Source organism: Pseudoalteromonas spongiae UST010723-006 (assembly GCF_000238255.3).
GTDB classification, from domain to species: domain Bacteria; phylum Pseudomonadota; class Gammaproteobacteria; order Enterobacterales; family Alteromonadaceae; genus Pseudoalteromonas; species Pseudoalteromonas spongiae.
The window spans coordinates 1,499,017-1,598,238 of record NZ_CP011040.1 but is presented as its reverse complement, the minus strand read 5'-3'; the positions used below and the strand labels follow the sequence as shown (position 1 = coordinate 1,598,238).

Below are 99,222 nucleotides of genomic sequence, written 5' to 3'. Positions count from 1 at the left end.
ACTAAGGTATTTAAGATTAGAGCTGTGAATAGTTGATCTAACTGTTTGTAAAACATCATTTTATTATTTTTTTTCGGATCGACTTTATACTTGGTAAAGATCCGTTTTATATCTACAGCGAGATCACTCTTTTACTGACTAATTTTTATATTCACCGTTAATGTACAGTTTATGCACAGTACAATTCACAAAAAAGGCCGTTTAGATCAGCTTTTTACTAAGGTAACGCTTTGTAATTGTGCAATTTTTTAAGGAATTACTTAGATCGTGTTAATTAAGATCGGATCCTAACTTGGTTGAGATCAGATCCCTACTAATTCGATCTTGAGTTATCCACATTTTAAATTTTGAGTGCCCATTTTTACTGGCTCAGAACCGATTTTTACCAACTCGGGGCCTCTTTCTCTAAAAAAAACGCTATTTATACTAATAAATCGTGCTTTGAGTTGGTAAAATATCGTTCTGAAAACGATTTGTTAGTAAAAAAGTGATCCCAGTACGTCAAAATTTGATTTGTCTGTGTGTTTTTTACACGAAACAGCCATGTTTATTTCGTTTTATCTATTTTTAGTTGGTAAAAATTTGATCTGAGCAAAAAAAACGAGGCCAGATCACAATTTTACTAACTAATTTAATTAACTTTAGTAATGATCTGTGATGATATTAACAGATAATAAAAATTTAGATGGGAACTTGAATGTCTAATAAAGTAAATATCTCGGTTGAGAATTTGCCGGATACCTTACGTGGGCAGATCCATGGCGTTGAAAGCGCTATTGATAATGAAAATTTGGCATTGTTTACCGATAATAAAGATGTTCGTGTTCCTATTGAAAACGCTCGCCACGATCTTCGCGCGTACTCAAACACTTTTAATCATTATGATCTTTGGGGCCGTTTTGTGCGATCAGGTCATAAAAAACTGCCGGTTGAAGAAGCGCCGGGCAGAACGATTGTTACTCGACGTATCTCTGAACGCATTGATGGTATTCAATACGAAGGCGAATTAAAAATTACGCCTGCGGTTGTTAGTACCAAGCAGCAGGGCGAAGAAAAAGAATTTTTAGTCTGGCCATCTGATCGCGAAGAAAAAGTAGAGCGTGCCCTTATCCGCCTTGCTTCAAAAGGCAAAATTGTAAAAATTAACTTTAAATCGGGTATTCAATACGCGGTTGTATTCTCTATGAATGAGCTGGCACAAGAACTTAAAAGTGTTGGTCAGTCAATGCCTTACCCTCAAATTAAAGAGGCGTTAGAGGCGCTGCAAGGCTCTAAGCTGAGCTTTAAATATTCAGCGAAAGATACCAAAAATACTGATGTTGATGACTCGTTTTATGAGTCGAATATGAACTTTTTATCGTCGTTACATTTTAGCGGTAAAAAAGGTCAAGGCGGTAACATTAAGTGTGTTGCTTGTCTTAATGCCTTCGTTCACAACATGATCGATAACCTTGAATACAAAGGCTATTACTTTAACCGAGCACAAGAGCTTAAACGTGGTTTATCACGTTGGATGATGCTACGTCTTTACCATTTGTGGCGTTATGCTGCTCCAGGAAAAACACATCACTTCCGTTTATTGTCGATTATGGAAAAGTACGGATCAATTACAGGTGATGAAGAAATTACTGAGAACAAACTTAAAGCTTTGCGTCGTGATATGACGACAACGATGAAAGATTTGATCAGTAAAGGGGTAATTTCAGACTACACCATTGATAATGTTAAAGATGATAAGTCTGGCAAAATTGTTGATTACGTTTATGAAATGTTCCCAACAGATGATTTCTGTGAAGAAATGCTGAGCCTAAACAAGCAGAAGAAACGCTTGGAAATTCAAAGTGGTAAACGCATCGCCGATGACGCTATTGTTATTGACAACGAAGAAGATATTGTACAAATCGTTGAAGATTAAACGCTTTTACGGTGTTTCTAAGAAAAGTCGCTCAATTAGGTAGCGACTTTTTTTTGCGCGTGTATCTGGCTTTTTAGCATAATCGCTAAGCTTGCCAATTTTTGTAACCTTTTCAGCGTTAAATAAAATAAACGGTAGCGCTGCACTAACATGATAGCGATCGCTGGCGCTAAACCGCACGTTTACTTGGGGTGACACCCGAATAGGGCGACGAATACGTAGCTTTTTATTTTCACTTAAACCTACTATCCGTTGTTTTTCTTGTTCAACCATTGCTTGCCATGTTGCTTTATCTTGCGTGATCATTGGTTTATGGCTTTGGTTTTGCTGTAAAAAGGTAAGTGCCTGTTTTGCGCTTAAGTGTTGAATTGAATGTTTATGCATCCAAGTAAATCGTACTGAATACGCGCTGCGGCTTTCACAAAAGATCTGGCGATAAAACGCTAGGGTGATCAAGCTAGGAATTGCACTGTGAACCAGTTCAAAACGGGCGTCTTTGCTTTTTTCTGATAATACAATTTGCTTAAAATTTTGTTTTTCTTGATTAATTGCGCTAATAAGCGCTCGTATTTCGGGATCATCCCCTTTAATACCAATCACCCCAGGATGACGAGTCAATAATTTTCCGCTTAACTCGGGCTGTTTAAATACATCTTTAAATGCCGAGCAACTTTTATTGAGCGCATCTAATCCCTCAAAAGGAGTGACGGGAATTTCAGAGGGAGGACGGTGGTTTTCCGCTTCTTTGACTTTTGGCAGTTGATAATAATGACAAAATGCGAGATCTGAATTAACTAACGCGTGTTGTAATTGTTCAATCAGTTGAGTGCACTTATCAAAGTGGCTGCGCAGTAAAAAACGTTTATTCATTCTTTGATCTCTAGCGATACTAAGTGTTTGATGGTATTTACTGTTGCTGACAAGCACAAGCTTTATGCGCCATTTTCTGATATAAACGCAGTATTACCAATCAGTTAAATTGTTTCATGCGCAAACACGCTATTTTTACGTACGGTGTTGGGTTTATTGCTATTTTATTGAGCCTTTTTATTGGGCTCAATGGTGGTAAAACCATTCTGCCTTGGCAGCTAAGCGAAATCGATAAAGTGATTTTATTTGATTTACGTTTAGCAAAAATTATTACTGCTATAACAGTAGGGATCTGTTTGGCGATTGCCGGGCATTTGTTTCAGTTACTGTTAGCTAATCCGCTTGCTGAACCCAGCTTACTTGGCATTTCAGGTATCGCATCGCTTGCTGTTATCTTAGGTGCGGCGGGGTTGATATCAAGTGCCTTTGATTTTAGTGTGTTCTACATGTTTTTATTTGCCTTATGCGGTGCAGCATTGGCAATAAGTGTGATCTTTTTGATCGCGAAAAAGCTCGGAAATTATGCCAGTCTCGCAATTATCTTGGCAGGCATTTGTATCACCACAATTACATCAGCGATTTCTAGTTGGTTTATTTTTTATTCAGATAACGATCAGTTACGCATTTTTAGTGTATGGATGCTCGGTAGCTTTGAACATGTCACTATGACCAGCGCACTGGTAACACTTGCAGCAACCGGTGTAATTGTTTCTTTATTAAAGCGTCGCAGTCGCGCACTTAATTTTGTTTATCTCGGTGATAGAAACGCACAATTGCATGGTATCGACGTAAAACGCTTGCGCTTAGAGTGCTTGTCGGTTGCTGCTTTATTAACGGCGATAGCGGTATCGCTAGGTGGTATTGTGGCATTTTTAGGCTTGTTGGTTCCTCATGCGTGCCGCATGATTTTCGGAAATGACAACAAGCATTTAATCACTAAACTATGCTTCGTTGGCGCTACGACTATGGTGTTTATCGAGTTTTTATCTCGTTCATTAATGAGTACTAACTTACCCTTAGCGCTAGTAAGTGCAACACTTGGTGGTCCGTTATTTATTTGGGTGTTGTTTAAGCACTTTGCGCACAGGAACCATATGTAATGACAGCGCCTATCAGTTTAAGTATTAACGATTTATTGTTAAATCCGTTTAATGGTTTTACGGTTCAGGTGTCTGAGTTGTCGTTAAGCCCTGGTTTTTATCATTTATTAGGTGCAAATGGGGCGGGAAAATCAACCTTACTTGATTGTATTGCAGGCCTCTACAGCGAGGTTTATGGTGCGATTACTATTTCCGGAAGTTGCTACTCATCGTTGTCGCTTCATCAATTAGCGCAAAAGCGGGCGTACTTAACTCAGCAAAACCAAGCTCATTTTTCAATTACTGGTTATGAAATGCTGGCAATTTGTTTTGATAGCGAGATAGAGAGTTTAAAAGTGCTACTTGAAAACAATGCGGTAGTGGGTGGCTTAGAAGTGGCCGATTTACTTGAAAAACCGTTGCAGTTTTTATCCGGCGGCGAACGTCAGCGCTGTTATCTAACGGCTACCTTGCTTGGTTGCGATGAAAAACTAAAGCCTCAGGCCAACTTATTATTGTTGGATGAGCCTTTCACCGGGTTAGATATTAAACATACGTTATGGTTAATCGATTACTTAGAACATATTAGCAGTCGAATTTGTGTTTTATCTTCTCATCATGAGGTGAATTTCGCCTTAAAATCGCAAAACCCCTGTTTATTAATGAAAAAAGGTTCGCTAATAGGCGAATTTAAAGCAGGTCGAGATATTAAAATTTCGAATCTTGTTGATTGTTTTGGCCTTAATTCATCGCAAATAAGTTATGAAAATAATGCTTATTACCAAATATCATGGAACTAAACAAATTATCACTTGAAATTTAATTTTAGCCCTGTAAATTCGGAACTGAGGTTATATTGGAATGAGGAAAAATGTAGTGAAACCTTGGAGTCCGAATAGCTGGAGAGATCTCCCTATTCAACAACAGCCAAATTACAGAGACGCTGAACAATTATCAAACGTAGAAGCACAGTTAAACTCAGCACCACCGCTGGTGTTTGCAGAAGAAACACGTAGTTTATTTAAGTATCTTGAGAATGTGTGCGAAGGTAAAGCCTTCTTACTACAAGGTGGTGACTGCGCAGAAAGCTTTTCAGAGTTTAACGCGGCGAGCATTCGCGATACGTTTAAAACGCTCATGCAAATGGCGGTTGTTTTAACTTACGGTGGTAAGTGTCCTGTCGTTAAAATTGCGCGCATGGCTGGTCAATATGCTAAACCGCGCTCAGCTGATCTTGAAACGATTGATGGCGTTAGCCTACCGTCTTATCGCGGTGATATCGTTAATAGTTTCGAATTTACAGAAGATGCACGTATTCCTGATCCGCAGCGTTTAATGCAGGCGTATCATCACAGTGCGGCAACATTAAACTTATTACGCGCATTTGCTCAAGGTGGTTTAGCAGATTTACATCAAGTAAACCGTTGGAATATGAGCTTTGTTGCGGCAAACCCACTTAAAAACAAATACCAAGAGCTTGCGGATCGCATTCAAGATGCACTGCAGTTTATGGAAGTGTGCGGTATTACATCAGGTAACTCTGCAAATATTCGCGAAACTGAATTGTTTACATCGCACGAAGCGCTACTGCTTGGATATGAAGAAGCATTAACACGTCGCGATCACTTATCGGGTGATTGGTACGATTGTTCTGCGCACTTTGTATGGATTGGTGAGCGTACACGTCAGTTAGATCACGCTCATATTGAGTTCTTCCGTGGCATTAAAAACCCAATCGGTGTGAAAGTGGGCCCTGGCATGGATCCTGACGAACTGATCCGTTTAATTGATGCAGTAAACCCAGATAACATCCCTGGTCGCCTAACGCTTATTACACGCATGGGTGCGGACGTATTACCTGAAAAACTACCTGCGTTGGTACGTAAAGTACAGCAAGAAGGGCGTAAGGTGATTTGGAGTTCAGATCCAATGCACGGTAATACTGAAAAAGCCAGCAATGGTTATAAAACGCGTAGCTTTGATAATATTATGCGTGAAATCAGCCAGTTCTTTGCGGTTCATAAAGCTGAAGGTTCATACCCAGGTGGTATTCACCTAGAAATGACAGGCCAGCACGTAACGGAATGTACCGGTGGTGCATATGGTTTATGTGAGGAAGACTTGGCACAGCGTTATCGCACTCAGTGTGATCCGCGTCTAAACGCCGATCAGGTACTTGAGCTTGGCTTCTTAGTGGCTGATTTATTGAAAGACGCTCGCAAATAAGCGGTGTTTTTTATCACCATAGAAATACATTAAAGGCCTAAATATGGGCCTTTTTTTATGGCTAAATGGATCGGTTTTATACTCATTATCGTTTAATTTTATTTAAACAGTTAAGCTTATTTGCGCTAAGCTTAACGATAGGTTGTTAATATTTATCGCTTTTGTTGTTTTGAGTTATCGATGGTAGGGAGATTGGAGGCATTTTGATACGGATTTTACTGCTTACATTGAGTTTGCTTGCGTTTTCAGCGTTTGCGGAGCAAAACAGCTTGCGTTACAACATGTCTGGTTCTAACAACTGGGTGCCTTACTACATGCCCGATAAAGCAACGCCAGGCATTCTTGGTGAGCTTATTCCGCTTATTCTAGTAGAGGCAAAAATCGAAGGCGTACAGCTTAATTTACCGCCCAAGCGTACCAACCAAGCACTATTAGAAGGCAAACTCGACTTTGATACTGTGTGTGCAGAATGGTTTCCAAACCAAAAGGTCGGCCCTGAATTTGTGTTATCAAAACCCCTGTTTACCGTAAAAGAATATTTTGTTGGGTTAAAAGATGCGGAAAAAACTGCGCACTTAAATCACGACAATATCGGCACCGTTCTTGGTTACTATTACTACGATGATAGCTTGTTTAATCGCATTGATTTTAAATCAGAAAGAGAATTGGTGTTAGCACTTAAAAAAGCGCGTGTTTCGCGCATTCTTATTGGCGATTTAACGGCGAGTTATTGGGGTAAACGTTACGATGTAAATCTCGATTTCCAAAAGCTACATACTGAAGGGCTACTGAGATTACGCCTCAATAAACAAAAGCAGCATTTGTTACCAAAACTTAATGCTGCTATTGATGCGGTTACAGAGCGTGGTGTGATAGCGCGTATTGTATCAAAATACACCCGCCTTTATTCGACTAACCTTAACTAGTGACTAGGATACCCAAATAACGCGCTGAGTTTTGCTCGCAGGGTGTTAGCTTGCTTTAACTGCTTTCTTAAAACACCTAATTGCTTAAAGTTCGCGCTCAGTGGGTTGTCTTTTGGTAATTCACCAACAATGCCATATTTAATGGTAATTGCCTTATCTTCTGGTGCAAATGTGCCAAATAGTTTATCCCAAATAATTAATACACCAGCGTAATTTTTGTCGATGTACGGCCTGTTAGTGGCGTGGTGAATACGATGATGGGTCGGTGTGTTAAATACCTTTTCAAACCAGCCTAAATTACCTATCACTTGAGTATGAACAAAAAACTGATATGCCAGATTAATAGCCACGATCGCGAACACTAAACTCGGTGAAAAGCCAATTAAAATCATCGGCAACCAGAATAGCCACATGCCAACAATCGGATATAAGATGCTTTGTCTAAATGCCGTAGTAAAATTCATATGCGTTGAACTGTGATGTACAACATGAGCCAGCCAAAACCAATGAATATTGTGGGATGCACGATGAAACCAGTAATACAAAAAGTCCTGTAAAATAAAACCAAATAACAAGGATGTGAAGGTGAGTTTAATGTCGAATAAAGCATACTGATGTAGCCATAAAAATATTGGCATTAACAACAGTAATATCACGGCATCTGATGCTTGGTGTAACAGCGCCAGCAAGGTGTTATTAATGCTGTCTTTTATATTGTAGTGTTGCCGCGCTTTTTTAAACTCTAACGCGACACAAATAATAAAAACGGGGCTCAACCCCAGTAAAATAAGTTCAACTGGGATCATAAAATGCTCCTAATTTATCAAGGCAATTGCGAATGTCGTTGGCCAAAATGCGGCGCAATAAAACACCAGGTAAATACCAAGGTGAATTACATTGTATGGTGTAAGTTACGATTGTGTGCTTGCCATGTGGTTGCAAGGTAAAAACGCCCAAATGATCTTTCACAGGAAAGTCGTTTAATACGCGATAACGGATCTCACGTTCACTGGCATGGATAATTTCTTCTAAAAACGTAATACCCAACAGGCTTATTTGCCTTACGCAGCCTTTTCCACCTATTGGCTCGTTATTATCTTGTGGCTTTACAACCTTGAACGACGCATTGAAAAACTGATTAAGGTTTTCGTGATCAATCAACTTAGTAAAAATTTGATCTGGCGAGGCCTGTATTGTTTTTTGATATTGAACAGAAATCATAAAAAATGACACTAATGAACACCTGACAGCAGCATAATTTGACTTTAGCTGTTTATCTTGCGCTAATACGTCATAGTTTTTGTTATTTTACGACAATATTATGGCATCGGTTTCAATTGCGTATTTGCAAAGCATTTTACACTACTTACATGATTTAGGCATAGAACCACCAGCGCATAACGCAAACATTGCGCTGAGTAATAGCGATGGCGCGCACCAAGTTTCAATGGAGCACTATATTGATTTGCTCAATTGCGGCGCGCTTTTAAGTGAGCAAAGCTTGTTTGGTTTTGAACTAGGTAAACGCATTCAAGCCAAAGATTATGGTGTGCTCGGTTATTTGGTTGAAAGCTGTGAAAATTTAGAACAAGCGATTGAGGCACTTATTCGTTTTGATTCGCTAGTTGCGGATATTGGCGAAACTAAGGTGAGTCATAGTGATCACCAGGTCCAGCTAGACTGGCATGTAAAAAGTGACGATTGTAAGCAAATGGTGCTAAGAAACACCACTGCTTGGGTTGCCACGGTACGCAAGATTCTTGGTGAACACTACCAACCTGACGAAGTTACGTTTACTTTTAAATTAAGCCATAATGAGCGGCTTACGCTAAGTAGTTGGTTTAATTGTAATGTGACAATAAACGCAATTAAAAACAGCATCGTTTTTTCTAAAGCGTTACTGTCAATCCCCTTTACAAGTGAAAACAAGGCAATGTTTCAGGCCTTAATACAAGTATCTGAAAAAGAGCTACAAGCACGCCAACCCAATGAAAATATAAAAGAGCAGGTGATATTGCTGCTAAAAGCAAAAAGCAGCTTAAAACACTGTGATCAAAATCGGATCGCAGCTGCTTTGTTTATGAGTCCAAGAACCTTGCAGCGCAAACTGAAACAGCAAAATACTAATTTTATTGAATTATTAACAGATGAGCGAAAATCGCGAGTCGATTTTTTACTAACTCAGCACACAATTGCTGAAACCGCCTACGAGCTCGGTTTTCAAGAACAATCTTCGTTTACGCATGCGTTTAAAAAGTGGTTTTCGACAACACCGCTGCGCTATCAAAAGTTACTGTTTAAAAAATAATTTATGACTTTTTCGCTTTTGATAAATAAAAAAGTTGAAAAAACGCTTTACCTCAACCCGACTTGAGCTTTTAAAGTACCTTCACAATTTTGGCAAAAGGACTTTAAACTGATGAAAAAGTTAGTGTTATTTTCAAGTGCAAATAAACAAGGCAATACAGCAAAACTAATTGAGCAAGTCGCGAAACACCACCAATTGGATGTGATCGATATCGACTCGTTACAGATTTCGCCATACAACTATCAAAATGAATACCCAGAAGACGATTTTTATGCCTTGGTTGAGCGAATTTTAGCGGCCGATAAATTAATTTTTGCATCGCCTGTGTATTGGCATGCACCTACCGCCCCAATTAAACAATTGATCGATCGGATCACTGAGCTAACAGACGTACCAACACTTAAACCAAAAGCCCGTGCGTTTGCTAATAAAAAGGCCTTTGTTTTGGCCACATCGGCAAGTGATGAGCTATGCCCTATTTTTGATGGCTTTTTCGCAAAAGTGTTTAATTATTTTGATATTCAGTACACAGCGAAACTACATGCTAGTTGTCGTGACGGTTTTTCGCTAGATAACACCGTGTTAGCGCAATTTAACGTGGCACTAAATAAGTAGGAGCACACTGATGGAACAATACGTACAAGATTATTTAAATCAGCTCAATGTGGCACCACAACTGCAAGGACTAGCGCTTATATCGGCGCTTTATAAAGCGCATATAGCGACATTCCCTTTTAATAGCGCCAATGTCATTTTAAAAGAAAACTTATCACTTGAACCTGAAGCATTGTTTGACCGTGTAGTTACAAATCGACGAGGCGGATACTGTTTTGAGCACAACAAGGTATTTTACCTTGCCTTAAAAGCGCTTGGTTTTACGGTTAGGCCACTTATAACACGGGTTTTACTTGATGGTAATGAGCAAAATGGCCGCTTGCATCGTGTTACTTTATTAGAGTATCAAGGGAAACAATACATTGTAGATGTGGGCTTTGGCGTGCTTAACCCGCGCTTTATTGTGCCATTAAAAACTACAACGATTGATGCGCCAAATGGTCGGTATAGCCTTGAACAAACTGGCGAGCAAGCGTATCGCTTGGCGTTAGCGCCTAATAATGACCAACCGATCACACTTTATCGTTTTGATTTAAGTGAATTCACCGAGATGGATTGCAATATTGGCCATTTTTATAGCTCGCAACACGAAAATGCGGCATTTGTGAATAATCTAGTGGTATCACGAATAATGGATAACGAGCGCATTTTAATTAGGAATAACCAAGTTACCTTTTTTGACGATGCACTTAACCAGCAAGAGGTATTTACCATTACCTCGCCAAAACAATTACATTCGCTACTGACAGAGCAATGTTTAGTAGAGCTAACATTTGCACAAACGCAGACCTTGTTTGAGTTTATTAATCGAGAAAGGTGATACGACATCTAGCAAACAAAGCGGCCTTTTAGCCGCTTTTGCTGTTTTAGGTTAACTGGCTGGCGCTTTGTCGTTAAACTAAATAATCTGAGCTAAAACCGCAAAAGTGAAAAGTGATGAAACAGAATATTGTAAATATTGCGCTGGTAGTAAAAGACTATGATGAGGCAATCGATTTTTATGTAAATAAGCTTAAGTTTGAATTGATAGAAGACACTTATCAGGCAGAACAAGATAAACGCTGGGTTGTTGTTGCACCACCAAACTCTACCGGTACGGCACTGTTATTAGCAAAGGCATCAAAACCTGAGCAGCACGCGTTTATTGGTAATCAAGCGGGTGGGCGCGTATTTCTATTTTTGAATACCGATGATTTTTGGCGCGATTATGAGCACATGAAATCGGTAGGCGTGTCGTTTATTCGTGAGCCACAACAGCAGCCCTATGGCACCGTCGCCGTATTTGAGGACTTGTACGGAAATCGTTGGGATTTACTACAATTAAACGCTGATCACCCAATGGCAAATAGAGAACGCTGATTGTAAGTCTAAAGAGAGCGGCTAGGAGAAACGCGTATGCAGCATCAAGGTTCATGTTTATGTGGCGCAGTTAAGTATGCGGTAACCGGTAGTTTTAATGCATTTTATTTGTGTCATTGTGCGCGCTGTAAAAAGGGAACCGGTACCGCTCATGGTGCCAATTTATTTGCATTTAATGCGCAGATAGACTGGCTGCAAGGGCTGGAAAAGGTAAAACGTTATCAACATTTAAACACTCGGCATGTGAAAAGTTTTTGCACCGATTGCGGTTCGCCATTGCCAACACACGATCACGATTTTAATTGTGTTGTGGTCCCTGCTGGCAGTTTAGATACAGATGTGCCCATGTCTCCAAGTGCGCAAATTTTTGTTAAAAGCCGCGCGCCTTGGTTTAATGATATTGCGCACACACCTTGTTTTAACGGCTTGCCGAAATAATATGACATAATTTGAACTTGCCGTAGTAAGCGACTTTTAGCGACAGATTTAGTTAATGTGTTTGCAAAGGTTTTGCGATTGCCGTTTTAATTAATTGCATCAGTTGCTTTGCTTAATAACTAGTCTAAAGGTTAAGTATCTGATCTAAATAGTATATATTTTCGTAGTAATAAGCTTAATTAAAACGGAATTTCTAAGGATTTATGACGCATTTTTCAAAATGGGTAGAGCGTTTCCATAATCGCATCGGCAGTAATTCGTCCAAGTGTAACGAACTTGACGATAACGCCTGTCAGGCGCAAAACGGTAATTACCTGTTGTTTGTTGTGTCGCTGGTATTAAGCAAAATCGCCGATTCACTCGCCAGCGCTAAAGTGGTGTTGCCTTGGTTAATGGCAACCACAGGTGCGCCAATCTTTCTAACCTCACTGCTTGTGCCAATACGTGAATCGGGCGCGATGTTGCCACAAATTGTATTGGGTGCGCATATTCGCCGCCAAGCAACGCGTAAGCAATATCTTGTTTATGGCGCGGTATTACAGGCTATTGCGGTACTTGCTTTGCTGTTTGCGGCAATAAGATTGAGTGGCACTGTGGCTGGTATCGCTATTGTTGTTTTAACCATTCTATTTAGTTTGGCACGCGCTATTTCCTCTATCGCAAATAAAGATGTGATGGGTAAAACCATTGATAAAAGTAAACGTGGCAAACTAAGTGGTACCGCCGCAAGCATTGCCGGTGCAATTACAATTGTGTTTGGTGGTGCGTTATATCTGCGCTCAAGCGAACAAGATGGAACGATTATTTTACTTTCGCTGGCTGCTGTATGCTTTTTATTAAGTGCATTTAGTTGTGCGCTTATTAAAGAATATGATGGTGATAAGAACGACGACAAAAGTGCGCTCGATGTTGCAAAAAATAACTTAAAACTACTTAAGCAAGATATTGGTTTTGCTCGTTTTGTGTGGGTACGAAGCCTGATGATAAGCTCTGGTTTAGCGGCCCCTTACTTGGTTTTAATGGCAGAGCAGCAAGCCAGTTCTTCTTATGTTTCGCTAGCCAGTTTAATTGTACTTGGTGGTATCGCAAGCCTTATAAGTGGTCGAATCTGGGGTAAATTGGCAGACAAAAGCAGTAAAGGGCTGATGGCATTTACGGCAAGTTTAAATACGATTATTTGTTTACTTAGTGCAACGCTTATTTGGTTTGAAGTTGACAGTATTTACCCTTACCTTGCATTGTTTTTTGTACTACTTGTAGTGCACGAAGGTGTGCGCCAAGCACGAAAAACATATTTAGTCGATATGGCCGGTGGTAATAAACGAACTGACTATGTATCGGTCAGTAATAGTTTAATTGGCGTGGTGCTGTTACTAATTGGCCTATTAAGCGGGGCATTAGCGCAGTTTTCAATTTTTGCGGTGATGTTAGCGTTTGCGCTTTTTAGTGGCATTGCATTTGCGCTGAGCTTTAACTTGAAAAATGTATCTAAAAAAGACTAATTATGTGTGATTTAAAGGTACGTTATTCCTTGGATTTAAGTTTGTATTGGCGTAATAGTGAAGCTAGTTTTACTTTTCACAAAGATGCAACAGGCCTATTTATCTGCGCTCTAAGTTGATAAATAGACCTAGCTGTTTTATTCCGGTTTTTGCCCTCGGCTTGGTGTAAACGCAATTGAATACGCGTGGTTACTTACTTGGTAATTATCAATTTCAATTTTTGCTTCTTGGTCGAATGCAACAATGAGCTTTGGTTGCGCTACAACTTCTTCGCCCGCGTCGCTTACTTCTAAGATGGCCATTTCTACTTCTGCAACGTCATTATTCTCAGATATCACAAAGTTAAAATGAAATTTGTCGCTAATATTAAACGCTGCTTTTTCGTTAAAATGTACCCACATTGTCATTTGTGACGTGTGTGTGTTTATCGCTTGATCACTCGTGCGTTCGGTCACGTTAAGTTCAAAATTTACAAAAGCACCTTGCTCACTTTTAGTGTTAGCGCTGTTTGGTGCAGCTAGCGCAAGTGTGTGCCATGTAATTAACAATAGTGCCGCTGTAACCGACATGGTATAGGTAAGTTTGTTTTTTAAAGTCATTTCTCTTTGTTCCTTGAGACGTTTTAGTCGTTGAATGTTATTGTTTTTAGTTGAGGTTGCCGTGCAGTTTAAAGTGAGCTGCTGGCTTTGGTGTTGGTGTAAAATTAACTCGGCAAAATCAGCCTGATATGCTTTATGGCCATAATGTTGTGCGCATTGTTCATCACACAGGGCTTCAATATAAAAGCGTGTTTGTTTGCTCAGCTTTTTAACCAGAGGATTCCACCACAACAAACTCTCCACTAAGGTTAAGAACAGCAAACGTAAGTTATCGTTACGTACTTTGTGTGTTTTTTCGTGGTTAACAATAAGCGCGATTTGGTTGGCTTGCGTGATGGAGCTCGATAGCACTATTTTGCTGTTAAAAACTCCCATAAGCATACCACTAGGCACGTTTTCAGCGCGGTAAACGGGCACTGCATGTTGCTTAGATAAGGTGTCGCAATAGCTAAATGATGCGCTATTAACAATGCGTGCGTGTGTTTTTAACTGTCGTATCAAGCGTGTGCTAAATATCACGCCACCCAACAACACACTGCTAAGTAATAGCATTAAACTGAGTTGCTGATAATCAATAAAATGAGTATTAAGACGTGTTTGCTGCGCGGTTATTGTGCTGAATGTTTGCGACAGAATAATTGGATTAACCAATGCATCTGCTGGTAGTAATTTAGCGAGCATAGGGTAGGGAATACACCAAGTAACAAGCGCAAATACCGATAAGCGATAGTTTGCTTTATTTGACCCGTTACCAAATGTTAATAAGCTCAGCACAAGTACCGAAATGCCTATGTTGATCAACAAGTAAAACATCATTTTTGTAAGTCCTTTTTACGTTCTTTAAGCACCGACTCTAAGTATTCAAGATCGTCCATTGAAAGCGATTCCTGCTCTAAAATATGAGCCGCTAATGGTCGGCTTTTACCAAGGAACACTTTGTTTATAAAATCTTTAATTAGCGGCACGCTAACACTTTGTTTTTCTGTGGTAGGTGCGTAAAAAATAGTACGTCCTTGGGTTTTGCTGCGCTTTACACTGCCCTTTTTTTCTAGTCGGTCGATAATCGTTTTAACGGTGCTGTACTTTACGTCGCGTGTATTTGCGATTTGCTTATGAATTTCAGGTGCACTGGCCTCTTTGTGGTGCCAAAAAAGTTGCATCACTTCTAGTTCAAAATTAGAAAGTGCCATCAGAATTCTCTATATCTACAAATGTAGATATATCTTATCTCTACATGTGTAGATATAACAAGCGTTTTTTTAATTGAATGTATGGATTGGCTAATTTAATTAGTTAGTTGATTATTTAGTGCTCAATTTTTCGTTACAGCTTTTAGCTTTGCTATTTGCTGTAGTGCAGTATCTAAATCGCTCGCAAAAAAGTGCGTTATTTCAAGCCTTTCGAAGATTTGTGTTATTTGTTGCTTAGAGATGTTTTTGCTAAAGCTATCGGTAAGTATGGTGGTGTCTGACTGTACATTATTTTGTTTGCGCCACAAAAAATGTTGTTCAAGTAGTGTGATAACTTGTGGAATAAATACCGTTTCACAACGAAGAATTGCACTATGATGCCATGGGTTTCCGGCAAATCCATTTACTATAGCAGCTACGTCGTTATGGTAATGATCAACGGCTTCAATATTCCAAGGCCCTTTTGCATCGGCCACGATGATATTGTTGGGTAATAATGTAAGTGAGAAAGTTCCGTGTTCAATTGCCATTTTATTGGAGTTGGCTAAATTTCATTCTTTGAGTGTAATTCAAATTAACGTGAAATCTAGTTATTGACTGGGCACCAATCAAAGCGCAAATAAAAAGCGCCAATTTGGCGCTTAATAAGGTTGTCACTTTTCCAATCTCAATATGCGGGATGTGACGAAGCTATTCTATCTATCAAGTTTAAATCGTTAACCAACCTTTAAGCAAAAGGCCTGGCTAGTTAATTTTTGCAGCCAAAATATTAAGTTGCCATTGCTGTGCGTTTTGATTTTTCGCAACCGTGAGGGCCTTTTTGTAATAGTGCTGCGCATTTTTAGTATCGCCTAGTTGCTCGTAAACGCCAGCAATTGCTTTTAAATGACTTATTGATTCAACATGCTGACTTTCACTTTCTTTTAGAATAGTTAACGCAGCCTTTGGCGAATCAAAATGACCGGCGTAACTTGCTTGCTTTGCTACTAAAACTTGGCTTGATTGTGGCAAAATATCAATTGCTGATGCGATAAACTCGGGCACGTTATCAACTAATTGATTGCGGTAGTGATAGCGCATTAAACTTTGCGCGACACTATTGGGCATTGCTTGTTTTAGCTGCCATTTCTCTTGTAAAGCAGCATAATGCTCGATAATTGACTGCGGCGTTTTTGTTGCAAGTTCGCGCTCATTAATGTGCCACCCTTTGAAAATCGTTTTTAAACTATTTCGTAATGCAATTAAACCTACTGAGTTATGATTTTCATCTGGGTAATGGGTAAATTGCCACGTTAGATTAGCGCCAGGGTTTAAGTCCAAATAATTAATAAAATCATATTGCCCCATGCGGGTTTCATCGCCAAGGGCTAAGTGAAGCGAAATCGGCGTATCGATTTGTTGCTTTAATTGGTTGTTGGCTTTTTTAACTATGGCGTTATCGCCAACCCAAACAGACGGGCTAATCGCAATATAATGATTAAAACTATTGGGCTTTTCAATTAACGTATTGAGTACAAACAGCCCGCCAATCGACTGACCCACCAAAATATGATTATTTGCTGTGCGGTAGTGTTTACTAATATAAGGTTTTACTTCTTCGGCTAAATAGGTGGCAAATTTTGTCGCATTGTCGGGCGTTTTTTGCTCGTTAAAGCTAGGTGTCATATAGCTACGGTATGACTGAGTGCCTTTATCAGCAATTGCCACCAAAATCACATTTGGAATCAGTTCGCCTTTATTGGCGAGCATATCTAACATGCCAGATACCGCGTTAAAATTGTAGTCGCCATCAAGCAAGTAAATTACGGGGTAAGTCGCATTGGGGTTTGCCGCGTAGCTTTCAGGCAGTAATATTTGAATTGTTCTGTCTTCATTTAGCGTGCTAGACGCGGTAGTGATACGTTGAGCTTGTGCCTCAATGGTCGTTGCGAAAAATACGACACATATTAAAAATAGCTGAAAAAAGCGTTTCATCTGGGGTCCTGTTTTATGTTGTTTCTATCCGTATGCTTTGGGTCTGCTGAATTTGATAAATTAACAGACCCTAGGATCATTACCTAAATTACTTTAAAGTGAAAATAATTACGATAAAACACAGATTGAGGTCGTTGCGATGATTAAAGGGGCATGTAATTGCAATGCGGTGCAGTTTGAAATAACCCGTGATGTAAAAGACATTTACATGTGTCACTGTTCGATTTGCCGCAAGGCGACAGGCACAAATGGTATTGGTGTGCTGGTGGTTGCTAATGCCGACTTTAAATGGCAAAGCGGAGCAGACCATATCGCAACGTGGAAAAAACCAAACAGCGACTGGCAAACATGGTTTTGCGCTGTGTGCGGCTCTAAATTACCGGGCGATAACGACAGTGAACGAAAGTTTATTCCGGTAGGGCTAATCACTCATGGTGCTGAGCAGTTTAAAGTACGCCATCATATTTGGGTTGATTCAAAAGCGTCGTGGGATGAGATTGGCGATGATGGGTTGCAGCATCCAAACGCCTACGGCACAGCAAATTCAAATGATTAGCCTACAAAAAGCAACACAAAACGATGTTGACTATCTAGTATCGCTGCGAAAATTAACCATGCACAGCTATTTGCTTGAGGCGGGTATGCCGTGTTCGGAGCAAGATCATTTAGCGCGTGTTAATTATCAATTTGCTGCAACGCACTTAATAGTTTTCGATGGCAACATTGTTGGTATGGTCAAATTTGCTAATCAGCTTGAAACTGGGTGTTGTTACATTTATCAATTACAAATCCACCCTGATTTTCAAAATAAGCAACTTGGTAGCCAAGTTATGGCGTTAATGATTGAAAACGCCAAAGTGCAGCAGCTCGATGTAGCGCTGAGTGTAATCAAACAAAACCTGGCATATGGGTTGTATTTGAAGTTGGGTTTTCAAGTTGTAGGTGAAGACTACGCCGAATATTTGATGCGAAGGCCTCGAGATCATAGTTACCAGCACTTGCTTGAACGCGATGTGTTAGACGACCCGCTTCGGATGTCAGCACTTAATGCGGTACGCCAACTTAATATACCAAGTGCGTATATTGCGGCTGGTTTTTTACGTAACTTGGTGTGGGACAAACTTCATGGGAAAACTAAATTAAGTGGTTTAAATGACGTTGATGTTATTTACTTTGACCAAAACGAGACAGACCACAATATTGCAAAAAATCATCAAGCAAGCTTAGTTCAGTTAATGCCAAACGTAAATTGGCAAGTAAAAAATCAGGCGTTAATGCACATAAAAAATCACGATAACCCTTATCGTTGTTTGGTGGATGCGATGCGTTACTGGCCTGAAAAAGAAACCGCCGTTGCGGTGAAACTAAACCATATGAATCAGCTTACCTTTATCTCGGGTTTTGGTTTTGAGTCGTTATTTAATTTAAGCCTGCGGTATAATCCCAAACGTGATAAAGCTATTTTTTTAACACGACTTAATAACAAAAAGTGGCAAGAAAAATGGCCTAAATTAACATTAGAGCTGTAAACGGGGTTTACAGCTTGTGCAGCTTAACTTGGTTTTTAAACCATAAATAGGAAGAAGTATTAATGAGAGCGGAACTTAGGCAAAAAATAATTTCAGTATGCGATAAAAAAATTGCAGCGAAAGGCGATAACGTAGGCGTGTCATTTTACGCGTTTTTTGCCAATAAAAACGACGACCCTGAACGTTTAATGGAAGCAGCTACGTGGTGGATTGAAACACATAAACTTGATCATTTTGAAAAAGCGACAAAAATTAAGAATATGGTACTAGCTGAGCAATAAGAACAAAGCTATTTTGTAAGGCTAACACACGTATTTTGGAAACCCGCAAGCGTAATACTCATTATGGATTTTAAACATTTGAATAGAACTTAGATCGTAAAGGTCAACACGCTCTATGTTGTCCAAGGGGAGATGCATTTAGTTCAGCCCACTTGAGCTAAATAACAAGAATATGAAAACAGTATTAAAGCCTTGGCAATTTAATCTAATTACCTGCTGCATATACTTGCTGTTTGCTATTTTTACGATGCAAGCACTGCATACTCTCTCTACGTGGCCGCCTGCGGGAGTCGCGCTTGCTGCGGTCACTTTATTTGGGCGTAAAGCATGGCTCGGCGTTGCTGCGGGATCTATGCTGGCGGTGTTATATCATTTTTATCTCAATAATTTAGATCCATTCTCGTTTAATCATCTTGTTATAAACCTAGCTACATCAACCGGAAATACGCTAGCGGCACTGTGTGCATTTAATATTATGTACAAGCAAATTGTGTTACATAATCCATTAAAAAGAGTCGAAAATGTCGCTGGCACGTTTATTTTTGCCTGCGTGGCAATGGGCATGGTTTCGGCTATTTTTGGTGTAGGCATTTATTATGTGCTTGGGCTTGAGTGGTTTGATGGTTTATTTTTTGGCATTTTGAATTGGAGCATTAGTAACGCGCTTGCGGCAATTGCGATAAGCCCTGCACTTTATTTTTTATGGCGACGCTGGCCGCATAAAATGACAACCCAAAATGTTACGCAGTCTTTGCTAATAACCGCCATTACAGTGTTATGCTGTTATTTAATTTTTGGCCCTGGCTACACACATTTAGATTTACCTATTTTACAGCCGTCTCTAATACTGTTTCCGCTTTTGTATTGTGCTATGCGCTTGTCATCAACTTTAACCAGCTGTATGAATATGTTGGTGTTTTTTCTTACTTGGATTGGTAGTAACCAAGGTTGGGGCTATTTTTATGAACATCATGCCGGCGATGCGGAAATCACTTTGCAGTTTTTCTTTTTGTTTATTTTTGCGGTGGTGCTTTTGGTGCAAGCTGTGTTTAATCAAAGGCAAGATGAGCAAGAAGAATTAACCCGATTACTAGAACAACGGGTTGAAGAGCGCACATGCCAATTAGAATATCAAAAACAAAAGGCGCTTAAGCTGGCGGTGACCGATCCACTTACTGAACTATACAATCGCAGAGGTTTTTTTAAAACTGCCCATCATTTATTTAGCCAATATTTGCGCCATCCGGGATCATGTGCGCTGCTGTTATTAGATTTAGATAAATTTAAACTAATCAATGACAAATACGGCCATGCGATGGGCGATGAAGTGATAAAAAACACGGCAGATGTACTGCGGCAATTTACCCGTGAATCTGATATTACTGGGCGAATTGGCGGCGAAGAACTAGTTGTGTTTTTGCCTATGTCAACGCAAGATGAAGCAATTTCGCTCGCAGAGCGTATACGCCAAGCCGTGTCAGAGCAGCAAGTAACATTGGATAATGTAACCGTGCAATATACTCTAAGTATTGGCGTGAGTACGTTTGATCAAAATGATAAAACGCTAGAAACCATGCTTAAACGTGCAGATAAAGCGCTTTATATCGCAAAAAACCAAGGTCGCAATCAAGTACAATATTGCTGATAATTGCGCCTACTGAAAACCTCATTTGGTAAGACATTACTATGTGATGTGGCAGATATTTCAGGATTTTAGTATCAATTTGGTTAGAGCCTATCTAGCAATTTAGTTTTCTCGCCTCTTTGATATTTTAGTTTGTTTAACGTTTGTTGAGATAAAACTAATAATTTATTGGGATTAGTAGTACTAAATGTGATATAAATCATACTGTTACTTTATCTTGATAAAGTGTTTTTAAAAACAATCTTTAGGGTCTTTACGGCTTTCTTGGTAGTTTTTGTAGTGGTTAAACTAAGGTTTATACAAAACTGACTTAGCATCGCTTTGTAGTAAATACTCACTTAATCCCGCAAAAATTCAAAAGCCCATAAACACCCCTCTCAATATTTCAAAGGATTTTGAATTCATGAAAAAGTTAGCATCAGCAGTCGCTATTACTTCTACGTTACTACTTTCTGGTTGTATGACAGTAGTGCAAAACTCACAGCAAGCGTCACTTGAAACCAATAAAACCGTTACTGTAATTGACGACACACGCACACGTGATGGCGTGCGTGACTCAATTACTGGTTGGTTAACAAAACAAGGTTACCAATTTGAAGTTGTAGAAACGCCAAATTATGTACTTGAGTATGACCAAGCTATTGTATATCAAGCAAATTGGGCGTGGGATATTACAACTTACATGCGTTATGCAGATATTAGTTTATACAACAAAAACAATCGTATCGGTAACGTAAGAGTAGATACTGTTGGTTGTGGTGGTTTTGGTAAGTTCGGTAACGCTGCAGAACGTATTTCGCTATCAATGGATTTACTGTTTAAGAAAATCGATACAAAACAAGCTGAAAAGCTAATTTGTAAAGCGTAATTATAAAAACAAATACAATAGCGCATCGTCTGTGTTGTAAATAAAAACTAGGCTATAGCTGTTGTTTATTGCGCTAGCGATTTAACAGCTTTAGCTTAAATAAATGTACGCTTCCCATAGTTAAAGTGGGAAATATTTAACAAGATGCTCTTAAAAAGCGCTGATAATTCAGCGCTTTTTTATTTTCGCTAGTCTTTATTGCATTTGATATTTTAGCTAAACCAATACACTGTTTATTGCCACTAGCTAGTGGTTAAATTGAGCTCTTTTAGCCCTGAAATTAGGTGATCCAAAAATGCTTTTACTTTTGCTAGTGGGTACTTTCTTCCCGAGTATAATGCATATAAAACAAGATCTTCAGGTTCGCAGTTTAGCGCTATTTTGATAAGACTACCGTTATCAATTTCTGTTTGGCACGCATGCATCGGCAATATCGCAAAGCCAAGTCCTTTTAATGCCGCCGCTTTTGCCATGTGACCACTATTGACCTTGTAATCTGATTGCACCTGAATGGTTTGCTCGCCTTTAAATCGCCAAGGCATACCTTGCAGTACGGATAGCGACGTGATGCACGGCACTTTGCTCATATCGCTTAATGACTTTGGTAATGCGGTATGCTCAAGCAAACGAGGAGACGCCACCACACAGCTAGGCCAGCGAATAATTTCTTTAGCTACCCAGCCGGAATCCTCTAATGCGCCACGACCAAAGCGTAACACCAAATCGTAGCCATCTAACAAGCCTTCTTGCGGGTTTAAGTGGGTATCGCAGCTGAGATTAATTTGTGCATGCTCAAAACAAAAATCCGCAATAATCTCAGCTAGAAAGGGAAGATCTGGCATCACGACCTTTAGGTGCCCAGATAATGAATCGCCAAATTGAGAAACTTCTTCCAACGCATCATTTATCGCACAGGTAAGCGGTGTAATTGACTGATAAAGCTGTTTTCCAGCGGCAGTTGAAATCATTTTTCGCGTTGTGCGCTCCAGCAATCGTAACCCGAGGTTTTGCTCCAATAAGGCGACATGTCGACTGACATTCGAGGTCGGTATTTCTAGTTGTTCTGCCGCTAACTTAAAACTGAGTTGTTCATAAACAACCTGAAAGCTAAGTAACCATTGCAGCTCTATTTTTTCTATCACTATTAACTCAAATAATGGGATTAACAAATCAATATTAGCATGTTTATCCTATTTATTGATTTTGTAATTATCGTTTCCGATTTAACTATAGAGATTGAAAAATGAATAACATTAATCGAATTGCGATTGTTGGTGCAGGCGTGGCGGGATTGGCACTGGCGATACTTGCCACAAAACGAGGTTACAAGGTCACAGTATACGAGCGCGCTAGTTCAGTGTGCTCAATTGGTGCGGGGGTAACCCTGTGGCCAAATGCCATGTTTGTATTGCAGCAGCTAGGACTAGAAAGTGAAGTAACGCGTGCTGGGGGAAAACCCGATTATATGCGGCATTTTAATCATTATGGTGTACAACAAGGTGAATTTGATATTGAAGAAGTGAACCTGTTGTGTGGCTTTCCAAGTGTCACCATATTACGGCGCGATCTTATGAAGATTTTGGTAAAAGCATTTACTGATTTAGGTGGTACTATTTGCTTGAGTTGTTCCATTAAATCGCAAGATATCGTTAGCCTTAAACAAACATTTGATTTGGTAGTAGGTGCTGATGGACGTATGAACTCAGCGGTGCGCCAGTTTTTATACCCAAAAACTGTAACGCCCAGTTACCATGGTTTTATAAATATTATTGGTGTTAGCAAGCTAAGCGAAGATTCCGTATCTAATACTATTTGTGATTTTCGTGATAACGCAGAGCGGTTCGGCATTGTGCCCGTTAAACAAGGTTGGTGTTATTGGGCTGCGGCATGGAATACAGAAATAGCTAGAGAGCGGACTTTGGCAGATTGGCAAAAAGAGGTTAATGCCCGTTTTAAAAACTGGCCAAAGCTGGTTCGAAGTGTGCTAAACGCAACTGATAAAGCAACGTTAAACCGTATTTTTGTTCATGATATTGAGCCATTACCATATTGGCACCACGATAACGTTGTGATTATAGGTGATGCCGCTCATGCTCCTTTACCCACATCAGGGCAAGGCGCATGTCAGGCGCTAGAAGATGCATGGCATCTTATTCAACTTTTGCACCCAGAAGTTGAGTTGAATGATGCCCTTACACGCTTTTATCAACAAAGGTTCACTAAAACTACAGCTGCTCAAACCGTTGGTCGGCAAGTCGCTCAAAAAATATTTGTTGAGCAGACAGAGCCGCAATCACCCTCAAATATTTCAGCTACGCAGTTAAGTCAATTTTGGATGAAGGGGCTTTGATTGAGGTTTTTAAAAGTAAGGTTTTTAAGTGTTTAGGTATATTTTGTAGCGTATTAATAAAGATATTAAGGTATTAAAGCTCGTTTAATAAAGGTTTCCAAGGCATAGTGTGTGCTCTGTTCCTGTTTCGCTTTTTCAATAATAGGTATGCCCCAACTGCATCCTATTTTGCTTAAAAAATCGCGCCAGCTTAGTCCTCCTGGACCAACAGCACTATCTAACTCACTTAAACCAAATGACCTGGCGCCTCCGGTTTGTGCAATCGGAGGCAAGTTGGGATCGTTAGTATAGCCGCCAAGCACAAAAGGTTTTGCCACATTGCTTTGGTTAATTGCAAAGTAAAGCACTTCTTTTCTTTGTGTGTCGGTGTAAGTGGCGATTTTTTTCATGGGTTGCAACGTTAACGTTTAGTGTAATACTCGCGTATGTGGCTATTGCCATCATTTTGTGAGTTTCCCATATATTCCCAGTAAGTGGTTTCGTTTGCGAAATGGAGCTGTGATATCTGTGTTTTACCGTATCGGTCAAACTGTAAAACAATGCTGCTATCGGTACATCCTAAAATTGAGTAGTTTATACGTTCTTCTTTTGCTGGCATCGTCATGGTTTTTTCGCCCATTTTGATTTCAATATCAGGGGTGTTGATGCGCATTTCCTGTTTGTTATTGAATGTTATGACTTCTTTACCTTGAGTTTGGGTCATAAAAGCCCACGCATTGCCGTCAACATTGGCCCACTTTTTATTGAATGATTCGAACTTTTCGCTGGATGATGCCCATGTTCCGGTCAAGGTAGGGCAACTCATCGCAATATTGGGTAAAACAAGGGGTAAACAGAGGATTAATTTTTTCATATGTAGAATGACAATTTATTTGTGCAAAGCCTATTTTTATTATTAGAGCGTGTTGACTTTTATGGTCTAAATTCTGTTCAAATCCAAACCGTTTTGATCGCGGCGTCGCTTTGTAGACTTAGTGGGCTAAGTCAAAAAGCGACAACAAAGAGCACAATGGTTTGGGTTGAACCCTACAGGCAGCGCTTGTTTGGCATTTATACTGTATTTCCACTCATTTATGTAGAATAACTACACCACAATCGCTCTGTCTTGTCTACATGCCAAACAAACTGCTGCAGAAATAGACAGTAAAGGTCAACACGCTCTAGCATCAAATTATATAACTTATTGCCATTGTTGTGTTTTTATAGATGTAAAAGAAAGTTACACAAGGCTTAATTTGAGCCTGTTATAACGGATGAAGTGTTTATTGGTGGCTGAGCGTCTTTGTTTGCGCTTAACTAGAAACTAAGCTATTTTCCGAGCCAAATTCAGCCATTGTTAAAGAGTATGAATATTAATTTACGTGCCATTAGTTGCGCTGCCGTGTTAGGTATGCTGTTGGGCTGCAGTGCTGTGCCAACACCGCAGCAAGATGTTAAAAATACCAACGAGAACAAAGTGCTTCGCATTGCAACATTTAATGTCAGTATGGAAGCCACGAATTACCAATCAAGCGAACAATCAGCTACAAAATCAACCCTAAATGCAAATGCGCTTACGCAAGCACTAGCAAGTGGTAACGAGCAACAAATTAATAATATTGCTGAAATTATTCAACGTACCCGCCCAGATATTATTTTACTTAACGAGTTTGATTACATTGCAAAGCGCGAAAAAGGCATTGATTTATTTAAGACGGCATACCTTGAAGTATCGCAAAATGGGTTAGCGCCAATTACTTACCCATATGTGTATCTTGCTCCCGTAAACACAGGGGTAAAAACCGAATTAAAAGGTGATGCTGTTAAGCTTACTCATTTTGGTTTTGGCCGTTACGCTGGGCAGTATGGCATGGTACTGTTGTCGAAATATCCCATCGTTTCAGAGCAAGTCCGCACTTTTCAGCATTTTCTTTGGCAAGATATGCCGAATAACTTGATGCCAGTTAACCCAAATGGCAGCCAATGGTACTCAAGTGACGAGCGCGCGATAATGCGTTTGTCGTCTAAGTCTCATTGGGATGTGCCGGTAAATGTTTGTGATAACACGATTCATGTGCTGGCAAGTCACCCAACACCACCAGTATTTGACGGCGAAGAAGACCGTAATGGAAAACGCAATCACGATGAAATCCGCTTTTGGCGAGATTACATTAGCCCATCAAGCAATCACTACATTTATGATGATAACGGTCGCCATGGCGGCGTTAGTCCAGAGTCGTTTGTGATTTTAGGCGATTTAAACGCCAGCGCAGTGGAAGGTGATGCGCACCCAAATGCGATTAATCAATTATTGTTTCACCCAGATGTTAATCACTATGGCGCGCCAAAATCAGAAGGTGGCTTGCAAAATAAACTTGAAAACACACACGCTGCAACACATACCGCAGGGTGGGGAATGCGTGCCGACTATGTGTTGCCGTCAGCAAATTTAAAGGTGTTAAACAGCGCTGTGTTTTGGCCCGCAAAAGGTAAACAAGGTGCACATTTAGTTGCCAATAGAAGTGCCTCGTCAGATCATCGTTTAGTTTGGGTTGATGTTAAAATAAGGGATTTGCCTGGCTGTAAGAATTAGCCAGAACTTACTCCCTTATGTGTTGGTTTCCATACTAGCTTTAGTGCAAAGGTGAGCGGGTGGGCGATATCGATTATTCGGTGATTTTTCGGTCACGCCACCAAAAAGCTCAAAAAACAAAAATTGCGTTTTAAATTTCAACAAATCCTAATAAGGAGATTTATTTAGCAATTTCCTTGAAGTGACAAGAAACACTCAAATGAACCAATTTGAGCGGGGCTTGGCTAAAATATTTCAGTCACAAGTTTGTGTTTTACTTACCGTTATTAAATGTTGTCTATACTTATGATGCTAACTATCAGGAGGATAGGGAACGGTGAGCTACTACTACACCAAAATTATCACTGGGATTTTATGCGTAGCGTTGACTACAGCAGGCTTTTATTTTTATAAGAGTCGAGCTAAAACGGCTACAACACAAGAAGATGAGGTGGTTTATGAAACATATAGTGTTAACCACCCATTACAACCGATCCCTTCGATAAAATACATCGATAAACGTTGGGTTAGTTTAGGTAAAGCGTTATTTCATAGTCCTTTATTGTCGAAAGACAATACTGTCTCTTGTGCATCCTGTCATATGGTTGACTATGGTGGAGACGATGGTTTCTCTGTTTCTTCAGGTGTTGGGAGCAAAGTTGGCATACGAAACTCTCCAACAGTTCTAAATTCGGCTTTTAATTTCCGTCAGTTTTGGGATGGCCGCTCAATTACTCTTGAAGAACAAATTGATGGGCCAATTCATAATCCGGTTGAAATGGGCACAAACTGGGCTGACATCATTGAAAAACTATCTCGCGATGAAATGTTTCAGTATGCGTTTGAAGAGTTAGCTATCACTGCAATCACACCTGAGCATGTTAAAAAGGCCATCGTTCTATATGAAAAAAGCTTGATCACGCCAAACAGTCCGATCGATCGCTACCTTCTTGGAGATCAGTCTGCGCTCAGCACTCAACAAGTAAGAGGGCTTTCTAAATTTGTTGATTTTGGGTGCATAACTTGTCATCAGGGGAAAAACATAGGTGGAAATGTATTTCAAAAACTGGGTCGTATTAAACATATGCCCAAAAATTTGTCACTGGATTACGGTCGATACTTAGTTACGCATAATGAGGCAGATAAACATGTTTTCAAAGTGCCTAGTTTGCGCAATGTAATGCACACTGCTCCGTATTTTCATGATGGCTCAGTAGAGACAATTGAAGAGGCAATTTCAATTATGGCTGAAACTCAACTAGGCCGAAAAATATCACAACAAGATATAGAAGATATTAAGGCGTTACTGGAAAGTTTTAGTGGTCAATTGGCAACGGAAAGCACACTATGAAATCGAGTTTTGTTCCTGAATCTATCGCTTTAATTACGTGTTTGTTTTTTAGTTTATTAGCGGTTAATCAATCTTTTGTTTCTAAAGAGTTAGTGCATGAAGTAGAGGTGCTGCAGTCGTTAGAGACATACGTGCCACAGTACCAAAATGAAGTTGTTTCAACTAATTTAACCTCGACCTTACATTACGATAAGTATGCTCAGTTGCAGCAAAAAGTTGAAATGCTAATGGCGTTAATTCAAAGCAATGTGTCGATAAAGCAAGAATTGCAAGAATATTTAGTCCAAAGTAGTCAGTATGTGCAGCTTGTTAGTATGTTAAAAACATCAAAGCGAACGATTGTTCGTAGTAACTTTATTGGGAATGGACAAGCAACAGAGATACAACTAAAACTCACGAAAACGTTTTTAAATTTTCTTGTTGAAAGTAACCCGCAGGTGTTGTCGCAATTATCTGACTTGAAAGATAAAATTAACCAGATACCAGAGTCTTCAGCTGATTGGTACTTAGTGGAGCAGCACTTAAGCTTTATAGTAGATAACGTTGTAAAAGCGACTCAATTAAAACGCAATGTTACTGATTTAAAAATTAATGAAAAACTTTCTAGCAGCTTCAGAGAGCAAACAAGCTTATTGAATCGTAGTGAATTACAATTTTTGTATTTCTCTTTTAGCGCATTTGCAGCGTTAATCGGTTTACTAATTATCGTTTTAGTAAGACAAAAAAAACAAATCATTATTGAGTCTGAAAAGCATCAACATGCGGCTAATGTAAAAGCACAGTTTTTGGCAAATATGTCACATGAGATCCGAACGCCGATGACTGGCATTATTGGTTTAACAGAGCTCTGTTTAGCAACGAACTTAACACATACACAAAAAGACTACCTTGAGAAACTTCATTTTTCGGCTCAGTCACTGCTCACAATCATCAATGACATTTTGGACTTTTCAAAAATAGAGTCAGGTAAACTTACGATAGAGCAAGTTAGCTTTTGCCATGACAGTTTAATTGCCAACATTGATGCTTTGTTGAGTCAGGGCGACAGTAAAAAACAAGTTGAGCTTATATTTGATATTTCGCCATCGCTTCCCGCCAACTTAAAAGGAGACCCCGTGCGCATAAGTCAGGTGTTAATTAACCTGTTATCAAATGCGTTAAAGTTCACAGAGCAAGGCCACGTTATTTTGCGGGTACGCCATCAACAAAAGGGGGACAAAACATGGTTTTGCTATCAGGTTATCGATACTGGCATTGGCTTATCTGAGGAACAAATGTCACGTTTGTTTCAGCGATTTTCTCAAGCCGACACTTCAACAACACGAAAATACGGCGGTACAGGACTTGGACTATCAATTAGTAAACTCTTAGTTGAATTGATGGGAGGCACAATCAGTGTAGAAAGTCGAATCTCTAAGGGCAGTACGTTTTCGGTTGAGCTACCGCTAATAATTCAATCTGCCGATGAAGTAGAAAAGCCCTCTTCAGATTTTGGTGGAAAGCGGGTGCTATGTGTTGAAGACAATGAAACGACTGGTTCAATTATCAAGGATATGCTTGCAAGCTGGAATCTACACGTAACAGTTGTTACTTCGCTTGCTGAAGCTATGACGATTGTTAACGAGCAAGCCTTTGAAATCGCTATGGTAGACTATCAGTTGGGTAAAGAAACCTGCATACCGCTGCTCAACTACTTAAGTAAACTTGAAGCTTGTCCTTCAAAAGTTATTGTTTTCAGTGCGTTTGACACTGTCTTTTTACAAAAGCAATTACACGATGTACCACTAGATTTAGATTTCATTGCAAAACCGATTACGCGTCGTCGTTTGTACAAGTTAATATCAACTAAATTACAGTCCGAGGTCGATAATAAAGCTAAATTACCTTGCAGAAATAATTCAAATATTCGAGTGCTATTAGTTGAAGATAATAAAATTAATCAAACGATTGCGAGTACAATTCTAAAAGGGTTTGGTTATTATTTTGAGATTGCTGAAAACGGTCAGCAGGCGATTGATATTATTAGTAATAATTCTTTTGATATCATATTAATGGATATTCAAATGCCTATTTTGGATGGCATCGAGGCAACTAAAATTTTACGTAACTCTTACAGTAAGGAAGCCCTACCAATTATAGCGCTTACTGCAAATGTAACGGAGGCTGAAGTTGAGAAGTATTTAGCTATCGGCATGAATGCGCACTTATCTAAGCCGTATGTAAAAGAACAGATGCAAGAGGTTATCGGCTCACAAATCACATTGATTGAACAACATCGAGAATCAAAATTGCCATGATATGCTATTTGTTGATGACAGTATGTTATTGTTTTAAATTTAAATATGCGTACTATCGTAAGCGCATCAGCTACAAGATAAGTCAGCGAGATAACAAGTTCGAATTTATGCGGCCAAGCGCTTGGCGTTAGCTGTTTAATTTGATTCCACGTTATTTAGGTTACAACTTCCCCATTAACCTTATTTATACGATAGCCAATTCTTTCCACTGTTGTGATTAGATCGTGTTTTGTCCGCATACTCGCGATTTTAATTTCATTATCAGCCAAATTTATGTCGATTAAAGCGCATCTATCCAGCGCTTTAATTGCACTTTTTATTGTGTTTGCGCAATGATTACAGGTCATTGCGTCAATGGTCAGCTTTAGCATGTTTTGCTTCCTTTATTTAAAAACACCACACCCTAAAGGTTACGCTGGTGGTAAGGTCAACAACTCCAAGGCCCACCTTTAAGGTTAACAAAAATACTATTTGACCTTACCATCGTGGTAAGGATTAAAGTGATATCTCGACAAAAACGTCAAAGCGGAGATTAAAATGGATAAACGCATACAATTTAGTGTGTCTGGTATGTCATGCGCTTCCTGTGTTGGTCGCGTAGAAAACGCGCTAAATAAAATAACCGGAGTGACTAAGGCGAGCGTTAACCTAGCAAGCGAAAGTGTTAGTGTTGAAGGTGATGCTAATTTAGCTGACGTTGTGCAAGCCGTAAAAAATGCGGGCTACGGCGTAGAGACGCGTGAAGTTCATTACCAAGTTACAGGTATGGGGTGCGCTTCTTGTATTGGTCGCATTGAAAAGGCTGCATATTCATTACCGCAAGTTATTAACGCCAACGTTAATTTAGCAACAGAAAAGCTCACGCTTACCGTATTATCTGAACCTGCTTTTGACGAACTTTCACATGTTATTAGCGAAGCTGGTTATACGCTAGTTGAGTCAGAATCAGTAACGCCAAACGAGCAGCAAAATACCAGTGAAAATCTGCCAATTTATCGTAGAGAGTGGTTTGCACCTGCCGCCTCGATGGCATTAACGCTACCCATGCTATTGCCAATGTTTGGCTTGTTATTTAATTTTCATTGGATGCCACCCGCTTGGGTGCAATGGGCGTTAGCAACGCCTATTCAGTTTTACTTTGGTGCCCGTTTTTATCGTGCGGGATGGGGCGCATTAAAAGCGGGTGTTGGTAATATGGACTTGCTTGTTGCTATTGGCACCAGCGCCGCCTATGGATTATCGCTTTACTTGTGGTGGTCATTCAGCGCTGAGCACGGTCAACCCCATTTGTATTTTGAAAGCAGCAGTGCGGTGCTGAGTTTAGTATTGCTCGGTAAGTACCTTGAACATCGCGCTAAGCGCCGTACAACCAGTGCATTAAAGGCATTAGAAAATCTAAAACCAACTACAGCAACCGTTTGGCGTAACAATACTTGGCAAAGTGTCGCTGTATCACATGTAAAAAGCGGTGAGCGCATCAAAATTAAGCCAGGCGAACGCGTGCCGGTAGATGGTGTGGTGCTAAGTGGCCAGTCACAAATTGATGAAGCGCTTATCAGCGGTGAAAGCGTGCCCGTTTATAAAACCGAATCAGACAAAGTAACCGGTGGCTCGGTTAATTTAGATGGTGTTTTGGAAGTTAACGCCACGAGCGTTGGCGCAGAATCAACACTGGCCAAAATTATTCGTTTAGTTGAACAAGCACAGGGCGCAAAAGCGCCGGTTCAAGCCTTAGTTGATAAAGTAAGTGCGATATTTGTGCCTGTTGTGCTGGTGGTTGCACTGATCACCTTGCTTGCCTTTGGAATCGGCACAGGTGATTGGACAACGGGTATTTTGAACGCCGTAGCAGTTTTGGTTATTGCTTGCCCGTGTGCCTTAGGTTTAGCAACGCCTGCGGCAATTATGGCGGGTACTGGCACGGCTGCACGATTTGGCATTTTAGTAAAAGATGCCCGGGCGCTGGAACAAGCAACCAGTATCGATATGGTGATTTTTGATAAAACTGGCACTCTCACAGTAGGTAAGCCAGAACTAAGTGAAATGCATGCTTTTAATGCCACGCAACAAGATGCATTGCAATTAGCCACATCACTTCAGCAATATAGCGAACACCCGTTAGCAAAAGCGATTGTTGATAAAGCGGCTGCGCAGCAACTCGACTATTTACCAGTATCTGATTTTAAAGTTGTTGCAGGGCGAGGGGTTAAAGCGAGTTATCAGCAAAATACGGTTTACCTTGGTAGTACGTTTTGGATGCAAGAGCTTACAATCTCATTGCCTGATTTACCGACTCAAATACCGGGTGCATCGTTATCTTGGTTAGTAAGTCAATCGCCGAACGAACAAGCAAAAGTACTCGCGCTGTTTTATTTTAGCGATGCGCCGAAAGTACATGCGGCCAGCGCGGTAATTCAGTTAAAACAACAAGGCATTAAAGTGGCAATGTTAACTGGCGATAGTCAAACCAGCGCGGAATATATTGCCGAGCGGTTAGGGCTGGACGAATATCAAGCGCAGGTATTGCCTGAACATAAAGCCCAGTACATAGCTCAAGCACAGCAGCAGGGTTACACGGTTGCTATGGTGGGTGATGGTATTAATGACGCGCCGGCGCTGGCACAGTCCGATCTTGGTATTGCTATGGCGACAGGCACCGATGTGGCAGTCAGTGCCTCGGCTATCACATTAATGCGCGGTGAGCCGAGCTTAGTGGCGTCGGCATTAACCATGGCAAAACTCACTTATCGCAAAATTAAACAAAACTTATTTTGGGCGTTTGTTTTTAATGTGATTGGTATTCCATTGGCAGCATTGGGTTATCTCAATCCTATTATTGCTGGTGGCGCGATGGCGGCCAGTAGTTTGTTGGTAATTAGTAATGCGCTGCTGTTGCAGCGTTGGCAACCAAAGGCATAAATAAAATGAGCACCTTAATCACCATAGGTGAAGCGGCAAAGCGCAGCGGACTAACCGCTAAAATGATCCGTTATTACGAAGCCAGCGGCTTATTAAGCTCAACGACGCGAAGTGAGGCGGGTTATCGCTTGTATAACGCACAGCAATTGCAGCAGTTAACGGTAATTAAACGAGCGCGCAAGTTGGGTTTTTCGCTTGCGCAAATACAATCGCTGCTCGACTTAATGCAAAACCCGAGTCGCACTAGCCGAGAGGTGAAAGCGATAACACAGCATCATTTAGACGATATCGAGCAGAAAATTAACGAACTGCAACAAATGCAAGAAACCCTAAAACGACTTGCAGATAACTGTAGTGGTGACGAAAGTACCGATTGCCCAATTCTTGATGGCTTGTGTCAATCAAGCGAGCAATAAGGTGTTAAATGTCGCTAAAAATGTGCTTATTTATGACTTTTAGCGACATACACACACTAAGTTTACTTAGGGTAACTAATAATATTGTGAAAAACCGCGGTTTCGCTTAGTGCTTCATAACCGTGCGGTTGATCGCTATAAAAACGAATGCTGTCGCCTTGTTTTAAAAGATGCCATTGTTGGTCAAAAAACACCTGTAATTCACCTTCAATCACGTGAATATGCTCAATAACGCCCGCACTATGCGCACTTGATAGTTGCTGGTGGCGCTCAGATAAGGTGATCTCGAATACTTCAATGCCTGTGTCTGGTTGAAACGCAAATAAGGTATTTATTTTCATGCGCGGGTCGTCTGGGAATACCCGCTCACTTTCGCGCAAGTCTGGTTTATCTGCGAAAAATGCTGAAAATGACGTTTCTAACCCACTGGCAATTTTCCATAACGTGGCAATGGTTGGGCTAGATTCTTCTCGTTCAATTTGGCCAAGCATGGCTTTTGATACACCAGTCAGCTTAGCGGTTTTATCTAAGCTTAACCCTTTCTTTTGACGTTCACTTTTTAAATGTTGGGCAATTTCGGCTCTAAAAATCGCATCTTTCATAGTAACTTCTCAGTTGTGCGTTATAGCGCACGATGTTATTGTTTTGTCTGTTGTGCGTTATTGCGCACAACAGACAAAACAATAACACAGAGAATAACGAATGATGAACACCAAATACCTATCTGTAAGTCATATCACTGCGGGGTTTAGCGCTGTACTAATCGGTTACACCAGCTCTATTGTTATTATTTTACAAGCGGCAACGGCAGCGGGTGCCTCTGCGGCACAAATTGAAAGTTGGTTGCTCGCCCTCGGCTTAATGATGGGACTGAGCTCAATAGGTTATTCTTGGTATTACAAAATACCTATTTTAACGGCCTGGTCCACCCCGGGGGCTGCGATGCTAGTAAGTATTGCCCCGCAACATGATTTGCCTACGTTAGTTAGTGCGTTTGTTGTTACTGGTGCGCTCATTTTCACTACGGGGCTTGTTACACCACTATCAAATGCCCTAAAACGCATTCCTTCACCGCTGGCAACCGCCATGCTTGCCGCTATTTTATTGCCGTTTTGCGTAAAAGCGTTTGAACCTATTATGAGTATGCCGGGTGTGTTTTTGTTGATGTTCATTGCTTATGCGTTAAGTAAACGGTTTGCCGCAAAGTACACCATGTTAATGCTGCTTATTGTTGGTTTAGCTGCGGCGTTTTACCTTGATAATGATTTAGTAAGCACAGCACACTTTGCCGTTGCTAACCCCGCTTGGCTTACACCTGAGTTTGATGTGATGGCGATTTTTAACGTTGCAGTGCCGCTTTATATTGTCACTATGCTGTCGCAGAATTTATCAGGCATAGCAATGATGCAAAGCTATGGATACACCGCACCGGTTAAACCTATTTTAGTAGGTACAGGGCTTATAAATATGCTGGCTGCGCCGTTTGGTGGTTTTAGTTTAAATCTTGCTGCTATTTCTGCTGCAATGTGTATGACTGAAGAGGTTGATAGCAACAAGGGCAATCGTTATCGTGCGGTAATTTGGGCTGGTTTGTTTTATATTTTGGCAGGGTTATTAGCGACAAGTGTTGTCTCTATTTTTGTTGCGTTTCCAAGCGAAGTGACCCAAATGCTTGCTGGTTTTGCATTATTGGGTACCTTGTTAATGTGTTTGCAAAGTGCATTTTCAAATCTGCGCTACCGTGAAGCGTCGTTACTTACATTTTTGGTCACGCTTTCAGGCATTAGCTTTTTGGGGTTAAATGCAATTATTTGGGGTTTATTACTTGGTTGGTTCTATGCCAGCTTAATGAACAAAAAGGCGGAAAATTCGTAACTAAATTAACGTTATATTGGTGTTACTAAAATAGTATTAGCCGGATAAAGCGTTAATGATAGCCAAGGCATCTTCTTGATTGGTGAAGGCACGAACATTTAAGCCCGATTTTTCAATAAACGCGTTTAGTAAACTTAATTGCACGCGATTGGCACACACAATAGCAATCATTTGACAGTTGTTTTCAAGGCTCCACATGTAGGTTTGCCCGATGGTTTTCATTACTTCAGGGCAGCCCAAGGTTTCGTCATCAATTACATCTATGCGATACCACTTTTCAAGAAAGTTAGCGCTAACTTGCTTTTTGAGCTCTTCAAATGCGCTATTGATACCAATAACATTAAAAGGGCCAAATACATCTAACTGAAGAATATTGCCATGCCAAGAGTAGTTAACTTTTCCGTGCGCAAACATGATTACATCTGTGTTTTCAAATTAGGGTCAGTATATGTTGAAAGTCAGTAATTGAACACTAAAATCGTTTAATACCGTCTAACATCGGCAATCTTGCAGATACTTGTATCGCAAGATTACCGATAAGATGCGCTACAAACGCATTAGCATATTTTCAATGCGGTAAGTACCAGCATGCGCTCTTACACATGTGGTGTTTGCATCTTTTTCAAATGTAACGGGTGTATCTTTTTGCGTGGTTTCAACGAGTGTCATTGCTTGTTTTTCGCTGTTACAAAAGTCTTGCAGCGCGCGTCGAATTTGCCCGTTTGAAATGGCATTTTCAAAAACGTTTTCTTCACTTGAAAGCGCTTTTTTATTATCACTTTTTTCTTGTTTTAGACTTGAGAGCGTAAATTTTTCACCGCTAGGCATAAAGTGATAACGAAAAGTGTTCTTTGCTGTGTGCTCTAATACTACAACGCCTTCTTTACCGATGACCGACATCTTCCCTGTGTTTTTTTCCACTTTTAACGCGGTTGTTTCATCTACACCAAAGCCAAATTGTTGTTTGGTTGCTTGCATTAAAACGGCTAAGCGAGGGGTACGGCCACGCTCGCTAAAATGGGTATCCAAAATACCGAAATCAAAACTGCTTAAACCACCGTGTTTATCAAATGTGAGCGCATCAAACTCAAGGTGCTGGCAGCCACCTTGGTTATGACAATTTTCAGCTGGCGGCGGCGCATCAAACGCGCCATTTTTCAGTGCGTTTAGGCTACTGCCGTTAGTGATCATAGGCACATAACCATAATTATTTTGGCCACCCGATTGCATAGCCGTGCCAGCACTTGTGCCTACTAAAATTTCTCGGCTTTGAATAACTTCAAACCAAGGGTAAGCTTCTTTTGTCTCAGCATTAATAAACACCTGCTTAGTAAGCGATTGATCCCCGCCATTAAAAAACAGGCCATCGGCGCTGTTAAGGGTAGTGATTAAATTGTCGATGCCAGCATCACACAAGGCTTTTTCTTGCGCTGTTAAATCGGGGTAAACCGTGCCGCGGTTATAGGCTAAATTAATTTTGTTGCGGTAGTGATCAAGGTTTTCGCAATCTTGTTTTGAAATGGCTTTAGCAAGCGCTGGTGTCAGTGCTAACCACTTTGCATTTATCTTATATTGACTAAATAGGCCGTTATAAAAATCGGCGGATTCATAAGGGTCACGAGAAGACGCTGTGACTAAAAACAGGGTTTTATTTGGCGCGTTTTTAATGTCTAAACTAATGGCGTTTAAAATCTCAGTTGTGCCTTTAACTTTGTTTTTGTTTGTGAGTACTTGCTCGCTAATACGCTTATTTTTCACAATGAGTGGTAGTTCAAGCATATCAAATACAAAGTAATACTCTTGATTGCTTAAAGCGCGGTATAAAGCGGCATTTTCGCCTTTAAATTTTTCAATAAGCTCTGCTTTGGTAATGGCGTTTTTGCTTTTTATTTTGTTGAGCAATTTTCGCGTGGCAATTTTGTGCTGTGTGTTGGTATTTGGCCAATTTGAGTTAATCGCAGTGATGGCTGTTTCGTTAATTAAATAGAGTGAATGGGTTTTTGCATGGGATGAAAATGAAGTTTTTTCAATGCAGTTTTTTGGCGCTAAACTCGAACACGTTTTAAGTGCGCCGCCCGCTAAATAAAGTGTTTTCGCAGAGGATGTTAGGCTATAAAAAAGCGAAAACGCGAGGGTGAAATTTTTTACAAAAGACACAAGGTTCATGATTAATTTCCAATCAAGTTTTAAAAAATGGCTTGTCATCACAAAAAAAGCTGTGATATAAAAATTATGAACTTTGCGGGATGCAAACTAGCACACGCCAGTTTGTAATGTCAAAATACACGAGATGAAGAAATGTTAAAAAAAGCGAATCAGCTTGTTTGCTACTTCTACTCACCACACTACCTTTCTGAGTGGTTCGACGAGTAGACACACGGTTTTTAACCGTGGTGTTGTCTATTTGTATGCAACCCACCCCCAAAAATTACAAAAACAATAAATTTGTCGATTAAACAATTAAGTTGCATGTGATTTGCCATAATCATAACAACTAAAACACAGCATTTTTACGCCCAAATTGCATGATAGATCCGTCTATCGTTTGTGAATCTGCGTGTCTTGTTGAATCGCACCTAATCAGAAACAGGTGAAGTATGTATAACAAGTTAACCCTAGCCATTTTTGCGGCACTGTCAGTGTCAGCACAGGCTGCAGAGCAAGAATCCAAAAACTCAGAAGAAGTATCAGTTGAGCGCATTGAAATAACCGGTTCACGCATTAAAGGCGTTGACCTTGAAGGCACCCAACCAATCACAATTTTAAGTGCCGAAGACATCGAGCGTTCAGGCGCTTCATCCATATACGAATTACTGCAAGATATTCCTCAGCTAAAAGGTGGCGCAGGCACATTCTCAACCAGTGAAAGTGGTAGTACATCAACCTCTACACCAGCAGGGCAAGCCGCAGCAAGCTTACGTGGTATGGGCCCATCAGCAACTCTTACGCTGATTAATGGTCGTCGCGTTGCGCCAAGTTCATTTGCCGCAGGCACGCAAAACTTTGTCGATGTAAACTCTATTCCACTGGCAGCAATCGAGCGCGTTGAAATCTTAGCGACAGGTGCGTCGGCAATTTATGGTGCAGATGCGGTGGCGGGTGTGATTAACTACATCTTGAAAAAAGACTTTGATGGCGGTGAAGTTGAAGTGAGTTACGGTGATAGCTTTGAAGATTCAGATGAAAGTAAAAAACAAATTAATCTTATTTGGGGCACCAAAATTGGCGAAGGTAACTTAACCGTATTTGCCGATTATTATGACCGTAACCAGTTTAATGCAAGTGACCGCGATTACCTTGCATCGCCTAATTTAGTTAACAGCTATTCATACTTACCAAAGCTTGAAAACACGCCAAATATTTATTACTACAGCAGCCGTGATGGTAATGAACAGCCTGCACCTGGCTGCTTAACTGAGCTGGTTACAACCGAATACGGCGAGCAAATTTGTGCTTACTACGGTAATCAAGACGATGTATTACGCGCACCGTTTGAAAGTATGTCGGGCGGTTTTATGTTTAACCAAGCTGTGGGCGACTTTGTTTGGAATACCGAAATGTTCTACAGCAAAACTAAATCTACCGCGTATTCAACGCCTGCGGCAATCAACCGAGATGATGACAGCGAAGGTCCTTGGATTAAAGAAGATGCCTTGTTTATTTATAACGGTGCTAACGGTGATAACCCATTACTTGATTCGCTGTATATTGAGCCGTTTGATACTTTGCTTGGACAAGAGCAATTTGGCTTCAGATTTAGTGCACGCTTTAACGACCCACGCACAGTAGAGGTTGAATCTGAAAATATGCGTTTTGTTTCTAGCCTTGAAGGGAAATTAGCAGATTGGGATTGGGAAACAGGCATCATGTTTTCTGAATCACGTTCAGATCAAGTAGCTGTAAAGGGCGTTTACAACCGTTATAAATTCCATGCAGCAATAGCAGGTGAGCTGTGTTCAGATGGCACCATTGCACAGCAAAACAATGGTGATATTAGCTGTGGTGCAGGCTCATTACTTGATTTTTATAACCCATTTTTAGTGGGGGATGGCACTAACGATGCGACCTTAGCGCTTACGCAAGAAACGCCAACGCGTAACGGTAAAAGCCGTGTTTACGGTTGGGATTTCACGCTTTCTGGCGAACTAATGACAATTGGTGATAGCGACATTCAATCGTCATTTGGCCTTGAAGCCCGCAAAGAAGAACTTTCAGATTTTCCGTCAGCGAACGCGGTAGCAAATGCAAACAATAGCTACCTTGTTGATGTATTTGGTTATGGTTCGAGCATTGCCGAAGCTGAGCGCACACAACTTGGTGCATTTGCCGAGCTTTATGTACCAGTAGGTGACAAAATTGAAATGCAACTTGCAGGGCGTTATGACCATTTTGATGACTTTGGCTCAACTTTTAATCCTAAAGTGAGCATAAGCTATCGCCCAGTTGATTCAGTAATGTTACGCGCAGCGTGGGCAACCTCGTTTAGAGCACCTTCGCTTACCCAAGCAGGTGTAAAACTCAGAACAACCACATCAACCTTTGATTGTGGCGCAAACCAAGCGGTAGCTGATTTATACTGTGAAGGTGACGGCACACAAGTGACGGTAAATAGCCTAGAGCTTGGTAACAGCGAATTAAATGCAGAGGAATCTGAGTCACTCTCACTAGGTTTTGCATGGAGCCCAAGCCGCGATACCACCATCACATTAGATTACTGGCAATTTAATTACGACGATGTCATTGATACCAATATGACAGGGGTACTTGCCCGTGCTATTACTGATGACTCATTGCGCCACTGTGGGTTAGTTCCTAATGGTGAAATGGGTATTTCATACGGTGAAAACGTGTGTCGTTACTGGGATGATAGCGGCCTGCGCATTGATGAGGCGGGTGCAAACTTATATGAAATTTTGGATAAGTATGTCAGAGGGGATAGTCCACGTTCAGCAAGCCTAGAGTTCTATCGCGACCATGTGATTCAATTAGAAAACACTGGTAGCCAAGATATTCGTGGTTTAGACATTAAAATTGATCAGCGTTTTCGTTTTGATGCGGGTGATTTAACGTTAAAACTCGACGCCACTCACTACCTTGATTACGACCGTAATAAGCCGGGCTCAGACGACATTGAGCAACTTGTTGGCACATTCCGCTACCCTGAAAATATCGGTCGTTTTTCAATTTCATTTGATGCAGAGCGTTATTACATCTCGTTTGGTGCAAACTATACTGATAGTTATCAAGATGATATAGAAGGTTTACGCGACCGTGAAATCGACGAGTTAATTGAACTTGGCGAATTAGATGACAATGAACAGCGCGATGTGAAAAGCTGGACTGTGGTGGACTTAAGTGCGGGTTATGAAGTATCAGATTCAGTGATGATCCGCGCCAGTATCGATAACTTATTCGATAAAAAGCCACCGAGCGTTTACGGCTCATCACGTGGTTTTGACTCAATTAATCACGATGCTTACGGTACAACGTATAACCTTGGTGTAACTTACCGTTTCTAATGGGCTAGTGGGGGTAACCCCACTTTTAAAAACACACATGAAACAACAATTTAAAATGCCTGATGCGTTCGTTATTTTGTTAGTGATCGCAGGGCTTTGCTATCTCGTGTCTTTCTTTGTATTGCCGGGTAAATTCGACGGTATCAGCCAAGGTGCTACCGTATCACTGGCGCAATTTAGTCAAGCGGTAAGCCCTCAGCCAGCGGCGCTGTTTGCAACGAACGGTGATGCAGGCCTACTTAATATTCTTTTTGAAGGCCTAGTCAGCGGTGATAGAAATGGCGCAGCAATTGGCGTAATTGCGTTTATTTTAATTACTGGTGGTGCATTTGGTGTGCTAATGCATACCAAAGCCATTGATAACGGCATTATGGCGCTTATTAGCTCTACTACCCGTATTGATTGGCTGTTTATACCTAGTTTGTTTATCACCTTTGCGTTAGGCGGCGCTATTTTTGGTATGGGTGAAGAGGCCATTGCATTTTGTATTGTGCTCTTTCCGATCATGAAAAAGCTTGGTTATAACGCGCAAGTAACTGTGCTGGTGACGTATGTGGCAACGCAAATTGGTTTTGCGGCGTCACCTATGAACCCGTTTAGTATTGCCATTGCGCAAAGTATTGCAGGCTTACCTGTCTTTTCAGGTGCAGAGTTGCGTACCGCCATTGCGGCAGTGTTTATTTTTGTTGGCATGGTATTTACCGTGCGCTACGCAGCGAGCATTCGTAACATTGAACAATTGCCTGAAAATACCGCGCAAGCTGCGCTCACCAATACCGACAAGCTACTGTTAGTGACCTTTTTAGCAGTGATTGTTTGGGTGATTTATGGTGTTACGGCAAAAGGCTATTACATTCCCGAACTTGCTACCCAGTTTTTTGTTTTGGGTTTAGTTGTGGCGATTGTTGCCAAGCTTGGCAACAGGCAGAGCATTGAAGAGTCGGTGGCCGCGTTTAAACATGGCAGTGCCGAACTACTGCCAGCTGCGCTATTAGTTGGCCTTGCAAAAGGTTTAGTGCTATTGCTAGGCGGTGGCGATTTAGCCGAGTACTCATTACTCAATACGCTACTTTATTATGCGGCGTCGTTTATCTCGCATGTGCCCGATGTGATAGCTGCTTGGTTTATGTATTTATTCCAATCAGTGTTTAACTTTTTTGTCTCATCGGGTTCAGGTCAAGCCGCGATAACTATGCCAATTATGGCGCCACTTGCTGACTTAATTGGCGTATCGCGTCAAACAGCGGTGCTGGCATTTCAGCTAGGTGATGGCCTAACCAATATTATTATCCCAACGTCAGCGAGTTTGATTGGCTGTTTAGGCGTTGTAAAACTTTCATGGAACGAATGGGCGCAATTCATTTGGCGCTTTATGTTGTTTTTATTCTCTTTAGCAAGCGCAGTGGTCATTGTTGCGCATCTTATAAATTATCAATAAAACATTATGTTAACTCTAATTAAGCAGGCCGAGTGTTATTCCCCTAAAAGACTCGGCAAACAAGACGTGCTTATTGCAGGCACAAAAATTATTGCAATCGAAGCTGACATTAACCTTGATACCAATGTTGCGTGTGAGGTGATTGATGGCAGCGATTTAATTGTAGCGCCTGGCTTTGTTGATTCTCTGGTGCACATTAGTGGCGGCGGTGGCGAAGCGGGTTTTGCCAGCCGCACACCAGAAATGAACTTAACGGATGCCACCATCGCAGGCATTACAACGGTGGTTGGTGCGCTTGGTACCGATGATGTTAGCCGCACTCACAGCGACTTAATCGCCAAAGCAAAAGGGTTAAAGCAAGAAGGCTTAAACGCTTTTTGTCATACTGGTTCGTATCATTTACCCGCAAAAACACTGGGCGAAAGCATTAGCCACGACATTATGTATGTGGATGAAGTGATTGGTTTGGGTGAAGTAGCCATTAGCGATCATCGCGGTCGCCAAATTACTACGCAGCAACTCGCTGAAGTTGCCGCCGAAGCCAGAACTGCAGGCCTTTTAAGTGGTAAACGCGGCACCGTATCGATTCATGTTGGGTCGGGCAAAACGCATGTTAATTTGCTTCATGATGTGGCCAATAACACGGATATTCCGCACTCGCAGTTTTACCCAACACATATGAACCGTAATGCAGAGCTATTAACTGCGGGCATTGAATTTTGCCGTGCGGGTGGCACCATCGACTTTACGACCAGCACTACCGAATACGATTTGGCTAATGGCGAGCTTGCCGCGGCCGAAGCCCTTGCGTATTGCTTAGATAAAGGGGTGAATGTCGCGCAGCTCACCATGAGTTCAGACGGTCACGCGAGTTTACCAATTTATAATGAGCAAAATGAGCTAGTCGGTTTTGAAGTGGGTACTGAGCTGTCATTGCTAAGTTCATTTCAGCAGGCGGTAAAACAGTTTAATGTGCCGATTGAAAAGGCATTAAGCGCAATTACGATAAACCCCGCGCGCATTCTTGGCCTGAATAAGGGCGAGCTTAAGCAAAACGGTGATGCCGATGTGGTGCTGCTCCGTCAATCAGATTTAACCGTGCACAGCCTATGGTGCAATGGCAAAAAAATGATTGAAGACAGCCAAATCGTTGCGAATGGATTTTTTAATAGCGCAACCTGAATTCAGGTTAATAAACCGACTTGATGATATAATCCCAAGGGTTAGCGTAAGCTAACCCTTTTTGTTTTTATTTTCGAGGTGTTGTTTTATATCTTGCAGGTCTTTCTCGAGCATTTTTACTAACGATTTTTTCATTAATAAACCCATAATTCCCGAGATTAGCTTACCAATAAATGTCATTGATTGACCAGAAAACGACATGGACAAACGGGTGATCCCGTCAGTTTCTGTTACTGCCATTTTAGTCAGGTATACCGCACCACAGTTTTCAGCGCGGGTGCAATAATATTGGCCTTCTACTGCTTCGGTTATCCACATGGTTTCGCTTGCTTCTTTGCCAAACATCTCGCGGGTTTCTGTCCACTTTAAGCCTACTAACCCAGTTTCTGGCCGCTCTAATACTGTTAAGTCAATGATTGCATCAATCATATTTTTACAGTTGTCGATGTCGGTGATTGCTTGCCATACCTGCTCTTTCGCGCAATTTATTTCTGTTGAAACATTAATTTGCATATTGCACCTTCAAGTATGTGTGATTGATTTAACATAGTAATTCATAAAAGTTTCGCTGTTTATTAATCTAATAAACATAGCGGTTTTTTTGTTAATTACATGGTTATTTCGCTAATCATTTTTTAAAAACAAACCTTATCAAGCAACTGACTTAATTGTTTTTTTGACCTTTTTAAGTGCCATTTTTTGCTTTAAAGGCGAAAGGTAGTCAATAAACAACTTACCTTTTAAATGATCGATTTCATGTTGCAATACAATGGCAAGAAAATCATCACTTTCAATGGTTACTTCTTTGCCTGTGCGGTCTAAACCTTTAACGGTTACTTCGGTATAACGCTCTACGTCTGCGTAGTAACCAGGAACTGATAAACAGCCTTCTTGCCCCATTTCTTTGTGGTTACCACTTACAACCTCTGGGTTAATTAGAATGAGTGGTGCATCTCGTTGCTCAGAAATATCAATAATGATAATGGCTTCGCTTCTGCCTACTTGTGTCGCGGCAAGCCCAATGCCATCGTCGGTGTGATACATGGTATCTAGCATGTCATCAATTAAAGTTTGCACGCTTGCAACATCGGCTACCTTTTCGGCGTTAACTTTTAATTTCTCGTTTGGAGCTTTTAGTATTTCTAAAACGGCCATTTTACCTCAATTATTTTTGGCTAATCGCCCTTTATGGGGCTTTGGAGTGCTTGCTGATTAAATATGATAAACAAGCAAAGTATTATGATGGCGCAATTGTATGTTAGAAAAGCGCTGATTGATAAACGTTATTTTCGATTTGTGTGCCAGCAAATTCAAAATTGAGTTGGCCAATTTTGCGAAACCCTAAATGTAAATAAAACCCGTTAGACTCGTTTTCAACCCAAGTGTACAGCCAATACACGTTACCAAATTCGTGTTCTACCGCGGTTAAAAGTTGTTTACCTAAACCTTGGCCTTTAAATCGAGTATCGATATACAGTTTTTCAAGCTCAAAACCATTATTTGCCGATTGATAGTGAGAGTTCATATTAAGAAGTGCATAGCCTTGTATTACTTGGTCTTTTTCAATCACTAATAAGTTGTAATCTGGCGAATCAAGTAACGAACTAAAATAGCTTTCAGTAAATGTAGCAAGGGCATACTGCGCGTATTCGCGCTTTATGCCTTCAACGGCATAGGTGTCGAGCCACACTTTTATTGAAAGGGCGGCTAATTGTAAGCAATCATCCTTGCATGCATGTCGAATCATAGTGTTGTAAATGTCTTCTATTATTGTTGTTTTACTAACGCCACTTTTTTAATGCCATGGCTGGGTGTAAAACGCTTAAACTCGTTAAAACCGTGTTTTTGGTATAAACGAATAGCAGGCGCGGTGACTAGCGCGGTTTCAACAATAGCTTTGGTAAAATCAAACGCATTTAACACATACTCCATCAGTTTTCCTGCAATGCCTTTACGAAAATGCTCTGGCGCTACGGTTAAACTGTCTATTTCTAATAGGTTGTCTTGGTATGTGATTTCGATAACACCTGCAAGGCTGTCACCTTCATAAAAACCATAAAACAAGGTGTTGGAGTTTGCTATATCCTGTGGCGTGCGCGATAGCGGTGGAAAATTATCAGTGCCAATTAGTGCAGCTTCAATTTTATAAGAAGTTTGAAACACAGCGTAAATGTGCGAAGCAATATCGCTATTTGAATGGGTAAGTTGAGCTATCATATTTTGTTAATTAACTGCCTAACTGGGTAATATGCAAAAGTTCGCCCGAAGGTCCCCAAAGATAAAATACTTTGCCCCAAGGCATTTGTTGGATTGGTGAGATTTTAGTTTTGTATTTTGAGTTGCTACATAACTCAAACGCATCATAGATATCTGCAACGCAAATTTGCAACATAAAGTTTTTTGCTAAATCTTCGTTGTAAAAGCGCTGCAAGAAGAAAAGACAATCGCCATTTTCAAAAAGCGTAAGATCATCGCTCACATATTCAGAATTAAAGCCAATTTCAGCATAAAAAGATAAAGAGACCTCGTAGTCCTTACTCGGGATAAATGTTTTTATATCGATAACATCCATGATATTTCCATAAATAAGCAGCACGTATTAACACTTAAAAAGTGCAAAAGGGCATTAGTGAAATGGCTAAGGGCAAAGTGAATGCGCCTACAATTTTACAAAACTATAAATAGCGCAGGTGCATTAGTAAACCTTTCAATAGCCAAAGATAACTAAACACATTTAAAAACGGAGGTTTAGGCAATGGAATCGGCGGGTTTTTTAGATTTTTTTACGGCAAATAGGCTTTAAGTTAAGGCTAATTGTATGCTTACTAAACTCATTACAGCTCACTAATTTTAAGCATTTATTAAAGACAATTTCACACAAATGTTTATTTTGTATATTTTATACGATATAGTCGGGCAATAAAGATTTTATACAAAAGGTAATACGATGCAAACAAATAGTACAGATTGGCGTTATACGGTTATGCCTGCCGTGTTTACATGGTTAAAAGAGACTGAAACAGGCGCACTTGAAATTGACCTAGTTGCAACTCAAAAGTACGCAGCCGATATTTTACGTGTTGAAGGTAAAGCTGGCACACGCATGGGTGGGCTTGTTGGTTCGGGCACGCTGGGTGAAAACAGCTACCTAAGCGCTGAGCAGCGTCTTTCTCTACTAAGTGCGCTTTCTGAGGTTGCTAAAGAATTTAACGTACCTTTAATTAGTGGTGCTACGGCAGAAACCAAAGAAGCGCTTGCAACTATTGTAAAAGAGTTGGCAACAGTTGGTGTAGATACGGTAATGGTAATGCCACCAAAAACCCAAGAAGCGCCTTCTGATGATGAAATGTATGCTTACTACGCCCTTGCTGCTGATGCAGCTCGTGAAGCGGGCATCACAATTATGCCTTACAACAACCCAGATGCAGCGGGTTACCATGCGCTTTCAACCGATATATTAAGAAAGCTTGCAGCGCTACCAGAAGTAACGGCACTTAAAATCTCAACAACGGACGTATCAGTTATTGAAACACTGATGCTAGAAAACAAAGATGCAAAAATCTTAGCAGGTGTAGACACAGTAACCGTTCACGCAGGCCTTGCTGGCGCATGTGGCGGTATTACAGGTGTAGGGTGTATCTTCCCGAAAGCAAGTGTAACCATGCAAGAGTATGTAAATGACGGTAATTGGGCTGAAGCGAATAAAATCTCGCAAGCAATGAACTCAATTTCTTACCTTGATGCACAGCCATTGTTATTAGAATACCTAAAGTTTGCATTTGGTATTCACCACAATGACGAACAAGGCGGCCTGCGCACATTAGGTAATAAGCTTACTGCAGCGCAAATTGATGATGTACGCGCACGTTACCAACTTGCAAAAGCGCGCCTTGAAGCACTTGGTTTAGCTGAATAATACTTTTAGTTTTTTGAAAAGATTAAAGCTCCTTTTTAGGAGCTTTTTTTGTGGGTTTTGGGAGAGTTGTAGGTGTGCACAATGCAAGAAAAATAATCGTTAATTTTAATGTATATTAACGTGATTAAATCATCATAGAGTTTTGCCCGCTTTTAAACAGTTTGTTAGGTATCGCTAGCAAAAATTTCTGTTCTTATTTTTTGCCACTCTTCCCACACATTTTCTGAGTCAATATCCGCATAGCCTCTATTTTCCGCAGTTGCTACTGCAACATCTTCAGGAACCAGAACGTATGAGGAAGTATCTTTTATCTTTATAACCTCCGCTTCTGTTAATTCTGCTTCTTTTAACTCTTCTGCACGAATGAGGAGAGCAACTAAAGGCGGGATGTAATCTTTAACTTCTTTCATTAAATGCTTCCATATTACAGTTATCCCTGTAGATACCTAACGCCCTAATAAACGGCGAAAAATTGTAGGCTAAAATAAGCGACGAAGGAGCGCAAGTCTATTGTTTAATTAACTTCTTATGTTTCAAACCCACAGTTTCCAGCGGTAAAGGTTACCCTCGGTTTCCGATGCTAAATCAACATAGCACTCTGTTAGGTGCCTAAGATGTTGAGTATTTAAGTCTGTTTTAATTTTAAAACCTGAGAAGTATAGACCGTCAAGTTGATACTTAATCATCGTATCATGATGTTCCCAATGATAGATTTTTCTAAAGTATTCTTTAGCCATTTTCTCGCTAGGAAAGGAAAACACTAATTCGAATTCAGTAGATTCTAAATCAGAGTGATCTTTTTGAAGTGACTTAACTATTGTTTCGATTCTATCCATGCTCAACTTGAAACATAACGACTTAATAAACTGCGGAAAATAGTAAGCTAAACTTAGCGAAGAATGAACGCAAGCCTACTGTTTTGCGTCCTTTGGTTTAGGCACTTGTTATGTGCTTTTACTCAGATTTTAAACCTGACAGCTTAACGCTTTCACCTTTTGAAATTGACTTTGCTTGGTCTAAAGTAAACTGGAACCAAAATTCAGTACGATTCTCATCGAAATAACTAAAGCAAAACTCCATTTCATCAGCGTCAAAGCCACCAACAAACGAAGGGGACTGAAACATATTGCTCGACTCTATTTCAAGCCATTGATGAGTTGAGTAGTCTTGGTTCACTATCTCAATACAAATAGATTTTAATTCATCTTCAATTGGTATATCCATCACCGACCTATTAGAGCACATAACGCCCGCATAAAATGCGGAGAATGCTTGGCTAAAATTAGCGAAGAATGAGCGCCAGCCAAGCGTTTGACGTCATTTTTGATGCGTTTGTTATACGATTTATATCGCTTGATATAATTCGTTCGGTATTTGATAAAAAGATTGCTTACCTTGCTTTGGAAGTTTTAATTCCTCAGTTTTAAACTGCGTAGTCCAATCATAACCCTCTTCGTCATTTGCAGGGTCAAAATGTATTTGAGATTTTTGAATTAACCCAGAAAGCGCATGCTTTTGTAAAAATTTAATTGCATGCCATTGGCTTAGTTCATACTCATCAATATCTGCTTCCCGTTCATATCGGCAGAAATATCCAGGCCCTGCCATCCAAAAGGCTCTCAATTTTGTAGCGGGATCAGTTTTAGGGTGCATAATAATTGCATCTATGCCAGCAATTCCGCAGCCCCAATTAAATTCTCGTAGCATTAAATCAAATTCATAAGGTGATTCAACGCTATCAAGTAATTCATTTAAATTTGACTCTGTTCTGGATTCACTCTCATCTACCCATTCATCATCAATAAAAGAATTTACTCTTTCCATTTGTTCAGAACTTAAATTCACTTCGACCTCAAGAATCGTATAACAGTTTATTAAGAGGCAAGTTGTCTCTTTTTCTACTGCAACATCGCCTGTTTACATTCTAAAGTAATTTATAACACTAATAATTAGTTGTTACTAGTCAGATAGTTATTTGAAAATTAACATTTTATAAGTTGCAGAAAACAGACAAATTGCCTGTTAATAAATTTAAATTAAGGAGGAAAAATCATTAAGAAATGGAATAGGCATAATTTTTACTTCTAACAACAAAAAATTTGATATGTGCATGGAATAATTTCTTCAATGACCTCTGCTCGCATCATTGATGACCTTGAAGGCTGTTGCAAAAAAATCATTTCCGCTTTTATCAAACCTGAAAATCAAGTTTGAATTGATAATGCGAGACAGGGAGCGAAGCGGTCGAGCAAGCCATGCCTAGGCATGGATGCCGATTCATGGCGTTTATCATAAAATTCAAAGTTGTTTTGAGGATTAAGTTTGATAGTGCGGTCGCCTTTCTTTTGGTTACTTTATCTTTGGCGAAGCAAAGAAAAGTAACATGGAGCCCATGGATGGGCTTTATGATAAACAGGAAGTTGTAATTATCTTCTCTATTACCCAAATTCGCTCTTATCAGCTGATAGCAAATTCTCGAATTAACGTTAATTGCAGTTAACGTAAACCATTTTGGTCATAACCCATTAGATCAGTTCTTGCATTGTGCAAAGCAAAGTGACTGATACTAGCTTTTAAGTTAAAAACTTTAAATATAAAAATCGAAAACGTAGCTGTTTTTAACGCTGTATTATTTATTGTTATTTCTAAAACTCTTGTTTTTGGGTGGTTTAAGCATTTTATGCAGCATTTTTTCAGTTACTGGTTTACTGTACAAAATGCCGCTTAATGCGGGCGCTGTACCTTTATTTTTAAAGCCAAATTAAGCAAAAATCCCACCTTTCCAAATACACGTTTTGTTACAAATGGTTAACGCGATTGATTCTCATTTAAATGTGTTTTTATCTATTTAAATCAGTTGGTTATATCAGTTGACTGAACTGTTCAGATTGTATACCGTTAACGGCTAAAAATTATAATCAAGGAATGTGTGCAGTGCTTGAAGTGAAGAACCTGTATCGCGAGTACGGCAGTGGAGAAACGCGCGTTACCGCGTTAAACGATGTCTCTATCACCATCGACGAAGGGGAGTTTGTCGCCATTATGGGTTCGTCGGGCTCAGGTAAATCAACGCTAATGAATATTTTGGGTTGTTTAGATACGCCAACTAAAGGCGAGTATTTTTTGTCTAAACAATCAATTCAAGATATGTGCGATGAAGACTTATCAAGAATCCGTAACCAGCGTATTGGCTTTATTTTTCAAACCTTTCATTTGTTAACCCGTTTAACTGCGCTTGAAAATGTTACTTTGCCGCTTAGGTACAGTGATATATCGCCAGAACATGCAAAACAAAAAGGGTTAGCCATGCTTGCCAAGGTGGGGCTTGATCACAGGGCAGGGCATAAGCCAAATGAAATGTCCGGTGGGCAAAGGCAACGTGTGGCAATAGCCAGAGCCTTAGTTAATGAGCCTAAAGTGATTTTTGCCGATGAACCAACCGGTAACCTAGACAGCAAAACATCCCACGAAATTATGTCACTGTTATGTGACCTGCACGCTCAAGGCCACACCATTGTGATGGTGACCCACGAAGAAGATATTGCCGAGTACGCTAAGCGCATTATTCGCATGAAAGATGGTGTGAAAATAGAGGATAGCGTTCAATGAAAACACTTAAACTTAGCGCGCTGCCATTGATGCTTGCAAGCGCGCTTTTTACAAAGCAGGTGTTTGCATCGCAAAATATTTTTATTACTGGGGAAATAAAAGCGAGCGACAGCCAAACCTTTTTTGCACCGCAAAGTGATACATGGCGCATTCAAGTTGAATGGATGTTACCCGAGGGCGAAGTTGCCAAACCCGGTGATGTGGTTGTGGTATTTGAAGGCGGCTCAATTGCCAGCACCATTGAGCAAGACGAAGTAAGCCTTAATACCGCACAAGATGAATTAAAACGCCAACAAAACAAGGGAAAACAAGCCATTTTAGAAGCCGAATTTGCGCTTGCCCGTGCTGATTTGTTACTTGAAAAAGCCAAAATTGATGCGGCTGTACCTAAAAGCCATGTAAGTGCGTTTGATTATGAAGAAAACCAGCTAAAACTTGAGCAAGCGGTAATTCAAAAACACAAAGCTAAAGCAAGCCTAGCAGAGGCTAAAACTACGGCGCAGGTAAACATTCGCAAGCAAGAAATCGAAATAGAACATTTGCAAATTAACTTAAAAGAAAACCGCGAACGTTTGCAAAATCTTACCCATAAAGCCACCAATCAAGGCCCCATTTTGTATGGTAATCACCCTTGGTATGGCACTAAATTGTTTTCAGGGGTTACTGCACAACCGGGTTGGAAAATTGCTGAAATTCCAGCAATGACCGGTCTTTATTTAGAAGCTTGGGTGCACGAAATTGATTATAAGCACTTAAAGCAAGAGCAAACAATGTCGCTTAAGCTTGATGCGTATCAAGATACGCCACTTACTGCAAAATTAAGCGATATTTCAACACAACCGGAAGAGCGTAAAGAATGGGGTAAAGATGCTTACTATCGCGCTAAGTTTACGTTTGATGATACACAGCAGTTAAAAATCTTACCGGGTATGACGGGGCGCGTTGTGGTGCAAGGAGGCAGTAATGAATAAGTTTAAGCTTGGCTTAGTTGCAAGCCTAATCGCGTTTTCGCTAACTGGTTGTGGCGATGATGAATTTGATTATCACACCATTGAAAAAACCAGCTTACAATTGGCTGTGCAAGCCAATGGCGAATTAGAGTCGGCACAGCAATCGCTTATTGCACCGCCGTCTATTTCGCGTATGTGGCAATACAAGGTGAAGTTTTTAGCGCCTGAGAATAAACAAGTTAAAAAAGGCGAAATGGTTGCGTCTTTTGATGATAAACCCGTGCGCGACCGATTAATTGAAAAAACCAGCGAATATGACCGCGCGGTAAAAGAGCTCGAAAACCAAAAAGCGCAAGAGATTAAAAACCAAGAAGAGTTAAAACTCGCCCTTGCCGAAGCGCAAATGAATTACGATATTGCCAAGCGTAAGGCCGATATTAACGATGATTCGATGTCGGATAACGATAAACGTAAGGCACAGATTGATTTTACCATTGCGCAAAATGATCTTGAGCTAGCTAAGAAAAAACTGACATTTCAAGAAGAAACTAAAGCGCTCAATATTCGGTTAGCTAAAGGTAAAGCCGAGCGCTTAAAAGCAGAAGTTGATGCCCTAGAACACGACATTGAAAAGCTGAAAGTAAAAGCTCCTATGGATGGCATTGTAATGTATTACACCGACGCCAGTGGTGAAAAGCCAACGGTAGGTGAAAGTGTGCAATTTGGCCAACCAGTAATTGAATTAGCGGTAATCGAAGATATGCAGGTAAAAGCGCAAATTGACGAAGCTGACTTTGGCCGCATTGCACTTAATCAGAATGTTAAAGTGACCATTGATGGCTCTGAGCCGATTATTACATCGGGCAAAATAACCAGTATTGGCAGTGCGTTTCGTGAAAAATCGCCGCAAGATAAACGCCGAATCGTCGACACCTTAATTAAACTCGATAATATTAATGCAGCTGCGATGCGCCCAGGGTTAACCGCCCGCGTAGAAATAGCGACCGATAAAATTGATGATGTATTGATAGTGCCTGTAAGCGCATTGCATAGCGACCAATCAAGCGCGTATGTAATTGAAAAAAATGGTGATAAAACCCCAGTTACGGTAGGTAATATTAGTAATGGTTTTGCGGTAATAAAAAGTGGCATTGAGCAAGGAGAGGTAGTGCGTTTATGAAGTATTTAGCTATTGTTGTAAGCGTGATTTTATTAACCGCGTGCTTAAAACCTGATGATGTAGCCGCCGAGCTTACGTTTACCGTGCAAAAAGCCCCGTTTAAAAACTATGTAGAGGCAAAAGGCGAACTGATTGCCGCTAATGAAACCGTGATTAGCACTCCTGCATCATCGCGCGGGCCGCAAACTTTGGCGTGGTTAATGCCTGAATATTCTCAAGTTAAAAAAGGTGAAGTGATTGCACGGTTTGATGGTCGTGTAATGACTAAGCAAAAGCGCGAGAGTGATTTTTCAAACCAAAAAGTGTCGCAAGATTTATCCGGTAAAAATACCGAAATCGACACGCGCAGAAAACACTTAGGGTTTGATATGGAAATTGTTGAAGAAGAAAAGCAATTTGCTGAAAATTTTTCTATCGACGATGACCGTATTATCTCGAAACTTGAGATTTTAGAGCAGGCGCAAAAAGTTGACTATTTAAATGCCAAAACGGCCTATTTTAATTGGCAGTCTGATCAGTTTAATAGCAGCGCGCAAGGCGAGTTAGACCTGTTAAATATGCAGAGCCAACAGCATCAAAGCAAAATTAATATGCTCGATGGCAATTTGTCGTCGTTAGAGGTGGTTGCCCCGCACGATGGTTTGTTAACCCATAGCGTAGATTGGCATGGTGAAAAACCAAGAGCAGGGCAAACCCTGTGGCCGGGCCAAAAAATTGCAGGCTTGCCCGATACCTCGGTTATGCAAATCAAGTTGTTTGTAAAAGAGCGCGAAGCGATTAATTTAAAGCAAGATCAAGCAATTGAGTTTTCGCTTATTTCAACACCCAATAAAACCTTTAGCGGCAAAATAAGTAAGCTTGCACCGTTTCCTAAATCAATTAAGCGACAAGATCCGCAAAAGTATTACGAGATCACCGCCAGTATTGATGAGCAAGGCGACTACTTGCGACCGGGCTTAAAAGTGGTGGCAAACATAGTTGCAGATCAGCCAGCCGAAAAGCTAATCGTACCAAAATTTAGTGTATTTGCTGACGAAGAAGGTGCGTATGTGCAACTTAAAACGGCATCGGGTTATAGCAAAGCGCCAGTTACCTTAGGCGCAAGTAATTTAAGCCATGTTGAAATTGTAAAGGGCCTTTCCAAAGGTGATGTAATTGCGCTAGTTGAGCAGGAGGGCAAACTATGAATTTAGTCGGATTATTTAAAGATGCCGCAGTGCAATTGCAGCAGCATAAAATGCGCACTTTTTTAACCTTACTCGGTATGATCTTTGGTGTAGGTGCGGTAATTGCTATGTTGAACATTGGTGAAGGTGCACAGCGTGAAGCACTGAAAATGATTGATTCAATGGGCCTTAATAACGTAATTGTAGAAGCTAAAGACTTTGAAGAGGATGAACTTAGAGAGCAGCGTAAGCACTCGGACGGGTTATCGCTTAACGATGGCAAAGTTGCAGTTGAAGCTTTGCCGTTTATTACTGATTTTGCCGCTGAAAAAGTGGTTGAAACCTACCATGTATTTAGTGAATACGCCAAATTTGATGGTCAAGCGGTAGGTGTAAGTGAAAACTACTTTGAACTTGCACATTTTGATTTAAGTGCCGGGCGATTGCTTAATCAGCAAGATGGTCAGCACTTTTCGCAAGTGGCGCTGCTCGGTGCAAATACCGCGCGTACTTTGTTCCCGCTTGGCGATGCGGTGGGGAAATCAGTCAAAATTAACCATTTGTGGTTTGAAGTAGTGGGTATTCTTGAAGCGCCATTTTTAAAGAAAAAAGAGTTTCAGGGCGTTAAATTAGGCGATGAACAAAACCAGATTTTTATTCCGCTTAAAACTGCGATTCACCGCTTTAAAAGCGAATTACTCGACCCTGAAATTACTCGCATTAAACTTGCTACCGAACCGGGTTTTAGCCCCGTGATGGCCGCGCAAGCGATTGATGCCCTAGTAAAAGGGCGTCATAACGATATTGATGATTACAAGCTGATTGTGCCTGCCGCGTTATTGGCACAGCAAAAGCAAACCCAGCAAATTTTTAATATTGTAATGTCGTGTGTAGCCGGGATTTCACTGCTGGTGGGCGGCATTGGCATTATGAACATTATGCTAGCCACTGTACTTGAGCGCACTAAAGAAATCGGTTTATTGCGCGCCATTGGCGCTACGCAAAAGAACATTCAAGTGCAGTTTATTACCGAAAGTTTCACCATTTCCATTTTAGGTGGCTTACTAGGTGTATTCTTTGGTATTGCACTGTCAGAGCTGATTGCTTTTTACTCTCAATGGGCGGTGTCGTGGTCGCTGAGCGCAATTGTGTTATCGTTTAGCATTTGTGCGTTGGTGGGCCTTGTTTTTGGCGTTTACCCCGCGATTAAGGCTTCTAAGCTTGATCCGATTGATGCACTGCAAAGTGATTAATATTAGTGAGGTAAATATAAAAAGGGTTAGCGCTATGCTAACCCCTTTGTTGGGTTGTAATTATGTTTGATAGGGTCAAACAATTACGGTGCAAGTTAGTTGCTAATTACTTAAAGACACATATTGCTCTGAGAGAATAGGTGCTGCTGAGTCATGCAGCTTCTCAGACAAGTCATCGTTGTCTTGTTCGGCCACAAAATTAAGTAAGCAACTGCTGTAATTACTTTTTACTTTGGCAAGTTTGTCGCCATTTTCTTTACGAAGTAGTACCACTTCGCCTGCAGAAAAGTCACCAATCACATTCACCAAATCTTGCGGCGTAATAAGATTGTCGCTTTGTTTTTGCATTGCAAATGTGTCTTCAACAACCAGTTCACCTTGTGCTTTGGTGGTGTGTTTCATCCAGTGGCTTTGGTCTTGCATTGGCGTTTCAATAGCGTGGAACAAGGTGCCCGGATTACCGCCTTGTAACAGCGTATTAAACGTCGCTTCGCTAAAGCCGTTAACAATATATGTATTAATACCGTGTGAAACTGCTTTTTCAGCGGCTTGTACTTTGGTTTTCATACCGCCAGTACCAACATCGCTGGTTGCACCGCCTGCCATCGCATAAATTTCAGGGTCAATACGCATTACATCAGGAATCAGCGTTGCGCTTTTGTCCTCATGAGGATTGGCGGTATAAAGTCCATCGATATCAGAACAGATAATCAATGCATCGGCGTAAGCGGCACTGGCCACCATTGCTGATAAATTGTCGTTATCACCCACTTTTAGCTTGTCGGTGGTTACCGTATCGTTTTCATTTACGATAGGCAGAATATCGTTTTGTAGTAACGCAGTCAGTGTGTCGCGCACACTTTCAAAGCGGTCGCGATTGCGTAAATCGGCATGGGTAAGCAGTACTTGGGCTGTATTAAAATCAAATAACCTATCCCAAGTTGCCATCATTTCAGACTGGCCTGCTGCCGCCATGGCTTTTTTCACTGTCATCGACGAATTGTCGACGTTATTAAATAAGTGCGCGCCTGCGGCAACTGAACCCGATGATACTAATACCACCTGAATACCTGATGCACGGCAACGTACAATAAAATTTGCGATACTTAATAAATACTGGCTACTGCATCCGTCGCGGTGAGGCGCAATTAATGCGCTTCCCACTTTAATCACAATCCGTTTCCAGCCGATATTTTTAAGATTTTGTTGCATAAATTAAGCCTCTTGGAGCTTGGCGTTTGTTGCGTTGAACCATTTGATAGCTTGCTGATCTGGCTGCTGCGTGTTCAAGCTAACCAGCACAATAGCAAGTGAACTCGCTACAAAACCTGGTAGTAACTCGTAAAAGTAAACACTTAAGGTTTCGCCATTTTCGAGTAGCGGTACGTATGCCCAAAGTAGTACGGTGAGTGAACCCACAACCACACCGGCTACTGCGCCGCTGTGCGTTAGCTTTTTCCACCATAAACTAAAGATTACCAGTGGGCCAAATGCTGCGCCAAAACCGGCCCATGCGTTTGATACTAAATTAAGTACGCTGCTATTGCTGTCTAGGGCAATCAGTGATGCCACAACGGCCACCACGAGCACGCATACGCGGCTAATCATCAGCAGTTCGTTACTGCTTGGCTGACGCTTTGCATAGCTCTTATAGATATCTTCAACCAGCGAGCTCGACGACACTAATAGCTGTGACGAAATGGTGCTCATAATGGCAGCTAAAATTGCTGCAAGCAGCCAACCTGCCACAAATGGGTGGAACAAAAACTGTGATAGAAAGATAAAAATGGTTTCGGGATCAGATACTGATTGCTCGCTGTTGGCAATAAAGCTTGCACCAACAAGGCCTGTTACTAGCGCACCAATAATCGAAATTGTCATCCACGATAAACCGATTTTGCGTGCTTTGGCTAAGTTTTCATGGCTATCAATTGCCATAAAGCGCACAATAATGTGTGGCTGACCAAAGTAACCAAGGCCCCATGTCATTAAGCTAATAGCGGCAAGCAATTCAACATTGCCAAAATCAAACGACATTGATTGGGTGAAGTTACTGGCAGCTTCAGCATCAAAGTTACTGAAGGTCACCATAGGTACGGCAATCAGCGCAATGAGCATGATTACGCCCTGAATAAAGTCACTTAAACTGACCGCAAGGAACCCGCCAAGTACCGTGTAAATTACGACTATGCTAACGGTAGCCACAATGCCAATGGTGTAATCAATATTAAATGCCGATTCAAACAGTTTACCGCCGGCGACTAGGCCTGATGCGGTATAAACCGTGAAAAATACAATAATAACAATCGACGCAATGAGTCTTACACTGCCTTTTTCAAGGGCGAAGCGCTTTGAAAAGAACTCGGGAATGGTCAGTGCATCATCTGCAAGTTCTGTGAATACTCGAAGCTTAGGCGCAACAATGTGATAGTTCACATAGGCACCTAACACTAGGCCAACTGCAAGCCAAATACTGCCTAATCCACTAACATAAGCGGCACCTGGTAGACCCATCAGCATCCAGCCACTCATATCTGAGGCGCCAGCTGATAACGCGGTCACTTTGGCGCTAACATTGCGCCCACCGAGTAAATATTCACCGTTATCTGATGTGGATTTTTTCATGGCATAAACGCCAATGAAAATTAGCAGGGCGAAATATAATAAAATAGAAAAAGTCGCGTAATCGAACATTTTATTTCAGTACTAATTAATTATGTTATTTGCTTTGAGAATTTGCGTAGCGCCCTTGTGAGTCACCTGAGATTCGCTTTTTAGCAAGAGAACCCGCGGCTAATAAGTAACTTACAGCGGCGATAAATTTAAAAGAAAGGTACCCAAAAAGATCCGTCTTAGTACTCATGATATTTACCTCACATGGTTTAAATTGATTACAATTCTAATTATTTGAGCTCTAATTTCAAGTGGATAAAACTTGATCAACGCAGAAAGTGTATTTAAGTGTTTGTTTATATTGATCTAATTTATTTTTGACGTTTTTATGATTTATTTAGATTTAGTTAGATAAACAAATATTAATTTGAAGTCGAAGCAAATAAGGGTAAATAGGTGAAATAAATTGGCCTGTTTTCCGGTTTATACCTTATAAACCGTGCATTTATGCCAATCGGCTACACTCTTTTAGTTATGTTTGCATTTTCAGCGATTGGTATAGATGTGAACTTTATCGTGGTTTATTAAAGTGAAGGGGCACATTTGAAAACACTTATTCAATTTTTATCTTGGTTGGGCTTGGTGTTGTCTGCCAATTTAGTTGCACAGGAAAAAGTCACTGCGCAGCAATTTGTCGACTTGCAAGAAGGCAATAAGCCGTTTGCTGGTTTTCGCCGTGCGCATGCAAAAGGTGCATGTATAACAGGTGAGTTTGTCGCTAATGGCGCACTTGCACCCTACACAAAAGCCACCTTGTTTGAAGCTGGAACGACTGCTTTTGTTGGTCGCTTTTCAATTGCGGGTAGTAATCCAACAGCGCCAGATTTAAAAGCGCCCGTGCGTAGCCTAGCGTTGAGTTTTGATTTAAGCAGCACTGAGCAGTGGCGTATTGCCATGAATACACCGCCTGCGATGGCGGTCACTAATGCACATGATTTTTATCAGCAAATTGTGGCAATTAAGCAAGGACCTGATGCGATTAAAGCATTTTTTAACGAGCATCCTGAAAGCAAAGATTTTTTAAATTGGAAAGCCAGCTACACGCCGTCTTCGAGTTTTGCTCTTGAGCAATACAACAGCATAAATGCGTTCTATTTGATTGATAATCAAAACAATAAACAGGCGGTGAGGTGGCATGTTATGCCTCGCGATAACACACCAAATACCCTTTCAAATAGCAATAATGCGCTGTTTGATGAGTTATCAAGCCGTTTAGCAAACGGGGCTGTATCATTTAATTGGGTGTTTACTTTAGCCAGTGATGGCGATGATGAAACTAATCCAGCGGTAATTTGGCCAAGCTCACGCGAACAGGTATCTGCAGGAGTGCTCAAGATTAAAACTATCGATTCCAGCGAAGGTGCGCGCTGCCACGACATTAACTTTGATCCGCTAACCTTACCAACAGGCATTGTCGCGACTCAAGATCCTATCTTGAATGCGCGCTCTGCTGCATATGCGGAGTCTTATCGTCGCAGAGCGAAAGAAAAACTGCTGGAGGCGCTGCAATGATTGCTAAACACAGTTTAAGTTTAAGATTATTACACTGGGTAATGGCGATGATGTTTGTATCGCTGTTTGCTGCAGGTTTAACTATGGTTAGTTCACTTGAACCATGGCAACCTAGTTTACTGGCGCTACATAAGGCGTTTGGCTTAGTTGCTTTAGTATTATTTGTGCTGCGAGTGTGCGCCAAATTTAGCTCAACGCCGCTTACTTCGAGCAGTGATGAATCTAAGTTGCAGAAAATGGCAGCAAGCAGTGTGCATTTTCTACTTTATTGTTTGATGTGTGCAGTGCCACTAACGGGCATTTTGTCGCAGTATTTCGCCAGTAAGCCAATTTCGTTTTTTGGCATAGTGAGCATTGGCGTGAAAAGCGAACCAGACATTGTGCTTTATGGCTTGTTTCGCGAATTACACAGCTTACTTATTGCTGTGTTTGCCTTGCTAATTTTTATGCATGTTGCGGGTGCGCTGTACCATTACTTTATTAAAAAAGACGATACCTTAAAACGCATGCTTTAACGTTTATTGTTTTTTATATGGCGGCGTTATTAATAATAAAAAAGCGAGTAAGGAAACCCTAACTCGCTTTTTTTATTGTGCTTTTATTCAGCTAGCAAAGTGTTAACTTACTTTCACTTTGCGATAGCTTAAGCGGTAAAAAATGCTATAGAACACAGGCACGGCAATCAGTGTGAGCAAGGTTGCAAATGCTAAACCACCCATAATGGTTACCGACATATCGGCGAAGAACGCATCGCTTAAAAGCGGCGCCATACCTAAAATAGTGGTAATCGCAGCCAGTGCAACAGGGCGTAAACGTGACGCGCTGGCCGATAAAATAGCTTCGTTTGGTACGCTGCCTTCTTTAATTTGCAGGTCAATTTCTTCAAGTAAAACAATGGCATTTTTAATTAACATGCCAAATAAACTTAAGAAACCCAGCAGTGACATAAAGCCAAACGGCATATCGGTAACAAGTAAACCAGTTACAACGCCTACCGCAGCCATTGGCACAACTAACCAAATAATCAGTGGCTGACGCACGCGGCCAAATAACACAATTGAAATCAACAGCATCACTAAAAAGCCCGCAGGCAAGCCTGTACCAAGTGCTTTTTGTGCATCGCGTGATGACTCGTATTCACCACCCCATTCTAGGCTATAGCCAGCCGGTAGTTGCATTGCTTCAATTTGTGGTTTGATACGTGCAAATGCTTTACCTGCGGTTTCATCAAAGCCCGGGTCGGCAAGTACCGTAATGGTTCTTACACGGTCGCGACGATGAATTTGAGTCTCTTCATTTTCCAGTTTTAAGCCCGTTGATACTTGCCTAAATGGAATGTATTTACGCTGTGATGAGCTCCACACTAAGCTGTTTTCAATTGCTTCGGTTTCCGATTGGCCCGAGCTTGCTACTTTGGCGGTAATGGCATAGCTGTAATCACCATCTTGCAAGCGGCCAAGTTCCAGCCCCGTTGATGCATATTGAATAGTTTGTGCAAAATCATTACGTGAAACCGCCGCAATGCCTGCGTTTACCGAATCATAATGGGTGTTTAACACTAAGCCTTTTTCACGCCAATCGTGACGAATATCGCGAATTTTGCCATCGTTTAGCATAATGTTTTCTGCTTCACGGGCTAACTGGCGCAGTACTTCAGAATCTGGGCCTGAGAATCGCGCTGCTAATTTAGCGCCACCACCTGGGCCAAACTGCATGCGTTCGGTATAAAAATCGGCGTTGAGATCGATGTCTGGCATCAGCTTAGTTAACTGCTGAATCACACCGTCAATTTCATCACGCTGGTGGGTGCGTACCAAGAAAAAGCCGTAGCTTTCGTTTGGTTGTTGCGGCGCATAAGTTAAGGTAAAGCGATCTGCACCACGGCCAACAAAGCTGGTTACTGACTTTATTTCATCAAAGTGCAGTAGCATTTTTTCGGTATCGGCTACTTTTTTGGTGGTTTCGCGAATATCTTGCCCTTGTGGTCCCCAGTAATGTACAAAGAAAATAGGCGCATTTGAAGGTGGGAAGAATCCTTGTTTCACTAAACCGAAGCTGGCGTAGGCAATAAAGGTAATGGCAAACAGCACCGCAACCGTAATCCATCTTAATTTAAGTGCGCTGTGTAGTAGGGCGATATAACCACGGTAAAATGCACTGTGGCCAGATTGTGTATTTGATTGCTGCTCCACTTTGTAAAAGTATTTACCAAATAGCGGCACTACGGTGATTGCTAATACCCAGCTGAGCATGAGTGAAATTAATACCACCGCAAATAGCGAGTAAAGAAACTCACCTGTTGCGTCGTCTGATAAACCAATGCCTGAGAAGGCCGCGATTCCAATTACTGTTGCACCTAATAATGGCCATTGCGTACGTTTTACAATAAAGCTTGCGGCTTCAAGCGCTTTTTTGCCTTGTTTCATGCGCAGCATCATACCTTCGGCAACTACAATGGCATTATCAACCAGCATCCCCATAGCAATTACCATAGCGCCCAGAGAAATACGCTGTAACTGTAAACCCATCAGCCACATAATTAATACGGTGCCCATTACGGTAATTAACAGTACCGAGCCAACCACCACGCCTGAGCGCCAGCCCATAAATACCATCAGCGTTAAGGTTACAACAATCACCGACATGATTAGATTATTAATAAACCCTTTTACAGATTCATCAACAATATTGGCTTGGTCATAAATTGGGGTCAGTGTGATGCCTGCTGGCAGCTCGCTTAACAAGTCGGCCACTTTAGCATTTACGCGCTTACCCACTTCAACAATGTTGACATCGTTTAGCGCCGACACGGCAAGGGTAATTGCTTCGTGACCTTGGTAGCGAATAAGCGTAGGCTGGATATCGAGCGGCTCAAATTTAAGCTCAGCAATATCACGAATTTTAAATGACTGGTTAGTACCCGGTACAACAATTGTTAGGTTATAAATTTCTTCAATTTGATCTAGCGGGTTTTCAACAATTAAACGTAGGCTACGGCCTTCTAGTTGAATACGACCGCCATTAAATGGCTTTAAATTTTCTTCAAGTAGTGCAGTGATTTCTGGAAATGAAATACCTAAGCCCGACAACTGATATGGGTTAATGTAAGCCACCAATTGCTCTTGTTGCACACCACTGACTTGCACTTTGGCAACGCCTTCGGTGATGAGTAAATCGCGGCGAATAATGCGCGCAAATTCACGTAACTCTTGCGGGCTAAATTCAGGCGCACTGAGCGCGTAATACATGCCGTAAACATCACCAAAGTCATCGTAAACCGTTGGCGCATGGCTACCTGATGGTAAAATACTGGTGACATCGCGCAGTCGTTTTCTTAGTTCATCCCATATTTGCGGTAACTCGTTTGAGTCGAAGTTAGGTTTTACTTCAACGGTAATTTCCGACAAACCGGGTTTTGAAATAGACGTTAGCTGTTTAAGTTGCGGCATTTGTTGCAGTGCAATTTCAAGTTGTTCGGTGACTTCGCGCTCAACTTTTTGCGCACTAGCGCCTGGAAACTGAGTTACAACTTGCACCTGCTTAATGGTAAATGCCGGGTCTTCTAAGCGACCAATGTTACTTAAACCAAGGGTGCCACCAATTAATAATACAATCACCAGCAGCCATATATTGACTGGGTTTTTAATTGAATAACGAGCGATATCCACAGTTATAGCTCCGCTTTATAGGGTTTTACAGTCATGCCTTCGCGCATTTGCGCGGCGCCTGCGGCAACGATTAAATCACCTTCGGTAATACCACTTTTAATGGCTGCAAAACGGTTTTTAACCGATAACACATCGACGTTTGCCTTGCTTACTTGTGCCGTATCGCGATTGAATTTCCAAACATGAAAACCTTCGCTATCGTTACCTTGTAAAGCATTAAATGGCACTAGCAAATGTTGCTCGTCGCTTTGACTTTCAAGGCTTACTTGTACAACCGCACGTGCACCTGGGGTTAAATTGGTGTCATTGGCTTGTGCGGCAAAAACCACCTTGTATGTTTGTGTAATTGGGTCGGGCTGAGTGGCATGTTCAATGTATTCTAATTGGTAAACTTTATCGGGCGCCGAAATAATATGTGCATTAGCGCCAACTAACGAACCCTCTTTGTATTTGCTTACCAAACGCTCTGGCACATTCACATTAAAGTAATAACGCGAAACATCTTGTAGCCGAGCCACAATATCGCCGGCTTGTACGTAGTTTCCTTTTTCAGCGAAACGTTCAGAGATCTGCGCGTTAAATGGTGCGAGTAAGGTGGTGTAACTGAGATCTTTTTCAGCGCGTTTAAGTGCGATGTCGGCGAGTTCAAAGTTGGTTTTTGCGTTATCTAACTGACTTTGAGATACCAAACCGTTTTTTGCCGTTGCTTCAATACGTTCTAAATCTCGTGTTGCTTGGCTTAAGCGAGCTTCGGCTTCTTGTACACGTTGTTTAAACGGTGTCGGGTCAATTTGTGCTAGCAGTTGGCCTTGGTTTGCCAGCGTACCTGTCATTAATTGTGTTTGGATTAAACGACCAGATACTTCAAAACTTAAATCGACGGTTTTTACTGCCGACACTTCTGCAGGGAAAGTGCGGTTAACCAATTTTGCGTTGCTTACAGCGGGTACTAGCTTAACGGCTTGTACTTTTTCTACAGTAAGTTGTTCGGCAGGGGCGTCGGAACACGCTTGCAAAAACAAAGTTAACAGCGAAAGTGCGACTAATTTTACACGGGTCGCAGAGGTAAAAAAGTGAGTTTTCATAGTCATTGTTGCTTAGTTGTCAAAGTTTAATAAAACGAACTTGATTTTATCTTTATGATTTTTAAAGCATTTAAAACCTAAAATAGAAAACCGCTAACGGCTAAAGACGCTTCAGTATAATCATTGATCAAGTAAACTGTACGGTGTAGTTTACTGGTCGCAATTGAAAAGTAAACCAATTAGTGTAAAAATAATTTCCAACTTTTCTAAGAGACCAAATCATGAGCGAAGCCAAAATCAGCCGCAGTATGCAAAAACGCCAAGCGATTATTGATGGCGCAAAAACGGCATTCCAGCAATATGGTGTAAGTGACACCAGCATGGATAAAATTGCCGAAACTGCGCAAGTATCAAAGCGTACTGTTTACAATCACTTTGAAAGTAAAGAGATTTTGGTAACTCACATTATTCGTGATATTTGGAGTCAGAATATTCTGACGTATGAGTTTGAATACGATAAGAATCGAGATTTGCGCAGTCAGCTGAGCGAGTTGATTGCCAACGAGCTTCAGTTTATGTGCGATCAAGGTACACTTGATTTAATTCGCGTGGCAATGGGTTACTGCTTATTTAACCCGGAGATGTCTAATGGTGAGTTACGGGAGTTCTTTGAACAAGAAACAACGCTTATTCGTTGGCTTAGACATGCTATGGAAGATGGAAAATTTCGCAAAAAAGACCCGTATCTAGTATCTGAGCAATTACTAGGTTTGTTAAAAGGGCAAGCTTTTTGGCCGCAGGTGTTACATTTTGAGGAGCGATTGACTGAAGCGCAAATGCGCGAGCTAACAAATGATACTCTGGACTTGTTTTTAAGTTACTACGAAATTTAATTGAGTAAACGCGGTTTTGGCGTAAATGCAACCGCGTTAGCTAAGGCGCAGTACCATTTTGACGTAAGTTAGGTGATGTTTTAAAAAGGGCTCACCCTCAACAGTTAAGCCAAACCGACGATAAAACGGTACGGCTGTTTCGCGGGCATCAAGCCAAAATTGTTCAATATTGCGCTTTTTAACATCGCTTATAATATGCTGTAAAAGTTCGCTGCCGAGCCCTTGGTTTTGGTAACTAGGCAAGGTGGCAAATTTGCGCAAACGCGCTTCATTTTTATTGATAAATAACGATGCTACACACACTAGTTCTCGCTTAACCTTAATGCCAAAGTGGACGGCGTTTTGGTCTTCCGGTAATTGGCAAAAATCCATTGGCTTGTCTGGCCACAGTACGTGATGACGCACGCTAATCGTTTCAGCGGCGGTAATTTGTTGTACTTGAAAGGGTGAAGGCATTATTAGATGCCACCTGTAACATCAAGTATTTTTCCGGTAATAAACGAGGCGTCGTCTGATAATAAATAAGCGATGCTATTTGCTACTTCTATAGGTTGCCCGCCACGCTTAAGTGGGATTTTTTCTTTGAGTCGGTCAACGCGCGTTGGTTCGCCACCGTCGCTATGAATATCAGTATAAATAAGCCCTGGGCGTATAGCGTTAACACGAATACCGTGCTCGGCAACTTCTAGGGCAAGGCCACGGGTAAGTGAATCTACCGCGCCTTTTGCTGCTGCGTAATCGACATATTCAAAGGGAGCACCCGACTGCGATGCACCCGAAGACACATTCACAATTACGCCATCACTCGGGCAACGTTTTATAAACTCTTTGGCACATAAAAACGTGCTGGTAAGGTTACCGTTAACGGTATTTAAAAAGCGCTCAAGGGAAATATCTGAAAGTGTGCTTTGTTTAAATAAAATTCCTGCGTTATTAACGAGATAATTCACTTTGCCTAAATTCGCTTCAATGTTATCAAAAAGGCGAGTAACTGCATTCTCGTTTGTAACATCTGCACAAAATGTATCGCACATTCCGCCGTTTTGTTTTATCTCATTTGCAACATCTGTTGCGGCATCGGCATTTTTAACATAGTTAATCGCAACACGATAACCGCGCTTAGCGAGCAGTTTTGCCGTAGCGGCGCCAATACCGCGAGAAGCGCCGGTAACTAAAACAACTTTGTTTATTGTGTCTTTATTCATAATGCTATTTTGAGCGGCTTGGCTCGAACTCGCTGTAGTGTGGCAAATCCATATTTAAACTATCCCAATTGGCTTTTGAATCAACAAAATTATGGGACATTGGGCGTTCAGCAATATCGCAGTCAAGTACACCTAAGCGCAGGCGTAAACGTGTTGGGTCATCCGCATTTGAGCTATAAAGTGGTGACGCGCATTGCTTGCAAAAATGACGTTTTCTACCCGGTTTTACTTCAAACGAGTTAATGAATTCTTGCCCTTTTTCGATTGTTAGCGACTGCGAGTCAATAAAGCCATTGGTCGCAAAGGCGGTACCGCTTGATTTTCTGCAAAGTGAGCAGTGGCAATGAATAATATCGCTAATTGGGCCGTTAATTGTCATGTGAACTTCGCCGCATAGGCAAGTGGCAGAATACATATTTGTCCTTAAACTGAGGAAGTTGAATTTGATAGCTGCTTTTTACGCGCTTGAAAATCAACAAAAATGTTAATGCTTAACCACACAAACCCTATCACAAAGCTGATGCCACCAAAATCCAAATAACGAAAATTTCCGTGTAATTCATATTGGGCATCAAAATTGGCGCCTTTTAGCGTAGGGATCAGAATATCAACAATCCACAAACCAAACATCACACTTGAAATGGCAAACGCGGCAATCCAACCGTACTTAATTAAAAAGGCAAAGGTAATATGCTCAATATTTGATTGTTGTTGCAGTTGCGCGGGTGTTAGCTCAAACACTGCGGCTAATGCTTTACTGGTTTCGAGCGAGGCGTTGCCATTTTTTTCAACACGCTGAATGGTGCGAATACTTAATCCCGCCGTGACTGCCAGCTCTTCTTGACTCCAACAGTGTTGTAAGCGCAGTTGTTGTATTTTCTTATTATCTAATTTCACAAATAAACTCATGATGTATTTCCTTATCGGTGTAAGTTGATAAGGAACAGCATAAAAATTTAGTGTACCGACTGCGCTGACAAATACCAGACATCTTAATGACATTTACCTGTCATCTATCTGACAATTTAGCGACAGCCAAATAAAATGGTTATTATACTGAGTGTGGGTACTCACTTAATTGAGTTTTATCCGACCATTGGTAAACAAATTCATCGACCACTGAACCACATGGCGCATGCCATACACCTGCCTTAACGCGTTTAGCGCCCAACTTTTCATACACTTTAATGGCGTGATGATTTCCTGATAGCACTTCTAAGTAGATGCTTGGGTGTTTGGCGTTTGCTTGTAGCCATTGTGTTGCCATAGACATTAGCTGCTTGGCGATGCCATTACCGTGATAATGACCATCGACATGTAAGTTATCGAGCAAGCTGCCAAGCTCTGTATTGTGATCGGCGTAAACACAAATAAAGCCAACGAGTTTGCTTTGGTGGCTCGCAATAATTACATGCTGCTTGCTATTTTCAGTAGCAAAACGAGATTGCCACAGCGCTAAACGCTCGTTTGGGGCAACTTGGCTTAAGTATTCGGCTTTTAACATAGTATGGTAGGTGTTTTGCCAACTTTGTGTGTGAAGAGACGCAATTGCTGAGGCATCGCTTTGATTGGCGGCGCGGTAGTTGATGTCCATGTTTGGTGTTCCTTGCTAGGCCCTAGTTATCCGTTCAATTAAAGCATTAATATTGAACTGATTAAATACTTTTACGCCATGCTGGTTTAGCAGCTGTGCAGTGACGCCTTGTCCACTTACTTTACTGCCTGAAAAGGTGCCGTCATATATTTCAGTGCTGCCACAGCTAGGGCTAAATTCGGTTAATAACGCCAATTTTATATGGTGTGTTTGGCAAAATTTTAAGGTGAGTTTTGCGCCGAGCATAAATGCGTCGGTAACATCAAGTCCGTCATCTTGTATCACGCGTGTGGTATTGTGTTTTTGGCGATAGATAATTTCAGCAGCCGGCCTTGGAATTGGCAAACCTGTGCTTACTTCGGGGCAAAAAGGCAAAAGTTCAAAATGCTGTTTCAGCGTTTGTAACTCAAGGGCGAGCGCTTTGCCGTTGTAGCGTACAGGATTGCCAAACAAACAGCTGCTTATTAGTAATTTTTGCATCAGATTATTAAAGCGCCAATTCAAACTGCAGCATATCGCTGGTGTTAGAAGGCGTTTTGGTAAACCCCATTTTGCTTAGCACGTGCGCCGATGCTGGATTATCAATGCTTACGCCACCGAGTATTACGCGCCACTGTGTTTTTGCTCTGCCATAGTGAATGAGTGCTTTTAGTAGTTCACTGGCGTAACCTTTGCCCCAATATTGCGCGTTAAATAAATAACCAATATGTGCATGGCCATTGTTTTCATAAATTATAAGTAAGCCAATCAGTGTTAACTCGGCATTGTGATAGATGCCATAAACTTGGCTTGTGTGTGCTTGTTCATTTAACCAAACCTTTGCATCAACAGGTGTTGTAATCCCGTGAAAACTAAGTGGTAAGTAACGTGTTACCTCGGGACTTAAAATTGCAATCAGCTGGTTAAGTTCAACATGGTTTAGCGTTTGCTTTAACGCCGACACCGTGAGTCGTTGGCTATTGAACAAGCACAGATCTTTCATATTACTCGCTTTTAGAATGACAAGGTTGGTTGTTTAAAAACTGCGTGATGTGTGCGTTTATTGCCTGTTTTAACCACTTAGGGCCACCGTCGTACATATCGTTATGACGAGATTTTGCAATTTTAACAACACATACAGGTAGCTGCTGAGTTTCGCTTTCGCTATAAAGCACACCTTTATCGGCTGGGAAGTCGCTGCCACGAATTGAGAGCACCTTAATATTTGGATTTCGAGGAAGCGGTACACGGCGATGATCGATAGTGATCACGCGCTCGATATAATCGACGTTTTCATTAGCAAGCCACGACGAAATATCGCCACCGTTTGAATGGCCGATTAACGTGAGCGCATTAAAGTTATAGTGTGTGTATTTGTTGGCATAGTGCGATTTAACAAAACGCAGTGTTTGTGCGCCACGTTGCCAGTTTTCGCTGCGCGTTTGGTATAAGTCGCCGCTAACTGATAGCGGTGGGTCATTGGGCAGTTCGTGCCCTACAGCGATAGTTAAAAACCCATTTTTATTGAGCAAAGTTTCAATAAATTGGTATTCAGTGTGTTTAATGCCATATCCCGCGCTAATTATGGCGACCGGACATTGATTTTTTTGCGTGCAACTTGCTGAATTTGTGGGCTTTGAGACTGTCACTGGAATATGACGGTCGCGTGACTGATCAAACACGCTCAAGTCACTATTTTTGGCATTAACCGCATAACTCGCAAGGCCTAACATCAGGCTTAACGCAAGAGAAAAACGCATGAATCTTCCTTTTTATAAATTATTGTTTTTAAACGTTTGATTGAGCGCCTTTTTAACATTTTAGCTATATGATTTATAGTGATTTTCTCGCAATCGCTTGGATCACAGCTGCCTCACCGGTATGAAATGTACCTTCAATAACAGTGCGCTTAAGGCTTTGTAGCAATGTGAAATCTAGCCCGGCTAATTCATTTTTAAGCTGTGTTGTTGTGATCATTGTACTGATGTCTTTGCCGCCGCCTGTGCCTAAATGAATTTGCTCGGGGGTGTAGGCTTCAAGTAAAAATACCCCATTTGGTTTTAAACTTTTAACCACATTGGCGTGAAGTAAACGTCTATGCGCTTGTGAAAACGGGACAAAAATTGAGATGATGCTATCCCATTTATTTTCACCTAAATCAAAGTTGGTTAAATCAGCGTGAATAAACTCAATGTTTACCTTGTGCTTGTCAGCTAATCGCGCTGCTTTTTCTAACCCTTTGATTGACGCGTCGACGGCGCAGACCTCAAAGCCTTGCTGAGCAAGAAATACTGCATTGCGTCCTTCTCCTTCTGCAAGTGTGAGCACTTTGTTTGCCTTAAGTGATGAAACGTGTTGTTTTAAAAAGTCATTTGCTTGAGTGCCGTAAGCATATTCGCTGTTTGAAAATCGTGTATCCCACATGCTGTCAAAGGTCATGATTTACGCCTGTTAATTTAAACAATAGAATAAGGGTATTACTTCAAGTCGACTGTAAGTCAAGTGCATGCGAGAAAAATTATGGATATTGCGCAAGTTGCTAAACAATCGGGTTTAAAACCATCAACTTTACGTTATTACGAAGAAAAAGGGCTGATCCGCTCTGCCGGTCGCAATGGGTTACGCCGTTATTACGACAAACAGGTATTAGAGAAGTTAGCGCTAATTAATTTGGGGCGCTACGTTGGTTTATCGCTCGATGAAATTGCTGAAATGCTGCTGCCGAAAGGCGTTGAGGTGAATCGCTCGTTATTGCTTGAAAAAGCCGACGAGCTCGATAAACAAATTAAATCGATGACGGCGATACGAGATGGCTTGCGCCACGCTGCTGAGTGCAGCGCGCCACATCATTTAGCTTGCCCAACGTTTCAGCGTTTTTTAAATCTTGCGGGTAAACGCCTAAAAGCGAAACCGAACAAGCTGAAGTAATACCATTGCTGATTTTGCTTAAATTGTAATGGTACCTGTTAGGTATTGCACTGCATCGCCAGAGATTTTGACACGGGTGTCTGTTACTTCACAATACAAAATGCCACTGCGTTTTGATGCTTGCAGCGCCACAATTTGCTGTTTATTCAATTTTTCAGCCCAGTAGGGTGCAAGTCCTGTGTGAATAGAGCCGGTTACCGGATCTTCATCCCCGCCATTGGCGGGCCAAAAATAGCGTGATGCACAATCAAATTGTGTGCTCGGTGCACTCACGGTCACATCTAAAGGTGCAAGGGTTTTAAGTTTTTCAGCATCTGCTGTGATGGCAGTAACGATGTCTTCATTGTCATAAATAGCGAAATAGGCTTGGTCGTTTTTAAGCACTTCAAGTGGCGTGTGTGATAAGCCTTCAAGCAATGCCGCGGGCACTTGGTGTGGCTCAACGGGTGTTGGTTTGCGATTTGGAAAGTCCATTTCAATACGGCCGAGGGCGTTTTTCACTATGGTCATTTCACCGACGGCGCTTGCGAAAAATGTAAATTCTGACTTTTCTGGGTATTTAGAAAATAGAACAAAGGCCGATGCAAGCGTGGCGTGGCCGCAAAAATCAATCTCTGTAAGTGGCGAAAACCAGCGAATATGGTAAACATTAGCCTCATTTTTCACTAAATAAGCGGTTTCTGATAAGTTGTTTTCACTGGCAATATTTTGCATTTGGCTGTCACTTAGCCAAGCATCAGTAATGATCACTGCCGCAGAGTTGCCTTTAAATCGCTCATTGGTGAATGCATCAATCACCTGCATTTCAAGTTTCATGATTGCCCCTTCTCGTAAACTTTTTGTGCGATTAGCTCGCTTGTGAGTGGTTGTCCTTGCCAAATAAATACCTTGCTTGCACCAGCACCTAACCCAAGTTCAAGTAAAATACGTTCTTCAATTTCACACAAACCACCGTCGTTCAGTGCTCTTTGGTGCATAACTAAGGTGAGCGTTTGCAGCAGCGATTTAGTTTGTACTTGGCTGATAGCGTCTTTGAGTTTGGCTTCGCAAGCTTGAAAATGTGCGATAGCTAATCGTGCATTAGAAAACGTACCAGTGATCACTTGCTGTTTGTTAGCGTCAAAGTTATCGATAGTAATGTGGTCTTTATTAATTGTGACGTAGAGCACGTGTTGGTTAAACATAGTATTTCCTATTGCGCGCGTTTTTTAGCGTAAATGAACAGATCTGTATCAGGCGTTGTTGCATCCGAATTCATCACTTTACGGTTAACCTTAATAATTTCAAATGCGTATTTTTCAAGCATGGCTGTGATGTCACTAAAGGTATGATAGTAAATGTACATTTGGTCGCCCTTGCTGGATGTTTGCAGGCCTGAACGCGCATTTTCACCTTCCATAGTGCTGATATGAAAAAGCCCTCCTGCTGTTAAACAGTTCGAGACATTTTTAATAAGATTTTCAACTTCTAGGGTGTTTAAATAAGGTGTACAAAAACCACTAAATACAGCGTCAAAGCGATGATTTAAATCACTTAAATTACGTGAACCCATCACCCTGAACTTGGCTGTTGGGTTATTCGCTTTGGCAAGTTCAATCATATTGGGTGCCAGATCAATGCCTGTGATCTGAAGGTTATTTCGTTTATTTAATAGGTACCTAGTTACATTACCTGGACCGCAGCCAATTTCGAGCACACTGGCATTTTTAGTTTTTAATAGCTGGCAAAAGGTATCGTAGCTATCAAAATAATGGTCGAAGTCCATATATTTGTCTTGGTATTGCTTGGTTAAACGATTAAATGTATCGACCGAGAGAGCGTTATTATCCATGTTTTCCTCTAAAACCACGCAATAAAACCTGCGATATTTATCACAATAAGCGCCACTAAACTGATGGCAAATAATGCGCTACGCAATAATTTTAAATTTAAGTAATAACAAAGTGTATACAGGGCGCGTGCAACAAAGTAGCTGAGCGCGGCTCCGTTAACCACATTGCTATTGGCATTCATGGCTATCGCAAACGCTATGCTTAAAATAAAAATGGCAATGCTTTCATTAATGTTTAGATGAGTGCGATTGGCACGAAATAATAAATTTTCGTGATTGTTTTCAACTGGAAATCCGGGAGGGTGCTTTTTTACAATTGCCAGTACATCGGCAATTAACAGCTGCACTATCATTAACATAGCGGTTAAGCCAAGGACTAACAGGGTAAGGTGATATTGAGTTAGGTCGACCATGATATTGTTGCGTATAAAATTGGGTTAAATACGCCAGTTCCGTTTAAAGATTATTTTTGTGATGCCACTGTACTGCAAGAGCAAGATGTTGGGCAATAAAATCTGATTTTAATTCACAATATAACGCACTGTTATTGTTACAACTTATTGCTGCATCTTGTTTGATTTTAGCGTATTCAGTAGCGATATTTGGCATTGCAATAAGGTAGTCGCGAAAAACGCGATGCTTAAAGAGGTGCTCATCCCCTTTTGCGAAGGCATGAATATGATGACTGCGTTTATCCCCACCTTTTTGAAAGTAGCGCCGACCACTAATGCCATTTTCCCCTTTGGCTTTGTAGCTAATGTGTTGAAGGGCTGCGTTGCATGTGTCGAGCACATCGAGGGATTTTACTTCTAGCAAAATATCAATCACTGGCTTTGCCGCCAAATTAGGCACCGACGTACTGCCAATATGCTCAATTGCGATTAAGTTAGCACCAAGTATCGCTGAAATTAACGCGACTTCACGCTCGAAGTGTTCACGCCATAGTGGTGTGTAAGTCATGACCTCGATTTTTCGCATGCTACTTCCTTTATTGTTATTTGATTAAAACGCTGTCTTTTATAGGCATATCAACAACGGTAATTAGACTTTTACATAAACGCAAAAGCCCAAAGTTATTAGCTTTGGGCTTATGTTCTAACAATGTGGTGACGACCAACCGAGCCGTGTTACATGGTTATTGTTTAAGGCTGCAATGTCATACGCAATATTGGAAAGGGCTTACCCAAATCATCAATTGGCGAGCGGGCATTAATGTGAAATCCCCTGTGTTGATAAAAACCAACAGCTTGAGGGTTTTGCTCATTGACATCCACTTTTGTTGCCGCTAACTGATCAATGGCATAGTTCAACAATAATGTACCAATGCCTTTACCGCGTGCCGCATTAAGCACAAACAGCATTTCAATTTTGTGTTGATGAACGCCAATAAATCCTAATATTGCACCCAAATCATTTTTAACACATTTTAGCGTTACCACTGGAAACGCCTGCGTTAAAATAATGGGTTTAAAATACGCAATGTCCTGTTTTGTAATAAAGTCATGCGTTGCTCGGACTGAATTTTCCCAAACAGCTAGCAATTCTGCGTAGTTGTTAGGAAGCACATTTTCTACAATCATGGTATTTCTCTTTGTGACTGAAATTGATGTGCAGCCGCGAAAAATTAGTTTACCCCGTGAAACAGCATAAAGCGACGTATTTTAGTTTTGCTCATATTTAAGCGTTAGACCGTAAAGTTCAACACGCTCTGGTATAAACACTCTATTTATTAGTTAAATTTGTTCTTATGAAGAAATTTCAGCGTGTTAGCCTAGACTTATAGCGTGGTTAAATTTGAGGCGAAAAAAGTGCGCAATTTGTTACTTGTATTGCTGCTCCCCACGTATTGCCTAGCTGAAGTGATCAATTGGATTGTGGTTGATTACCCTCCTTACTATATTTTAAAAGGCGAATACATGGGTCAAGGAAGAGACGAGCAAGTAATTGATTTGGTTTCTAAAAACTTAGTGGGTTATAAATTTAAACGTCATGTTATGCCGGCAAGTAGAGCGGTGAAAGCGCTTGGCAGAAGTGATCAGGTGTTTTGTATGGCGTCTTTGTATCGTAATCAAGAACGCGAACAGTTTATTAGCTTTACTGAGCAATATTCTACACTTGGGTTATCGCCTGCTATTGCCATGCGTAAATCATTGGTTGATAAATTAGAACTTGGCAACCGCACTGATGTGTCGTTGCGTTATTTAATTTTAAATCACGGTTTAACCGTGGGCACCACACTTAATCGGTCATACAGTAAAGAAATAGATGCAATACTAAGATCATCGCCTAGCGAACAGCTATCAACTCGCGCAGGCCGCGATTCGCTTGAAAGTTTAACCTATATGTTGTTAAAAGGGCGGGTGGACATTATTTTGGGCTACCCCAGCGAACACGCCTATTTAAGTAAATTGATGGACGCCAATAATGAGCTCACGCAACTAAGCGTACAAGAAGCAAAAGCGGTAGCAACCGGATATATTGGTTGTAGCAAAAACCCGCAAGGCGACATTGCAATTAAAGCGATTGATGCAGCGCTTGCAAAGCTTAACCACAGTAAGCAGTTTACAGCTGTAATGCTGCGTTGGTTACCACAGCATATGGCTCCGACATTAAAACCGTATTTAAAGGAATATTAGCGTTTGGTTAGGCGTTGTTAGTGGTGGTGTTAGGTGTCGTTAGCGGTATTAGGTGTGGGGTGTTTTTTAATTGTTAGCAATACATGTTTGCTGTTTTAATGCTTAAGTTAAATCAGATAAACGTCAGCAAGTAACGCGCTAGTCATCCATGTAAGCCCTTTTACGTGAAGTTCTTTTCTCGCGTTCATAACTTTGCTTTGGGGTTTAGTTGAGCGGAAAAGACTTTTAGCAACAGTCTGCAAAGTTGGCAATGCGCGAAAAACGGCCATAAAAAATTATTTTTCAGCACTGATTTTATGCTCAGTTGCTATGCGTTTCTCCTATATTCAGGAAAACGACCCAATGGGTCGATATTAAATTGTTAGCTTTCACGGAGGAAGTAATGAGCAATCTTGAAAGACTGAAAGATTTACTAGCAAAATTTGGTGAAGAAGTACATTTGTCCAAGCAGTCTATTCCAGTAATTAATACAACTTGCATCGATGAAATAGTTCCGTCATCTCCTGGTGTCTACTGGATAGAAACAACAATGCCTGCTGCTGAAATGCGAGATGCCATATCCGAAGTCACTGGCAAAAATAAAAGGATTAGAAAGAATCCACCTAAAGGCACTACATTAATTGAACAGGTTGATTCTCAATCATATGTCGTATACTCAGGTACTGAGGAAGATATTAATAAACGACTAAAGCAGCACTTATTCAATATGGGGCACGTTGACACTGTAAAGCTAGGATGTGTTATCAATGAGTCGCCATTCTGTGATTATGAATGGAAGGTCGGTTTAAAAAGTATAGATAGCTACGAATTGCGGTATGCTGTAGAAGCATGGTGGCGCTTAAATAAAGGGTGGCCAAAGTTTTGCCTGAGGTAAAAGCTAACAAGCCACTCAAGCAGGACAAATAAAGTTTGGCTTTTGCTCCTGCGTCGCTAATTTTAGCCAAACATTTATTTGCCTCTTAGTGGGGCGTTATACCTAATTACAAAACAACTTCCCTAAAGGAGGGAATCTATGAAGATGTTAAAAACCACCACCCCGCTAAGCGCGATACTATTAGCCTCGATGTTGTTTGTAGTTTCGGGGTGCGCAGTAAAATTGATAGCGTCATACGACGAAACGACTGACAAAAATGTCACAGCTCTTCAAAGGAAATTCGAAACATTTCTAACTGATCTGGAAGCAAAAGACGGACTTCCAGAGTGTAGCTATGATAAAAATTCGAAATTCTACAGTGAGTCGAAAGTTGATTTGAGTGCTATAAAAGTTCGAGCTGAGGCAATTCCAAAAAATGACATCACCGTGCAGCAAGTGTCTTTGCTTGATAGCAGTTTAGATAGCTTAGAGTCTTTACATAAACTTAAGGATAAGAAGTCAAAATCTAGTGGCGAGCTTAAATGTATCAGTGCTAATGAAATTACCCCACTTAGAAATGCATTTAATTCAAGCTTTACTGCAATACTAAAGCTTGAACTTGAAAAGAAACGTGGCGAAGACTAATTAAATTGGAGAAATAATATGAGTATTAATGCAGAAGAATTAGCAGGAAACATGTTGTCCGCAATGCAAGGTGTTTTATCTGAGAAGTGGCCAAGTATCAAAGAATATGGTAAATCTGAGACCCAAAAGCTAGCACAATCATTTGTAATGATTGAAGCCCTAAAAGCATCAGGGCAAATCGATGATGAGGAAGCGGCATTGCATTTCTCGATACAGAAAAACGCTAGTAGAACCGTTTTCCTAGCAATTGAGGGGCTTGGGGTTTTAGCGGTAGAACAAGCTATAAATGCAGCGCTAAATGTCGTTAAAGACACCGTAAACACAGCAGTAGGCTTTACCTTAATATAGGTATAACAAAGCCAGTCAGCGGGACGCAGCAAAGCTGCGCCTCTGCTGGCGGCGTTAGGTACTAAATCTAGTTAGGAGGTCATATGTCAATTAGCGATATACTAAAATCGAGTGAAACGCTCTCGAACTCTATAGTTAAGTTGTATAGGATTGGTGGTTTTGCTCTTGCTTTTGGTTTTACTGGTATCTTCCTTATTGTTTTTAGCAGTTTCACCAAAACGTTACCTGAGCTTACGTTTGGTCTTGGTACTATACTGACACTTGTTTGCTTATTCTTCTTTTTATACGTAAATGTTACGAAGACTCGGAATGCGGCTCAGACCTTAGCTGATAATAAAGAAGCAATCGAGGCTGTACAAAATATGTCCATGCAACTGAGTGAGATTACAGCAGACGCTCAGGCATTGGGTTTTAAGTATCTCGATAAGATAGATATAGCCTTGGATAAGGTAAGGCAGATTCCATTTGTCGGCGATAAGCTAAATATGCTAGGTATTAACCAAGAAGAATCAGCTTCAAAAGCTCTGGTGGAATACAAGATAGAGCTTGAAAACTTAATCACTGAAACAAAAACTGCTCTTATTTCTGGTGATGTACAAACCCTCAACAGATACTCAGAGCAGTTGCACCTTGTTTCTAACAAATTAAAAAATGAGCTCAAGCGATAAGTACCTAATAAGTTACTCAAAAGGACGCAAAACGCTTGGCTTGTGCTCCTTCGTCGCTAATTTTAGCCAAGCATTTTTGCGCCCATTAGTAAGACGTTGTGCCCATGAAATATTTTTTACATTGTTTAGTGTTTTTATTTTCCGTCTGCTCTATTGGCTCTGAGTCGATAGAGATCAAGGGTGATGTTTCAATCCAAACGATTGAATTGATAAAGTCAAAATTTGATGATGGAGCTCCAATAGTCGAATCGGGGCATATATCGAAAATATTGCCTAAAAACCTAGGCGACGCCATATATAAAATTGCTAATGATGATGGCTATTTTGAAGTTCGGTTTAAGGAGCATAGGAATCAATCAGGATATGATACAGTAACTGCGAAATTTATATGTGACTCGTTACCGTGCGAAGTTATTTTTTATAACCACATTAAGACGGTGTATTAGGGCACATAACAAGCTGTTTAGCGAGGCGTTAGGCAAGGAGTGCATCTAATGAATAAGTTATTAGCTCTTGTGGCATTTGTCTGCTTGAGTGGCTGTGGCATGTCCGATGAAGAAAAGATCCAAGAATTTAAGTCTCGGTGCTTACAGTATTCATCTGAATTTATTATTGATAACTCAGCTGTTGGAGAAGTAAATCTTGGTGAACACTCATTTGGCATTCGGGCTAACATAGCGAGCCAAAAAGTAATATCTGGTGGGCATGACTCTAATATACTTATTGGTTCTGCAGATCTTCCAGTGTTAGATCAGATATACGGACCTTCATATGTATTGCAACGGCTACTATTGGAGCCAACTAATATTAGTGAAGTGCGGTACAAATATAATAGAAAAAATGGAAAGCTAGAATCGCAAAGTTGCTATGAAAATACTCGGATCTCAGTAAAAACTGTAGAACAAGCTGGTCAAACGTTTCTAGGGAACTGTGATATTACTCGAGTTCATGATGACGATTACCTAGCACGATACAACATACTTTACGCATATGGTGAAGTTGATGAATATGACATCAGGCCATTTATGTTTTGGGTAAATGACCGAGCTTCAGGTCAAGTATTAGCAGAGCAGATTTCTTTTCAGTTGTTACTTGGTGGTCTATCTGGTGAAAACAAAGTGCTGAAAGCATGGGGGGGCGCTCAAAGTGTAAGAAGTTGTAATCTGTCACCACCAGATCAGCTTGTTAAGCGGGTTTTTCGCAAAAATGTCTAACACGATTAGCTGTTAAAGGCGTTGGTGCACTTCACCCTACAGCGAACTAAATGATATGGAATATTTAAATGAAATCTGTCTGTAAAACAATCTTTTTAGGGCTTTCTTTAGTGGCAGTGATGTCTTGCTCGGATAGTGAACAACAAGCCGACCCTGATTTTGTTCCTAAGAATATTAAAAAAACGTTTTCGCAATCTAATAGCCCTGTGGTATTTATTGATGAGGCTCATAATAATTTTCTGACAAAAAATGGTCGATACAAGCCTTTTGCACAAGTTCTGTCTAGTGATGGTTATACGGTCAAATCTAGTAATGAAAAGTTCACTTTAGCGTATTTGCAACAAGTGAATGTATTGGTGGTAGCCAATGCGCTAGATAAAAATAGACGCGACTGGACTCCCCCGTTCGATGATGCATTTAACAGTAGTGAAGTTGAAGCCGTTAAACAGTGGGTAATACAGGGAGGCTCTCTTTTTTTAGTTGCCGATCACACCCCTTTTCCAAAAGTGATAGAGAACCTATCATCTGCTTTTGGCTTTGAATTTAGTAATGGTCATGTTCGTGATGCGTTGTTTCGTATCGATGATAAATCCCTTGCGGAACATTCGATTACCCAAGGCGACTCTCAATCAGAGCGAATCACTCAAGTTAAGTCGTTTGGTGGTTCTGCTTTTCAAATACCAGCGAAAGCACAACCTCTTTTAACTTTGGGTAAAAGGGCAACGTCTGTTGTGCCAAAGATTCCTTTTCAAATAAATGCGAAAACTCCTAGGGTATCAATGAATGGTTGGCATCAAGGCGCTGTTTTGGAAGTAGGAGAAGGGCGGGTTGCGGTGTTTTCTGAGGGCATGATGTTCTCGTCACAATTTGTAGCTTCAACAGGAAAAAAATACGGTTTAGTATCTAACGGCGCGGAACAAAATGAACAATTTTTACTAAATGTTATGCACTGGCTGTCAAAGTTAATATAACCGATGCTCGTACTTTGTATGCTAATAAGTCGTTTAAAGGACAAAAGCAGTTCGCTGTAGCCGGTGCGACAAACCAGCTTTAACTCTTTTCGGCAAGCTAACTAACAATCATATTTCTAGCTGTGTATTTACTTCATATATTAAAAACTTGAGTTACCATTACACCCCCGTGGAGCGGTGTTTAATTCGGCTTAGTGCAACAGGGGTAATGCCAAGGTATTTTGCGATGTCGTTTTGTGTAAGCTTGTTAACAAGTTCGGGTTCTTTTTCTTTAAAGCGCGTATAGCGTTCTTCTGCTGGCAGCATTAAAAACTCAAATTCGCGCTGCTCTTTTTTCATTGAGTGATTTAACAGCATGGCAATGACGCTTTGCGCTAGCGTATGAGATTGCGCGATACAATGTTGTAGGTCGTTAAAATTAAAACGGATTAATTCGCTTGGCGCGAGTGCAATTAAGTTAAACGTGCAATGTGTGTTTGCCGTAACCGCACTAATACTGCCAATCACGTTATTACATTGAATAAATGATTTTATGGTTTCTTTACCATCATCACTTAAGTAATAGGCTTTGAGCAGGCCGCTTTTTACAAAATAAAGGCAATTGCTTGAGTCGCCTTGGTAGAACACATGTTGCCCTTTTTCGATCGACTGCGCTACGCCATGTTTTGCTATAAACTCTTCTAAATTCATCCTTTTTATTTCCCATATCCTTTTGCTTATTAGCGCGTAACGGTCAACACGTTTTAGCTATTCTACAAACTAATTGCCTTTTTTGATCAGTTTTTTGTGATTTTTAACCTAGGTTAATGCCGCTGATTGCCTGTTTGCATAGTGTTAATGCCAATTTCAAATGGCATAAAAGGGAAACTATGAAGCTTATCAATAAAACCATAGTGGTGACGGGCGGCACGTCGGGAATTGGCTATCAATTGGCTAAACAACTGGCTGCGTACAACACCGTATTGGTGATAGCGCGAAACAGTGAGCGGCTAAAACCATTAGCGCTCGAATTTAAATCGCTTATGGCCTACGAGTGTGATTTAGCACAGCCTGAAAGTTATGTGTCGGTGGTGAATAACATTACGCAGCGCCATGGTGAAATTGATGTGTTGATTAATAACGCGGCAATTCAAAACATAGCCTGTTTTACCGACCCAATGTTCAACTATGGCATGTTACGCACCGAAGTGGATGTTAATTTTACCGCGGTGTGTGCGTTTAGTTATTTGTTTTTAGCCGCATTACAGAAAAGCACTTCGTCCGCTTATATCGTTAACATTAACTCGGGATTGGCGCTTGCTCCAAAAACAAACTCGGCGGTGTATTGTGCCAGTAAAGCGGCGGTTAACACCTTTTCAAAAAGCCTAGGCTACCAATTAGCCAACACCAATGTTGAGGTGTTGCAGGCATTTTTACCATTAGTGGATACGTCTATGACCAAAGGGCGGGGGAGCGGCAAAATAACTGCACAGCACGCTGCTCGCGAGATTATTCGCGGTATAGAAACCAAGCGATTAGAAAACAATATCGGCAAAGTTAAGTTATTGCGTGGATTATTACGGTGTTTTCCCTCAATGGCTTACAACATGATGAAAGGATACTGATATGTTAAAACAGTTTATAAAACGAAAAGCGATACTCGCAAGCGTAACATCGGCATTAACGTTTGCGCCTGTGACACAGGCAAATAAAAGCGAGCTAACCGTACACGTGACAAACATTGATACATCACGCCCTGGCGACATTGTATTGATGATTTTTAATGAGACTGGTTTTCCCAAACAGCATGATAAAGCAATTTACACATTAGCAACACCTGCTGATAACACGCAATTGCGCTTTCACCTTGAGCTTGAGTTACCAGTGTTTGCGGTGAAAGTGCTGCACGACGAAATTGGCGACCGTAAAGTCACCAAGAATTGGACTGGCATTATTCCTTCAGAGGGACTTGGCTTTTCAAACGGTGCCACGTTAAGTTGGCGGGGAGCGCCTACGTTTAAAAACGCTGCGATAGTGGGTGATAGCCAAACATTATCACTGACAATTCCGGTTATTTATCCGTAGGAGGAAATATGACTTCTTTAGTTAAGGTTATGCTGACATTAGCGATATTTTTTGCCTCGACTTTTGTTGTTTTAAAATCAACCGGCTTGGTAACCGTCTCAAAAGTAGAAGCGTGGTTTGAAATGGCCAAATCGGTTGATGCAATTTATGTTTGCGTTGTTATTGTATTACTGCTGTTTGCAGACTTATTTATTGCTATTCCAACGTTAACTGTGATGTTACTAGCAGGGTTTTTTCTTGGCCCATTAGTTGGTTCGATAAGCGCTGTAATAGGCTTGATCCTTGCGGGAGGTTGTGGTTATGGCTTAAGTAGGCGTTACGGTCACTTTCTTTTGAACTTTTTAGTAAACGATCAGCAAAAACGAGCTGATACAGTTAATATGTTTCAGCAACATGGCGCAGTAGTGATTTTACTTTCAAGAGCGACGCCAATTTTGCCCGAAGTTTCAGCGTGTATGGCGGGTATGACCAAAATGCCTTTTATGAAGTTTTGCATTTTGTGGTTGGTGAGTACGGTACCTTATGCTGTTATTGCCTGTTATGCAGGTTCAATTAGTTCGGTTGAAGATCCCAAACCTGCAATTTTTACCGCGATTGGTTTAACCGCGTTATTTTGGAGTGGTTGGTTTGTGTTTAGCAAAGTAACGAAAGCGAAACGTCAGCTATTAACCTAAAGAGTGTTAAACGAGTTGAGGCTAAACTGCATGTTTGTGCATTTCGCTGTTGTAATCTACTACGCAGTTTCGGCCTTGCTCTTTGGCTTTATATAGTGCGCTATCAGCTTGGTGAAATAGCGTTTCAATAGAAAAGCTATCAAACTCATCGCAACAGCTAACGCCAATTGAGGCGGTTAAAAATTGCGAAATCAAAGACGTTTTATGCTCAATGGCAAGTTCCTCTATTGCTTCACGTATGGCGTATGCCATATTGCGCGCATCACTTTGGCACGTGTTGAGCAGCACAACCACAAACTCTTCGCCGCCATAGCGAGCAATTACATCATTTTGTCGGCGAGTATGGTGTTTTAAGGTTTTAGCCACGTGTTTTAACGCCAAGTCACCTTGCTGGTGGCCGTAGCTATCGTTGAATTTTTTAAAGTAATCAACATCTAGCATGATCACACTAATTGGCATAGCCGATGGTGTTAATTGTTCTAACACTTGCATCATGGCGCGGCGGTTAGCAATGCCAGTGAGCGGATCGGTATCACTTAATCGTTTTAATTGGCGGTTGTTATGTTTTAGCGCATGTTGTTGCACATGTACTTTATTAAATAACACATCAATAAGCAGCGCTAAACGGCCTATTTCGTCGGTGCGTTCTAAGTTTGTTGTGAGTTGAAAATTACCGCGATCCATTACTTCCCTGACGGTGGCTTTGAGCTTATTGAGCGGTTCAATAATCATAACGGTAAGAATAAAATAGATAATAAGCAGTACGACCAACGACATTAATAGCGCCATAACCATCGACATTTCAAACGGGCTGTCATCAAACATTCGCTTGGGTGTGGGATAACTCAGGATCAACGCTGGCTTATTGAATATGTCATTAAATTTCACATGAATATTCGAAAGTTTGGTGCGAATATGAGTTTGTGCATCCAGCTGGTTAAAATCGATAACAGGCGTTGAGGCGGAGAAAGTGTCAGCTTGCGCGGCAGTTATTGTAGTTTGGGTTATTTCGCTAAGTTGGTGCGCAATTTTGCCATCAAAATAACTCCAAACTAACATTGTGCCGGCTAAGTCACCCACGCCAGATGATGGTAAAACACTCCCGCTTACGAACAAAATAAGTCTGTCATTAAGGGTAATTAGCCCTTGTTTAAACAGTGTTTGTTGTCCGTTGTTTATCACTTCTTGCTTGCTGATCAGCAAGTTTTTTTTAAGGCTTGGCGGCAGTGATTTAAAAGGGGAACTTGATAGCGGATTGTTGTTTTGATCTATCGCTAATTCGTCAATTAGCATTTGGTTTTTATCAAAAAAACTCATGCCATTTATTTTTAGTGAAACAAACGATTTAGGAATAAAAAAGTTAGTTTCCAAATAGTCCAAATCACGCGTCAGGATCACGTTGTAAAGCTCATCCCACACGGCGTTATCGTACACTAGCATTTCAAGTTCGTTGTACACTCTAAGCAGTGCAGAATTGAGTTTGTAAATATCCTTTTTATCTTTTTCTACTTCCAGTGCGACTAGTTGCGGAATGGTCCAATACTGGCGGATCACCAAGTGCACGCTTGAAAATGCAAGTAGCATAATCACGAATACAAGTAGTAACTTAATACGCAAACTTCGCGCGATAAAATTAAACATATACAAGCCTGTAGCAAAAAATGTGAGAGTAGCGCGATGTGGCTTAACACACGTATTTATGAGTATAGGAAAGTATTTAACTTTGCGCCGAGCAAGCGAGTGTAAATCGTCAATTTCAAGCGTTATTAACGAACGCGCTTTTAGCGCCTATTTACTCTGATTTTTTGCGTTAAATTTTTACTCTAATATTTGGCTAAAAGAGGAGGGGGTACCAAAGGTGATTAGTCGTTTTACTTCTGTGCAGGAAGTGTAATGGGGCTTTACACTTACGGTAAGCTGTATTTAACCTGAGTGAGTGGAGATTGGTTGGCACTCAATGAAGTTTTGCATTAAGTGCCAATTTTAAACTCGAGTTATACCATGAATTTACGAGAGTTCTCATTAAGATGTACGCTGGATTGTTCAAGCATTTCACTCGCGCCGTTGTCTGCCAATTTTTGGCTGATAACGCAAAGCCAACAAAAAACAGCTTACTTCAATAGATCGCGTAACAACACCGCTTTATTTGATGTTGTAAGCATGGCTTTGTTTTTGGGTAATTGTTTAAGTTTCTCGGCAACTTGCTTTTGTTCATCTAAGGTTAGCTCGCCATACATTCTAGGGTAAGGCCAGCCATAGCCCCAGCGAAATGTGGTAGGTAAAAATGGAGTGCCGCCAACGCGTACGCCTGCCAACATTAAATTTGCTATTTGTTTTTCACCCACTTCGGCAACACATATTTTAAGTGCCATATCGGCATCTTTACGTTGCTGATAACTGCCACCTTGCCAATATGCTAAATCGTGCGCAACACAGCAGTTGAGCCAAAGACTGTTTTGTTCAAACGTTCCGTCGGGAAAGGCGCTGCAACCATCACTGGTAAAGGGTTTGAGTTGACTTGCAAATACAACGTTAGCTGTAGATAAAAAGAAAATGCATATGATCAGTTTTAGCTTCACTTTATGCCATCGTATATTTAATCGTGTTAATTACGTGAGTATATCAGAAAAAGATTTTTAAATAATATTATATATTTAAGTGTGTGTTGTGTGTTTTTTATTCATCTGTGTTATACAAATAATATGGTTGTATTAATGACACCACGATTGGATAAATAGCGAAAAGTTTGATTGTTTGTTAAGGAGGCGCTTTGAAATTTTTACAGTTACTAGTTTTGGTTATTACATTACTAAATATAGTTGGTTGCGACGAGGGAAAAGCAAAGCCTTCATATGTATTTCAATATACAGATGATGGGAAGATTATTGTTGATGAACGGAACTTTACCATTGCCGAAACAGATCTATACATGCTGAATCACTCTAACGAATATGAGGTAAACACGTTTAGACATTCTCGGGCAATGTCGAGTATCGATAATCAGTTTGTTGTGCGAGAAAACCGCGATGTTATGTACAGCCATGCGGTTGTAGATATTTCAAAAGGGGCAACATTAATAAACCCCGATTGGGATGTGTTTTCAGTGATTCAAGTTATTGATGAGAATCAATATACCATTGCGTCTATTTATCCTGGAGAGCAAAAAACATTTACACCAAAAGATGTAGCGCTTGGCAACCACTTATTTTTAAATATGCGAACTGGTGTTCGAACGATTGATGAAGCGGGATATTTGGAGGCACATAAACATCAAAATAGTGTTGAGATAAAAAGTAATTCTGCTAATCCCTATAAAGCGAAAGGTTTTGATCAAACCAGCTTAGATGAAACGCGCAAAAGGCTTAAAGCTCGAATGGCAGAAGCAGATAAGCCCGAATTCTATTTTGGTAAGAAAGAAGAGGTTGAAGACAAGCAGTTTTTAATTGCATCGGCAGTGGGTATTTTTGGTTTACCTATTAAAGATGCAGCGTATTTGAATACGATTCAGCCAACAGGTAAGGCACGAGAGGGGGCCCCAAGTAAATTAACATTGCCCCCACCGCCATTAAATTATGAAAAAGGCGGGTTCTTTTCAGTTACCACATACGACAAAAAAGGTTGGATTGTTAAGGAAAACTTCGCGCTTAATAATACTACAGCACAAGCCAACGATGACGGGACCTACACCTTTTATTTTAACGCGCCCGAAAAAGCCAATAATATTGATGTGGTAAAGGGCTGGACTATTTTAATTCGCTTGTATGCACCGAAAAGTGTTGATGACATTATGAATTATATGAAAGAAGCGGAAGCTAATATAAAAATTGAATCGTTAGAGTAACGCTATTCTTCTATGGTTTTGAGGTTGATGGTCGCCGATAAGAGCTTTAATAGCTCTTTTCTCGTTTTAGGGTTTCGGTAATGTGTTTAAAAACTCTTTATAGTGACAACTTGTTAACAACTGTGTTATAAAATTTTTCAAAAAAGGAGTTATACACATTGAATGTGAATGATGAAAAAGAACAAACTGCTACGGTAATTTGTTTTTTAATTGGTGGTTTAGTTTTAGCCACCGGAATTTATGATTTTTTCTATTACGACCTACATATTCGAGATCTGATAAACATAGTTGCTGTTTTTCTTATTCTTATCGGCCTTGGTTTAGCACCAAAAACCTTTTTTACGCCGATTGGCAAACTGTTTTCAGCGTCTTATAAATTACCCACATTAGTGAATTCAAAAATACAGCAAAGCCTTATTATTAGTGGCGTGTTGCTAAGTCTGGTATGCATTATTTGGGGATATTGATGCTAAGTGAGCTAACTTAGCAGGCAATTAGGTTAGCAACATAGTAAGAGTTAACAGGCTACCAAAATTGTGTTAATGGCGAAATAACGTGCAACGTAAGTTGTTGCTAGCCAAGCAAAATGAGGCAAATATGAACGTATTTTTGTTAATTGCAGGCGGGTTAAGTGCTTGCGCCGCCTTGTTGCATTTGGCGTGCATTTATTTTGGTGCGCCGTGGTATCGTATGTTGGGCGCAGGTGAACAAATGGCAAGGCTTGCCGAGCAAGGCAGTCATCAACCTGCGCTTATTACGAGTGTTATTTTTGTGGTGCTCGCAATTTGGTCTGTCTATGCGTTTTCTGCGGCAGGACTATTTATAAAGTTACCTTTACTGCGCTTGGCGCTGATTTTAATTACGTTTATATATTTGGCACGCGGCATTGCGGGCTTTTTCTTTATTTCATCCCCTATCGGACGAAGCCCCGAATTTTGGCTTTGGAGTTCACTGATTTGCTTAGTATTTGGTCTAGTGCATTTGATTGGCATTAAACAAACATGGGCAACTTTATAATGTTTTATAGATTTCAACTAAGCCGTTTGAGTTAGGTTTAGCGCATTGCATATTGAGTAACTATTTTGGAACTAATTAATTATTTAAACGAACACTTTTATACCAAGCAACAACTACTTGAGCTAAGCAAAATACCTGAAAGTGTGTTTGAACAGTGGCAGTCTAATGGGCTTATGCCAAAGTGCTCATATAAATTGGCGCTGAATGTTGAAAGCGACTCATTTTTTGGCATACATGCCGAGGCACACACAGTGGAATATTATGCCAAAGGCTATACCGCTTGGCTTGGTAATTTGCAGTCTATAAGTGATGAGCGCTCAGCTTATGACTTGTTCTCTAGACGTTATCAAAACGCGATAGCCGAACTTAAAGCACAAGGGTTTGCATCGCAAAATAGCAAAGTAAATGATGGTTTATCGCAACATATTGAAAGCGAGTGGCAGCATTTTCAAAACGGCATTTATGGTTTGTGTACGCAGTCTGGTTTGCCAGAGGACATTGCTGCAAAAGAGTTTGCTATCGTGATTATTAATGAACTTACCGAGCAAGAAAATTTAACTAACGCTCAACTGACACAACTTGATCAAGCGGTTAATTTGCTTGATGGTGCCAGTGCTCTGTTTGCGCCGCATGAGCGAAACAACAGTTCTCGTCATCGTTTAGTGGATAAAGTAAGACGTAAATACCAACTTTAATTACAGGACTGCATAATGAAGCTTTATGGTCGTACTACCTCGTTTAATGTGCAAAAAGTGCTGTGGCTTTTAACTGAACTTAATCTCGACTTTCAGCATATTGAGCTAGGTGGTCGTTTTGGTGGTTTAGACAATAGCGAGTTTAAACAGCTCAACCCGATGGGGAAAGTACCTGTATTAGTTGATAACGGCCGAGCTGTTTGGGAGTCGCATACTATATTGAGGTATTTAGCCGCACAATACGGTAGCCCAACGTGGTATCCGACATGCGCGTTTGAGCGTTCGCTGTATGAACGTTGGCTCGATTGGTCGCAAACCATTTTTCAGCCTGCTTTTATGGGCACTTTTTGGGCATATTACCGAATGCCGCCTAACAAGCGCGATATGGTGATTGTCAACCGTCATTTAGACAGTTGCATTAATTGTTTAGCAACGATTAATAAGCAATTGCAGCAAACCTCTTACTTAGCAGGAAATACGCTTTCACTTGCAGATATTGTTGTTGGCGCGGTGATTTACCGATTAACGTCGCAAGGTTTAGAGATACCCTTGCCAGAACATGTAAGTGATTGGTATCACGATCTTAAATCTCGCCCCGGTTATAAAACTTGGGTGATGAGTGATTTTACCGAACTAAAAGCCCGAGAAGACTTCTAACCCTATGATTTATCGATGGCAATCACATTCAAAGGAAGGTTTTGTGTATCAGTTATATTATTATCCACTTAACGCCAGTATGGCACCGCATTTTATACTTGAAGCGCTGGGCGTAGAGTATGAGTTGATTAAGGTCGACAGAAAAAATAACCAACAAAAAACAATAGAGTATTTGGCATTAAACCCTGCGGGGCGCATTCCTACCTTAATTGATAACGGCACTGCTATTTTTGAAAGCCCTGCCATTTGCATTCACTTAGCTGAAAATCACCCAGATGCAAATTTGATCCCGCCATTAGGTGATATTAATCGCCCGGTATTTTTCCAGTGGATGATGTATTTAACCAATACGATTCAAGCCGAACTTATGGTGTACTTTTACCCTGAAAAACACACCCTAGATGCACAAAATGCAACTCAGATTGTTGAGGCGCAAGAAGCACGTATTACCGATATGCTCGCGCTGCTTGATAATGAACTAAAACATAAAAATTATTTGGTTGGGCAAAGTGTTACGGCCTGTGATTTTTTCTTATTTATGTTGTGCGTGTGGGCTGATGAATTTAAAAAGCCACCGCTTGCGTTTAATAACCTAGCGCGTTTTTTAAAAAACCTCGCACAGCACAGTGCGATTAAAACGGTGTGTGAAAAAGAAGGGTTAAGCCTTCTCGATTATCAATCGTAGCGAGCGTGATTATGGCGTTAATTTATCAAGAAACCGTACCAAGCCCCGAGGAGTTTTGCGAGATGCGCATTAAAGCAGGTCTTTCTGCAAAATCGCTAAAAGCGGCAAGCATTGCATTACCGAATAGTTTGTACGGCATTTCGATACGCGATGGTAAGCAGTTAATTGCAATGGGGCGAGTAGTTGGAGATGGCGCGTGCAATTTTGAAGTGGTGGATGTTGCGGTAGACCCAGCCTATCAAGGTTGCGGTTTAGGCCGAGAGGTGATGCAATACATTGATAACTATTTAGCATCGGTCGCGCTTGAAGGCTCGTACGTGTCTATGATCGCTGATGAACCAGCCTTTTACGAAAAATTAGGTTATCGATTAGTAGCGCCGAAAAGCCAAGGTATGACAAAAAAATTTATTCCGATTAAAGAGTAAGTTGCAAAGCAAGCCCAATGTTTGCTTTGCAACGCTAAGTTAACGATTAGTGACCAAATTTAATTCGAATGCCCGCATTAACTGTAAAGCCATCATTGCGAGACCAAATATCAGTCGTCCAACGCCCGCTTGGGTCTTGCTGTGGTAGCACGAGCGAATCCGTTTTTGTTTGACGTACATTGAGTAAGTTTTCTGCATTTAAAAAGTAACTCACTCTGCCAAAGGTAATTTGACCTAAAAGACCTAGGTGCCAATACGCCTCACTCTTGTCGCGGTATGGGTTATTTTCTAAGTGTTGTGTGCCTGTATAGTAAGCTTCAAAACCTACTAAATGACGACCATGCTCTTCCCACATAATAACTGCACCTGCAGAATGCTTGGGTGTTAAATCAAGCGGTGTGCTACCAATGCCATTGCTATTTTGTTTACTGGCATCAAGATACAAGTAGCTGCCGGTCAGTTTTATATCGTGCCAGCGATAGCGCAGTAATAACTCCGCACCACGAATATCAGTTTGTCCCTCGGCATTAGTGATGCGCACCGTTTTACCACCAAATTCTTCAGGGTTGATGGGCTGTAACTCGGTTACATTATCGATTTCAGAGGAAAATAAGGTAACACTCGACTCAATGTTATTAAGGGTGTAACTAATATCAATGGATGCGGTTGATGCGGTTTCTTCTTGCAGGTTTTCAAGCGGTGCTAAACGCGATAAACCAGTATCGTCAATATCTTCAATAAACGGCGTAGGGGCAAAAAAACCTTTTCCGTATGAGCCGCGAATAGTCCAGCTTTCAGGGCGATAGAGTATGGATGCGCGCGGGCTAAACTGGGTGCCATACTCGCTGTGCCAATCACTACGTGCACTTAGTGACATCGACACATCATCCGTTGCATCATAATCAATTTGAGAGAATAACCCGGGTACATGATAGCTGTAGTTAAACATAGCGAAGTCATCAGACTCAAATCTGTCTGATTGATATGCAGCGCCCACAAGCCATGCAAGAGAGTCAACGTAGCCAGAGACACTTGATTCAAGTAAATAGCTTTTATGACTGTCGTCTTCCAATACTGAGCCATACACATGTTGATGATCTTGCTGCATTGCAGAGCCGCGAATATTGAGGTTCACCTCATCACTCAGTGGGCTATCGAAGATAAAACCGGTGTCGAGTCTTTGTGTATCTTGGTTTTGTGCGTACGGATTACCATCTGGCATCACTGCGCCTTGTTTTGTACCGCCTTCACGGGTTTCGTGCATCGCGCCAACAGTTACATACAGGTTAGCTCCGTGCTCGCTCTCCCAATACATGCGCGGTCTGACAGTGGCACGTTGATACTCCGCCATATCTAACCAGCCGTCGTTATCTAAGTCTTGCTGGTGTTGATTGTGCACGCCAGCGGTAACTGACACACGCGTTTTATCGTTAACTGGTGCGGCAAAATAGGCTGTAATATCTTGCCCGTCTTTTGAAGTGGCGTTCAGTAGTACTTCGCCTTCATATTCATCGTTTGGTGTACGCGAAATTAAATTGATAACGCCGCCCAACGCTGAACCGCCATAAAGCGATGAGGCTGGGCCTTTTATAATTTCCACATTAGCTAAATCGGTGGGCGGGATCTGTAATAAACCAATAGAGGCAGTTTGACCACCATAAAGTGGTAAACCATCGCTTAATAACTGGGTATAACGGCCGTATAACCCTTGTAAACGAATATTTGCGCTGCCAAGCGCAGGCGATGTATTTTGCACTCGCACGCCACCTGTTTCGGCCACCAACATTGAAATATTACCTGGGCGCATTAGCGCTTTTTCTTGGATTTCTTCGCCGTTTATTAGCTCAATACGGGTTGCTGATTCCGTGACGATGCGACCTAAACGGGACGCGGTCACTTGGATTTTTTCAATTGTCTTTTCGCCATGCTCGTGATGATGCTCATCATGATGGCCTTCACCAGCAACTAAAAGTGATGGTGATAGCATTAGCGCGAGCGCTAAACGTGATTTTTGTGTGTACATTTTTACCTCAAATATATGCCGTGCACGCCTAAAAAGTGTGCATTAAAACCTTTTGTAACGGATTTTAAAGGGACTAACCCTAGGCACTAAAAATGGGAGGTCTAAATGGGGATTCTATTCGGCTGAGCGGTGAGCTCATATAGTGTTGGTGGAACGTGTTATTAATGAGCTGCACAGGATGCTGTGCCAGCGGTGACAAATATAAAAAAGATGCGCAGGTATTAGCTGGGCAAATACAGTCGCTTTCGCAGCATTCAACATCGCAGCAGTCGTCGCTCTCTTCGCTGCCGTTGGACGTGGCATCAATTTGCGAGCTAATAGTGTGAGTGTCATTAAGTGACTCTACCGATCGCGCATAGTGGTTTGCCACTGCTTGCCCAGTAAAGGCAAATAACAGTGTTATTAATACAACCAATTGTACGAATGGTTTAAACATATCGCTCTCACATTAAATTCAGCGACATTCTAAAAGGCTTTATAAGGAATGTGAAGTTTCTCTTTAAATGACTGCTGTTTATACTTTAAAGCATGCAACCAGCTTGGTGATTAAACAGGTTGCATGCTGTGAACACTAATCCAAGTCTTTGCTCATTAAACCCATCAAGCCCACTAGCGCGGCAAATAGTACGGCTGCCACAGGCCAAATAATCCAAGTAACGCCCCAGTTCATTGTCCATAAGCTCCATGCGAGGAAAATAGCGACCACTAAAGGCCAATAAAACGGTGCCAGTTTTAGTGCGTTGCGTTCACTTTGGGTGAGTTCGCGGTTTTTATCCCCTTCGTTTAATACATGTTTATAGGCTTCATATTCACTTGATGCGGGAATAATCACCCACAAACCTAAGGTTACGATAAACAATAACGCGGCGAGCATCAGCAAGGTTAAATCGGTGCGACCAATCAGCATAATAACTAACAATAATGGAATGCTACTGGTAATAAATAAGGTCACAGCGAGCGATACTTTGCCGTTGTACTTAGGTGTGAATGCGTCGATTTTCTCACTAAAGGCACTATGCACACCATACATCAATTCAAATTTACCTTTTTCAATGGGAGCAATTGCACGCTCATATTGATTGGTTTGGATCACCAAACGCACACCTGCTGCAATTAGAATAAAAATTGAAATTATGCCAAACACCACTGCGGTATTTTTATTTAACCCAATGCTGTTGTTATTGGCTAATGCCAACAGAAAAAACAACGGCACAGCCGAGCATACAAAAAATGCGACGCCTTTTGCCGTGAGAATGGCTTGGGCTTTTTTGGTGTTTACGTAGTCGATAGCTTGCTCTAGGCTAATTTGTGTTAAGTCATTGTCGCGCTCTTCTAAGTGTTCAGCCGTTTCGATTTCGTCTTTTAACAAAAAGTCGGTTGAGACATTAAACAGTTCGGCCAATTTGATAATTTTATTTAAATCAGGAATGCTGTTGGTGCTCTCCCATTTTGAAACCGATTGGCGCGATACGCCCATTTTTTCGGCTAATTCTTCTTGTGACCAGCCCAGTTGCTTTCTTAATGTAATTATTTTCTCGGATAAGATCATTGTTCGTTACTCTGTTTGTTAAATTGCCTCTAGCTTAGGAATTTCAACGGTTGCACACTAGCAAGCTGGCTTGGAATCTTGTCAACTGACAGTTGCATTTACTTATTTTTGCTAAAAAACGGCAATTTTTTACGTTCTAGCATACCGCTTATTGATTAATCGACCAGTAAATTATTTATGCGTTTTTATAATTTTTTGCCGCGTTTTTGTTGCAGCCCAATAGGCAATTTTCAAAAAAAGCAAAGTTATATTTGCGCGCTTTTAGTTTTCTTACTTAGTTTTGATTTAAGTCCTTTTGTGAAATAACTTTAGTTGATAGATTGGTATGCAAAATAACGATTGCTGGATAAAAGATGGATTGGCTTGCCGAAGAATCAGAAACAATTACAAACAACCGTAAACCATGGAAAGTAGTAATTGTTGATGACGATTTAGAAGTACACAAAGCAACAAAGTTAGCAATGAAGACGTTCGAGTTTATGGGGCGTCGACTTGAATTTTACAGTGCCTACAGTGGCAGCGAAGCGAGAGCGCTTTTGCGCGAACATCTCGATGTGGCCGTTATTTTGCTCGATGTTGTAATGGAAACCGACGATGCGGGTCTAAAGCTCGTTAACTTTATTCGTGGTGAGTTAAATAATCGCGATACGCGTATCGTGTTAAGAACAGGGCAAGCCGGACTTGCGCCAGAGAGCGAAGTGATTAAAAACTACGATATTGACGGTTACAAAGCCAAAACCGAAATTACCGTCGATAGTTTGCATCATTTGTTCTATACCTCATTACGTTCGTTTCGCGATATTTCCCGTTTGTGCAGCTACAAAAATGCGTTAAAAGCCTTGCTAAATTCGGTGTTAAAAGTCGATAAGCTCGCCGATATTGAATCGTTTTCGACAAATTTACTCATCTATTTGAGCGATGTGCTAGACGCCTATGAAGCAGAACTGGTGATCAATAAGCGCAAAGCGTCGGTTATCAATATAAAAAGCACTAATACCACGGTAATTAACGCGCAAAGTGATAGCTCTTCAGCCATTGATGTGCCTGATTTTATTAACACGGTTACCGCTGCCAAACAACTTACTTATGAGGGCAATTTCGCCGGAATTTATTATAAAAGCGAAAATGAAATTGAAGCTGTGGTTGTGCTAGAAGTGGACACTGAGCTCGATAACAATGCCATAGAGCTGGTGGAAATATTTACTGAACATGTGTGTGCCCTGATCAGCAAAGTGAATGGAGCAAAGTGATGATACATTTCAATATTGATAAAATCATAACCTCGCTTAAATCGTCTTATGGTAAAGATTTTTTAGATACCATTACGATGCAGCTGCATAAATCAATTGGCGCGCAGTTTACCTTTATTGCCAAATTAGATGCGATACGCAATGTATCCCAAACGATGTCGTTAGTGGCAGGTGACGAATTTGCCGAAAATTTTGAATACTCGCTGGAATTCACCCCGTGTGCTGATGTAAGTGACGATTCTACATGTATTTTCCCCAGTGAAATTTGTAACTTATACCCAAAAGATCAACTGCTTATCGATATGGGCATCGATGGTTACATTGGCGCACCGTTACACGATTCTAAAGGCGCAGTATTCGGCTTAGTTGTAGCGCTTTACAGTAAACCAATCGAAAACGCCGAAGAGGTTGCGTCGTTATTTGAATTATTTGCCGGACGTATTTCTGCTGAATTAGAACGCGCTGAAAAAGAACACGCATTGTTTGAATTAAACCAATCACTTGAGCAAAAAGTAGCGTCGCGCACCCATGAATTAGAAAGCGCATTAAAGCAGTTAAAAAGTTCGCAAAAACAGCTTATTGAACAAGAAAAGCTGGCGTCGCTAGGGCGTTTAGTGGCAGGTGTTGCACACGAAGTAAATACGCCGTTAGGTGTTGCTATGTTAGGTAATTCAACGGTACTTGCTGGGGTAAATCAGCTTGCTAAAAAGTTAGCGAGCAATACGCTCAGCAAACATGATTTAGACGCTTTTCTTATTGATGCTAAAGAGGCGGGCGAAAGTGTTGAGTTTAATTTAAACCGCGCCAGTGAATTGGTGGTTAACTTTAAGCAAATCGCGACCGATTTTCATACGGATCCGAAAAGCGACGTCAATTTGGTTGAGTGGATTTCGTCTATTTCTACAAGCTTAAAACCAATGCTAAAAAGTGCGGGTATTCAATTTAAACTTGAACTGCCACCTTACGCCTTAATTGTAAATACGTACCCGTCGCGTTTAGCTCAGGTGGTGACTAATTTAGTATCGAACGCGATAAAACACGCCTTTCCAAAAACGCACAGACAAGCCGAAAAGGTCATTACCATTAGGCTAAGTGGCGATGCTACTAATTATGCTCTGGAAATAGCCGATAACGGCATTGGTATGGATGAAGACACACAAGCACATATTCTTGACCCATTTTTTACAACAGACCGTAAATCGGGCGGCATGGGGCTTGGTATGAGCATAGTGCATAATTTAGTTACGGGGTCGTTAAATGGGCGCTTGGTTATTAACAGCGAACAAAATAAAGGCACTAAAGTAAGTGTTTATTTCGAGGGCAAGTAACTAATTTTTAAATTAAAGTTTTGGGGTTTTGGTTTCTGACTTTTATAGCGGGCGCATTTATGTCATGCTGCGCGGCAAATAATAATCAAATATTAGGCTGGTAATGGAATTACGACACGTTAGTGAAACGATTATTCATGGTATCTCAACAAGAACTAATAACGATGCTGAAATGGGGCCAAATGGTAAAATTCCGGGGCTGTGGCAAACGTTTGATGCAAAGGTACCGGTAAACTATCAAGGTGGTGAACGAGTTTACGGCGTTTACTACGATTATGAATCAGATCACACCGGCATGTTTAATGTGCTAGCGGGGTTTGACGGTACATCTTACCCAGATAATCTAGAAGCAATTACGATTAATGAAGGCAAGTATTTGGTGTTTAGCCATAAAGGTGAGATGCCGCAAATCGCAATAGATGCGTGGACGCAAGTTTGGCAATATTTCGCAGGTGATGCGTGTGAGTATCAACGCTTATTTACCACTGACTTTGAATACTACCCAAATGGCAATCAAATAGACGTATGCATTGCGGTAAAATAACACGATAGCTGTGTTTAAGTGGGTGAGCTGATTTTACTTTCAGCCACCACAATATTAAAAACTGTTTAATATCAATTGTTAGCGCCATGAAAAAATGCCCACACTGTCAACAAAAGTTAAATCCATTTTCATTGTCGTTTGCTGCATTTCCTGTTTACTTTAAATGTGATGGCTGCAAAACACGGCTAACGCTAAAACGGGTAAAGGCCTTTTGGCTTACTTATCTGCTTTATAGCGTCATTATTTTGCCAATTGTGGTTCATACACCATTTATTAATAACCATAATCTTGGTCTGCCAGTGATGATTGCTGGCGCATTTATGCTTTATTATTTTGTCGCTAACTACCTATTAAGACAAGAAAACATCGCGATTTATAAGTAAGTTATTTATGCCACCTTAAGCGGTTGTGCGCGAACATTTATGTGTTTTATGTGCGGCTTTTTGTGCGGCGTTTTACCTTCCTCAGCCCTATCTTTTTACGTTGAAATGCAAAAGACACATTGTTTTTTGTTTTTAATATTGTCGACAATATTGTGCTTATAAATATAAAAAATGATCTAAATTTGATGTTTTACTTTATATTTGTCGACAATTTAAATTTAAATAAGATTGTTAGTCATGCTTTATAATCTGTTTGGCACTATTAATACGCTGTTTATTGTCGTTAGTTTGTATGGTGTTTTTTCACAGCTTAAAACCATTTTTGAACGTAAACAGGCTGCGCAATGTAGCGATTCACCAACTGCACTTTTGTCGCTGAATCAATTTTCGGTGAGTTTTTTAGCGTATTTATCGTTTTTTATTTATGGCTATTCCATAGCGCCATTTAATCATTACATTGTATGGCCTAGGCTTGTGGCATCGCTACTTGTGTTGGGCATTTTGATAGAAATATGGCGAGACCGAAAAACACATTTAGCATTTATTAGCATGAGTTTGGCATGCGTTTGTTTAGTGGGTTCAATTTTAGGGCCGTTTGTTGGCGAAACGTTTGCTGATAACGGTAAGTTAATTTCGACAGCCATTATTTTGTTGGTATCGGCGTTGATTGCGCAGGGTTACGCACATCAAATTTATGTGATTATACGTTCTGGTTCTACAGGTGCGGTGGATTTAAAAATGAGCCAGTTTATTTTGATGATGGATATCTCCACCATTGCGTTTGCCTTTAGTATGGGACTGAAACAAGGGTGGCCGTTGCTTGTTTTAGCAATCACCAGCGGCATAACCAAACTCATTATTATGTATTTGTTTCGCTGGGTTAAGTTAAGCCCCATAGCAAAAGCACGTCGCGTAAAGGCTGCTTAAACTGAAAACAGTATGATATTTAAGCCTAATTGCTGCTTGGTTGGTGATTACTTGTAGCGCTTTTTCTCTGCGTTGGCAGTATATAACTGCGAAAATTACTGTGTTGTGTCATGACACTTTAAGCTATGCGTCAACTGCGCGATAGCGCGCAGTTGCTGTAAAAAGTAGTGGTGGCGGGCCAATCACTAAATACTCCAATTACACCCACTGTTTTAGCGAGAAAGTCGAGCAACTCTAAGGTAAAACCTTCATTTTTAATTGCCGGTTTAACTGATTGATAATAAAAACCGCCACCTTGCGTGATTAGCCCTGAACGCTCTAACGTCCATGTAATTATTTTTAGTCCGGCTTTTTTTGCCTCTAGCGCATAGGCTGATTCAATCAGTTGATTATTTTCATCTAAACTTACCAACACCCAAAGTGGTGGCGCAATAATATTGATACCCATGGCTTTTAATTCGCTCATGCTGTGTTGCCACGTTGCGGGGTTATTGTGATCAAAATTATCTTGTTCATAGCCATTGTCTAAATACACAGCTTGCGTGGCAAAATCGGGGTAGTGTTTAATCCAATACTGTAAATCGTCAAGCTCAAACGATTGCACAAAGACATCACTTGGAGAAATACCTGCTTGTTTATATTCGCTAATCAGCTTTTTTGCGTATTCGTGTTGTGACAATCCATCAAACGGCATTGTTACTTGGGGCTTTTTAAGCTCAGGTGTCATTTTTGCACCTAGGCTTTTAAACAGTTCTATGCTTTGTTGGTGAGTCATTAAAGTGCCGTTAGCAGCATATAAATCAGTGCGCCAATAAGGTGTGCCAGTTAGGTAGTCTTGCGGCGTTTTGGCGTACACATTGGCGCCGTCCATTTTGCCTGATAGTTGTAAAAATTCTGCGAGTGTAAAATCTGATGTGCAGCATTCTACTTGTGCTTTTTTGCCAAGCGCTTTATCGCCTGGAGTAAAAGGTATTCGGCATTTTTTAGCAAGCTTTGGTTTTGCTAGCACGTTTGTTGTTTGGTGTAAGTCACATTGTGAATGGCGACATACTAGAGCCTGGTCTTTAGTAAAGGCAACATCACATTCTAAAATGCCCGCGCCCATTTTTGCTGCAGCAAGGTAAGACTCTTTGGTATGTTCTGGAAATTGCAGTGGCGCTCCGCGATGACCTATTGAAAAATCGGATTTTTCAAAAGTATTTGTATTACAACTTTCAAGCT

106 protein-coding genes (1 of these 106 only partly in view) are annotated in these 99,222 nt (G+C 40.9%); 58 read left to right on the top strand and 48 right to left on the bottom strand.

All coding sequences use genetic code 11. From position 1 onward, the window contains the following. Positions 1–697: 697 nt before the first annotated feature. On the top strand, positions 698–1,915 hold the full coding sequence (locus PSPO_RS21530) for a hypothetical protein (RefSeq protein ID WP_010558445.1): 1,218 nt from the start codon (positions 698–700) through the stop codon (positions 1,913–1,915). A 6-nt stretch (positions 1,916–1,921) separates the two neighbouring features. Here PSPO_RS21530 and PSPO_RS21525 read toward each other — a convergent pair whose 3' ends face one another. Beyond that, positions 1,922–2,785 carry a DNA replication terminus site-binding protein gene (locus PSPO_RS21525; protein WP_010558446.1) on the bottom strand — a complete coding sequence of 288 codons (864 nt, stop codon included), beginning with the start codon at positions 2,783–2,785 and terminating at the stop codon, positions 1,922–1,924. A 116-nt stretch (positions 2,786–2,901) separates the two neighbouring features. On the opposite strand from PSPO_RS21525, the gene PSPO_RS21520 reads away from it, so the two are divergent. The 4 genes from PSPO_RS21520 to PSPO_RS21505 all read left to right on the top strand — a co-directional run bounded on the left by PSPO_RS21520 (position 2,902) and on the right by PSPO_RS21505 (position 7,016). Next, a complete protein-coding gene (locus PSPO_RS21520; RefSeq protein WP_010558447.1) occupies positions 2,902–3,885 on the top strand; it encodes a FecCD family ABC transporter permease in 984 nt (327 codons plus the stop codon). Further along, on the top strand, positions 3,885–4,664 hold the full coding sequence (locus PSPO_RS21515; protein ID WP_010558448.1) for an ATP-binding cassette domain-containing protein: 780 nt from the start codon (positions 3,885–3,887) through the stop codon (positions 4,662–4,664). The genes PSPO_RS21520 and PSPO_RS21515 overlap by 1 nt, the downstream gene beginning before the upstream one ends. Before the next feature lie 76 nt (positions 4,665–4,740). Continuing rightward, positions 4,741–6,090 (top strand): class II 3-deoxy-7-phosphoheptulonate synthase, encoded by a 1,350-nt coding sequence (locus tag PSPO_RS21510; RefSeq protein ID WP_010558449.1) that lies wholly within the window; start codon positions 4,741–4,743, stop codon positions 6,088–6,090. 203 nt (positions 6,091–6,293) lie between these two features. Then, positions 6,294–7,016, top strand: coding sequence for a transporter substrate-binding domain-containing protein (locus tag PSPO_RS21505; RefSeq protein ID WP_040642081.1), 723 nt, complete (start codon positions 6,294–6,296; stop codon positions 7,014–7,016). On the opposite strand, the gene PSPO_RS21500 is transcribed toward PSPO_RS21505, so the two are convergent. Continuing rightward, on the bottom strand, positions 7,013–7,822 hold the full coding sequence (locus PSPO_RS21500) for a sterol desaturase family protein (protein ID WP_010558451.1): 810 nt from the start codon (positions 7,820–7,822) through the stop codon (positions 7,013–7,015). The two genes, PSPO_RS21505 and PSPO_RS21500, sit on opposite strands and share 4 nt — an antisense overlap. Further along, positions 7,809–8,237, bottom strand: coding sequence for an SRPBCC family protein (locus PSPO_RS21495; protein WP_040642173.1), 429 nt, complete (start codon positions 8,235–8,237; stop codon positions 7,809–7,811). The genes PSPO_RS21500 and PSPO_RS21495 overlap by 14 nt, the downstream gene beginning before the upstream one ends. A gap of 100 nt (positions 8,238–8,337) precedes the next feature. On the opposite strand from PSPO_RS21495, the gene PSPO_RS21490 reads away from it, so the two are divergent. The 6 genes from PSPO_RS21490 to PSPO_RS21465 all read left to right on the top strand — a co-directional run bounded on the left by PSPO_RS21490 (position 8,338) and on the right by PSPO_RS21465 (position 13,238). Continuing rightward, positions 8,338–9,324 (top strand): AraC family transcriptional regulator, encoded by a 987-nt coding sequence (locus tag PSPO_RS21490; protein ID WP_010558453.1) that lies wholly within the window; start codon positions 8,338–8,340, stop codon positions 9,322–9,324. A gap of 111 nt (positions 9,325–9,435) precedes the next feature. Beyond that, complete coding sequence (locus tag PSPO_RS21485; protein WP_010558454.1) at positions 9,436–9,939, top strand: flavodoxin family protein; 504 nt, start codon at positions 9,436–9,438, stop codon at positions 9,937–9,939. A gap of 10 nt (positions 9,940–9,949) precedes the next feature. After that, on the top strand, positions 9,950–10,759 hold the full coding sequence (locus tag PSPO_RS21480) for an arylamine N-acetyltransferase family protein (protein ID WP_010558455.1): 810 nt from the start codon (positions 9,950–9,952) through the stop codon (positions 10,757–10,759). Positions 10,760–10,875: 116 nt separating this feature from the next. Further along, the gene (locus PSPO_RS21475; protein ID WP_010558456.1) at positions 10,876–11,298 is read left to right on the top strand and encodes a VOC family protein; all 423 of its coding nucleotides are present in this window, start codon (positions 10,876–10,878) and stop codon (positions 11,296–11,298) included. Positions 11,299–11,334: 36 nt separating this feature from the next. Then, entirely contained in the window at positions 11,335–11,736 is a 402-nt protein-coding gene (locus tag PSPO_RS21470; protein ID WP_010558457.1) for a GFA family protein, read from the top strand. A gap of 203 nt (positions 11,737–11,939) precedes the next feature. After that, on the top strand, positions 11,940–13,238 hold the full coding sequence (locus tag PSPO_RS21465) for an MFS transporter (RefSeq protein ID WP_010558458.1): 1,299 nt from the start codon (positions 11,940–11,942) through the stop codon (positions 13,236–13,238). A gap of 137 nt (positions 13,239–13,375) precedes the next feature. On the opposite strand, the gene PSPO_RS21460 is transcribed toward PSPO_RS21465, so the two are convergent. The 4 genes from PSPO_RS21460 to PSPO_RS21445 form a co-directional block, all read right to left on the bottom strand. Further along, complete coding sequence (locus PSPO_RS21460) at positions 13,376–14,653, bottom strand: M56 family metallopeptidase (RefSeq protein WP_010558459.1); 1,278 nt, start codon at positions 14,651–14,653, stop codon at positions 13,376–13,378. Continuing rightward, positions 14,650–15,027 carry a BlaI/MecI/CopY family transcriptional regulator gene (locus tag PSPO_RS21455; protein WP_010558460.1) on the bottom strand — a complete coding sequence of 126 codons (378 nt, stop codon included), beginning with the start codon at positions 15,025–15,027 and terminating at the stop codon, positions 14,650–14,652. The genes PSPO_RS21460 and PSPO_RS21455 overlap by 4 nt, the downstream gene beginning before the upstream one ends. Before the next feature lie 122 nt (positions 15,028–15,149). After that, entirely contained in the window at positions 15,150–15,557 is a 408-nt protein-coding gene (locus tag PSPO_RS21450; RefSeq protein WP_010558461.1) for a hypothetical protein, read from the bottom strand. 214 nt (positions 15,558–15,771) lie between these two features. Beyond that, on the bottom strand, positions 15,772–17,001 hold the full coding sequence (locus PSPO_RS21445) for an alpha/beta hydrolase-fold protein (protein WP_010558462.1): 1,230 nt from the start codon (positions 16,999–17,001) through the stop codon (positions 15,772–15,774). Positions 17,002–17,140: 139 nt separating this feature from the next. On the opposite strand from PSPO_RS21445, the gene PSPO_RS21440 reads away from it, so the two are divergent. From PSPO_RS21440 to PSPO_RS21420, 5 genes are all read left to right on the top strand, one after another. Next, complete coding sequence (locus PSPO_RS21440) at positions 17,141–17,557, top strand: GFA family protein (protein ID WP_010558463.1); 417 nt, start codon at positions 17,141–17,143, stop codon at positions 17,555–17,557. After that, positions 17,550–18,530, top strand: a complete 981-nt coding sequence (locus tag PSPO_RS21815; protein ID WP_010558464.1) for a nucleotidyltransferase family protein — start codon at positions 17,550–17,552, stop codon at positions 18,528–18,530. Before PSPO_RS21440 ends, PSPO_RS21815 begins: the two co-directional genes overlap by 8 nt. Positions 18,531–18,592: 62 nt before the next feature. Then, positions 18,593–18,811, top strand: a complete 219-nt coding sequence (locus PSPO_RS21430; RefSeq protein WP_010558465.1) for a DUF6500 family protein — start codon at positions 18,593–18,595, stop codon at positions 18,809–18,811. Positions 18,812–18,983: 172 nt separating this feature from the next. Further along, on the top strand, positions 18,984–20,456 hold the full coding sequence (locus tag PSPO_RS21425) for a sensor domain-containing diguanylate cyclase (protein WP_010558466.1): 1,473 nt from the start codon (positions 18,984–18,986) through the stop codon (positions 20,454–20,456). A 403-nt stretch (positions 20,457–20,859) separates the two neighbouring features. After that, positions 20,860–21,324 carry an Sbal_3080 family lipoprotein gene (locus tag PSPO_RS21420; RefSeq protein WP_010558467.1) on the top strand — a complete coding sequence of 155 codons (465 nt, stop codon included), beginning with the start codon at positions 20,860–20,862 and terminating at the stop codon, positions 21,322–21,324. A 242-nt stretch (positions 21,325–21,566) separates the two neighbouring features. Here PSPO_RS21420 and PSPO_RS21415 read toward each other — a convergent pair whose 3' ends face one another. Further along, positions 21,567–22,466 carry a LysR family transcriptional regulator gene (locus PSPO_RS21415; protein ID WP_040642158.1) on the bottom strand — a complete coding sequence of 300 codons (900 nt, stop codon included), beginning with the start codon at positions 22,464–22,466 and terminating at the stop codon, positions 21,567–21,569. Positions 22,467–22,567: 101 nt separating this feature from the next. On the opposite strand from PSPO_RS21415, the gene PSPO_RS21410 reads away from it, so the two are divergent. Next, positions 22,568–23,674: an FAD-dependent oxidoreductase gene (locus tag PSPO_RS21410; RefSeq protein WP_010558469.1), complete on the top strand. Its 1,107-nt coding sequence runs from the start codon at positions 22,568–22,570 to the stop codon at positions 23,672–23,674. Positions 23,675–23,739: 65 nt separating this feature from the next. On the opposite strand, the gene PSPO_RS21405 is transcribed toward PSPO_RS21410, so the two are convergent. Together PSPO_RS21405 and PSPO_RS21400 are read right to left on the bottom strand one after the other, a co-directional pair. After that, a complete protein-coding gene (locus tag PSPO_RS21405) occupies positions 23,740–24,063 on the bottom strand; it encodes a hypothetical protein (RefSeq protein ID WP_010558470.1) in 324 nt (107 codons plus the stop codon). 11 nt (positions 24,064–24,074) lie between these two features. Further along, a complete protein-coding gene (locus tag PSPO_RS21400; protein WP_148665307.1) occupies positions 24,075–24,527 on the bottom strand; it encodes a hypothetical protein in 453 nt (150 codons plus the stop codon). Positions 24,528–25,019: 492 nt separating this feature from the next. On the opposite strand from PSPO_RS21400, the gene PSPO_RS21390 reads away from it, so the two are divergent. The 3 genes from PSPO_RS21390 (at position 25,020) to PSPO_RS21380 (ending at position 29,873) form a co-directional block, all read left to right on the top strand. After that, entirely contained in the window at positions 25,020–26,246 is a 1,227-nt protein-coding gene (locus PSPO_RS21390) for an endonuclease/exonuclease/phosphatase family protein (protein ID WP_010558473.1), read from the top strand. A gap of 316 nt (positions 26,247–26,562) precedes the next feature. Beyond that, positions 26,563–27,576, top strand: coding sequence for a cytochrome-c peroxidase (locus PSPO_RS21385; RefSeq protein ID WP_010558474.1), 1,014 nt, complete (start codon positions 26,563–26,565; stop codon positions 27,574–27,576). Then, positions 27,573–29,873, top strand: a complete 2,301-nt coding sequence (locus PSPO_RS21380; RefSeq protein ID WP_010558475.1) for a response regulator — start codon at positions 27,573–27,575, stop codon at positions 29,871–29,873. Before PSPO_RS21385 ends, PSPO_RS21380 begins: the two co-directional genes overlap by 4 nt. A 155-nt stretch (positions 29,874–30,028) precedes the next feature. On the opposite strand, the gene PSPO_RS22040 is transcribed toward PSPO_RS21380, so the two are convergent. Further along, positions 30,029–30,244, bottom strand: coding sequence for a heavy-metal-associated domain-containing protein (locus PSPO_RS22040; protein ID WP_010558476.1), 216 nt, complete (start codon positions 30,242–30,244; stop codon positions 30,029–30,031). 166 nt (positions 30,245–30,410) lie between these two features. On the opposite strand from PSPO_RS22040, the gene PSPO_RS21370 reads away from it, so the two are divergent. Then, entirely contained in the window at positions 30,411–32,792 is a 2,382-nt protein-coding gene (locus PSPO_RS21370) for a heavy metal translocating P-type ATPase (RefSeq protein ID WP_021033046.1), read from the top strand. 5 nt (positions 32,793–32,797) lie between these two features. Next, complete coding sequence (cueR, locus tag PSPO_RS21365; protein ID WP_010558478.1) at positions 32,798–33,208, top strand: Cu(I)-responsive transcriptional regulator; 411 nt, start codon at positions 32,798–32,800, stop codon at positions 33,206–33,208. Between the two features lie 62 nt (positions 33,209–33,270). Here the strand turns inward: cueR and PSPO_RS21360 are convergent, their stop codons facing one another. After that, the gene (locus PSPO_RS21360) at positions 33,271–33,810 is read right to left on the bottom strand and encodes a helix-turn-helix domain-containing protein (protein ID WP_010558479.1); all 540 of its coding nucleotides are present in this window, start codon (positions 33,808–33,810) and stop codon (positions 33,271–33,273) included. Positions 33,811–33,910: 100 nt separating this feature from the next. Between PSPO_RS21360 and PSPO_RS21355 the strand changes: the two genes are divergently transcribed. Further along, the gene (locus tag PSPO_RS21355) at positions 33,911–35,083 is read left to right on the top strand and encodes a benzoate/H(+) symporter BenE family transporter (protein WP_233430571.1); all 1,173 of its coding nucleotides are present in this window, start codon (positions 33,911–33,913) and stop codon (positions 35,081–35,083) included. Positions 35,084–35,119: 36 nt separating this feature from the next. On the opposite strand, the gene PSPO_RS21350 is transcribed toward PSPO_RS21355, so the two are convergent. Continuing rightward, positions 35,120–35,497: a hypothetical protein gene (locus PSPO_RS21350; RefSeq protein ID WP_010558481.1), complete on the bottom strand. Its 378-nt coding sequence runs from the start codon at positions 35,495–35,497 to the stop codon at positions 35,120–35,122. 132 nt (positions 35,498–35,629) lie between these two features. Beyond that, on the bottom strand, positions 35,630–37,249 hold the full coding sequence (locus tag PSPO_RS21345) for a cyanophycinase (protein ID WP_010558482.1): 1,620 nt from the start codon (positions 37,247–37,249) through the stop codon (positions 35,630–35,632). Positions 37,250–37,680: 431 nt separating this feature from the next. Between PSPO_RS21345 and PSPO_RS21340 the strand changes: the two genes are divergently transcribed. From PSPO_RS21340 to iadA, 3 genes are read left to right on the top strand one after another with little or no spacing between them, the layout of a single operon-like run. Continuing rightward, on the top strand, positions 37,681–40,602 hold the full coding sequence (locus tag PSPO_RS21340) for a TonB-dependent receptor (RefSeq protein ID WP_010558483.1): 2,922 nt from the start codon (positions 37,681–37,683) through the stop codon (positions 40,600–40,602). Between the two features lie 37 nt (positions 40,603–40,639). Continuing rightward, positions 40,640–42,040, top strand: coding sequence for a putative basic amino acid antiporter YfcC (gene yfcC / locus PSPO_RS21335; RefSeq protein WP_021033045.1), 1,401 nt, complete (start codon positions 40,640–40,642; stop codon positions 42,038–42,040). A 6-nt stretch (positions 42,041–42,046) separates the two neighbouring features. Then, positions 42,047–43,222: a beta-aspartyl-peptidase gene (iadA, locus tag PSPO_RS21330; protein WP_010558485.1), complete on the top strand. Its 1,176-nt coding sequence runs from the start codon at positions 42,047–42,049 to the stop codon at positions 43,220–43,222. Positions 43,223–43,273: 51 nt separating this feature from the next. Here the strand turns inward: iadA and PSPO_RS21325 are convergent, their stop codons facing one another. The 5 genes from PSPO_RS21325 to PSPO_RS21305 all read right to left on the bottom strand — a co-directional run bounded on the left by PSPO_RS21325 (position 43,274) and on the right by PSPO_RS21305 (position 45,794). Then, a complete protein-coding gene (locus PSPO_RS21325; protein ID WP_010558486.1) occupies positions 43,274–43,735 on the bottom strand; it encodes an SRPBCC family protein in 462 nt (153 codons plus the stop codon). 138 nt (positions 43,736–43,873) lie between these two features. After that, positions 43,874–44,377 carry a peptide deformylase gene (def, locus tag PSPO_RS21320; protein ID WP_010558487.1) on the bottom strand — a complete coding sequence of 168 codons (504 nt, stop codon included), beginning with the start codon at positions 44,375–44,377 and terminating at the stop codon, positions 43,874–43,876. Between the two features lie 103 nt (positions 44,378–44,480). Beyond that, on the bottom strand, positions 44,481–44,969 hold the full coding sequence (locus tag PSPO_RS21315) for a GNAT family N-acetyltransferase (protein WP_010558488.1): 489 nt from the start codon (positions 44,967–44,969) through the stop codon (positions 44,481–44,483). 20 nt (positions 44,970–44,989) lie between these two features. Beyond that, positions 44,990–45,439: a GNAT family N-acetyltransferase gene (locus PSPO_RS21310; protein WP_010558489.1), complete on the bottom strand. Its 450-nt coding sequence runs from the start codon at positions 45,437–45,439 to the stop codon at positions 44,990–44,992. 10 nt (positions 45,440–45,449) lie between these two features. Next, complete coding sequence (locus tag PSPO_RS21305) at positions 45,450–45,794, bottom strand: VOC family protein (RefSeq protein WP_010558490.1); 345 nt, start codon at positions 45,792–45,794, stop codon at positions 45,450–45,452. Positions 45,795–46,169: 375 nt separating this feature from the next. On the opposite strand from PSPO_RS21305, the gene PSPO_RS21300 reads away from it, so the two are divergent. Further along, entirely contained in the window at positions 46,170–47,138 is a 969-nt protein-coding gene (locus tag PSPO_RS21300; protein WP_010558491.1) for a dihydrodipicolinate synthase family protein, read from the top strand. Between the two features lie 164 nt (positions 47,139–47,302). Here the strand turns inward: PSPO_RS21300 and PSPO_RS21295 are convergent, their stop codons facing one another. The 3 genes from PSPO_RS21295 to PSPO_RS21280 form a co-directional block, all read right to left on the bottom strand. After that, positions 47,303–47,548 (bottom strand): hypothetical protein, encoded by a 246-nt coding sequence (locus tag PSPO_RS21295; RefSeq protein ID WP_010558492.1) that lies wholly within the window; start codon positions 47,546–47,548, stop codon positions 47,303–47,305. A gap of 544 nt (positions 47,549–48,092) precedes the next feature. Beyond that, positions 48,093–48,362 carry a hypothetical protein gene (locus tag PSPO_RS21285; RefSeq protein ID WP_010558494.1) on the bottom strand — a complete coding sequence of 90 codons (270 nt, stop codon included), beginning with the start codon at positions 48,360–48,362 and terminating at the stop codon, positions 48,093–48,095. Between the two features lie 120 nt (positions 48,363–48,482). Then, positions 48,483–48,983: a DUF4274 domain-containing protein gene (locus tag PSPO_RS21280; RefSeq protein WP_148665306.1), complete on the bottom strand. Its 501-nt coding sequence runs from the start codon at positions 48,981–48,983 to the stop codon at positions 48,483–48,485. Between the two features lie 1,089 nt (positions 48,984–50,072). Between PSPO_RS21280 and PSPO_RS21275 the strand changes: the two genes are divergently transcribed. From PSPO_RS21275 to PSPO_RS21255, 5 genes are read left to right on the top strand one after another with little or no spacing between them, the layout of a single operon-like run. Then, on the top strand, positions 50,073–50,747 hold the full coding sequence (locus tag PSPO_RS21275) for an ABC transporter ATP-binding protein (RefSeq protein ID WP_010558496.1): 675 nt from the start codon (positions 50,073–50,075) through the stop codon (positions 50,745–50,747). Continuing rightward, a complete protein-coding gene (locus tag PSPO_RS21270) occupies positions 50,744–51,718 on the top strand; it encodes an HlyD family secretion protein (RefSeq protein ID WP_010558497.1) in 975 nt (324 codons plus the stop codon). Before PSPO_RS21275 ends, PSPO_RS21270 begins: the two co-directional genes overlap by 4 nt. Next, positions 51,711–52,877, top strand: a complete 1,167-nt coding sequence (locus tag PSPO_RS21265) for an efflux RND transporter periplasmic adaptor subunit (RefSeq protein ID WP_010558498.1) — start codon at positions 51,711–51,713, stop codon at positions 52,875–52,877. Before PSPO_RS21270 ends, PSPO_RS21265 begins: the two co-directional genes overlap by 8 nt. After that, complete coding sequence (locus tag PSPO_RS21260) at positions 52,874–54,064, top strand: efflux RND transporter periplasmic adaptor subunit (protein WP_010558499.1); 1,191 nt, start codon at positions 52,874–52,876, stop codon at positions 54,062–54,064. The genes PSPO_RS21265 and PSPO_RS21260 overlap by 4 nt, the downstream gene beginning before the upstream one ends. After that, positions 54,061–55,296 carry an ABC transporter permease gene (locus PSPO_RS21255; RefSeq protein WP_010558500.1) on the top strand — a complete coding sequence of 412 codons (1,236 nt, stop codon included), beginning with the start codon at positions 54,061–54,063 and terminating at the stop codon, positions 55,294–55,296. The genes PSPO_RS21260 and PSPO_RS21255 overlap by 4 nt, the downstream gene beginning before the upstream one ends. Positions 55,297–55,398: 102 nt before the next feature. On the opposite strand, the gene proB is transcribed toward PSPO_RS21255, so the two are convergent. Then, on the bottom strand, positions 55,399–56,508 hold the full coding sequence (gene proB / locus PSPO_RS21250) for a glutamate 5-kinase (protein WP_010558501.1): 1,110 nt from the start codon (positions 56,506–56,508) through the stop codon (positions 55,399–55,401). A gap of 3 nt (positions 56,509–56,511) precedes the next feature. Continuing rightward, positions 56,512–57,990 (bottom strand): sodium/proline symporter PutP, encoded by a 1,479-nt coding sequence (putP, locus tag PSPO_RS21245; RefSeq protein ID WP_021033044.1) that lies wholly within the window; start codon positions 57,988–57,990, stop codon positions 56,512–56,514. Positions 57,991–58,512: 522 nt separating this feature from the next. Here putP and PSPO_RS21240 point away from each other — a divergent pair. Both PSPO_RS21240 and PSPO_RS21235 read left to right on the top strand, forming a co-directional pair. After that, positions 58,513–59,481 (top strand): catalase family peroxidase, encoded by a 969-nt coding sequence (locus PSPO_RS21240; RefSeq protein ID WP_010558503.1) that lies wholly within the window; start codon positions 58,513–58,515, stop codon positions 59,479–59,481. Then, positions 59,478–59,996 (top strand): cytochrome b, encoded by a 519-nt coding sequence (locus PSPO_RS21235; RefSeq protein ID WP_010558504.1) that lies wholly within the window; start codon positions 59,478–59,480, stop codon positions 59,994–59,996. The genes PSPO_RS21240 and PSPO_RS21235 overlap by 4 nt, the downstream gene beginning before the upstream one ends. 102 nt (positions 59,997–60,098) lie before the next feature. Here the strand turns inward: PSPO_RS21235 and PSPO_RS21230 are convergent, their stop codons facing one another. Next, positions 60,099–63,149: an efflux RND transporter permease subunit gene (locus tag PSPO_RS21230; protein WP_010558505.1), complete on the bottom strand. Its 3,051-nt coding sequence runs from the start codon at positions 63,147–63,149 to the stop codon at positions 60,099–60,101. A 2-nt stretch (positions 63,150–63,151) separates the two neighbouring features. Next, positions 63,152–64,234 carry an efflux RND transporter periplasmic adaptor subunit gene (locus PSPO_RS21225; protein ID WP_010558506.1) on the bottom strand — a complete coding sequence of 361 codons (1,083 nt, stop codon included), beginning with the start codon at positions 64,232–64,234 and terminating at the stop codon, positions 63,152–63,154. Between the two features lie 221 nt (positions 64,235–64,455). Between PSPO_RS21225 and PSPO_RS21220 the strand changes: the two genes are divergently transcribed. Beyond that, positions 64,456–65,067 carry a TetR/AcrR family transcriptional regulator C-terminal domain-containing protein gene (locus tag PSPO_RS21220; protein WP_010558507.1) on the top strand — a complete coding sequence of 204 codons (612 nt, stop codon included), beginning with the start codon at positions 64,456–64,458 and terminating at the stop codon, positions 65,065–65,067. 36 nt (positions 65,068–65,103) lie between these two features. On the opposite strand, the gene PSPO_RS21215 is transcribed toward PSPO_RS21220, so the two are convergent. The 9 genes from PSPO_RS21215 to PSPO_RS21175 form a co-directional block, all read right to left on the bottom strand. Beyond that, on the bottom strand, positions 65,104–65,523 hold the full coding sequence (locus tag PSPO_RS21215; RefSeq protein WP_010558508.1) for a GNAT family N-acetyltransferase: 420 nt from the start codon (positions 65,521–65,523) through the stop codon (positions 65,104–65,106). A 2-nt stretch (positions 65,524–65,525) separates the two neighbouring features. Continuing rightward, positions 65,526–66,272 carry an SDR family oxidoreductase gene (locus PSPO_RS21210; RefSeq protein ID WP_010558509.1) on the bottom strand — a complete coding sequence of 249 codons (747 nt, stop codon included), beginning with the start codon at positions 66,270–66,272 and terminating at the stop codon, positions 65,526–65,528. 4 nt (positions 66,273–66,276) lie between these two features. Further along, positions 66,277–66,687 carry a GFA family protein gene (locus PSPO_RS21205; protein ID WP_040642075.1) on the bottom strand — a complete coding sequence of 137 codons (411 nt, stop codon included), beginning with the start codon at positions 66,685–66,687 and terminating at the stop codon, positions 66,277–66,279. Positions 66,688–66,695: 8 nt separating this feature from the next. Continuing rightward, positions 66,696–67,181 carry a helix-turn-helix domain-containing protein gene (locus tag PSPO_RS21200; protein WP_010558511.1) on the bottom strand — a complete coding sequence of 162 codons (486 nt, stop codon included), beginning with the start codon at positions 67,179–67,181 and terminating at the stop codon, positions 66,696–66,698. A gap of 142 nt (positions 67,182–67,323) precedes the next feature. Further along, a complete protein-coding gene (locus PSPO_RS21195; protein ID WP_010558512.1) occupies positions 67,324–67,866 on the bottom strand; it encodes a GNAT family N-acetyltransferase in 543 nt (180 codons plus the stop codon). Between the two features lie 15 nt (positions 67,867–67,881). Beyond that, positions 67,882–68,346: a 2-thiouracil desulfurase family protein gene (locus PSPO_RS21190; RefSeq protein WP_010558513.1), complete on the bottom strand. Its 465-nt coding sequence runs from the start codon at positions 68,344–68,346 to the stop codon at positions 67,882–67,884. A 7-nt stretch (positions 68,347–68,353) separates the two neighbouring features. Then, positions 68,354–68,848, bottom strand: coding sequence for a GNAT family N-acetyltransferase (locus PSPO_RS21185; protein WP_010558514.1), 495 nt, complete (start codon positions 68,846–68,848; stop codon positions 68,354–68,356). A gap of 1 nt (position 68,849) precedes the next feature. Continuing rightward, positions 68,850–69,605, bottom strand: coding sequence for an alpha/beta hydrolase (locus PSPO_RS21180; protein WP_010558515.1), 756 nt, complete (start codon positions 69,603–69,605; stop codon positions 68,850–68,852). A gap of 73 nt (positions 69,606–69,678) precedes the next feature. Next, the gene (locus PSPO_RS21175; RefSeq protein WP_010558516.1) at positions 69,679–70,284 is read right to left on the bottom strand and encodes a class I SAM-dependent methyltransferase; all 606 of its coding nucleotides are present in this window, start codon (positions 70,282–70,284) and stop codon (positions 69,679–69,681) included. An 81-nt stretch (positions 70,285–70,365) separates the two neighbouring features. Between PSPO_RS21175 and PSPO_RS21170 the strand changes: the two genes are divergently transcribed. Continuing rightward, the gene (locus PSPO_RS21170) at positions 70,366–70,773 is read left to right on the top strand and encodes a helix-turn-helix domain-containing protein (RefSeq protein ID WP_010558517.1); all 408 of its coding nucleotides are present in this window, start codon (positions 70,366–70,368) and stop codon (positions 70,771–70,773) included. An 18-nt stretch (positions 70,774–70,791) separates the two neighbouring features. Here PSPO_RS21170 and PSPO_RS21165 read toward each other — a convergent pair whose 3' ends face one another. The 6 genes from PSPO_RS21165 to PSPO_RS21140 all read right to left on the bottom strand — a co-directional run bounded on the left by PSPO_RS21165 (position 70,792) and on the right by PSPO_RS21140 (position 74,184). After that, positions 70,792–71,589 carry a PhzF family phenazine biosynthesis protein gene (locus PSPO_RS21165; RefSeq protein WP_010558518.1) on the bottom strand — a complete coding sequence of 266 codons (798 nt, stop codon included), beginning with the start codon at positions 71,587–71,589 and terminating at the stop codon, positions 70,792–70,794. Beyond that, positions 71,586–71,957 (bottom strand): rod shape-determining-like protein, encoded by a 372-nt coding sequence (locus PSPO_RS21160; protein WP_010558519.1) that lies wholly within the window; start codon positions 71,955–71,957, stop codon positions 71,586–71,588. The genes PSPO_RS21165 and PSPO_RS21160 overlap by 4 nt, the downstream gene beginning before the upstream one ends. An 8-nt stretch (positions 71,958–71,965) precedes the next feature. Next, a complete protein-coding gene (locus tag PSPO_RS21155) occupies positions 71,966–72,604 on the bottom strand; it encodes a class I SAM-dependent methyltransferase (RefSeq protein ID WP_010558520.1) in 639 nt (212 codons plus the stop codon). Between the two features lie 8 nt (positions 72,605–72,612). Then, positions 72,613–73,017 (bottom strand): MAPEG family protein, encoded by a 405-nt coding sequence (locus tag PSPO_RS21150; protein ID WP_010558521.1) that lies wholly within the window; start codon positions 73,015–73,017, stop codon positions 72,613–72,615. 43 nt (positions 73,018–73,060) lie between these two features. Then, positions 73,061–73,582, bottom strand: coding sequence for a GrpB family protein (locus PSPO_RS21145; protein ID WP_010558522.1), 522 nt, complete (start codon positions 73,580–73,582; stop codon positions 73,061–73,063). Between the two features lie 164 nt (positions 73,583–73,746). Continuing rightward, positions 73,747–74,184, bottom strand: coding sequence for a GNAT family N-acetyltransferase (locus tag PSPO_RS21140; protein ID WP_010558523.1), 438 nt, complete (start codon positions 74,182–74,184; stop codon positions 73,747–73,749). Positions 74,185–74,412: 228 nt separating this feature from the next. On the opposite strand from PSPO_RS21140, the gene PSPO_RS21135 reads away from it, so the two are divergent. From PSPO_RS21135 to PSPO_RS21100, 7 genes are all read left to right on the top strand, one after another. Further along, positions 74,413–75,240, top strand: a complete 828-nt coding sequence (locus PSPO_RS21135) for a TIGR02285 family protein (RefSeq protein WP_040642141.1) — start codon at positions 74,413–74,415, stop codon at positions 75,238–75,240. A gap of 382 nt (positions 75,241–75,622) precedes the next feature. Further along, on the top strand, positions 75,623–76,114 hold the full coding sequence (locus PSPO_RS21130; protein WP_010558525.1) for a hypothetical protein: 492 nt from the start codon (positions 75,623–75,625) through the stop codon (positions 76,112–76,114). A 138-nt stretch (positions 76,115–76,252) separates the two neighbouring features. Continuing rightward, a complete protein-coding gene (locus PSPO_RS21125) occupies positions 76,253–76,738 on the top strand; it encodes a hypothetical protein (protein ID WP_010558526.1) in 486 nt (161 codons plus the stop codon). 18 nt (positions 76,739–76,756) lie between these two features. Further along, positions 76,757–77,086, top strand: a complete 330-nt coding sequence (locus PSPO_RS21120; RefSeq protein WP_010558527.1) for a hypothetical protein — start codon at positions 76,757–76,759, stop codon at positions 77,084–77,086. Positions 77,087–77,169: 83 nt separating this feature from the next. Beyond that, positions 77,170–77,754 (top strand): hypothetical protein, encoded by a 585-nt coding sequence (locus tag PSPO_RS21115; RefSeq protein ID WP_010558528.1) that lies wholly within the window; start codon positions 77,170–77,172, stop codon positions 77,752–77,754. 494 nt (positions 77,755–78,248) lie between these two features. Continuing rightward, on the top strand, positions 78,249–78,968 hold the full coding sequence (locus PSPO_RS21105; protein WP_010558530.1) for a hypothetical protein: 720 nt from the start codon (positions 78,249–78,251) through the stop codon (positions 78,966–78,968). A 68-nt stretch (positions 78,969–79,036) separates the two neighbouring features. Further along, entirely contained in the window at positions 79,037–79,939 is a 903-nt protein-coding gene (locus PSPO_RS21100) for a hypothetical protein (RefSeq protein WP_010558531.1), read from the top strand. A 159-nt stretch (positions 79,940–80,098) separates the two neighbouring features. Here the strand turns inward: PSPO_RS21100 and PSPO_RS21095 are convergent, their stop codons facing one another. Beyond that, complete coding sequence (locus PSPO_RS21095; protein ID WP_010558532.1) at positions 80,099–80,629, bottom strand: Crp/Fnr family transcriptional regulator; 531 nt, start codon at positions 80,627–80,629, stop codon at positions 80,099–80,101. Positions 80,630–80,808: 179 nt separating this feature from the next. On the opposite strand from PSPO_RS21095, the gene PSPO_RS21090 reads away from it, so the two are divergent. From PSPO_RS21090 to PSPO_RS21080, 3 genes are read left to right on the top strand one after another with little or no spacing between them, the layout of a single operon-like run. Beyond that, positions 80,809–81,543, top strand: a complete 735-nt coding sequence (locus PSPO_RS21090) for an SDR family oxidoreductase (RefSeq protein ID WP_010558533.1) — start codon at positions 80,809–80,811, stop codon at positions 81,541–81,543. Position 81,544: 1 nt separating this feature from the next. Beyond that, positions 81,545–82,003 (top strand): DUF2141 domain-containing protein, encoded by a 459-nt coding sequence (locus PSPO_RS21085; protein WP_010558534.1) that lies wholly within the window; start codon positions 81,545–81,547, stop codon positions 82,001–82,003. Positions 82,004–82,011: 8 nt separating this feature from the next. After that, positions 82,012–82,677 (top strand): TVP38/TMEM64 family protein, encoded by a 666-nt coding sequence (locus PSPO_RS21080; protein ID WP_010558535.1) that lies wholly within the window; start codon positions 82,012–82,014, stop codon positions 82,675–82,677. Positions 82,678–82,698: 21 nt separating this feature from the next. Here PSPO_RS21080 and PSPO_RS21075 read toward each other — a convergent pair whose 3' ends face one another. Further along, entirely contained in the window at positions 82,699–84,318 is a 1,620-nt protein-coding gene (locus tag PSPO_RS21075) for a sensor domain-containing diguanylate cyclase (protein WP_010558536.1), read from the bottom strand. Between the two features lie 470 nt (positions 84,319–84,788). After that, the gene (locus tag PSPO_RS21070) at positions 84,789–85,256 is read right to left on the bottom strand and encodes a hypothetical protein (RefSeq protein ID WP_010558537.1); all 468 of its coding nucleotides are present in this window, start codon (positions 85,254–85,256) and stop codon (positions 84,789–84,791) included. A 191-nt stretch (positions 85,257–85,447) separates the two neighbouring features. Here PSPO_RS21070 and PSPO_RS21065 point away from each other — a divergent pair, with 191 nt between their 5' ends. The 7 genes from PSPO_RS21065 (at position 85,448) to PSPO_RS21035 (ending at position 89,997) form a co-directional block, all read left to right on the top strand. Continuing rightward, on the top strand, positions 85,448–86,518 hold the full coding sequence (locus PSPO_RS21065; RefSeq protein ID WP_010558538.1) for a DUF1254 domain-containing protein: 1,071 nt from the start codon (positions 85,448–85,450) through the stop codon (positions 86,516–86,518). Between the two features lie 164 nt (positions 86,519–86,682). Beyond that, complete coding sequence (locus PSPO_RS21060; protein ID WP_233430584.1) at positions 86,683–86,985, top strand: hypothetical protein; 303 nt, start codon at positions 86,683–86,685, stop codon at positions 86,983–86,985. A gap of 130 nt (positions 86,986–87,115) precedes the next feature. Further along, positions 87,116–87,535, top strand: coding sequence for a hypothetical protein (locus PSPO_RS21055; protein WP_040642135.1), 420 nt, complete (start codon positions 87,116–87,118; stop codon positions 87,533–87,535). Positions 87,536–87,600: 65 nt separating this feature from the next. Further along, the gene (locus PSPO_RS21050; RefSeq protein WP_010558541.1) at positions 87,601–88,230 is read left to right on the top strand and encodes a DUF6058 family natural product biosynthesis protein; all 630 of its coding nucleotides are present in this window, start codon (positions 87,601–87,603) and stop codon (positions 88,228–88,230) included. A 15-nt stretch (positions 88,231–88,245) separates the two neighbouring features. Next, on the top strand, positions 88,246–88,887 hold the full coding sequence (locus PSPO_RS21045; protein WP_010558542.1) for a glutathione S-transferase family protein: 642 nt from the start codon (positions 88,246–88,248) through the stop codon (positions 88,885–88,887). A gap of 43 nt (positions 88,888–88,930) precedes the next feature. After that, positions 88,931–89,572, top strand: coding sequence for a glutathione S-transferase family protein (locus tag PSPO_RS21040; protein ID WP_010558543.1), 642 nt, complete (start codon positions 88,931–88,933; stop codon positions 89,570–89,572). A gap of 11 nt (positions 89,573–89,583) precedes the next feature. Continuing rightward, positions 89,584–89,997 carry a GNAT family N-acetyltransferase gene (locus PSPO_RS21035; protein ID WP_010558544.1) on the top strand — a complete coding sequence of 138 codons (414 nt, stop codon included), beginning with the start codon at positions 89,584–89,586 and terminating at the stop codon, positions 89,995–89,997. A 46-nt stretch (positions 89,998–90,043) separates the two neighbouring features. Here the strand turns inward: PSPO_RS21035 and PSPO_RS21030 are convergent, their stop codons facing one another. From PSPO_RS21030 to PSPO_RS21020, 3 genes are all read right to left on the bottom strand, one after another. Next, a complete protein-coding gene (locus tag PSPO_RS21030; RefSeq protein ID WP_010558545.1) occupies positions 90,044–92,020 on the bottom strand; it encodes a TonB-dependent receptor plug domain-containing protein in 1,977 nt (658 codons plus the stop codon). A 79-nt stretch (positions 92,021–92,099) separates the two neighbouring features. Further along, the gene (locus tag PSPO_RS21025) at positions 92,100–92,456 is read right to left on the bottom strand and encodes a hypothetical protein (protein ID WP_010558546.1); all 357 of its coding nucleotides are present in this window, start codon (positions 92,454–92,456) and stop codon (positions 92,100–92,102) included. A gap of 135 nt (positions 92,457–92,591) precedes the next feature. Then, complete coding sequence (locus tag PSPO_RS21020) at positions 92,592–93,569, bottom strand: helix-turn-helix domain-containing protein (protein ID WP_010558547.1); 978 nt, start codon at positions 93,567–93,569, stop codon at positions 92,592–92,594. 353 nt (positions 93,570–93,922) lie between these two features. On the opposite strand from PSPO_RS21020, the gene PSPO_RS21015 reads away from it, so the two are divergent. The 5 genes from PSPO_RS21015 to PSPO_RS20995 all read left to right on the top strand — a co-directional run bounded on the left by PSPO_RS21015 (position 93,923) and on the right by PSPO_RS20995 (position 98,001). Next, on the top strand, positions 93,923–94,819 hold the full coding sequence (locus tag PSPO_RS21015) for a DUF3369 domain-containing protein (RefSeq protein WP_010558548.1): 897 nt from the start codon (positions 93,923–93,925) through the stop codon (positions 94,817–94,819). After that, positions 94,819–96,147, top strand: a complete 1,329-nt coding sequence (locus PSPO_RS21010) for a GAF domain-containing sensor histidine kinase (protein WP_021033043.1) — start codon at positions 94,819–94,821, stop codon at positions 96,145–96,147. Before PSPO_RS21015 ends, PSPO_RS21010 begins: the two co-directional genes overlap by 1 nt. A gap of 103 nt (positions 96,148–96,250) precedes the next feature. Beyond that, a complete protein-coding gene (locus PSPO_RS21005; protein ID WP_010558550.1) occupies positions 96,251–96,691 on the top strand; it encodes a GyrI-like domain-containing protein in 441 nt (146 codons plus the stop codon). An 86-nt stretch (positions 96,692–96,777) separates the two neighbouring features. After that, positions 96,778–97,074 (top strand): hypothetical protein, encoded by a 297-nt coding sequence (locus PSPO_RS21000; RefSeq protein WP_010558551.1) that lies wholly within the window; start codon positions 96,778–96,780, stop codon positions 97,072–97,074. Positions 97,075–97,311: 237 nt separating this feature from the next. Further along, the gene (locus PSPO_RS20995; protein ID WP_010558552.1) at positions 97,312–98,001 is read left to right on the top strand and encodes a hypothetical protein; all 690 of its coding nucleotides are present in this window, start codon (positions 97,312–97,314) and stop codon (positions 97,999–98,001) included. Between the two features lie 130 nt (positions 98,002–98,131). On the opposite strand, the gene PSPO_RS20990 is transcribed toward PSPO_RS20995, so the two are convergent. Further along, positions 98,132–99,222, bottom strand: partial view of a glycerophosphodiester phosphodiesterase family protein gene (locus PSPO_RS20990; RefSeq protein WP_010558553.1) — the 3' portion only. 139 nt of this gene lie beyond the right edge of the window; 1,091 of the gene's 1,230 nt are visible here — the last part of the coding sequence; the start codon falls outside the window, past its right edge; the stop codon is at positions 98,132–98,134.

Bases quoted from the DNA above. Each gene is read 5' to 3' on its own strand.
- PSPO_RS21530 (WP_010558445.1), top strand. From the start codon at position 698: ATGTCTAATAAAGTAAATATCTCGGTTGAGAATTTGCCGGATACCTTA.
- PSPO_RS21525 (WP_010558446.1), bottom strand. From the start codon at position 2,785: ATGAATAAACGTTTTTTACTGCGCAGCCACTTTGATAAGTGCACTCAA.
- PSPO_RS21520 (WP_010558447.1), top strand. From the start codon at position 2,902: ATGCGCAAACACGCTATTTTTACGTACGGTGTTGGGTTTATTGCTATT.
- PSPO_RS21515 (WP_010558448.1), top strand. From the start codon at position 3,885: ATGACAGCGCCTATCAGTTTAAGTATTAACGATTTATTGTTAAATCCG.
- PSPO_RS21500 (WP_010558451.1), bottom strand. From the start codon at position 7,822: ATGATCCCAGTTGAACTTATTTTACTGGGGTTGAGCCCCGTTTTTATT.
- PSPO_RS21495 (WP_040642173.1), bottom strand. From the start codon at position 8,237: ATGATTTCTGTTCAATATCAAAAAACAATACAGGCCTCGCCAGATCAA.
- PSPO_RS21490 (WP_010558453.1), top strand. From the start codon at position 8,338: ATGGCATCGGTTTCAATTGCGTATTTGCAAAGCATTTTACACTACTTA.
- PSPO_RS21485 (WP_010558454.1), top strand. From the start codon at position 9,436: ATGAAAAAGTTAGTGTTATTTTCAAGTGCAAATAAACAAGGCAATACA.
- PSPO_RS21480 (WP_010558455.1), top strand. From the start codon at position 9,950: ATGGAACAATACGTACAAGATTATTTAAATCAGCTCAATGTGGCACCA.
- PSPO_RS21475 (WP_010558456.1), top strand. From the start codon at position 10,876: ATGAAACAGAATATTGTAAATATTGCGCTGGTAGTAAAAGACTATGAT.
- PSPO_RS21470 (WP_010558457.1), top strand. From the start codon at position 11,335: ATGCAGCATCAAGGTTCATGTTTATGTGGCGCAGTTAAGTATGCGGTA.
- PSPO_RS21465 (WP_010558458.1), top strand. From the start codon at position 11,940: ATGACGCATTTTTCAAAATGGGTAGAGCGTTTCCATAATCGCATCGGC.
- PSPO_RS21460 (WP_010558459.1), bottom strand. From the start codon at position 14,653: ATGATGTTTTACTTGTTGATCAACATAGGCATTTCGGTACTTGTGCTG.
- PSPO_RS21455 (WP_010558460.1), bottom strand. From the start codon at position 15,027: ATGGCACTTTCTAATTTTGAACTAGAAGTGATGCAACTTTTTTGGCAC.
- PSPO_RS21450 (WP_010558461.1), bottom strand. From the start codon at position 15,557: ATGGCAATTGAACACGGAACTTTCTCACTTACATTATTACCCAACAAT.
- PSPO_RS21445 (WP_010558462.1), bottom strand. From the start codon at position 17,001: ATGAAACGCTTTTTTCAGCTATTTTTAATATGTGTCGTATTTTTCGCA.
- PSPO_RS21440 (WP_010558463.1), top strand. From the start codon at position 17,141: ATGATTAAAGGGGCATGTAATTGCAATGCGGTGCAGTTTGAAATAACC.
- PSPO_RS21815 (WP_010558464.1), top strand. From the start codon at position 17,550: ATGATTAGCCTACAAAAAGCAACACAAAACGATGTTGACTATCTAGTA.
- PSPO_RS21430 (WP_010558465.1), top strand. From the start codon at position 18,593: ATGAGAGCGGAACTTAGGCAAAAAATAATTTCAGTATGCGATAAAAAA.
- PSPO_RS21425 (WP_010558466.1), top strand. From the start codon at position 18,984: ATGAAAACAGTATTAAAGCCTTGGCAATTTAATCTAATTACCTGCTGC.
- PSPO_RS21420 (WP_010558467.1), top strand. From the start codon at position 20,860: ATGAAAAAGTTAGCATCAGCAGTCGCTATTACTTCTACGTTACTACTT.
- PSPO_RS21410 (WP_010558469.1), top strand. From the start codon at position 22,568: ATGAATAACATTAATCGAATTGCGATTGTTGGTGCAGGCGTGGCGGGA.
- PSPO_RS21405 (WP_010558470.1), bottom strand. From the start codon at position 24,063: ATGAAAAAAATCGCCACTTACACCGACACACAAAGAAAAGAAGTGCTT.
- PSPO_RS21400 (WP_148665307.1), bottom strand. From the start codon at position 24,527: ATGAAAAAATTAATCCTCTGTTTACCCCTTGTTTTACCCAATATTGCG.
- PSPO_RS21390 (WP_010558473.1), top strand. From the start codon at position 25,020: ATGAATATTAATTTACGTGCCATTAGTTGCGCTGCCGTGTTAGGTATG.
- PSPO_RS21380 (WP_010558475.1), top strand. From the start codon at position 27,573: ATGAAATCGAGTTTTGTTCCTGAATCTATCGCTTTAATTACGTGTTTG.
- PSPO_RS22040 (WP_010558476.1), bottom strand. From the start codon at position 30,244: ATGCTAAAGCTGACCATTGACGCAATGACCTGTAATCATTGCGCAAAC.
- PSPO_RS21370 (WP_021033046.1), top strand. From the start codon at position 30,411: ATGGATAAACGCATACAATTTAGTGTGTCTGGTATGTCATGCGCTTCC.
- cueR (WP_010558478.1), top strand. From the start codon at position 32,798: ATGAGCACCTTAATCACCATAGGTGAAGCGGCAAAGCGCAGCGGACTA.
- PSPO_RS21360 (WP_010558479.1), bottom strand. From the start codon at position 33,810: ATGAAAGATGCGATTTTTAGAGCCGAAATTGCCCAACATTTAAAAAGT.
- PSPO_RS21355 (WP_233430571.1), top strand. From the start codon at position 33,911: ATGATGAACACCAAATACCTATCTGTAAGTCATATCACTGCGGGGTTT.
- PSPO_RS21350 (WP_010558481.1), bottom strand. From the start codon at position 35,497: ATGTTTGCGCACGGAAAAGTTAACTACTCTTGGCATGGCAATATTCTT.
- PSPO_RS21345 (WP_010558482.1), bottom strand. From the start codon at position 37,249: ATGAACCTTGTGTCTTTTGTAAAAAATTTCACCCTCGCGTTTTCGCTT.
- PSPO_RS21340 (WP_010558483.1), top strand. From the start codon at position 37,681: ATGTATAACAAGTTAACCCTAGCCATTTTTGCGGCACTGTCAGTGTCA.
- yfcC (WP_021033045.1), top strand. From the start codon at position 40,640: ATGAAACAACAATTTAAAATGCCTGATGCGTTCGTTATTTTGTTAGTG.
- iadA (WP_010558485.1), top strand. From the start codon at position 42,047: ATGTTAACTCTAATTAAGCAGGCCGAGTGTTATTCCCCTAAAAGACTC.
- PSPO_RS21325 (WP_010558486.1), bottom strand. From the start codon at position 43,735: ATGCAAATTAATGTTTCAACAGAAATAAATTGCGCGAAAGAGCAGGTA.
- def (WP_010558487.1), bottom strand. From the start codon at position 44,377: ATGGCCGTTTTAGAAATACTAAAAGCTCCAAACGAGAAATTAAAAGTT.
- PSPO_RS21315 (WP_010558488.1), bottom strand. From the start codon at position 44,969: ATGATTCGACATGCATGCAAGGATGATTGCTTACAATTAGCCGCCCTT.
- PSPO_RS21310 (WP_010558489.1), bottom strand. From the start codon at position 45,439: ATGATAGCTCAACTTACCCATTCAAATAGCGATATTGCTTCGCACATT.
- PSPO_RS21305 (WP_010558490.1), bottom strand. From the start codon at position 45,794: ATGGATGTTATCGATATAAAAACATTTATCCCGAGTAAGGACTACGAG.
- PSPO_RS21300 (WP_010558491.1), top strand. From the start codon at position 46,170: ATGCAAACAAATAGTACAGATTGGCGTTATACGGTTATGCCTGCCGTG.
- PSPO_RS21295 (WP_010558492.1), bottom strand. From the start codon at position 47,548: ATGAAAGAAGTTAAAGATTACATCCCGCCTTTAGTTGCTCTCCTCATT.
- PSPO_RS21285 (WP_010558494.1), bottom strand. From the start codon at position 48,362: ATGGATATACCAATTGAAGATGAATTAAAATCTATTTGTATTGAGATA.
- PSPO_RS21270 (WP_010558497.1), top strand. From the start codon at position 50,744: ATGAAAACACTTAAACTTAGCGCGCTGCCATTGATGCTTGCAAGCGCG.
- PSPO_RS21265 (WP_010558498.1), top strand. From the start codon at position 51,711: ATGAATAAGTTTAAGCTTGGCTTAGTTGCAAGCCTAATCGCGTTTTCG.
- PSPO_RS21260 (WP_010558499.1), top strand. From the start codon at position 52,874: ATGAAGTATTTAGCTATTGTTGTAAGCGTGATTTTATTAACCGCGTGC.
- PSPO_RS21255 (WP_010558500.1), top strand. From the start codon at position 54,061: ATGAATTTAGTCGGATTATTTAAAGATGCCGCAGTGCAATTGCAGCAG.
- proB (WP_010558501.1), bottom strand. From the start codon at position 56,508: ATGCAACAAAATCTTAAAAATATCGGCTGGAAACGGATTGTGATTAAA.
- putP (WP_021033044.1), bottom strand. From the start codon at position 57,990: ATGTTCGATTACGCGACTTTTTCTATTTTATTATATTTCGCCCTGCTA.
- PSPO_RS21235 (WP_010558504.1), top strand. From the start codon at position 59,478: ATGATTGCTAAACACAGTTTAAGTTTAAGATTATTACACTGGGTAATG.
- PSPO_RS21225 (WP_010558506.1), bottom strand. From the start codon at position 64,234: ATGAAAACTCACTTTTTTACCTCTGCGACCCGTGTAAAATTAGTCGCA.
- PSPO_RS21220 (WP_010558507.1), top strand. From the start codon at position 64,456: ATGAGCGAAGCCAAAATCAGCCGCAGTATGCAAAAACGCCAAGCGATT.
- PSPO_RS21215 (WP_010558508.1), bottom strand. From the start codon at position 65,523: ATGCCTTCACCCTTTCAAGTACAACAAATTACCGCCGCTGAAACGATT.
- PSPO_RS21210 (WP_010558509.1), bottom strand. From the start codon at position 66,272: ATGAATAAAGACACAATAAACAAAGTTGTTTTAGTTACCGGCGCTTCT.
- PSPO_RS21205 (WP_040642075.1), bottom strand. From the start codon at position 66,687: ATGTATTCTGCCACTTGCCTATGCGGCGAAGTTCACATGACAATTAAC.
- PSPO_RS21200 (WP_010558511.1), bottom strand. From the start codon at position 67,181: ATGAGTTTATTTGTGAAATTAGATAATAAGAAAATACAACAACTGCGC.
- PSPO_RS21195 (WP_010558512.1), bottom strand. From the start codon at position 67,866: ATGGACATCAACTACCGCGCCGCCAATCAAAGCGATGCCTCAGCAATT.
- PSPO_RS21190 (WP_010558513.1), bottom strand. From the start codon at position 68,346: ATGCAAAAATTACTAATAAGCAGCTGTTTGTTTGGCAATCCTGTACGC.
- PSPO_RS21185 (WP_010558514.1), bottom strand. From the start codon at position 68,848: ATGAAAGATCTGTGCTTGTTCAATAGCCAACGACTCACGGTGTCGGCG.
- PSPO_RS21180 (WP_010558515.1), bottom strand. From the start codon at position 69,605: ATGCGTTTTTCTCTTGCGTTAAGCCTGATGTTAGGCCTTGCGAGTTAT.
- PSPO_RS21175 (WP_010558516.1), bottom strand. From the start codon at position 70,284: ATGACCTTTGACAGCATGTGGGATACACGATTTTCAAACAGCGAATAT.
- PSPO_RS21170 (WP_010558517.1), top strand. From the start codon at position 70,366: ATGGATATTGCGCAAGTTGCTAAACAATCGGGTTTAAAACCATCAACT.
- PSPO_RS21165 (WP_010558518.1), bottom strand. From the start codon at position 71,589: ATGAAACTTGAAATGCAGGTGATTGATGCATTCACCAATGAGCGATTT.
- PSPO_RS21160 (WP_010558519.1), bottom strand. From the start codon at position 71,957: ATGTTTAACCAACACGTGCTCTACGTCACAATTAATAAAGACCACATT.
- PSPO_RS21155 (WP_010558520.1), bottom strand. From the start codon at position 72,604: ATGGATAATAACGCTCTCTCGGTCGATACATTTAATCGTTTAACCAAG.
- PSPO_RS21150 (WP_010558521.1), bottom strand. From the start codon at position 73,017: ATGGTCGACCTAACTCAATATCACCTTACCCTGTTAGTCCTTGGCTTA.
- PSPO_RS21145 (WP_010558522.1), bottom strand. From the start codon at position 73,582: ATGCGAAAAATCGAGGTCATGACTTACACACCACTATGGCGTGAACAC.
- PSPO_RS21140 (WP_010558523.1), bottom strand. From the start codon at position 74,184: ATGATTGTAGAAAATGTGCTTCCTAACAACTACGCAGAATTGCTAGCT.
- PSPO_RS21130 (WP_010558525.1), top strand. From the start codon at position 75,623: ATGAGCAATCTTGAAAGACTGAAAGATTTACTAGCAAAATTTGGTGAA.
- PSPO_RS21125 (WP_010558526.1), top strand. From the start codon at position 76,253: ATGAAGATGTTAAAAACCACCACCCCGCTAAGCGCGATACTATTAGCC.
- PSPO_RS21120 (WP_010558527.1), top strand. From the start codon at position 76,757: ATGAGTATTAATGCAGAAGAATTAGCAGGAAACATGTTGTCCGCAATG.
- PSPO_RS21115 (WP_010558528.1), top strand. From the start codon at position 77,170: ATGTCAATTAGCGATATACTAAAATCGAGTGAAACGCTCTCGAACTCT.
- PSPO_RS21105 (WP_010558530.1), top strand. From the start codon at position 78,249: ATGAATAAGTTATTAGCTCTTGTGGCATTTGTCTGCTTGAGTGGCTGT.
- PSPO_RS21100 (WP_010558531.1), top strand. From the start codon at position 79,037: ATGAAATCTGTCTGTAAAACAATCTTTTTAGGGCTTTCTTTAGTGGCA.
- PSPO_RS21095 (WP_010558532.1), bottom strand. From the start codon at position 80,629: ATGAATTTAGAAGAGTTTATAGCAAAACATGGCGTAGCGCAGTCGATC.
- PSPO_RS21090 (WP_010558533.1), top strand. From the start codon at position 80,809: ATGAAGCTTATCAATAAAACCATAGTGGTGACGGGCGGCACGTCGGGA.
- PSPO_RS21085 (WP_010558534.1), top strand. From the start codon at position 81,545: ATGTTAAAACAGTTTATAAAACGAAAAGCGATACTCGCAAGCGTAACA.
- PSPO_RS21080 (WP_010558535.1), top strand. From the start codon at position 82,012: ATGACTTCTTTAGTTAAGGTTATGCTGACATTAGCGATATTTTTTGCC.
- PSPO_RS21075 (WP_010558536.1), bottom strand. From the start codon at position 84,318: ATGTTTAATTTTATCGCGCGAAGTTTGCGTATTAAGTTACTACTTGTA.
- PSPO_RS21055 (WP_040642135.1), top strand. From the start codon at position 87,116: ATGAACGTATTTTTGTTAATTGCAGGCGGGTTAAGTGCTTGCGCCGCC.
- PSPO_RS21045 (WP_010558542.1), top strand. From the start codon at position 88,246: ATGAAGCTTTATGGTCGTACTACCTCGTTTAATGTGCAAAAAGTGCTG.
- PSPO_RS21035 (WP_010558544.1), top strand. From the start codon at position 89,584: ATGGCGTTAATTTATCAAGAAACCGTACCAAGCCCCGAGGAGTTTTGC.
- PSPO_RS21030 (WP_010558545.1), bottom strand. From the start codon at position 92,020: ATGTACACACAAAAATCACGTTTAGCGCTCGCGCTAATGCTATCACCA.
- PSPO_RS21025 (WP_010558546.1), bottom strand. From the start codon at position 92,456: ATGTTTAAACCATTCGTACAATTGGTTGTATTAATAACACTGTTATTT.
- PSPO_RS21020 (WP_010558547.1), bottom strand. From the start codon at position 93,569: ATGATCTTATCCGAGAAAATAATTACATTAAGAAAGCAACTGGGCTGG.
- PSPO_RS21015 (WP_010558548.1), top strand. From the start codon at position 93,923: ATGGATTGGCTTGCCGAAGAATCAGAAACAATTACAAACAACCGTAAA.
- PSPO_RS21010 (WP_021033043.1), top strand. From the start codon at position 94,819: ATGATACATTTCAATATTGATAAAATCATAACCTCGCTTAAATCGTCT.
- PSPO_RS21005 (WP_010558550.1), top strand. From the start codon at position 96,251: ATGGAATTACGACACGTTAGTGAAACGATTATTCATGGTATCTCAACA.
- PSPO_RS21000 (WP_010558551.1), top strand. From the start codon at position 96,778: ATGAAAAAATGCCCACACTGTCAACAAAAGTTAAATCCATTTTCATTG.
- PSPO_RS20995 (WP_010558552.1), top strand. From the start codon at position 97,312: ATGCTTTATAATCTGTTTGGCACTATTAATACGCTGTTTATTGTCGTT.